Raw genomic sequence first — 113,575 nt, forward strand, 5'->3', positions numbered from 1 at the left:
TTCACGGCCTCGTCTTTGTACTCAGGGGTGAAGTCCCGACGTGATCTTGCCATAGTGAACATTCTCTCTTGTGAGGTGTCCACACAACGGGGTCAAGGCCACACAGCAGACGGGACAGCAGGTTACTCGTGTCTCATAAGGGGTTCCTCTACGGGGCGTCGTTTAGCGTTTCTCTACGGGCGGTGTTCGAATCTCGCTTCGTTTGGGCTGCAAGCGATTCGGCGAAGCATGGTCCGAGCTGTTCGACGCCGGAGCTCGGCATGAATCCGCCATCACGGGTGGCGCCGGGAATCGGCAGGGCACCTGCACCATGTCGTTGCAGATAGAGGGCTCACCAGCCAGGTCCCGGCTTGGAAGCGTAGCCGCTTAAGTCTCGCGTCGAAGGGCAATGATTCCCACATAGGCGAGCAGCGCCGTCCCGAACGTTCCGAGGAGACCAGCGAGGAAGGCCGCATCAACGCCGAACCCGGCGCTGAAGCTGATAACGACGTACCCGACAACCGCGAGCAGGACGAGAGCGACATAGGACAGTCGAACGAGCCAACCCACCGGTGAGCGAACGACGGACATGAGAATCACTGCCGCCAACGGTGCAAGCATCATCCCGCCGAAAAGCAGAGCCGGCGCCACCCGCACATCGCGGCCAGAGCAGGGACCCATGAGGCTACACGCCGTGGGGAATCCTTGCGCCATCCAGAATACGAGCCAAGTAACGACCACAATGCCCACCGCGGGAAACACTAATCCGAGGCGACTTTTCAACCGAATATGGGAAGTCATGAAACGAGTGTGGCATTTCAGCGCGCAGAATGAAGCACTACAGAGCCGTATGATGACAACTCGTTACCGCTCAGGCCGGGCGGCCAATTCCACGGTCCACGGCCGTTTCTAACCAAGCAGGACGAGCGCCAAGCTCTGGGACCTCCAGCGCCACGAACGGAGCGGTCGTGGCGCGGCGGTTCAACATCGCTAGAAAACTCGGCGTCCCGTAGAGGGTTCCCCATACGGGCATCGTCGGTCGTCTGGCGGTGTCGGCGCTGCAGGGGCAGCGCACCACCGTGGATACGTAGATGCCCGACAGACATTCGCGAGCTATCGAACAGATAAACACGGAACGTGTGCGGGGTTCGCTGGCTCGGGCTGTGCCGTTGACAGTAGCGCTCGTAGCTGCACCTTGGCTTTTGTCATCCTGGACCTGACGGTTGAGGGGTTGATGCCGAGGATCGCTGCTGCCTCGTGTGATTTGAAGCCGTCCCAGTAGATCAGTCGGACTAACTCAGCTTCACCAGCGGAAAGTGATGCGATCGCATCTCGGAGCTCAACACCCTTGTCTTCGGGCTGGGGTGCCGGAGTGGTTCGCAGTTCGTCGGCGAATCTCTGCACCGCGGCCGAATGGCGTGCGGAGTTGCGCCGGGTGCTTCGCAACACATTGTGAGCGACACCGAATAGCCACATGCGTGCTTCTGTCGCGTCTGTCGGCATTTTGCGATGGAGTTTCCATGCCGTGATGAGTAGTTCACCATATGCTTCGGCGGCGTCAGCCGGGTTCGAGATCCTGCGCAAGAAGTAGCGGAATAGGTCGCCTTCGCTGTCTTCTATAGCAATCTTAAAGCGAGCTTGACAGTCCGCAGTGCTCACAAGCCGCACCCTTTCGCAGCCATGTTGAAGCCGACGAGATTGGGGTCGTAACCCTTTGCCTCCAGGTGCTCCCACGTCAAGTTCGAGGCCACCCGCCACACAGCCATCTGCTTGGCCTGCGCATCGCTCATGGTGATCGGATTTACATCGCCACTCTCATCGTGGGCGTTGAGATACGACTCGCGGTTTTCGGCTTCCATCTGCGCGGTGTCCAACGTTTCAAGATCGAGCGCGCCCACGAACGCTCGTGTTTCACGCGCGATGCCTGAGTCCTCGTCTACGCCATCCAAGAAGCTGACGGTGAATCCTGCGAAGCAGATCTCGGCACCATTGGACACTGAGAAGACATTGTCCGCGACCCAACCCCAGGGCGTTTCCATGCCGCCGGCAGCCATCGCTGCTGACCCTCCACCGAGAAGCAACGCCGAAGCTGCGACTCCGGCGGTCCACGCCCGCAAACGACGTGCGCGGCGAGGCTTTGCTTCAGCGAGGATCCGCTCACGATGCCCGGCCAAGCCTGTGGGCAGCAGCGGCTGGGGTGCCGTCTCGCGGAGCAAGAGTTCGAGTTCAGTGTTGTCCATGGTGCGCCCTCCGATAAGTACATTCACTCAGTACATGACCGCTGGCACCCGTTTTGTCCACGTGTCCTCAAGAATAGGTCAGGAGACAGTAACCCCAGTCATAGATACCGCGAGGTCCTCTCCAGGACTCGGAGCCGCTTTACGGGCTGAGGATCCGGGTCCTTCGGCTTTAGACTGCACCAGCCAAAAACGCTCGTATGGGGTTGGGTTTGCGGGCGGCTCGTGTTTAGTGGATCTCGTTGTCGGGGTGTTGGGCGTCGTAGCGGGCTCGGGAACGTCCGATGGTTTCGCGGTGGTCGAGTGACCAGTCGGCGAGTTGTTTGACGAGGTGGGTCAGGCTGCTGCCCAGAGCTGTCAGTTCGTACGTGACTTGGGCGGGGACTGTGGGGTACACGGTTCGGGTGACGAGGCCGTCGCGTTCCAGCCGGCGCACGGTCAGGGTCAGCATCCGCTGTGAGATTCCGTCGATACCTCGTTGTAATTCGCGGAAGCGGCGTATGCCCGAGGCGAGTTCGACAATAACGAGGACGGACCATTTGTCGCCCACCCGGGTCAGTACGTCGCGGATACCGCAGTCCGGGTGCTCGTCCAGACCGCAGGGATCGAGGGATGCGGTTACTTGAATGTGACTGTCTGACATGAAAGTGCCTCCTTGTGGACTGCCGGTAAGTTACCGAAAATGAGTCTAGTTACTGTTCAGAACCACCGAGGGGACTTGCACATGATTTTGGTTACCGGAGCATCCGGCCAGTTAGGCCGTGCCATCGTCGAACGACTGTCTGGCGGGGGCCAGCCTGTTGTCGCGGGCACACGACAACCAGTCGAGGGCAGCGAGCAACGACGCGTTGACTTCGACGAACCCGGTTCTTTGGACTTCACCGGTTTCGCCACGGTAGTCATGGTCTCCGCTGGATATGCCGAAGATGATGTGGTGATTGCTCGGCATGAAAGCGTCATCGCGGCTGCGGAACGCGACGGAGTGCAGCACCCGATTTACACCAGCGTCGCCACAGACGGAGACCACCTGGGCTTCGCCCTCGCGCATCGCTGGACCGAGCGGCGAATACAGAAAAGTACGTTGCGGTGGACTATTTTGCGCAATGGCCTCTATGCCGAGCTTTTTGGGTCGTTGCTCGCGCCGAGTGACGGCGTCATTACCGCGCCGTTTGGAACGGGCTCTGTGGCCGTGGTCACTCGCGCAGATTTGGCCGAGGCAGCGGCCGTCGTGGCAGCCGCACCCGACCGCCATATCAATCGTGTGTACGACCTGGTCGGGTCGAATGCGGTAACTGCCGGCCAGATCGCCGAGGGGGCCGGTTTGCTCTACCGACCAGCTGCGCTCGGCAGTCACCGCGCTGCTCTCGAACAGAGCGGGCTGTTGCCCTTTCAGCCAGCGATGCTGCTTTCAATCTATTCGAGCGCGGCGCACGGATTTCTTTCGCGCACGACTACCGACCTCGGCGATCTCCTCGGTCGTGGGCCGACTGATCCCGAACCAACCGTCAGGCGCATCCTGGAGAAACAGGCGGCTGCCTGATCCCACTGTGTCCCGCAAGACGTTCCCATTGCGGGCGGGTCGTCCCGGTAGCGTCGATGACACAATGGCCGCCGGTCGACTTCGCCTTCTTCGTTGCCGCCGTGCTGATGTGGACGCGGTCCTGGTCTATCGTGCTCGTTCTGATGTCGCCCTACACCTACGCTCGGGCGTTTGGACACGCGAAAAAGTTGAGACGGAATTCGCGGCAGCTCACGGCCTGGCTCATAAGTCCTCTATCGTCAGTTGATCAGACAGATTAGTCGGTTAAATGAGTGTTTGTAGGTCCGGGTTCGAGGTCATGCGTCTTGAGGATGTTGACGCCCAGGGCGCTCACGAATCCCAGGAGATCGCCCCTACCGCCCATGATTCGATTCAGAAGGAACTTGCCGGGTAGCGACTCGATGACCTTGTTCTCAAGCTCGTGAGGGTTTCGAACTTTGGCAGCAAATATTCTGGTGGTGTCCAAAGCGCGGAAGCTGTCCATCGCCAAGATCGACTGGGTTACGGTACCGAAAAGTAGACGGTCAAACTGCTTGCTCGATGACCAGTGCTTACGGACCCGCGCCTTTACTCCACCAAAACTTTCCGTGACGCCTACATAGGCTTGGCAATAGTCGTCCAGAACCATCACATACAGACCGGTCTTGCCTTCCCACTCGTTTAGGTTCGTGACCTCGACCATCCCTTTTTTTGCTGCTACCGCGGCATCTATGGTTTGGTTGAACTCCGAGCGATCGAGCGCTGCAAAGTAGGCCATGTTCAGATCGTAGTTTTCCAGCGCTCTTGCCTGATGGGCGGTGCACCACTGATCCGTGTGGATTCTGTGGTCTACGTCTTCGTAGTACTTGGCGCTCGCGTCCCAAAGCTTGGGTGCCAACTCTCGGGGGAAATGTATGGACGAGTGTTTGTTGATGCGAGCGTAGGTGCCTCGATCGATGTGAAGTCCGTACTTAGTTCCGCTCTGGACTGTCAGCCCGAAGTGTGTCGCGGTTTCTGCTGGTACATTTCCGGGCAGGCGCTTGTGACTCGTGCGCGGAGGTGCGGAATAGACCATCTTTAGAGCTGCCATTCGCTCAGCATAGGTACTGAGCTGATCGAACCTCTGGCAGTTCACCCCCCGCTGCGCCGCGTCGCTTCCTGATCACTTTTGAAGGTTGTGGAAGAAGCTGGCTTGGCCGCTCGGCACTAGAAGGAGAACGAGTCCGATGACGGCTGACACGGCACCGAGCACGACCTCGGATGCACTCACCCAGCCCGAGGGGTTTAGTCTGAAACCTTCAAGGGCCCAGATTATATTTCGCCCATGTGGCTAGGTTTGGCGATCCACCAATTCCACGAGATGAAAGTCCTGCTGCGGGGTCCCTTGTGACCTTCCGGAATTCACGCCGATTTCGTGTGAACGCAGCCCGGCTACCACCACAGAAGAGTCGCTTCAATCTCCCGGAGGACAAAACGTTCGACGTTGGCGTTTAGAGAATCAAGGGGTTCTTCGAGAAGGGGGAGCGAGCCGCTGCAGCACCGTCGCCGGCTCGGATTTTATGGCACGGTCAGGCTCCGCGTAGTGCGCCTTTGTTGTCGACGTCGACGTGTGTCCGAGTACATCGGCCGCAGCCTGCAAACCCAGTTCGTTGGCGAGCAGCGTCGCCCCCGTTCGGCGGAAGGCGTGGGGGGTGATCCCCATGCCTTCGAGGCCAGCGTTCCGGAGAATCTCGCGGAATGTGCGCCGGACGTTGTGCGGCGCGAGTGGATTGCCGTTCCGCGTGAAGAACAGCAGATGTAGCCCGTTCTCCCCCTCGATCAGTGTCAGACGTCGTCGTATCACCTCTGCCGCGAATTGCGGCACGGCGACGATCCGGTTCGACTCATGCGTTTTGGGATGCGCCTGACGAAGCACGCCGACGCCACTTTGCATGACGAGCGTTCCGCGGATGTGCACCCAAGGCGGGTCGGCGGTCATATCTATGTCGCACTTTCGAAGCGCAAGCGTCTCGCCGATGCGCGTCGCCGTGCCGAGCATCACCTCGATCAGATCCCGCACCTGCCCGTCGGGTTTGGGCCCCATCCTGCCCTCCGCTGTGCGCCAGTCGCGGGCCGCGAGTCGGATTGCGGCTACCTGATCCGGCGTGAGCGCCTTCGGGGTGTGCCGGGGCTTCTTCATCCGCGAGGTTTCCTTCACCGGATTGCGCGCGATGATTCCCCGCCGCACCGCAAACCCCAGCACCATGCTGAGGATCGTGCGGGAGTGCTTGGCCCGCGTGTACGAGATCGCGCGCTGCACCTTCAGGAAAAGCTCAATGCGGCCGACGGTCACTTCTCGAACGGTGAAGTGCTCAAAAAAGGGAAGCACAAGCCCCCGAAGCTCGTACTCGTAGACGGTTTTTGTGCCGTTCGCGCGGTCGACGTCGAGCATCAGGTCCTCCAGCCAGGCCTCGGCCAGCATTCTGAACGGCGAGCCCGCGTTCACTGAATCGCCGACGTTACCGATGCGCATACGCGTGGCCAGCTCGACCTTGAGCGCGGTCTCCGCCGCGTTGCGACTCGAGCCGGTCGCGGTGACTTGCCTCGACTGACCGTCCCAGTCGCGAAAACGAGCCGACGCCCGGAAACGCCCTGCAGCGACCTCGGTCGTCTTTATCGCGCCGAACGTGCTGATCGGCAGACGTGGTCGGCCAGCCATCAGCGCTCGCCCCCACGGCCGCCCATGGACGGTACGGGCTCGTGAAGACCGTCCAGCCACCGAAGAACATCGGAGACGCGGTAGCGGATCTCCCGTCCGACGCGAATGCCGGATGGGCCGCGGCCATCGGTACGCAGGTCGTAGATCGCCTGCACGTGCACACCGAGATACTTGGCGAGCTCGCTCGTCGTGAGTACGGGCTCCAAACCGAGCCCCGAGAGATTTGTAGCATCCATAACCCGTAGGTGCCCAAGGTCACACCAAGTTAATCGAACTGGGTCGCGTACCTTCCCTACGATCGCCCACACGGGGCGGGCGCCGCGGAATAAATGTTGAATAAACGTTGAGTGAATCAAGTCTTGCCCCTTCAGTAAGGACAAGAAACCCTGGTCAGACGATTTTTACGGTGCCCCCGGTAGGAATCGAACCTACGACAATCGGATTAGAAGGCCGGTGCTCTATCCACTGAGCTACGGGGGCGGGACTATTCAAGGTTACAGGCCGCTGGCAGCGATCCGGTCACCACCGCTCACAGCTCGGGTGTCAGCGCGGAACGGCGCCGGCCTCCACGATCGAACATCCGGGACACGCCACGAGTTCGGTGGCCGGCAACGATTCGATGGGTGCGGTCTCGGTCATGGCTACTTTACTGGGGCAGGTGATGCGGCCGAAGATGACGCGATACTGCGGCGGACCAACGCGTCCATCGACGGCGTCGCGCTGACCAGTTGCTGCGTATACGGGTGCAGCGGGCTGTCGTAGACGTCGGCGGTCGGCCCGCATTCGACGATGCGTCCGTCGGAGATGACGGCCACGGTGTCGCAGAGGTGACGAATAACGCCGAGGTCGTGGGAGACGAACACGAGCGTGAGCTGGTACTCGTCGACCAGGTCGGCGAGCAGGTTCAAGACCTGGGCACGCACTGACACATCCAGTGCACTGACCGCCTCGTCTGCCACCAGAACCCGCGGCCTGGTGCTGAGCGCCCGTGCAATGGAAATGCGTTGCCGTTGACCACCGGAGAATTGGTGCGGATACCGGTGCATCACGTCGGCGTCGAGCCCGACCGCCGCCAGTTGGGCTTCCACCCGGGCCAGCGCCTCGGTCCGACCGACGTGGCGCAAAGGTTCGGCGATGATGTCGCACACGCGCATGCGCGGATCCAGCGACCCCATCGGGTCTTGGAACACGATCTGCACCCGGCTGCGAAAATCGCGCAGTTGTCGTTCGGACGCTCCCCCGATCGGCTGGCCGAGCACGTCGACCGTGCCGGATGTCGGCTGCTCGAGGGCACAGAGAATGCGCATGAGGGTGGATTTACCGGAACCGGACTCCCCCACGATGCCAAACCGTTGCCCCTCGGCAATATCGAAGGACACGTCACGCAACCGTGCACGATCGGCGCCGGGGCGAACCAGCCGCCGCCACGACGATGACGATACTGCCGACTGAGGTCACGCACCGAAATGGTGGGCGCCCCGGCCACCTCATTGAAGATGACCTTGGGACCGCCCAATTCAAGACGCTGGTGAGCGGCGCGGTGAGGCGGCAGGATCGGCACGGCTGTGGCATCCGTGTGAACGCGGCTGAGCCGGGAATCTGCCACACGCGGGGTGCCGATGACGGGCAGGGTGTGCAGCCGGCCCCGGTCGTGGACCGAGGAGAGATCCGAGGCCGCGATCAGTTTTTGAGTATACGGATGCTGCGGCGCGGTCAGCACGCGCCCGACCGGCCCGTCCTCGACGATCTCGCCCTGGTACATCACAAGAACCCGCTGGCATACCTCGGCGACCACCGCGATGTCGTGGGTGATCAGCAGCAACGCGGTACCACGGTCGGCGACGAGGTTGCCGATGAGCTTCAGCACCTCGGCTTGCGCGGTCACATCGAGCGCCGTGGTCGGTTCGTCGCAGAGCAGTAGCTCGGGGTCGTTGGCCATGGCCAGCATGACTCGCTGACGCTGTCCGCCGGAGAGTTGATGTGGAAGGGCGCGGTCAGTCTCGGAAGGCATCGCTGGCATTGATCATCGACAGCGTGACCTCGCCGGTACTGGCGCCGTCAAGCACCTGGAAGTCGGAATTGGCCTTGAATTGATCGACGACCTGAAACTGCGAGATGCCTGAGATGAGGTTGATATCGCCGCTGAAGAACGCGTTGGTCTGCGCCGTGGCATCCGTGAAGAAACGCAGGGTGACGTCGCTCATGTAGGGCGCCTCGCCCCAATAGTCGGCGTTGGCGGCGAGCACGAGGCTGTCGCCGGTTTTAAACGAGCTGACCGTGTACGGACCGGTACCAATCGGAGCGGTCGCCAGGTCAGCGATATCGGATTCGGTGAACATCGTGCCGACCGGACCGCTTATGTTGAAGAGCCAGCTGTTGCTCGACTTTGAAAGGGTGATGCGCGCCTCGGTATCGCTGACGGCTTCAATACTCGCGATCGGGTCAAGGTAGGTGGGCCCGTTGGCGGTAACAACCGACCAGGGCCATGGACGCGGCCATGACCGTCGCAATGCCGACGAACATGTTGCGCCGGGTGGGTGACCTCATGTGTGTGCCCTCTGGTTCGGCTGGCCCGACGAAGACCGACCAGAAGTGCTGCAGAAAATACGGTACAGATCTGCGCGTACTGATCTGCGCGTACTGATCTGCGGTGTGGCGCTCGCAGCGCGCTGATCGACATGAGACGAGAACCCGTGACAGACCCCCGGTCAGAGCGCCTTGGCCGCCGCTACGAGAACCTGCGACAGCGTCGGAACGCCGGCTGCACGAAAAACCTCCGTGCCGGCTCCATTGGTGATGATGACCGTGGGAGTGTTGCGAATGAGGAGCGCCTCGGCCTGCTCCGGCTCACCGGCAACATCGATTTCGCGCACGGTCGCCCCGGGGACCAATCGCTTAGCCTCGGCGAGCACCGCTCGCGTTTGCACGCACGGCTCGCAGAATGCCGACGTATACAGTGTGAATTCCATCAAGGCCTCGCAGGTCGCGCGTGAATGATCAGTAGGCCGTAAGTTTACAGGCCGTGTCTGAGCCCACCGGTAGACTGCAAGAATGACGAATAGCACGACGGAAACAGCACCGACGACCTCCCCCGCGCCTTCCCCGACGTCGAAGAGTCCCGACCGTCTGGTTTGGATCGACTGCGAAATGACCGGGCTCGACCTGGACCGTGACGAACTCGTCGAGATCGCCGTCGTTATCACCGACTACGACCTCAATGTGCAGGGTCCGGGCCTGGACATCATCATCAAGCCCAACGACTCGGCCCTCGAGAACATGGGCGACTTCGTGCGCACCATGCACACCTCGTCGGGCCTCCTCACCGAGATTCCGAATGGTGTCAGCGCCGCCGAAGCCGAGTTTCAGGTTCTCGAATACGTGTTGAAGTTCGTCCCGGCCGATCAGAAGGCTCCGCTCGCCGGAAACTCCATCGGTACCGACCGCGCCTTCCTCACCCGCTACATGCCGCGCCTCGACAACCAGCTGCACTACCGCAATGTCGACGTGTCGTCGATCAAGGAACTGGCCCGACGTTGGTACCCGCGGGTATATTTCAACGCCCCCGCCAAGGACGGCGGTCACCGCGCCCTCGCCGACATTCTCGAATCGATTCGCGAGCTCGCGTACTACCGCCAGACAGTGTTCGTGGCCGACCCCGGTCCGACCAGCGACGAAGCCAAGTCGCACGCCGCCGAAGTTGTGCACTTATTCTCCTCCGAGGTGTAATAGGATTACCGAGTTGCCCTGCGTTGTAGACGTGGGACGCATGGTGGGTATAGCTCAGTTGGCAGAGCGCCTGGTTGTGGTCCAGGAGGTCGCGGGTTCAATCCCCGTTACTCACCCCAATGAAACACTGCAGGTCGGTCTCTGGCCATCGCGGTGTTTGTGGAAGCAGGCCGCGATGTTCGAAGCCGCATGGTAGAACTCGACGCGGTCGCCTTTGAACGTCTTGTGGTTGACGAGCTTGACCTGCTGCCAGACGACATGGTCGACGGACTGGACAACATAATCTTCGTGGTCGAAGATCGTCCCGAAGATGGCACCCTGGACATTCTGGGCCTGTATGACGGGGTCGCGCTCACCGAGCGCGGTCAGTACGGCTTTGGCGAGATGCCAGATCGCATTGTGCTGTATCGGGAACCGTTACTGGCGATCTGCGACACCCTTGACGACCTACACGATGAAATTCACGTCACCCTGGTTCATGAAATCGCCCATTTCTATGGCATAGATGACGACAGGCTGCACGAGCTCGGCTGGGGCTAGCCTCCAGAGGTCTAACCTTGAGTCATGAGTCCCTTCCGTCCCGGCCGTCTCGTCGGCATTTCGGTCGGAACGGTGGTCATCCTCAGCCTCGGCATTTACGGCCCCGCCACCTTGCTAGGCCCCCTTCCGCGCGTCACCGCCACCACCGTCATGCCTGCCTCGACAACCGCAGCGCCTACTCCCCCCGTTCTGTCCGCCAACGGCGCAAGCGCCATCGCCGTACTCGCTGCGACGACCAGCGACGCATCCGGCACGGCCTCAACCAGCGCTACTACAACCAGCACGGCTACAACCAGCACGGCGGTTCCCGAGCCCCTCGCGGTGGCGGGAACCGCTCAGGCGCTCCCCATGGCATCCATTGCCAAAGTCGTGACCGCCCTGGTCGTTCTTGATGAAAAACCGATCGTGACGGGCGAGAGCGGCCCGGTTGTGACGCTCACAGCCGCCGACTTTCAGAGCTATCTCGACTATGACAAGGCCGGTGCGCGCTCAGTGACTGTGTTCGCTGACGAACAGTGGACCGAGCTCGAATTGTTGCAGGGCTTACTGCTCGGATCGAGCAACAACCACGCCGACAGTTTGGCCCGCTGGGCGTTCGGGTCGGTCGACGCCTACGTGGTCGCCGCCAACGCGTGGCTGGCGCACAACGGGCTAGCGGATACCGCCGTCGTCGATGCGACCGGGCTGCACGACGCCAGCGCCGGCACCGCCACCGATTTGGCTCGCCTGGCCGGCCTCGCCGCAATCGACCCGATCGTTTCGGCAATGCTGGAGAGTCCCGCATCCGCTTTGGCAAACCGCCGTGGTGTGCAGAACACGACGTCGTACCTGCCCGAGGAAGGCATCACAGGCATTTCACGCAGCTACACGGATGCAGCCGGCGTCTGTTTTCTGTTCACCGCCGAGATCAGTGACGGTGCCTCGAGCTTCACGTTCTCGGGTGCTTACATCGGCGAACCGTCCTATAAAACGCTCACTGCGGATCTGATCGCGCTCATGGCGAGCGCGCGAACTGGAGTTGGCTCGTTACCTGTTCTGGCCGCCGGTGACGCATACGCGACATTTGAATCTGCATGGGGTGATGACGCCTCGGCCGTCGTCGGCGTCTCGCGCACGCGCTATGCCTGGCAGCCCGCCAGCCCGGAGGCTGCAACGGTCACGCTCAAGGATTTCACCACGGCCCGCACCGGAGCGAACATCGGCCAGGTACAGCTCAGCGTCGCTGGGGAGAAAGTCTCGGCCGCCTTGAAACTCGATCAGGCCATCAATGATCCGGGAGTCGGCTGGCGGCTGCTCCATCCGGTCGTGATGATCTCGGCATTGCTCGACCAGTAACTAGATCGGATCGACCTCGGCGTCAACCGGATCGCTTTCGCCCTCGTCGAAGGCGTAGCGCACGCGGAGTTGCCCGCTCACGTCTCGTTGGTCGACCTCGTCGTACCAGAACACCGATTCCAGTCCGGCGACCGCGGCCACCATGCTGATGCGTGCCTCGTGTTTGCCGCGCACGAGGGCCCGGGAATCGATCTGACCCTCGAGCGGGCCATCGATGAACTCGGCGACGTACAGGGTCGGGGTTGCGCTGTCAGTATTGCTCATGGCAAACAATCTAGTCCTCTGCGGCCCGAGCTGCCCGCCCGTAATCGAACGGTCGCGCGAGGTTCAGGCCTCTCCTGTTTGAGATAGGTCGCCCACTCCTGCTGCCACTGGTCCCAGTGACTGCGAAATGCTTCTCCGTCGCGATCGAGCGCACGTTGCTTACGGAGAGCGTCGTCGGCTGCGAGCCAGACCCGCACGTGGCTGAGCGGCTCGTGCGCGGCCGCGAGAGTTCCGCAACCCTCCACAATTAGAGGGCGGGCCGCGTCGAGCGGATTCCACTCCGCCGCCTGACTCGCAGTCCAGTCGTAGCGCTGCCACGCCGCCGGCAGACCTCGGTGCCGTGGCTGGAGAACGTAGCGGTGCAGGTGGCAGACGGCCGCGTCGAGGCCGTCCCAGCCGGGATAGATGTCGTCCATCCGCACCAGTTGAGGGCTGTGCGGGCCAGGCCAGTGCTTTCTCAGTGCGTCGGCGAGGGTGCTCTTGCCCGCACCGCTAGGACCGTCGATGAGCACCACGGGATTCGGGCCGGCAGCGTCCACGGCCTGCAGTAACGGCGCCAGCAAGACCATATCGTCTTGTGCGCCCTTCCTTCTACCGGTGTCAGGCAAGAATGAAACTCCAGGTTTCGGCCCACACCGCAACGCCAATGGCGATACCGGCAATGGCGAATCCGATACCCACCAGGACCGCGTCGGCCGCTCGGACCCGCGACGGTCGCGCCCAGGTGCGGGGCTCGTCACTGCCGAATCCGCGCGCCTCCATAGCTGTAGCGAGTTTACTGCCCCGACGCACCGAGATGACGAGTAGCGAAAAGGCTGGGCCGAAGAACCGGCGAGCGGCGCCGCGCAGTCCACCGCCATCGCCGACCCCGCGGGCCCGACGGGCAAGCGTGAGCGAGTGCCAGTCTTCGATGAACATACCCACGAGTCGCAGACCAGCCAGACCGCCGAGCACAAACCGCGCGGGCAGCCGCAGCACCTGGGCGAGGCCATCGGCGAGGTCTGTCGGATCCGTCGTGGCGAGCAGCACGATACCGGGCAGACCGATGGCGAGCACCCGCAGCCCGATGGCCAGGCCGAGCTGGGCTGAGCCTTCGGTCACCGAGATGAATCCGAACTGCCACAGCAGCGCGCCGGAGTCTTCGCCATAGAGCACCGTCGTGATCATAGCCATCGGGGCCGCGATCCAGACCGGTGCCGTTCGCAGCCAAAATTGTCGAGCGCTCAGGCCGCACCAGAGCAAAAGTCCGGCTTCGAGCAGCAGGGCGACTCCAGCCGAGACCCAGTCGATGGAGAGCAGCAGCGCACAGCTCACGATCAGGGCAACTGCGAGCTTGGCGACCGGGTTGAGTCGAGCGACGACGCTCGGGCGGATAGTCGGGGTCAGCAGGCTCATGGCGCTCCCGTCCCGAGCCGAATCGGGTCAGGCATACCAAGCCGGTATTCCTCGTCAGCGAGAGCGTTGACGAACTGGGCGTCGTGGGTGACCGCGACGAGCGCGATGCCCTCATCGAGCAGCTCGGCCAGAAGGGTCACGAGTTCCTGCCAGGTACGGGAATCCTGCCCGAAGGTCGGCTCATCGAGCACGAGCAGGCGGGGACGGGTCGCGAGAACAGTGGCGACAGACATCCGCCTCTTCTCGCCACCCGACAGGGTGAACGGGTTGGCGTCGGCGAGATGATCGAGTCGCAGCCGGTGCATCAGCTCGTCGACGCGGCTGTTCTGTTCGGCCTGGCTGAGCCCGAGGGCGCGCGGGCCGATCTGCAGGTCGGCCCGCACCGTCGCGGCCAGGAACTGGTGTTCCGGGTCTTGAAAGACGGTTCCAATGCGAGTCAGCAGCTGCTGGGAACGCCAGCGGTGCGGCTCGGAAACGATACCGGCCGCAAAGGTGTCACTCGCCTGCAGCGTTCCCCCGGCCGGCTTCAGCAGTCCGGCCAACGTGAGGGCGAGGGTAGATTTTCCGGCGCCGTTGGGGCCGGTCACAACGGTGGCGGTGCCGGCCCGCAGGTTGAGGGTGATGCCAGCGGCGACAACGGATGCCGCACGCCGGCCAAACGGAACACGACCCACCGCGAGCCCCTCGGCCCGCAGCAGGGTCTGCGCCGGGGTGATCGGAGAGCGCGTCGGAAACCGGGGGGGCAGGGCCGGCACCCAGACGCCGGCCTGCGCCAATCGCTCACCTTGCTTCGACAGGATTTCGCGGGTCGGGCCGTCGGCCAGCACGCCGCCGGCCGGGTCGAGCACGATGACGCGGTCGACGACGTCCTGCCAGACCTCGACCCGATGCTCGATGACCACAAAGGTGGCCCCGGAATGATCGAGGGAGCGCACAACGGCGTCGCGCACCTCGATGACACCGGTGGGGTCGAGGTTTGCGGTCGGTTCGTCGAGCAGCAACAGCCCCGGCCGCATAGCGAGCACGCCCGCCAGAGCCAGACGTTGCTTCTGCCCGCCGCTCAGGCTCGAGGTGGGGTGATCGAGGGGCAGGTCCAGGCCGACCTCGGCAAGAGCCTGCCGCACCCGCGGCCAGATCTCTGCGCGGGGAACGGCGAGGTTCTCGCAGCCGAATGCGACATCATCTCCGACCCTGGCCAGCACGACTTGAGAGTCCGGATCCTGCAGAACGAGTCCGACCCGTCCGCGCGCCTCGGCAGCGCGGCGGCCGTCGATGAGCAGGCTGCCGGTCTCGTCGCCGTCTTCGGCATCGCCGAGCACGCCGGCCAGCGCGTGCATCAGGGTACTCTTGCCGGCACCGCTGGCACCGAGCAGCAAAACCCGCTCGCCGGGCGTGACCTGCAGGTCAAGCCCGGACACCGCCTGACTGTGGCGCCCGGCGTGACGCCAGCCCCAGTCGCGGGCTCGAATCTGCACGGCCCGGATCTGCGCACCGTGACCGGCCGGGAACGGCGGGGTGTCCAGCATCCGCTAGCTGATCGCGGCGGAGGGTGCTCGCGACCCTTCCCGACCGGCAGCAAACCGGCTCAGCGCACCGGTGCGGGCCAGACCGCGCACGGCCAGCCAGGACAGCAGGCCGGCCAGCACTGTGCCCGACACGACAGCGGATACGAAATAGACGACCTTGTAGCCAAAATCCAATGCCGCATAGCTCGTGAAGGTCGTGTCGAGCAGACCTACTGCCACGCCGGCGCCCGCGCCAGCGAGCAAGGCGACGCCGAGTCGCCAGTTGCTATAAAGGAATAGCGCAAGAACGATTTCGGCGCCCAGGCCTTCGACAACGCCCCAGATGAGCGTGGAGAATCCCCACTGGGTGCCGATCAGCATCGATACGACGGCGGCGACGACCTCGGTGTACACGGCTGCGCCGGGCTTTCGAATGATGAGACCGCCGAGCACTCCGGCGAACAGCCAGCCACCGGCGAGGAGACCTTCGAGGCCGGGCGTGAACGCGAGGATCGCGCTAAGCGGGGACCAGGCCAGGCCCCAGGCCCAGAAGATGACGCCGCTCGCAACGCCGATGACACTCGCGACGACGATGTCGACCACGCGCCAGCGAAAGTTACGTGGCTTCTTCGCCGTCGAAGCCTGGCGAGTGGACCGATGGGATGAAGTCGTTGTAGCGTGCACTGTTCGTGCCCTTTCCGTAGGTGAATACAGGGCACGGGATCGAGAAGCCTCCCTGCGCTGGCATGATCCAGATCAGGTTCGACGGTCGAAGCTTGGTCAGCTTCCTCTCAGCCCGGTGTACCGGACTCCCGTGATACCGCCAATTCTAGCGCCCCGCCTAGACTTGCGGCATGGGAATCACGACATGAGTATCAGCATCCTGCTCGTGTTGGCGGCGTTGTATCTCCTGCTGATGCGTCGGTTCCTGATGCGGCGTCGGCGTATCGCCCAGGGATTGCCGGTGAGCGGCCCGTGGCACTTTCCGTCCTGGCTGCGGCCCAGGGTGCCTCGGTGGGCGCGCCGTCGGTTCGCGCGCCGGCCGCGCCGGCCCCGCCGTATCCGTTCTGCTCGTCGCCCCCGCCGCTCGCCCGGGCCCACCTGAGGAACCGGGCCCGTTTATAGACCGGGCCTGCGGTCTGCGCCCGGGCCCCGTCCGGAGAGCGGGCCTACTTCTTGAGGGCTCGGATTATTCGGGCCAGGGCGCGCCCGGCGACCAGAAGGAACGGCACACCGACGGCGAGCAGGGCGATGACGTTCGGCTCAAACCGAGCGGTACCGCCCGACTTGACATAGGCACCGATCGGCAGCGACACGCCACCGCCGCCCCCACCGGATCCGACAGCACCGCCTTCGCCAGCATCACCGCCACCGAAACCGTAATAGCTGAGCGCCACCGGTATAAGGGTGACGCCGTCAATTTGCACGGGATCACCGTAGGCCGATCTCACACCGGCGGAACGGAAGGTTTCTGCGAGTTTTTCCGGGAGGCTGGTCATTCCAACAGGGTAGTCGACTCGTGCCTTATGGGCGAGGTTTGAAGAAGGAGGCCGAACGCACTGTTCCCGCCCCGAATCGCTCAGTCACGGAATCGACCGCCAGCTCGGCGCCGCGCCAGTCCTCGTCGGGATCCCATAAACCCACCGATCCCGACGCTGTACCGAGCTGCTCGGCCCGTACCCCGATCAGTCGCACCCGAATACCCGACGCGGCCAGCAGGTCGAAGGCAGCGACTGCTTCCTCATAAATTCGCCGGCCGACATTGCTCGGTTCAGCGAGGGTGCGCGACCGGGTAACGGTACTGAAGTCTGTGTAGCGCAGTTTGAGTGCCACGCGCCGTGCCACGAGATCGCTGCGCCGCAGCCGTGCCGCCACAAGGTCGCACTGCCGCAGCAACTCACTGTGCAGTCGGTCGATGTCGGTCACGTCGTGTTCAAAGGTCACCTCGTGGCCGACGCTCTTCTCTTCCCGCTCAACCGTTACCGAGCGTGGGTCCCGCCCCCAAGACAACTCGAACAGCTTCACACCGGAGGCCTCCCCCAGTGTTTTTTTCAGCACGTCCAAGGGCGTGCGGGCAATATCGCCGATGACTTTCAGGCCGAGGCGCGTCAGCATCTGCTCGGTAGCGGACCCCACGCCCCAGAGTGCGGTCACGGGCAGCGGATGCAGAAACTCCACCGTCTTGTCGGCCGGCACGACGAGCAGACCGTTGGGTTTGGCCAGGCCGGAGGCAAGTTTCGCGACGAACTTGGTCGACGCCGCGCCGACGGAGCAGACGAGGCCGGTTTCGGCGAACACGCGGGCGCGAATGAGTTCGCCGATCACAGCCGGTGAACCGAACAAATTAGTCGCGCCGGCAACGTCAAGAAACGCTTCGTCGATGCCGAGCCGTTCCACCAGTGGCGTGACGTCGTCGAAGATACTCATCACTCGGGTGGAAAAGTCTCGATACTGTCCCATGTGCGGCTCGAGTACGATCGCGTTCGGGCACTGCCGCAACGCGAGCGACATCGGCATGGCCGAGTTCACACCGTATTTTCGGGCGATGTAGTTGGCCGCCGTGACGACCGAACGGCCGCCGCGGTGGCCGACGATCACCGGAAGGTGCGCGAATTCAGGGTGAGAGAGCAACTCGACCGAGACAAAGAACGCGTCCAGATCAACGTGCAGCACCGTCGCCGAGCGGTCGTCGACGTCGTCCGCCGAAATCTGCCGCCCGCTGCCATCCTGTCTGCCCACCGAAAAACCCTAACCCGATCCGGCTCATATGCACTACCGGCAGAGGGAAAATACAATTCCACGGCATAACTCCTGCAATTCACTGCTGAAAAATGTCGCGACCGCGTCTTTTCGCGGAAGCCGAACATCACGTCACGCAATCTGCAGGAGTTATGCGACGGGGCGACACGTTTTATCGGGCAGCTAGCCGAGCGTCGTGCCGAAAACGAGCCCGAGCAGGTAGGTGACCGCGGCCGCGCCCAGGCCAATCACGAGTTGGCGCAGCGCACGTTTCAGCGGCGGACCGCCAGAGAGCAGGCCGACGACTGCTCCGGTGGCCAACAGGGCGACGCCCACAAGAATGGTGGCGACAATGATGGCCGCGTAGCCGCTCATGCCGAACAGGTAGGGCAGCACTGGCAGCAGCGCGCCCGAGGCGAAGAAGCAGAAACTCGACAGGGCCGCTCCGGTTCCGGTGCCGATGGCCTCGTGTTCGTCATGCGTGGGGGCCTGCGGGCTGACCGCGGAGATCGGTCCGGTCGCCGCGTAAGCGGTAGCGAGTACACCGCGGGCGTACGCCTCCGCCTCGTCTTCGGACATGCCCCGGGCCCGGTAGACGAGGGTCAGCTCGTTGGCAGCGAGATCCAGGTGGGAAAGCACACTCTTGGCCGGCGCGGCGGGGGTGGAAGCTTCGAGCAGTTCCCGCTGGGAGCGCACCGAGACGTACTCGCCGGCACCCATCGAGAGCGCCCCAGCCAAGAGTCCGGCGATGCCGGTGAACAGAATCGTCGCGGCCGGGACCCCGGTCGCCCCGATGCCGAGCACGAGGGCGAGGTTGCTCACCAGCCCGTCGTTGACACCGAACACGGCGGCCCGAAAGGTACCCGACAAGCGTTTGCGGCCCCGGGCAGCGAGACCACGAACGACCTCTTCGTGCACGGTCTCGTCGGCGGCCATGGCGTTGGTCGCATCCGCATCCGCATCGTAGGGTGAGCGGCCTTCGGCCCGCTGAGCGAGGGCGAGCACGAACACCGACCCGAACCGTCGAGCGAGCAGGGCCAAAAAACGGGTGCGCAGCGCGCCGCGCCTCGGTGAGCCGATATTGCTGCCGAGCAGTTGCCGCCAGTGCTCTTCGTGCCGTCCTTCAGCGTCGGCGAGGGCAAGCAGAATCTGGCGCTCTTCACCAGCCCGACGGTTCGCGAGGTCGCGATACACGGCGGCCTCGGCTTGTTCGTCAGCCAGGTACTGCCGCCACCGACGGATGTCGCGGGTCGACGGGGTACGCTCGCCCGGCTCGGGAGTGCGTGCGTTCACGCCTCCGGCGCCGCTTCCAGAAAGCTCTGCGGGATGCGCGCGGACTCGTGCGGGCCGGAACCGTCGAGACCGAAGAATGGTTCCTCGAATCGAACGACCCAGAATTTCTCCCGCACGACCGTGGGTGCGTAGAGCCCGGAGCCCTCCGACTCCCCCGCCGCCACGATCACGCCGATCGGGTCGTCACTGAGAGACTCGGGAAACCGGGTGCGATCGAGCCGCACGATGACCTGCACGCCCACTCCGAAAACGGCGCTCTGCCCACTCATGCGTTACTCGATCGCCTGGGCGCGTTCGAGTACCAGTTCGCGCACGCGCGCGGCATCCGCTTGCCCACGCATGGCCTTCATGACCGCGCCGATCACGGCTCCGGCGGCCTGCACCTTGCCATCCCGAATCTTGGCGAGCACGTCGGGCTGGCCGAGCAGCGCGGCGTCGATGGCCCCGATGAGCGCACCGTCGTCGGAGACGACGGCGAGGCCGCGGCTGTCGACGACCTCGGCCGGGGTGCCCTCCCCGGCAATGACGCCCTCGAGTACCTGGCGGGCCAGACGGTCGGTGAGGGTTCCAGCCTCGACGAGTTCGATCAGCGCAGCAAGCTGCGCCGGTGTCACGAGCGAGTCGGCGGCGACCCCGGCCGCGTTGGCGAGCCGGGCGATTTCGCCGGTCCACCACTTGCGTGCAGCTTGAGCGGATGCCCCGGCAGCGACGGTCGCTTCGACCGCGTCGAGCAGATCGGAGTTGACGACGTCCTGAAACTCGAGGTTCGCAAAACCCCACGCTGCCTGCAGGCGCTTGCGGCGGGCCGCAGGCGGCTCGGGCAGGGTCAGGCGCAGTTCTTCGACCCATTCGCGCGACGGCGCCATCGGCAGCAGGTCGGGCTCGGGAAAGTAACGATAGTCATCGGCGTCGCTCTTGGGCCGACCAGCACTCGTGATTCCGGTGTCTTCGTGCCAGTGCCGGGTCTCCTGCGTGATGGTGCCACCGCCGGCCAGCACGGTGGCTTGGCGCTGGATTTCGTAGCGCACGGCGCGTTCGACCGAGCGCAGCGAGTTGACGTTCTTCGTTTCGGTGCGGGTGCCGAGCACGTTCGACCCGCGCGGACGCAGAGAGACGTTGGCGTCGCAGCGCACATTGCCCTCTTCCATGCGGGCGTTGGAGACGCCGAGCGCCTTGGCGATCTCGCGAATCGCAGCGACATAGGTCTTGCCGATCTCGGGGGCGTCATGTTCGGCGCCCTCGATCATCTGGGTGACGATCTCCACCAACGGCACTCCGCCGCGGTTGTAATCGACAAGAGAGTAGTCGGCGCCCTGGATGCGTCCGGTGGCACCACCCATGTGGGTGAGCTTGCCCGCGTCGTCCTCCATATGGGCGCGTTCGATCTCGACGGTGACCAGACGGCCGCTTTCGAGTTCGATCGTGATCGAACCGTCGTGGCAGATCGGGTCGTCGTACTGGCTGGTCTGAAAGTTCTTCGCCGTGTCGGGGTAGAAGTAGTTCTTGCGGGCAAACCGTGAGTGTTCCGCGATCTCACACCCTAAAGCCAGCCCCAAGCGGATGCTGGATTCGATCGCTTTCTTGTTCACCTGCGGCAGCCCGCCGGGCAAGCCAAGGCAGGTGGGACAGGTGTTCGTGTTAGCGCCGGAACCGAACTCGTTGGCGCAACCGCAGAACATTTTGGTTTTCGTGTTGAGTTCGACGTGCACCTCGAAGCCGAGCACCGGCTCGAACAGTTCGAGTGCTGTGTCGAAGTCCATCAATTCGGCCCGGTTCTTCATTTCTGCGTTGGGCATCAGACGGCTCCCTCTTTACTGGCGAACATTTCGGTCGGCGTCAGGGCTGGTGCCTGGCTGAGCATGGTGTGCCCCCAGCGCGCTTCGAGCAGCTGCTCGATGGCGGCACCGACGGTGTAGAGGCGGGCATCCGCTTTGGCGGGGGCCATGATCTGCAGGCCGACCGGCAGGCCGTCTTCGGGCGCCAGACCGATCGGGATGCTCATGCCGGGCACGCCGGCAAGGTTGGCCGGAATGGTAGTCACGTCGTTGATATACATGGCCATCGGGTCGGCGAGCTTCTCACCGAACTTGAATGCGGTGGTCGGAGCACTCGGCGAGACGAGCACGTCGACCTGGCTGAACGCGGCGGCGAAGTCACGCTGAATGAGCGTGCGCACCTTCTGCGCGCTGCCGTAGTACGCGTCGTAGTAGCCAGCGCTCAGGGCGTACGTGCCGAGGATGATGCGGCGCTTGACCTCGTCGCCGAAACCCGCCTCACGGGTGGCGCTCATGACGTGCTCGCTGGTGAGCGAGCCGCTGGCCGGGTTGACCCGGATTCCAAAGCGCACCGAGTCGAAACGGGCCAGGTTGCTCGAGGCCTCAGCCGGCAGAATCAAATAGTAGGCCGCGACGGCATACTCGAAGTTTGGGGCGGAGACCTCGGTGATCTCGGCGCCCGCGGCGACGAGCAGGGCAAGGGTCTCCGTGAAGCGCTGTGTGACACCGGCCTGGAATCCATCGCCGGCGAGTTCCTTGATGACGCCCACGCGCACGCCCTTGAGGGCGCCGTCCGTGAGACCGGCTTGGGCCGCGGCGGCCATCGAGGGCCAGCTGTCGGTCAGCGATGTGGAATCCAGCGGGTCGTGCCCACCGATGACATCGTGCAGCAGGGCGGCGTCGTAGACCGTGCGGGAGACCGGGCCGACCTGGTCGAGGCTCGACGCGAGGGCGATAGCCCCATAGCGGGAGACTCCGCCATAGGTCGGCTTGACGCCGACCGAGCCGGTCACGGCGGCCGGCTGGCGAATCGATCCGCCGGTGTCGCTGCCGAGGGCGAGCGGCGCCTGAAAGGAGGCGACGGCCGCGGCCGAACCGCCGCCGGAGCCGCCGGGGATGCGGTCGCGGTCCCAGGGGTTGCGGGTGACGCCATAGGCGGAGTGCTCGGTAGAGGACCCCATGGCGAATTCGTCCATGTTGGTCTTGCCGAGCAGAATCAACCCGGCCGCACGCAAGTGCGCGACGACGGTCGCATCGTACGGCGGCACCCAGCCCTCGAGAATTTTCGACCCGGCGGTGGTGGGCATGTCCTGGGTGGCGAGCACGTCTTTGATCGCGATCGGAACACCGGCGAGCGAGTTCAACACTTCACCCGCAGCGCGGCGGGCATCGATCTTCGCTGCGGCGTCAAGGGCGGCGTCGCCGGCGACGTGCAGAAAAGCATGCAGGTCGGTGTCGACTGCCGTGATGTGGTCGAGGTGGGCGCGGGTCGCTTCGACGGCGCTGACCTGCTTACTGACCAATAGTTCACTGAGAGCAGCGGCGGAGAGCTTGGTGAGATAGGTCATACTTACTCCTCGTCCAGGATGGCGGGCACGCGGAATTTGTCCCCGGCGCGGTCTGGCGCACCGGACAGGGCCTGCTCCACCGTCAGCGAGGGCACGACGACGTCGTCGCGGAACACGTTGGTCAACGGCATCGGGTGGCTCGTGGCCGGTGTATCGGCTGTGGCAACCTCAGACACTTTGGCGATCGAGTCGACGATCTGGCCGAGGTCACGGGTGAGACTGGTGATCTCGAGGGGGCTGAGGTCGATCCGAGCAAGGTATGCCAAATGGGCAACCTGCTCGGCCGTGATTTCAGACATGGTGCTCCGATACGCATTGGGGTGGAAACTCCAATCCTATTCGCCAGCCGCCGCGAGCCCGATCCGCCAACCGATCAGATCCGCACCCCCGCCCCGGTTGCAGTCCGTGTCCGGTGCAGGCAGCGGAACTGACACCGGCACCGGGTGGCTATTTTGGGCGTTGATCGAGTGAAGTCTCGTATCGCCGACGACGAGAACAGACCCGGCATGAAGCCAGAATTTCAGCGGGAAGTAACCGTTAAGGAGCACACTGGTCGATATGAGAGCAATTGTTGTCGAGCAGAAGCCGGGCGGATCCGTGTTGTCGATGCGGGATCTCCCGAGCCCTGAACCGGGCCCGCGTCAGGTGAAGATCCGTGTGCGGACTGCGTCGGTGAACCGTGCCGACCTGGGCCAGCGTGCGGGAACCCACCAGCCGGTCAGCCCAGGCAGCGCTCCGGTCGTCGTGGGGCTCGATGCCGCGGGCGACGTTGTCACGGTGGGAAGCGAGGTGACAGGCGTTCACGTCGGGGACCGTGTCATGACCATCGTCAGTGGAGGTTTGAGCGAGGAAGTCGTTGTCGACGCTGCGCTGGTTATACCGATTCCGCCGGCGTGGACCTACGCGGAGGGTGCTGCTGCCATCCTCGGATTGATGACTGAGCACAACGCGCTCCGCACTGCGGGTGAGCTTGAGCCGGGCGAAACGGTACTCGTTCATGCGGCTGCCTCAACGGTGGGGCTTCAGTGCGTACAGCTGGCAAAATACCTGGGCGCTGGACTGATCATTGCCACCGTTCGCACGGGCCGGGCAACGGACCTGCTCCGTTCTTCGGGTGCCGATCACGTAATCGAGGTTGGCGAGGCCGGTTTTGCGGATCGGGTTTTGGAACTGACGGATGGCCGCGGGGTCGACGTCATCGTCGACCACGTTGGTGGCCCCTATCTTGCGGATAATATTCGCTGCGCCGCACTCCGGGGACGCGTAGTCGGTGTCGGGCGCCTCGGCGGTGCCCACGGTGATCTTGATCTGGAAGCACTGGCCTTTAAACGAATAAGCATCATCGGGGTCACCTTTCGCACCCGTGACGCTGCGGAAAAAGCCGCCATCGTCGCCGCGCTGCTGTCCGACGTCGATCCGGCTTTCGACGCACTGCGCCCATCGATTGATCGGATCCTGCCCTGGACCGAAGTTCAACAAGCGCAGGATCTCATGGCCGCCAACTCGCACCTGGGCAAGATCGTTCTCAGCCTTCTGAATACGTGAGCCAGACCGTCTGAAAATGCACACGAGGTAAGGAACCACATGCGCGAAACCGACTTCTTCAACGGCATCCAGGTGCCCGTCATCGGCCAGGGAACCTGGCATCTCGGTGAGGACGCCATGAAGCGAGAAACCGAGGTGTCGGCCCTCTGCGCGGGGATCGATGCCGGCCTGACCGTGATCGACACCGCTGAAATGTACGGCGATGGCGCCTCGGAAGAACTGGTCGGCGAGGCCATCCGCGGCCGACGCGATGACGTCGTGCTGGTCAGCAAGGTCTACCCACACAACGCGAGCCGGAGCGGCGTCGTGGCTGCGTGCGAGCGCAGCCTGCGCCGGCTCGGCACCGATCGGCTCGATGTCTACCTACTGCATTGGTCCGGCAGTTTTCCACTGTCCGAGACCGTTGACGGGTTCGAACACCTCCGTGCAGCGGGCAAGATTCGAAGCTGGGGGTTATCGAATTTCGACCGGGATGATCTGAAGCAAGCGCCCGCCGGATGCGTCACCAATCAGGTGCTCTACAACCTCGGCAGTCGGGGCATCGAATTTGATCTCCTTCCCTGGCAACAACGCGCGGGCATGCCGCTCATGGCCTATTCGCCACTCGGTCAGGGACCGACCCTGCTCGAGCATCCACTGCTGGCCGAAATCGGAGAGCGGCACGGAGTGACCGGTGCCCAGATCGCGCTGGCCTGGGTCATCCGTCAACCGGGCGTCATCGCGATCCCCAAAGCTTCGTCGCTCGAGCACGTGCAGCAGAATGTCGGCGCGGGCGCGGTGGTTCTCGACGCCGAGGATTATCTGTCACTGGATAGCGCATTTCCGGTGCCCCACAGCAAACAACCGCTCGACATTCTGTGACGCCGTCCACTTTTTTTCCGAAGCGCGTTCCGGCCAGGCGGAGTGCGTTGAATGTGGTCACCGCCCTACGATCCACCCCTGCCGGGGCACAGTGGCAGGTCACGTCTGATCGTGATACTACTGAGATGTGCTCAGTTTCTGCACAGCCTGAGGCTGTCGGGCATTCATCCATTCAATACCTCCGAACGTGAAGACGGACCCTCCGTCTTACACGGTCACAAGTTCAGGGAGTGAAAAAAATGAAAGCAGTCGTTTATAAGGGCCCCAACGAGGTCAACGTCGAAGAAGTTCCGGATGCCAAGATCGAACGTCCCACTGATGTTCTCGTGCGCATCACGGCGACAAATATTTGCGGTTCAGACTTGCACATGTATGAGGGACGCACCAATTTCGAGACTGGACGCACGTTTGGCCACGAGAACATGGGCGAGGTCATCGAGGTCGGTAACGGCGTCGATGCGGTCAAGGTCGGCGAGCACGTCGTGTTGCCGTTCAATATTTCTTGCGGGTTTTGCAAGAATTGTGAACGCGGTTTCACCAACTATTGCATGACCACTCAACCAGACCCGGTCGGCGCGGGCGCCGCCTACGGCTTCGCTGGCATGGGTCCGTACCCCGGTGGGCAGGCACAAATGCTGCGTGTGCCCTACGGCGACAACAACTGTCTGCGCTTGGGTGAAGACGCCGTAGAAAAACAAAACGATTACGTGATGCTCTCGGACATCTTCCCAACCGGCTACCACGCTACCGAGATGGCCGGCGTTATCCCCGGTGACACGGTCGTGGTCTACGGTGCTGGTCCGGTCGGGCTCATGGCTGCCCTGTCTGCCCTGATCAAGGGCGCCAGTAAAGTCTGGGTTGTGGACCGACGTCCCGACCGGCTGGCCCTCGCCGAGCAGATCGGCGCGATCGCCGTTGATGACTCAAAGACGGACCCGGTTCAATTCGTATTGGACCAGACGAAGGGTATCGGCGCGGACCGAGGATGTGAATGCGTGGGCTATCAAGCCCACGACCCCCAGGGCACCGAGGATCCCGCCATGACTCTGAACCGGCTGATCCAGTCCGTGCGCATCACCGGGGGCATCGGCGTTGTCGGTGTCTTTCTGCCGGCAGATCCTGGCGGCTTCGACGAGAACGCCAAACAGGGCAAGCTTGCTATTGACTACGGCCTGCAGTGGCTTAAAGGCCAGAGTATGGGCAGCGGCCAATGCCCGGTGAAGAAATACAATCGACAACTGCGCGACCTGATCGCCGTCGGTAAGGCCAAGCCGTCGTGGATCGTTTCGCACGAGGTCCCGCTCAGCAAAGCAGCGGATGCCTACAAGAATTTCGGCGACCGCAACAACGGGTGGACCAAAGTCATCCTCAAGCCCGAATAGGGCAAGGTCGAACGTACTCGCCGCAGCGCGATCACCCCTCGGACTCGACCAATGAGGGTGTGAACTCGAGTTCGTTGAGCAGTCCAACCGACAGCGCAGCCAGCACAAGCTCCAACCTGGGCGCGGTGTTCGGCGGGGCGGCACTTCGGGGTGCCGCCCCGCGTTCAGCGCGGCGCCCCGACCAGTGGAACGACCCGTGCCGCCGCAAGGCCCACAGGGTAGCGACGACAACAACTACTCAAGCGACGTGCGGGGCAGGAGAAATCCTCCGGGAACGCACTGGGCCGGCGCAGCCGCCTACGTGGATGCCGGCGCCGCCGCCAACCCGGCCGGCCCCTCCGTGAGTAGGGTTCGAAATTCGTCGGCGTCGAGGATTCGAATGCCGAGGGTTTCGGCCTTGCCGAGTTTCGATCCGGCGCCCGGCCCGGCTGCCACGAAGTCAGTGTTCTTGGACACGCTCGATGCGCTTTTACCGCCGGCGGCGATGATCGCCTCTTGCGCGCCCTCCCGGGTGAAGCCCTCGAGTGATCCGGTGGCCACGACGGTCAGCCCCGCGAGCACTCCCCCGGCGGCTTCGGCCGCGCCCGGACCGGGGTGGCCCGGCGTGGCGAACTGAACGCCGGCCGCGGCCCACTGGGTGACGATATCTCCGTGCCAGTCCACCACAAACCAGGCGAGCACTGCGTCGGCGATGATGCCGCCAACCCCGTCGACCCCGGCGAGTTCTTCGCGGGTCGCCGCCCGAACGGCGTCGAGTGAGCCGAAGTGGTTGGCCAGTGCCCGGGCGGCGACCGGGCCGACATGACGGATGTTCAGGCTCACCAGAATGCGCCACAGCGGCTTCGTCTTGGCCTTCTCGATCTCGGCCAGAAGCTTGAGCGCGTTGGAGGACGGCTGCAGGCCGGTCAGACCCTGCTTCTTCTCGGCCGGACTCGGATTGCGACAGAACGGCATGCGAATTTTCGCAACCCCGTCGTCTTCCTTCGGCAAGCCCGTTTCGGCGTCGCGCACGATCACCTGGATGGGCAACAGGTCGGCAAGTTTCAGGGCGAACAAGCCGGCCTCGGTCGATAGCGGCGGGTCGGCCGGCACGGTCGGCTGGGTGAGCGCAGAAGCCGCGACCTCGCCGAGCACCTCGATGTCGAGCCCCCCACGACTACCGATGTGTTCGACCCGGCCGCGCACCTGCGCGGGGCAGCTGCGCGCGTTCGGGCAGCGCAGGTCGATGTCGCCCTCTTTGGCCGGGGCCAGCGGGGTGTCGCATTCCGGGCAGTTCAGCGGCATGACGAATTCGCGTTCGGTGCCGTCGCGCAGTTCGACGACCGGGCCCAGCACCTCGGGAATGACGTCGCCGGCCTTGCGCAGAACGATCGTGTCGCCGATCAGGACCCCCTTGGCCTTGACGACGTCCTGGTTGTGCAGTGTCGCCTGGCGTACCTCGCTGCCGGCCACGAGTACTTTCTGCATCACCGCGAACGGGGTGGCGCGGCCGGTGCGGCCGACACTCACAACGATGTCGAGCAGTTTCGTGTTGACCTGCTCCGGCGGGTATTTGTAGGCGATTGCCCAGCGCGGCGCCCGATTGGTGGCGCCAAGCTCGGCGTGCAGGGCGAGTTCATCGATCTTGATCACGATGCCGTCGAGTTCGTGCACGACGCTGCCGCGGTGCGCTCCGTAATACTCGATGAACTCAGCCGCCTCGGCGACCGACGGGACCACGCGAAAGTAGCTGCTGGTCGGCAACCCCCAACCTTGGAGCAGGCCGTAGACCTCGGACTGGGTCTCTACGGGCGGGTTCTCCCAGGCGCCGATGCCGTGAACGAGCATGCGCAGCCGACCCAGGCGCGCCTTCATGAGGCGCAGCTGGTCCGCGTTTTTGCCGGAGGCTTTCTGCCGCAACGACCCGGCCGCGGCGTTGCGGGCGTTGGCGAACATCCGCTCGCCGGCCGCGGACTGCGCCGCGTTCAGTTCGTCGAACGCGACCGTAGGAAAGAACACCTCTCCGCGCACCTCCATGAGTGACGGATGCCCGGTACCAGCCAGGCGACTCGGGATGCCGGGTACGAGATCGATGTTCTCGGTCACGTCTTCGCCGACGACCCCGTCGCCGCGAGTCGCGGCGGAGACGAGCACTCCATTGGCGTACCGCAGGTTGATGGCGAGGCCGTCGATCTTGAGCTCGCACAGGTAGTGCACCGCGCGGCCGGAGTTCTCCGCGGCTTTGCGAGCCCAGGCCTCGAATTCTTCGAGGGAGAAAACGTTGTCGAGGCTGAGCATGCGCTCGGCGTGTGTCACCGGGTCGAACAGGGTGACTTCGGCCCGACCGCCAACCGTTTGGGTGGGGCTGTCCTGGCTCGCCAACTCGGGATGCAATCGCTCGAGTTCGCCGAGGTGCTGAACCAGCCGGTCGTACTCGGCGTCGGAGATGACGACGGTGTCGCGCTCGTAATAGGCGTCACGGGCGGCGAGCACGCGGGTGGTGATATCGGCAGCCTCGGCGGCTGCGGCGCTCAGCGCGTCGGGTGTGGTGGCAGCAACGGACTCAGGCATTGACCGGGACGGGGCTGGCCGAAGCGGTGGGGACAGAAGGGGTGGGGACAGAGTCGGTGGGGACAGAGTCGGTGGGGACAGTAGCGGTGTCAGAAACCGGAACGGCGCTGACGGTGCGGTCGATGGTGCATTGGCCGAGTACCCGGGTTCCGACGTACACGACGGCGGTCTGCCCGGGGGCGACGCCAGCCAGCGGCTCGTTCGGAATGATGCGTAACTCGACCGAGCCGCGGACTCCGGTCACGGCGGTGGTCGAGACGACCTGGGCCACCGCGGGTACCGGGTCGGCGTGGGCGCGGATCTGCACGTGGCAGGGGAACGCGACATCTGGATGTTCGGGGGCAAGCCCGGCCCAGGTGTATTTGTTGCCGGCGATCTCCTTGATGGCGAGAGCCTCCTTCGGACCGACGACGACCGTGTTGGTGATCGGGCGTACCTCGAGCACGAAGCGCGGCTTGCCGTCGGCGGCCGGAGTGCCGATCGACAGTCCCTTGCGCTGGCCGACGGTAAACGCGACAGCGCCGTCGTGCTGGCCGAGGGTGTTGCCTTCCCGGTCGAGAATATCGCCGGTGGCGGGGGCGACGCGTTCGCCGAGCCAGCCCTTGGTGTCGCCGTCGGGGATGAAGCAGATGTCGTAGGAATCGGGCTTGTTGGCCACCGAGAAGCCGCGTTCGGCCGCTTCGGCGCGTACCGCGGCCTTGGTCGGCGTGGCGCCGAGCGGAAACATGGAGTGGTTGATCTGGTCAGCGGTGAGCACACCGAGCACGTAGGACTGGTCTTTCGCCCAGGCGGCCGCGCGGTGTAGTTGCTTGTTGCCATCGGCATCCGTCAGAATGCTCGCGTAGTGGCCGGTGCAGACGGCGTCGAAGCCGAGGGCCATGGCCTTTTCGAGCAGGGCGGCGAACTTGATCTTCTCGTTGCAGCGCATGCACGGGTTCGGGGTTCGGCCGGCGGCGTACTCGGCGATGAAGTCGTCGACGACGTCGAGTTTGAACCGTTCCGAGAAGTCCCAGACGTAGTACGGGATGCCCATGATGTTGGCCGCGCGCTGGGCATCCATGGAATCCTCCACGGTGCAGCAGCCGCGGCTGCCGGTGCGCAGTGTGCCCGGCATCCGGCTCAGCGCCAGATGCACGCCAACCACCTCGTGTCCAGCTTCGACCGCACGCGCGGCTGCGACGGCGGAATCAACACCGCCACTCATTGCTGCTAAAACCTTCACTCAACGAGTGTACGCGGAGTGCCCGTTTGAGCAAACGTCAGCCCGTCAGTGCCCGGGCACCCGATCGGCCAGACCGGCAACGAGCGCCTGGGCGTGGGCTGCGGGCAGAGCCGCGAGCAGCGCGTCGACGTCGGCGTCGGTCGACGTATGGCCGAGGGTGATGCGCAGGGCCCCGCGGGACTCGACCTCGCTGCGTCCCATCGCCCGCAGCACGTGCGAGGGTTCCGGTACCCCGGCCTGACAGGCTGATCCGGTCGACACCGACACCCCGGCCGCGTCGAGCAGGAACAACAGCGAGTCGCCCTCGCAACCGGGAAAGCTGAAGTGGGCGTTGCCCGGCAGCCGGGTGGTCGGGTCGCCGTTGAGGACGGCACCGGGAGCGACCAGCGCCACACCGGCAATCACCCGGTCGCGCAGCGCGGCCAGGCGAACGGTTTCAGTGCCTCCCGCCCCTTCTGGCTGCTGGGCCGCCCGCTGCTCAACGGTGATGGCGGATGCCGCCACCGCGAACGAGACCGCCGCCGCGACATCCTGGGTGCCGCTGCGCACCTTGCGCTGCTGGCCGCCGCCGTGAATGAGCGGCTCGACGGTCGTCGCCCGGCCGAGCACGAGCGCGCCGATGCCGACCGGGCCGCCGACTTTGTGCGCCGATACGCTCAGCGCCGACACACCGGCGGCGGCGAGCGTGCGAAAGTCGACCGGAACGTAACCGTAGGCGGCGACAGCGTCGACGTGCACCGGAATGCCGTTGGCGGCGGCGAGCGCCGCCACCTCGCCGACGGGTTCGAGGGTACCGACCTCATTATTGGCCATGATCACACTCACCAGCGCAACGTCCCGGGGGTCACGCGCAATGGCATCCGCCAGCGCGCCAAGGTCGATGCGTCCCTCATGATCGAGCGGAATCCACTCGACGATGGCCCCGTCGTGCTGCGCGAGCCACTCCACCGTATCGAGGGTCGCGTGGTGTTCGCCGCCTGGTACCAGGATGCGCCGGCGCGGGGCGCGGGCCCAAAACAAGCCCTTGATGCCGAGGTTGATCGCCTCGGTGCCACTTCCGGTAAAGACGACTTCGATCGGATCGCAGGCGAGACTCGTGGCCACGATCTCGCGCGATTCTTCGAGCATCCGTTTCGCATTCTGGCCCTGGCTGTGCACCGAGGCGGGGTTACCGACGACGCTCATCGCTTCGGCGTAGGCGGCAATAGCGGCGGGAAGCATGGGCGTGGTCGCCGCGTGATCCAGATAGACAACCATGCCTGCCATTTTACAGTCGAGCGGATGCCGGTGGTCGTCACCCTCGCCCACACTGATTACTCTTGAATCCATGAGTTCCACCGACCCCCTGCGCAACCTCGGTGTGCGACTAACCAGCGCCGGCGGCGAACTCCGCGTCTGGGCCGAACATGCCGACGCCATGGACCTGTGTCTGTTCGACGAGGTCGACCCGAACTGGATCATCAAAAGCGTACCGATGACGCAGGATGCGCACGGCGTGTGGTCCGGCAAATCGCGCACGCTGTCACCGGGGCGCCGATACGGCATCCGTGTGTCGGGCCCGGCCAGCCCACAGAATTCTTTTCACCCGGAGAAGACCCTGATCGAACCGTATTCACGTGGTCTGGTTCGGGTCGGCGCCGGATTGTGGCAGTCCTCGGTGGTCGACGACTATTTCGATTGGAACGGCGCCGAGAAACCGGGCACGGCCCTCGATCACACTGTGGTCTACGAGGCGCACGTTCGCGGCCTCAGCCGGCTGAACCCGTTGGTTCCGGCCGCGCTGCGAGGCACCTACGCCGGTCTCGCCCACGAATCCACCATCGCCTACCTGAAGGACCTCGGCGTGACCGCGGTTGAACTCTTGCCGGTGCAAGCGTTCGTGTCGGAGCAGCGCCTGATCAAACAGGGCCTGATCAACTATTGGGGCTACAACACCCTCAATTTCTTTTCCCCACACGCCGACTACGCCACTCAGGCTGCCCAGTCTGCCGGGCCGGCAGCGGTGCTGCGCGAGTTCAAGGGCATGGTCAAACTGCTACACGAGGCGGGGCTCGAGGTTATCCTCGACGTCGTCTACAACCACACCGCCGAGGAGGGTCGCAACGGCCCGGTCACGAGTCTGCGCGGCATCGACAATGCGGGGTACTACCGGCAAGACGAGTCCGGTGCCTACATCGACGTAACCGGCTGTGGCAATACGGTCAACTTCAGCCACGACGTGCCGAAACGGCTCGTGCTCGATTCGCTGCGCTACTGGGCCAACGACCTGCAGATCGACGGGTTCCGCTTCGACCTGGCGGCGACGCTCGGCCGCGACGGCGGCGTCGTCTACGATCCGGAGCATCCGCTGCTCACCGAGATTCGCGACGACCCGGAGCTGGCCGGAGTGAAGCTCATCGCGGAGCCGTGGGATGTCGGCCAGGGCGGCTGGCAGACCGGCAATTTTCCGCCCGGCTGGACCGAGTGGAACGACCGCTACCGCGACCGTATGCGCGACTTCTGGCTTTCGGATATGAAGAGCCTGCGCCTGAGTGGCTCAGCCGGCAGCGGGATCGGACGGTTCGCGACCCGGGTCGCCGGTTCCTCGAACACTTTCTCCGAGAAGCGCGGCCCACTCGCCTCGCTCAACTTCATCACCGCGCACGACGGGTTCACCCTCGCCGACCTGACCGCGTACGACGTGAAACACAACCTCGGCAACGGCGAGTCGAACCGTGACGGCACCGACAACAACAGCTCATACAACCACGGGGTGGAAGGGCCGACTCGCGACGTGGCCATTCTGGCCACCCGTCGCAAAGCCATGCGCAACCTGCTCGGCACTCTGCTCCTGTCGGCCGGCATCCCCATGCTCACCGCCGGCGACGAGTTCGGGCGCAGCCAGCGGGGCAACAACAACGCCTACTGCCAGGACAGCGAGCTGACCTGGCTGAACTGGGATTTCGACGACTGGCAGCAGGACCTGCACCGAGTCACTCGCCGCCTGCTGCAGCTGCGCCGAGAGAACCCGGCGTTGCGTCCGGTGCACTTCGGGCGGTTCGGCGAGACCACGCCGAGTGCCAGCCAGCTTGACTGGTACAACATCGCCGGCGAGGCGCTCACCGGTGATGCCTGGAACTCGCCGACCGAGCGCACCCTGCAGTACATGGCAGCCTCGACCCCCGAGCATGAAGCGTTCAACCGCATCCTGCTCGTGGTCAACGCGCGGGAGCAGGACGAGACGGTCACACTGCCCCGGCATGAGGGAGTGGATGCATATACGTTGCTCTGGGATTCCAGTCACGACGACCTGCGTGACTCGATCATCGAGCACGCACCGGGCACTTTCCTGTTCGTTCCGGGTGCCTCGATGCAGCTTATGCGCGCTCACGGCGCGCTCGTGCCGCGCCGCACGCCGCTTGCCTGACCCAGCTAACTCGCGACGGCGACCAGCCCCATTTCGGCTGGGCTGATGAGCAGGTCATTCTTCGGAACGACGCGCACGGTATAACCAAACGTTCCGGCCCGGTCGAGTTCGACCGTTCCCGTGAACAGGGTGGCACCGCCGGCGGGTGCTTCTTTCACCAGTGTCGGTTCGAGCGCCTGAGTCACCACATCGCGCAGTTCGTCGGTGCCGACGCTCTTACCGTAGACAACCTCGACGGTCACGTCTTCAGCGACGAGTCCGCCGAGCTGCACGTGCGCGCGCAGGTGCAGGTCATCACCCACTTCTGGCACCGATGAAACGCCGCCCGATTCGACGTGGGTCACCGCAACCTGTGGCCAGGCCGAGACGATCCGCCCTTTCCAGGCCGCCAGTTCGCGGGCCGCGCGGTAGTTGTTCGCCGACATGAGCGCTTCGTAGTGCCCGGCCGGGCGATACAGACGTTGCACATACTCACTGACCATGCGGTCAGCGGACAGTGCGGGCGACAAGGTACTCAGGGTGTGCCGGATATTTGACACCCATCGTTCGGGTACGTCGTCACCGTTGCGTTCATAGAACGTCGGGGCGACCTGGTGTTCGATCAGGTCGTACAGCGCCTCGGCTTCGAGCCGATCCCGTTCGGCGGAGTCGCCGGCCGAATCGGCCGACGGAATTGCCCATCCGTTCTTGCCGTCATAGTATTCCGGCCACCAGCCGTCGAGAATCGACAGGTTGAGGGCGCCGTTCAAGGCCGCCTTCATGCCGCTCGTGCCGCAGGCTTCGAGCGGGCGGAGTGGATTGTTGAGCCAGACATCCGTTCCCGGATACATGAGCTGGGCCATCGCAATGTTGTAGTCGGGGAGAAAAGCGATGCGCGTGCGCAGGGCCGGATCCGCCGCGAACTGCACGATCTTCTGGATCAGTCGTTTGCCCTCTTCATCGGCGGGGTGTGACTTGCCGGCGATGACGATCTGAATCGGATGCTCCGGGTGCAGCAGCAGGGCGCGCAGGCGTTCAGGGTCGTGCAGCATCAGGGTCAGGCGCTTGTAAGTAGGAACGCGTCGGGCGAATCCGATGGTCAGCACGTTCGGGTCGAACACCCGGCCCATCCAGGCTGGGGGGATCCCACCCGGGTTCTGGTCGCGCCAGGCATTATGCAGACGGCGGCGGGCGTCCTCGACGAACTGCAGGCGCATCTGCCCCCGCACCGACCACAGGTCCTGGTCGGACACATCAGGGGAGGCCCAGTTTGCCGTCGAGGTGTCGCTCGTGCCGAGCTTGGCGTTGGCGAGGCTCTTCAGCGCCGGGTCGGTCCAGCTCTGCGCGTGGACACCGTTCGTGATCGACGTAATCGGCACGTCCGCTGAATCGAAACCAGGCCAGAGCCCGTTGAACATTCTGCGACTGACCTCGCCGTGCAGGGTCGAAACGCCGTTGGCGTGCTGGCCGAGGCGTAATCCCATGACGGCCATGTTGAACACCTCGGAGGAGCCCCCGGAGTAGCTCTCCGCTCCGAGCGCGAGCAGGTCTTCCACGTCGACGCCGGGCAGCAGATCGGTGCCGAAATAGCGCCGCACGAGGGAACGCTCGAAGCGGTCAATGCCGGCGGCGACCGGAGTGTGGGTGGTGAACACGGTTCCGGCACGGGCCACCTGCAGGGCTTCCTGAAAGTTCAGGCCCTCGCCGATCAGGCTGGAGATGCGCTCAAGACCGAGGAACCCGGCGTGGCCCTCATTGGTGTGGAACACGTCGGGCTCTGGCAGTCCGTGCAGCGAGCTCCACAGCTTCACGGCGCGGGCACCGCCGATGCCCAGCAGGAGTTCCTGAAGCAACCGATGTTCGCCGCCGCCGCCGTAGAGGCGGTCGGTGACCAGGCGCAGGTCGTCAGCATTCTCGGGAATGTCGGCGTCGAGCAGCAGCAGACGAACCCGACCCACCTTGGCCTGCCAGACGCGGGCATGCAGGGTACGGTCATCGGGCAGGGCGAGGGACACCTGCACGGCCGAACCGTCGGCCCGGCGCAGCACGGCGAGCGGCAGCCCGTCGGGGTCGAGCAGCGGGTAGCTCTCCATCTGCCAGCCGTCAGGCGAGATGGCCTGGCTGAAGTATCCGGCACGATAGAACAACCCCACGCCCACCAGCGGCAGGCCGAGGTCGGACGCGCTCTTGAGGTGGTCACCGGCCAGAATGCCCAGGCCCCCTGAATACTGCGGCAGGGCAGCAGCGATGCCGAACTCCGGTGAGAAATACGCGATCGCAGCCGGTTTTTCGCCCTCGAGTCCCTGGTACCAGCGTGGTTGATCGAGATAATCGCGCAAACCGTCTCTGGTGGAATCAACCTGCGCCACGTAGTCGTGGTCCTGCGCCAGCTCGTCAAGGCGACGCGGGTCGACGGCGCCGAGCAGGGCGACCGGATCGGCACCGATCTCGCGCCACAGCTCAGGGGCGATGCGCTCGAACAGCTGCCGGGTGGGTTCATGCCACGACCAGCGGAGATTGCCGGCAAGCTCCTCGAGAGCCGCGAGCGGCGCGGGGAGAACGGCACGGACAGTAAATTTGCGGATGGCCTTCACGAGGTCAACCTTAGGGGTGCTGGGTGACTAATCTGTGACACCCCGATCGACGCGCGGGGGTACGCCCGACAGAATCGACGCGCGCAGGCACGCCCGGCGGAAGGGGAGCGCCACGACCGCTGTTCACGCTACGGTCATGGTGTGGCCAAGACAGCAGCGAAAAAGACGATCCAGCCGGCAGTATCGAGCAATGCTCGCACGACCGTGTCCGCGGATGCCGCGTCGGGGAGCCGTTTCACCGCTTCCATCGGCCGCATCCCGGTTCTTGATCTGTCTCCCCAGCTGGACGATAATCGCTGGCCGGTCCGCGCCTTCGTCGGCGAAGTCGTACCGTTTGGCGCGACCGCTTTTCGCGAGGGGCACGACCTCATCGGTGTCGACCTGCAACTCACGGCGCCGGACGGCAGCACGACGCGGCATCCAATGGTGCTGCAGGCCGACGGCACCGACCGCTACGGCATCGAGGCGCAGCTCGGCGCCCCGGGTCACTGGCAATATCGGGTGCGCGCGTACGCCGACGACTTCGCGACCTGGGAACACAACGCGGCGATCAAGATACCAGCGGGCATCGACGTCGAGCTCATGTTCACTATCGGCGGGGTTCTCCTGGCACAGGCCGGCCTCGACACGGGCCGCCCAATCGCCGCCCGTCGTTTGTTCCAGGCCGCTGCTACATCGCTCGCCGACACCGGCAAATCGGCTACTGAGCGTTTTCTCGCGGTAGCGGATGCCGCGCTGCGGCAGGCCATCGCTGCTCGCCCCCTCGCTGGCCTGGCCTCCTTCTCGGCCGAACGCACGATCATCGTCGAACGCGACAGGGCCGGTGTCGGTTCCTGGTACGAATTCTTCCCGCGCTCTGAGGGCGCCGTTCGCCGCGCCGACGGTAGCTGGAAGAGCGGAACCTTTCGCACCGCAGCCAAACGCCTGCCCGCCGTGGCCGCCATGGGCTTCGACGTGCTCTACCTGCCTCCGATCCACCCCATCGGGCAGGCCTTCCGCAAGGGCCCGAACAATTCGCTCACCGTTTCCCCCGGCGACCCGGGGTCGCCCTGGGCCATCGGCTCGTCTGACGGCGGCCACGACGCCATTCACCCCGACCTCGGCACCGTCGCCGACTTCAGCTTTTTTCTGAAGAAGGCCGCCTCCCTCGGCATCGAACTCGCTCTCGACTTCGCCTTGCAGGCCTCCCCCGATCATCCCTGGGTGACGGAGCACCCGGAGTGGTTCACGACCCTGCCCGACGACACCATTGCCTTCGCGGAGAACCCGCCGAAAAAATACCAGGACATCTACCCGATCAATTTCGACAACGATCCCGCCGGCATCCGCGCTGAGGCGCTGCGACTACTGCGCCACTGGATCAGCCTCGGCGTGCGCATCTTTCGCGTGGACAACCCGCACACCAAGCCGCTCGACTTCTGGGAGTGGCTAATCGCCGAGGTCAATGCTACTGACCCCGACGTGGTGTTTCTGGCCGAGGCCTTCACCCGTCCGGCCCTCATGCAGGCCCTCGGCAAGGTCGGCTTTCAGCAGTCGTACACCTATTTCACCTGGCGCAACACCAAGAGCGAGCTCGAGGAGTTCTTCGACGGCCTCGCCACCGACACCCCCGACTTTCTGCGCCCGAACCTGTTCGTGAACACCCCCGATATCCTCACCGAGTACCTGCAATTCGGCGGCCCGGCGGCGTTCAAGATTCGGGCGGCGCTCGCCGCCACGGCCGCGCCGAGCTGGGGAGTCTATGCCGGTTTCGACCTGTTCGAAAACGTCGCTCGGCCGGGCGCGGAAGAGAGCATCGACAACGAGAAGTACGAGTACCGGCCGCGGGACTGGAACACGGCCGAGCAGCTCGGAAAATCCCTCGCGCCCTACATCACGCTGCTCAACCGCATCCGCTCCGAGCATCCCGCACTGGGCCAGCTGCGCAACCTCGACATCCACTCGAGCGACGATGACTCGATTCTCGTCTACAGCAAATTCCTGGGCGCTGCCTTCACCGGAACGGGTCAAGCGGATGCCCTCATCATCGTCGCCAACGTCGACCCGCACTCGGTGCGCCAAACGGTGGTGCACCTCGACGTGACCCGGTTCGGCATTGCCCGTGGCGACACCTTCGACGTGCACGACCTCGTCTCCGGTGTCACCTGGACCTGGTCGGCCGATAACTTCGTGCGTTTGGACGCTTTCACCGAACCGGTGCATATTCTGCATGTCACGCCACACGATCCGGCCCGGGCACGCGCATGAGCGGCGGCAAAGACAAAAACATAAAGCATCAGAAACACGACACAACGAGCACGAAGGGTCAGGGAAAGAACATCGACGGCAAGAAGGCACAGTCCCCTAAATCCGGGCCCAAGAAGATCCAGCAGCACGCGGCCCCGATCGAACCGGTGCCCGACCACGTGCTCGAGGCCGTCGCTGCCGGCCGCTATCACAACCCGCACGAAGTTCTGGGCCAACACCTCGCCGTCCAAGACGGTGTGTCAGACCCGGTCGTCATCATGCGGGCACTACGTCCCCTCGCCACCGAGGTGTTCGCCATTCTCGCCAACGGATCGCACGTCGAGCTGACCCACCTCGCGCACGGCATCTGGCAGGGCGAGGGCATCGTCGGACTCAGCGACTACAAGGTTGAGGCCCGCTACGAGAACGCCCCGCCCTGGATCTGTGATGACCCGTACCGGTTCATCCCGACGCTCGGCGAACTCGACCTGCACCTGATCGGTGAGGGTCGCCACGAACGGCTCTGGGACGTACTCGGGGCCCACCACCGCCAGCACCAGGGTGTCACGGCGTCCTCCACCGGCACTTCCTTCGCGGTGTGGGCCCCGCACGCCCGCGCTGCCCGGGTGATCGGCGACTTCAACGGCTGGAACGGCGTCACCCACGCCATGCGCAATATGGGCAGCACCGGCGTCTGGGAGCTGTTCATTCCGGGCCTCGCGCTCGGCGCCAACTACAAGTTCCAGCTGCTCGCGCAGTCCGGCGACTGGGTCGAGAAGGCCGACCCGATGGCCCGGCTCGCCGAGGTACCGCCGCAGACCGCGTCGATCGTCACCGAATCGCACTATGAGTGGTCTGATGCCGCCTGGCTCGCTAATCGCACGGCCAACGATCCCCACGACCAGGCTATGAGTGTCTACGAGATGCACGTCGGTTCCTGGCGCCCGGGCCTCGGGTACCGCGAGTTGGCCGATGAGCTGGTCGGGTACCTGCTGGAGCTGAGTTTCACGCACGTGGAATTCATGCCGCTGGCTGAGCATCCATTTGGTGGCTCCTGGGGCTATCAGGTGAGCGGATACTATGCACCGACCAGCCGGTTCGGCTCCCCCGACGACCTGCGCTACCTGATCGACCGGCTACACCAGGCCGGCATCGGCGTGATCATGGACTGGGTTCCCGGCCATTTTCCCAAGGACGATTTCGCCCTGGCCCGCTTCGACGGCCAGGCCCTCTACGAACACCCGGACCCGCGCCGCGGGGAACAACTGGACTGGGGCACCTACATCTTCGATTTCGGCCAGATGCAGGTACGCAACTTTCTCGTCGCCAATGCGCTGTACTGGCTCGAGGAATTTCACATCGATGCGCTGCGTGTCGATGCGGTCGCCTCCATGCTCTACCTCGACTATTCGCGCGAGGCCGGGCAGTGGGAGCCGAATAAATACGGCGGCAACGAGAACCTCGAGGCGATCAGCCTGCTGCAGGAGATCACCGCCACGGCGTACAAGCGCAACCCGGGCACGATCATGATCGCCGAAGAATCCACGAACTGGGGCGGGGTGACGGCGCAGACCAGCGGCGGCGGGCTCGGCTTCGGCTTCAAGTGGAACATGGGCTGGATGCACGACTCGCTCGAGTACATGCAGGTCGACCCGATGTACCGCTCGTACCACCACAATGACATCACGTTCTCGTTCATCTACGCCTTCAGCGAGAATTTTCTGCTGCCGATCAGTCACGACGAAGTCGTGCACGGCAAGGGAGCCCTGGTTTCGAAGATGCCCGGTGATTCCTGGCAGCAGCTCGCCAACGTGCGCGCCTACCTCGCTTTCATGTGGGCGCACCCGGGCAAGCAACTGTTATTCATGGGAAGCGAGTTCGGTCAGCGCTCGGAGTGGAGCGAGGAGCGCGGACTGGACTGGTGGATGCTCGACCAGCCGGCGCACCGCGGCCTGTTCAACCTCGTTGCCCAGCTCAACCGGGTCTACCGCGATAATGCGAGCCTGTGGAGCCGAGACAACGACCCGGGCGGCTTCGAGCTACTCGACGGCGGGGCCGCAGGCCAGAACGTCGTGTCGTTTCTGCGCTGGGACAACCACGGCGTTCCGGTCGCCTGCTTCTTCAACTTTGCCGGGCATCCGCACAGCGACTACCGAGTCGGCCTGCCGTTCGCCGGGCAATGGGAAGAGATTCTCAACACGGATGCCGGCGACTTCGGTGGGTCCGGCGTGGGAAACCAGGGCGCCGTGGAGGCCTACAACGAGCCGTGGGCCGGTCGCCCGGCATCGGCAACCCTGACCCTGCCTCCCCTCGCTGGCTTATGGTTGCGCCTCCGCCGCTAGGCGCATTCCGCTCGAGCGCGCCCGGCCTGTACGACTAGGTCAGTCGCCACTGGGCGCACTCGAGCGCACCGAGGAAATCAGTACAGCAGGGCGGTCAGACGTGAACGGGTGGGAGGAACCCGTGGGTCGTCCTGACCGACGACCTCGAACAGCTCGAGAAGGCGCTCGCGGATCGTGTTGCGGCCGGCTGCGGGCTGTGCGGGAAAGAGTCCCAGCAGGCGATCGAAGGCGTCCTCGATGTGACCTCCGGATAAGTCGAGGTCGGCCACCAGCAATTGCGCGTCGAGATCGTCGGGAGCGGAGGCCGCACCATTGCGAATCTGATCGATGGTCTTGCCCTGCAGCCGGGCGAGCAGACTCACCTGCGCCAGACCGGCAACGGCCATCGTGTCGTTCGGGTTCTGCGCCAGTGCGGTGCGGTACTCACTCTGGGCCGTGGCATAGTCGCCGGCCTCGATGGCCGTGTACGCTTCGAGGTGGTGCGGCGGCAGGGGCTCCGGGGTCGCGGCAACCGGTTCGGCGTCCGCTTCTGTGGCCTGGGCCGTGCCTGTCACACCCTGCTGCGCTGCGAGCTCCAGAACGCGACCGAGCACCTCGGTGATCTGATCCTCACCGAGTGCACCGTTGAAAAGCTGTACCGGCTGACCGGTGATGACGGCGGCGACCGTAGGCACGGACTGGGCCTGGAATGCCTGTGCGAGCTGCGGATTCGAGTCGATATCGACGCGGGCCAGTACAAACTTGCCAGCGAAGCCCAGAACGACCTTCTCCAACACGACCATGAGCTGTGTCGAGGGTTCGCTCCGGGATGCCCACAGCCCGACGACCACGGGAACGCGGGAAGACAAGTCGAGCAATTCGCCAAAATTGGCGTCGGTACCCTCGAGAACAAGGCTCGGAAGGGTGACGGTACCGGAGGGTGCCGCAGCGCCGCCGGCGATGGATGCGCCAGTGTCGGCCGCCGGGGTCGTTCCCGCCGGGGCACGGTTCACGAGCGAGGACAGGTCGACCGCTCCGCGCAGGTTCGATCCGAAAGGGGGCATATTCGTCATGGAAGCTCCGCCGATGTGATGAGGCCCTGGGCAAAGCCCAGGAGCACGATTTTGTCGCTAGAACCAGCCGTGGGTACGTAGAACAGCAGTTGGTCGCGGTAGGTGTTTTGAAAGCCCTTGGCCGTAGTGGTGATGCCCGATAGCGCCTTCGTGGCGAGGGCATCGGCGGCCGGCCCCACCGTGGCCCCGGCATCGACCGGTTTGACCGTTTCAGTCTCCGTCATGCTGACCGCCACGATACTGCCAGAGTCGTTAGTCGCGAGGGCTACGGCCTCGTCGGTGCCCGCAGAAGCCGCGAAGTCGATCGAAGCGGTCGACGGCAGGGCGGCGACCTTGGCCGCGTTCAGGTCAGCGACCTGAACGCGAAAATTATCCCCCTCGCTCTCGAACAGGCCGAATGAGGGGCTCGCCTCGCCCTGCAGCAGGATGTCGGCATAGGCGGCGGCCAATTCGTTCGGCGGCAGCACCAACAACTTGTTGTCGGGGGCGATCGCGGGAGCACCGACGATGGCGGGCGCCACCTTCGGAACGTGCGCCGACTGCTCCAGCGCGAACAGATACTGCACGTGATAATTCGCGCGAGGCGATTCCTGCTTGAGGATGACCGCCATGGTCGGGATGCTGGGATTGTTTTCATCCTGGATTACGGTCATGACAACACGAGGCCAGGAGTTCGTCTGCTGCGGCAGCGTGAACGTGAGCGGTGCCCCCGCCAGGGCCACCAGCGGGGCTACTGCCGGATCGACGGCACGGATCTTGTAGTTGGCCAATCGTTGTTCCAGGGCCGGGCCGGTGAATCGCGTCGCAATAGTCTCTGTATTCAGGTTCGTATCGGCGTCCGCGCTGAGCAGCGAAATCTCGCTCATGATCGTTTCCAGCTGGGAGACAGTGACGGCGGGCGGCGGCAGCTCGGCGGCGGCTTCGACAGAATCGGTGGGCTGAGGCGTCGGCGTTGGCGTCGCAGTGGCCGTGCTGGCCGCGCTGAAATCAGGCCACAGATCGGCCGAACAGCCACTCAGCGCCAGGCCGGAGACCACGATCATGGGCAGGATGGCCACCCGGCGGGCGATTCCCCGCCGCGAAGTCGTGATCTGACTGGCTTTGATCGCCTTCGGACGCGGTGCGCGCGGCAAACGCGGCATTCGGGGACCGCGGGGCACATTGCGACGCGGCCTGCGAGAGCGACGCAGATGCAGCAGGGCCAGTACGTACAACACCAGTCCGGCCAGTAGAAGCACGGCACCACCAGCGAGCAGCGGGCCGGCCCACGGGGTGGAATTATCGGACGCCCACGACACACGGATGCTGGACGGTGCCGGTGCAATCCCGTCCGACGCGACGAGCACCGAGATACCCTCCGGCAGGGTCAGCGTGGTTGTCACGGACTTCGTGCCGGTGTACTCCTCGAGCCACAAGTCCGACCCGGCTGGATTCACGATCGCGGAGGCGACATCCGCTGTGGCGGCGTCACCCGACGTGCCCTCGGCATTATCGGCGGTGACGGCGTCGGTGACGGTGGAGGTGAGTTCGCCTGTTTTCTCGCTGAGGCCGACAGTGGCGTATGCGTCGTCCGCAATCCACGCGGCGACGTCTTCCGAACGGCCGTAGGCGAGGAAGATAGCGCCATCTCCGCGCACGTTGATGGTCTGGCTGCCCGTAGACGCTGCCAGCGCGCTCGGATCTATCACGGTGTACTTCGTGTTACCCGTGACGGAAGAGGCGAGGGACGTGAAAGCGGGCTCAAGAAAAATTGTTCGCTGTGCGATGCCGAGAACGATCATCACGGCAGCAAGCACGAAGGCCACGATGGCAAGAACAAAACGCACGGATCACCCTTCAGCTTGTGTGCTGGTTGGTATTATTCAGTCACTATGGCTGACTCCTGCGCCTGAAGGTGCTCAGACACAGACCTTCTACGATACTGCCTTCTCCTGAAAGGTGCCTAATAGCGCCGGCGCCCCACCGTCGAATGGGCGGAAACTCGCGGCGGCGCCAGCACACTAAAATTGGGGGTGTTCCCCGTCATGCATGATCCATCTAGGGCCGGGGCCCCATGTGCAAGGAGTAAACGTGTCTGACGACGAAGCTGATTTCACCCAGGTATTTCGCGGCTACGACAAGGATGAGGTCGCCAAGGCCATCCAGTCTCTACGTCGCGAACTGATTCAGGCCAACACTCAAAACGCCGAGGCCGGCCGCGAAGTCAAACGGTTGGCGGCGCGCATTGACGATCTCAACGCTGAAATCGAAGAGGTGGGCAGCCCCACCTTTTCCGGCCTCGGAACCAAGCTGGAGAATACCCTTCGCGTCGCCGAAGAGCAGTCCACCCGAGTCATCGCCCAGGCCGATATCGACGCCGAAAAGCTGCGCGCCGCGACGAACGACGAGGTGCAGCTGCTCCGCCACAATGCCCTCGAGCAAGCCGAACGCACCCTGTCCGATGCTGCAGTGAAGGCACGTCGGGTTCTCGATGACGTGCGGGTTGAAGCTGATGACGTGCGCGCCCGCGCCCAGGATGACCAGGCACAGGTTGTCCAGGATGCGGTTCGCGATGCTTCCCTGATTCGGGGCGCTGTCGCCACCGAGGCCGCCGAAGCGCGGGCAACGGTCAAGCGTGAGGTGTCGGCCATCCGCTCTGAAGCCGATCGGGAAGCAGCAGAAGTGCGCGTTGTGGCCCAGCGGGAAGCTACCGAGGCTCGTGAGATCGCGGCCGGCCTTACCCACGAAACCGAACTCACCCGCGCCGAAGTGGCCTTGGAACTCGACCAGCAGCGCGCTGACCTGCAACGCGAAACCGAACAGGCCCGCGTCGACCTGACCGCCGAGACGGAGCAGGCCCGGGTCGATCTGGCCAAAGATTCCGAGCAGGCGCGGCTGGACGGTGCACACGAGGCAGATCAGGCCCGCACCCTGCTCGCCGCCGAGGTCGAGCAAGGGCGAATTGATTTGGCCCGCGAGATCGAACAGGCACACGCAGTGACGGAAATCGAACGCGAGCAGGCCCAAACCGATCTCGCTCGAGAGCTCGATCGCAAACGCGCCGGTTTGGCCCGTGAGATCGAGCAAGGCCGCGCAGCCCTCGTCGCCGAGGTTGAGCAGGCCGCCGCCGACCTCGCCCGGGAGAACCAGCAAGCCGGAATCGACGCCGAAGCCGAAGCCGAGCAGGCCCGCATCGATTTGGAGAACCAGCTCACCGCCACGCGCAAGAAGGGCGAGCACGAGGCGAGCCGCCTGGCCCGGGAGATCGACCAGGCACGAGCCGACTTCGATGTCGAGCTGAAAGCCCGCCGTGACGAGGCCGAGCAGGAGCACCTCGCCCGGCATCAAGAGGCCGTGGCGCAGACTCAGAAGTTTCAGGCGGATGCCGCCAGGCAGCTGACCGAGACGAGCGAGCGCACGGCCGAGCTGCGCACTCTCAACGAGCAACTCGATGCTGGCGCCCGCGAGGAAGCCAAGGAGAACAAGGAACTCGCCGAAGAGAACGCCGCGGGCATTCTCAGGGACGCGCACGCTGCTGCAACCACTCTCGTGACCGACGCCACAACACGCTCACGCACCCTCGTGGCGGATGCCGAAGACCGGCTATCCCAGATTAGAATTGAGCGCGACGCCGTGGCCGGGTACTTTGAAAGTCTGCGCAGCGTTTTGACGCAGGCAGAGCGGGTCGCAGCCGAGTAATTCCCCATCCCTGGAGTCGACACGTGAAAATACAAAATGCCTTCCGGTTTGGACTCGTCGGAACGTTGGGTGTAGGGCTGGGCTTACTGATCATCACCTCGGTGATCACCCTGCAGACGATCATCATCTACGTTGGAGCGGCGCTGTTCATCGCGCTCGGCCTCGACCCGGCCGTCTCCTGGCTGGAGAAGAAGAAGTTCCCGCGCTGGGCTGCGATCCTGACCGTGGTCGCAGCGGTGCTCGGTGTTCTGACCGGCGTCGTATTCGCAATCGTGCCGATCATCGTCGACCAGGTGTCCAAACTGTCCAGAATCTTTCCCGAATTGGTGCGAGGAGTGAACTCGTCGACCTTCCTGGCCGATCTCCAACGACAGTTCCCCGGGCTGGACGTGTCGAGAATCACCAAGACGATCACTGATTTCCTGGGCGGTAATCTGTCGAATATCACCACGACGATAGTCCAGTCCGGTCTGGCGTTTGTGAGCGGATTGTTTGGTGCGCTGATCATCCTGATCCTCACGCTGTATTTCACGGCCTCACTGAACGCCATGAAGCGAGCCACCTACCAGCTGGTTCCCGCGTCCAAGCGAGCACGCTTCACCGACCTGAGCGAGCAGATCACTACGGCCGTCGGTCGGTACATCGTGGGCCAGGCCGCGTTAGCCTCCGTGAATGGTGTGCTGAGTTTCATCTTTTTGTCGATCATTGGAGCGCCATTTCCGGCGCTCCTGGCCTTCATCGCTTTCCTGCTGTCCTTGATCCCGCTGGTCGGTACTATCTCCGGCTCGATCATCATCGTGCTGACCTGCCTGATTCCTGGAATCGGCAGTTCACCCCAGACGGCTCTGGCCGCGGCAATTTATTACCTCATCTATATGCAGGTCGAGGCATACGTTCTCAGCCCGAACATCATGAGTCGGGCCGTCTCCGTGCCGGGTGCGGTCGTCGTGATCGCTGCCCTCGCTGGAGGCAGTCTGCTCGGTATTCTCGGTGCCCTGATCGCCATTCCGGTCGCCGCGTCCGTCATCATGATCGTCAAACAGGTCGTCATCCCCCGCCAGAACGAACTCTGAGGCTTTTGTCGACAGCGCGCTTACGACGCGTCGGGTACCCCGGTGGTCCACTCCGTCGGCAGGGGCAGGGCGCCCGGGTTGACTGTGGCGACGATCTCGCTGAGAACACGGCGGGTGAGGGTCTCGCCAACCCACAAGTGTTTGCCGCCCGCAACGGCGACCAAACGCAGGCCGGGTACAGTGGCAAACCGCGAGCGAGCGGCATCCGGCCTGAGATAGTCGTCGAATTCGGGGATCACCGCTACCAATTCACGTTCGTTCCCGGCCCACGCCGCCAACTCTTCGCTGGTTGTGCGGTGCAGCGGGGGTGACAGCAGGATAGCGCCACGAATGGGGTGCTCCAGGCCGTACTTCAGGGCGAGTTCAGTGCCGAATGACCAGCCGACCAGCCACGGATTGGGCAGGCGGCGTTTAGCGACGAAGGCCATTGCCGCGGCGACATCGTTTCGTTCGGTCAGTCCATGACCGAAATTTCCGTCACTTGTACCCCGCGGCGATGACGTACCGCGGGTGTTGAACCGCAGCACGGCCAGATCGGCCAGGGCGGGCAGCCGGTTCGCCGCCTTGCGGAGAATATGCGAGTCCATGAAACCGCCAGCGGTGGGCAGCGGATGCAGCGTGACGAGTGTGGCCACCGGTGCCCTGCCGACCGGGGAGGCCAGTTCGCCCACCAGGGTCAAACCGTCGCTCGTGTGCAGCTCGACGCGTTCGATGGTAGCCGGCAGTTCAATGCCGCCACGAATGTCAACCGAGACCGTCACTGCTGCTCCTGGGATCTCGGGGTCGTTGGTCACTTGATCTTCCAACAATGGGTGTGCCAGTGCCGCCGGTTGGCGAGGTCGGCAACGTCACCGAGCACCCCGTCGCCGCGCCACGTGACGATGTGAGCGATACCGGGGGCGATGCTCTGGGTGCATCCGGGACACAGGTAGGCCTTGACCGCCTGTTTGGCGGGAACCGGCTGAACGTGCCACAGGCCGTCACGCCGGACTTCGCTGCGACGCCATCCCGCGAGCAGATGAGTCAGGCCAACGTCTGCGTCGTCGTCGCCCGACTGTTGGGCCTTGCGGCCTCGGGGTCGATTGCTGCGCGCCATGATCCCAGTCTAAAGTGCGGGCTTGGTGCCGAACGCCAGCGAGCTCGGCGCACCAGTTTGCGCCTAGTACCAGCCTGAAGCCTGGGACTTACCCCAGGCGCCACACGGAGTGCCGTAGCGGCCCGTGATATACCCGAGACCCCACTCAATTTGGGTCCCAGCGTTCGTGGCCCAGTCGCCGCCAGCCGACGCCATCTTGGAGCCGGGGAGTGATTGTGGGATTCCGTAGGCGCCGCTCGACCCGTTCTGGGCGTTGACGCGCCAGCCCGACTCTTTCTGCCAGAGCGAGACCAGACAGTTGTATTGGTCTTCGCCCCAGCCGCGACCGGCAACGGCGTCGTAGGCATACGCCTTCGCCGAGCCCGGATCGGGTACGGCAGCCGGCGGAGCGGTGAAGCTCCGGGTCTTCTTTTCAACCGCCACCACGATGGGCACCGGTTTGGGCTTTTCGGTGACGGCATAGCCGTCACGCGTGATGGTATTGGTGTAGCTGCCGGCAACGAGAACAGCTTGGGCAGGCCCGTTATCGGTCGCACTGCCAGCTATCTGAAAGTATGGTGAGGCCGTAGCGCCCGAGTAGGGATCAACCACGGTGACGAGCACGAACGCGCAGGCTGCTGTGAACCCGAACAGAAAGTGCGCCGGCTTCACCCGGGGCCGCGTTCGACGAACGATCGGCCTGGCCGCGGCCGGAACAGTGTCGATTACTTTCAGATGCCTACCCATTACTACTCGACCCTAGCGGACAAATTTGATGACAGCCAAGTAACGGTGACCAAATCAGCGCACCGCGAGCATGACGTCCACCACGCTGTCCAACACCAGATCCACCTGCGCTTCCCGGTATCCTCCCCGTTCGGGGCGAAAAACGGCCGTTCGCACCTCCGCGACCGTGAGCTCACGACCGTCGCGAAAATACTTCACCAATTTATTGGCGAGACGGTCGACGTCCACTCGCTTGTAGCCGACCGCCAAAACGCTCGTGCGCGCGAAACGGGCACCGGGGGGGCGGCTGAGCCGGCCGACGATCACCTCGACGGCGCCCTCGGCTTCAGCCATCCACGCCTGCTCTCCCCCGGCCCGGGTCGCCTGATCGCGTTCTCGAGCGGCGAAAGCGTCTTCAAGTCGTTCCAGTGCCGCATCGACCTGGTCGGGTGAGTATCCGCCTTTGTGCATTGCGAAAGCCGTGTGGCGGATTCTCTCGGCCGTCAACGTCATACCGGTGCCGGTCTCGTCTGCCTCGGACTGTTTCACGACAAGCGTGTACATGGCCCCGGCTCCGTTGGCGGCGCCCGGCTCGTCGCCCATGTTCGCCGGCAGCGTGGTCGCCTGCAGCGTGGTCTCGCTTTCGGTACCGGCGGCGATCTCGTCAACGGATTCCAGAGCACCGGAATCAGCATCGAGTTCATCGTTGTGGAGGTCAGGCTGGTCGTATGCGCGCCGGGCCGCAGCCAGAAACACATCGACCTGAGTGACGTTGTAGCCGAGAGACTTCTTGTCCACTCGCGAAAATATGGTGCTCATACCCTCATTGTCTCCCACCCGGTTCGCGGGGTAAAAATCGGTCGCGCTCACGCAAAGACCAGATAGAGGCCGTAAGCGGCAGCGGCCGATGGCAGAATCGAGTCAAGCCGGTCCAGAAAGCCACCGTGACCTGGCAGCCACGAACTCATGTCCTTGATACCGAGGTCGCGTTTGATCAGCGATTCGGCCAGGTCACCAAAGGTCGCGGTCAGCAGGATGACCACTCCGAAGACCAATCCGAACCACCACGGCTGGTCGAGCATGAAGATCGAGAGCAACACACCAGCGATCATGCAGATCAATCCGGCGCCAACAAAGCCCTCCCACGTTTTCTTCGGGCTGATCGAGGGCGCCATCGGATGCTTGCCGAAGTTCAGCCCGCTGACGTACGCACCGGTGTCGGCAGAAATGACCAAAATCAAGAAGGCGAGCGTCCACCACTGTCCGTGGTCCTGGGCGACAAGCAGCACTGCAAAGCTCGCAAGAAAGACGACGTAGACCTGAATCAGGATGCCACCGCCCACGTCGCCGAGGATGGAACGGGCAGTGGCGCGGTGCGACACCATCACGAGTAGGGCCAGGCGCCACAACCCGATGAGGACGATGCCGCCGAGCATGACGAACCATTGCCCGGTTGCCCCACCGTAGAACGCAGCCGGAACGATGGCGACCGCAGAGATGATCACGGGGATGCGCGGTACGTTGCGCCCGGCACGCCGCAGGGCCTGTGCCAGTTCGAACGCACAGAATCCGACAATGACGACTGCGAAGATCATGAAGAGCTGTTTGATGATGATGAGACTGACCAACATTGAGCCGCCGAGCACGAGTCCAATCAGGATGGCCAGAATGAGGTTGCGCCCGGTGCGCGCCGCGATACGTTCGTTGGTCGCATCGAGTTGAGCCCGCGTGGCCTGCACCTGACGTTCAAAATCGGCCTTGGTCGTCTGCACCTGACGTTCGAAATCAGCTCGCGTCGTTTTCACCTGCGCCCGAAACTCGGCGCGACTGACACCGCTACCGCGTCTGTGCGGCTGGCCGTTCTCCGGTTTCTCGGTCATCTGAACGCTTCCTAGATCTCGAGAAGTTCGGCTTCCTTGCGCTTGAAGGCGTCGTCAATGCCGTCCACGTGGCTCTTGGTCATCAGCTCGAGCTCTTTCTCGGCGCGAGCGACCTCGTCGTCGCCGACCTCGCTCTTGAGCGCATCGAGCTCGTCTTTGGCCTTGCGGCGAATGTTGCGCACTGAAATGCGGGCATCCTCTGCCTTGGCCTTGACGATCTTCACGAATTCCTTGCGGCGTTCCGTGGTGAGTTCGGGCAGCGTGGCCCGAATGGTGGTTCCGTCGTTGCCGACGTTGGCGCCCAGATTCGGAGTGTCGCGGATGGCGATCTCAATGTCGCGCAGCGCCGCTTTGTCGTAGGGACCGATCAGCATCGTGCGAGCTTCCTGGTTTTGCAGCGACGCGAGTTGTTCCAGCGGTGTCAGTGTGCCGTAGTAACTCACCAGAATTTTCGCGAACATTTGCGGGTTGGCGCGCCCGGTACGCACGGTGCCAAAGTCGTCTTTGGCGGCCTCGAGGGCCCGGTTCATGCGCGCAGTGGCATCGGAAAGAACATCCGCGATCACGGTGACTCCTTTATTGGTGGTGGAATAATTCTAGTTGGAGACGCGAGTGCCCAGATCGGCGCCCAGAATGGCCGCGGTGACGTTGCCTTCTGGTGCCATGCCGAAGACCTGCATGGGCATGTGGTTGTCCATGCACAGGCTGAACGCGGTGGAGTCGACCACTTTGAGGCCGCGCTGGAGGGCTTCTTGATAGGTGATGTGGTGGATCTTCTGGGCGTCGGGATTCGTACGGGGGTCGTCGGAATAGACGCCGTCCACGCCGTTCTTGGCCACGAGCACAACGTCGGCGTCAATTTCGAGGGCGCGCTGCGCGGCCACGGTATCGGTCGAGAAGTACGGCAGTCCGGCGCCGGCACCGAAGATAACGACGCGGCCCTTTTCCAGGTGCCGTTCGGCGCGCCGCGGAATGTACTGCTCGGCGACCTGAGTCATCGAGATGGCGGACTGCACGCGGGTTTCCGCCCCGGCCTGCTCGAGAAAGTCCTGGAGGGCGAGGGCGTTCATGACGGTACCAAGCATTCCCATGTAGTCGGCGCGTCCGCGGTCCATGCCGCGCTGGGAGAGCTCGGCGCCCCGAAAGAAGTTTCCGCCGCCGACGACGATGGCCACTTCGACCTGCTGGGCGGCCTCAGCAATCTCTCTGGCCAGCGAGCTGACCACATCGGGGTTCACCCCCACGGCGCCGCCGCCAAAGGCCTCACCGGACAGTTTGAGGAGCACCCGTCGCTTCTTCACGACCGCGGTGGGATGCAGTGGGCTGGTCTGGGTCATGGGCGTACTGGCCGTGTCAGTCATGTCGTGCGGGGCCTTTCCAAGAGGGGGTGCAATCAAACTACCAAGTGCGAGCGTGTACCCCACACGGGGCACACAAAACGGAGGCCGGATCGCTTTCGCAATCCGACCTCCGTCATTTTTTGTTAGGCGCCGACCTTGAACCGGGCGAAGCCCGACACGGTCAGTTTTGCATCGTCAAGAACCTTGGCGACGGACAACTTGTTGTCCTTGGCATAGTCCTGTTCGAGCAGTGCGACCTGCTTGAGATACGCCTTGACGCGTCCCTCAACGATCTTGGGCAGCGCCGCTTCCGGCTTGCCTTCGTTCTTCGAGATCTCGGTGACGATCTTGCGCTCGGTCTCCACCAGGTCAGCAGGAACATCGCTCGCCGCGAGGTACTCGGGGTTGGCGAACGAAATGTGCTGGGCGACGCTGCGAGCGGTCTCCACGTCGACACCGGAGAAGCCGAGAACAACGCCGACCTGCGGGGGCAGGTCCTTGCTGGTCTTGTGCAGGTAGATCGAGAACGACTCGCCGGTGACGGCGGCGACACGGCGAAGTTCGAACTTCTCGCCGATGATTGCCGCTTCGCCGTCGATGAGCTCGGCAACGGTCTGCGTGCCGGCCGTAGCGGCCAGTCCGGCCTCAACCGTGGTCGCGCCAGCGGCGGCGATCGCGTCGAGAACCTTATCGGCCAGAACGACGAACTTGTCGCCCTTGGCGACGAAGTCGGTCTCGCAGGCCAGTTCGATCATGTACGCGGTCGTGCCGCTTTCCTTGGCAGCAACGAGTCCCTCAGAGGTGGAACGGTCAGCGCGCTTGGCGTTGCCCTTAGCACCCTTGAGACGCAGAATCTCGATGGCTTTATCCATGTCGCCGTCGGCTTCAACGAGGGCGTTCTTGGTGTCGACCATTCCGGTGCCGAGGTTCTCGCGAAGAGCCTTGACGTTTTCTAGTGTGAAGTTTGCCATACCGGGTTCTCTACTTGGTTTCGTCGGCGACGGCAGCCAGTACGGCTGCAACGTCGCTGTCGGCGACAGCGTCAGCAATGGTGGGCTCTGCAACGACGGCTTCGTCGGCGACGACGGTTGCGTCGGCGACCTTCTCGGTCTCGGCAGAGGACTGCGCGGGGGTGGTCTCGGCGTCGGACGCCTGGAGCAATTCAGCTTCCCACGCGGCGAGGGGCTCAACTTCGGCCTCCGGCTTGGCGTGACGCTGGATGAGGCCCTCGGCTGCAGCGTCCGCGATGATGCGGGTCAGCAGGCCAACGGAGCGAATGGCGTCGTCGTTGCCCGGGATCGGGTACTGCACGTCATCGGGGTCACAGTTGGTGTCGAGGATGGCGATGACAGGGATGCCGAGCTTGCGCGCCTCATCAATGGCGAGGTGTTCCTTGTTGGTGTCAACAACCCACAGCGCAGACGGGGTCTTCGTGAGGTTGCGGATTCCGCCGAGGCTCTTGTGCAGCTTGACGAGCTCGCGCTTCTTGATGAGCATTTCCTTCTTCGTGAAACCGCTCTTGGCGGTGTCTTCGAAGTCGAGCTCTTCGAGTTCTTTCATGCGAGCCAGGCGCTTGGAAACGGTCTGGAAGTTGGTGAGGAGGCCACCGAGCCAGCGCTGGTTGACATAGGGCTGGCCTACGCGCTGCGCCTGCTCTGAGATGGATTCCTGAGCCTGCTTCTTGGTGCCGACGAAGAGGATGGTGCCGCCGTGGGCGACCGTCTCCTTGACGAAGTCATAGGCCTTATCAACGAACCCGAGCGACTGCTGCAGGTCGATGATGTAGATGCCGGAACGCTCGGTGAAGATGAAGCGCTTCATCTTCGGGTTCCAACGGCGGGTCTGGTGCCCGAAGTGCACGCCGCTGTCAAGCAGCTGGCGGATGGTTACGACGGCCATGTGCCGACTCCTGTTCTGGTGCGGGTTCAACAAGCCGCACCAATCGGTTTGTGCGATGATCGGACGATCATCGCTCCTGGTGCCCGGCACACGTCCGCCCTGCTCGCGAATGTTTTCGTGAGACGGGACCGATTGGACATGGCGGCCAAATGGGCACGCGTAGTCAGCGCACAAAGCACTGCTCGACACAGCGTATCACCGCTGGGCGTACTACTGCGACCGCCTCCTGCACAGGAATGACAACGGTGCATACCGACACGGATGTGCCCGATGCCGAGGCGGAGTCGACGCCGAGCCGCAGGATAGGGGCATGCAGAACCTACGCGCACTGGCTGCATCCGCTCTTATCTTCGTGCTCGTGCTCGTGGGCGCTGGGTCGGGGGCCGCGATGGAGCGGACAGTGATTTCAGCCCCGACGGAGGCAGTTGCCTGGGTGTGGCCGGTCGCGGCGCCGCACCGAGTGACCCGGGCGTTCGAAGCGCCGGAGTCTTTATATACGAGCGGTCATCGCGGCATCGACCTGGCTGCGAAGACGAATGACGCGGTGTTTGCGCCGCACGACGGCGTGGTGTCGTTTGCGGGTCGTGTCGTTGACCGGCCTGTGCTGTCGATCACGCAGCCGGGTGATCTGATCTCGACGATCGAGCCCGTAATCGCCACTGTCGCGGCGGGAGACCGGGTGCGCGCCGGACAGGTGATCGGCGCAGTGGCGACCGGCGGTCATTGTCCTGTCGGCTGCGTGCATTTGGGTGTGCGACTGCACGGACTCTACGTATCGCCCCTACTCTTTCTCGGGACCGTGCCGCGCGCGATTTTGTTACCGGCATTCCCGTGATGAGGCCGTGATGAGGCCGTGATGAGGCCGTGAACCCTTTACGAGACGCGATCTTTCTCGACCGGGTCACGCGCGGGGGTGGGCGAGCCCGTAGCTGGTTTTCAGACGTTCCGCCGACACATGGGTATAGATCTGGGTGGTACCGAGACTGACATGCCCGAGAAGTTCCTGCACGGCGCGCAGGTCGGCTCCACCGTCGAGCAAATGGGTGGCCGCGGTGTGGCGCAGGGCGTGCGGTCCGGCTGGACCGGTGCCGGGGACCGCGGCGAGCAGTGCGGCTACGAGGCGGTAGACGCCGCGCACGCCAAGGCGCTGGCCCCGGCGGCCGAGGAACAGCGCCGTGGTGTTGTTCGACGCATCGGTGCTGTTCGACGCATCGGTGTCGTTCGACGCGTTGGCGACTGGCGCTGCGACGTCGGGCGCTGCGAGGTGTGATCGAGCTGCCGGCGCTGACGCGGTTTTCACGGTGCCTGCCGAGACTGCAGCGCCTAGGTCCCGCCCCTGACGCAAGTAGTCGACGAGGGCGCGCTTCGCCGGAACACCGAACGGAACCACGCGTTCCTTCGCCCCCTTACCGGTGACCCGCACGGTCAACCGTTCCAGGTCCATATCGGCGAGATCAAGGCCGACGAGCTCGGAGACTCGCAGCGCCGAGGCGTAGAGCAGCTCGACGATGGCGAGATCACGCAGCGCGAGTGCCTCTCCCCCGGCGGCTCGGGCCGCCAGGAGTTCGAGCAGTTCGCTCATCTGGGTCTGGGCGATCACGCGCGGCAACGTTCGCCCCGGTTTCGGCGAGCGCAGGCGGGCCGCCGGGTCCGTGACGAAATCGTCACTGCGCGCGAGCCAGGCAGTGAAGCTGCGCGCCGACGCCGACCGGCGGGCCAACGTGGCCCGGGCCAGGCCGGCCTGGGTTGCGACCCAGAGCCATTCCCGCAGGAGTTCGAGACTCAACTCAGCGGATGTCGTCACCCCCCGGCCGCCAGCGAAGCCGGCCAATTGGTTCAGGTCGGTGCGATAGGCACGCACCGTGTGTGCGGAATAGCCACGCTCGGCGCTGAGATAACGCAGAAACTCGTCGATGTCGTCGCTCACATGCATGGGCTCAGTTGTTCTTGCTCATGGTGTCGCACTCTTGCTCATGGTTTCGCGCCGCCGCCGTCATGATTGCCGCGAAAAGGCGTGCCGGCGGTCTTCAGGTGAGAGGGCAGCCAGTTCACCGACATAGTCGGCGGAAAACTGCGTGACAGCGGCGTAATCGCCGATCGGCAGCTGAGAATGCGTAATCTGGTCGGCGTAGACGTGCACAAGGTTCAGTGTCTGACCGCCGTTCACCCCGGTCATTTCGCGATCGGGGGCACTCAAATCCATCGTGTAACAGGTAGCCGCCGCCACCGACACGGGGATGCCGGCGAACACGCCCTGGGTGGAATAGTGCAGGTGCCCGGCGAGAATTGCCCGCACATCGCTGCCGGCCAGAACGGCAGCCAGTCGCGGCTGGTCCTGCAGCTCGAGCACGCTCATCAGCGGCAGCGGTGTGGGAATCGGTGGGTGGTGCAGTGCCAGGATCGACCCGCGCCGCGCTGGCGTGCTCAGAACCTTGCGCAGCCACTCCAGCTGGGCATCGGCCACCTCACCGTGGTGATAGCCAGGAACACTCGTGTCGAGCGCAATGATTCGCAGGCCGTCGAGGTCGTGCAGCTGGTCGACGGGGTTCTGGGCGACGCTGTGTTGATCGTCGAGTGCCTCGCCGAGGAGTTCGGAACGAAACGATTTGCGCTGGTCATGGTTGCCCATCACCCAGATTATGGCGGCATCCCACTGGGCGGCGGCGGCCTCCACGATGCCGCGAATGCGGCGGTAGGCATCCGCTTCCCCCCGATCGGCCACATCGCCGGTGAGAATGAGGGCATTGGGCCGGATCCCTGAGCGATGCAGCTGCTCGAGGGCGCGGTGCACGGTGTGGTCGGTATCGACCACACCGTAGAGCGCCGCGCCATTCGCTAGAAAATGGGTGTCACTCAAGTGCACCAAAATCTGCTCGGCGGGCGCGTACTGGCCCAGCTGCACGACTGCCATGGATCACCTCTCGTCGAGTCTTCAGACTACGGGCACCCACCGACACTGTGCCGTCGTTGGAATTAGTGATACCCCCTTTCACTGCAGGCTAACTCACGTTCGCAGCGCTCAGAGCCCTCATCGCGGCAGCCGCGAGCGCCGCCGGAGCTCCAGTCAGTACAACCGCACCGACGATGAGAACGGTGAGTGCGAAGCCGAGGCTTCTCTGTTGGCCGGATACTGGTGCGCTCATGACATCTACTTCTCTGGATATTCAGACAATCGAAGGGGAGGGCAATTGTCGATACTGCGGGTCACAGTAGCGTTGCCGCTCACCAGCGACAAGGGCAGACCGGCGGGCTATCATGGCGCCATGTCTGCCCAGCCGGACGCCTACACCGAGGCTCTTCACCGCGCACTGCTGCACGCCCATGCCTGGCTTGCGTCACTACCCTCTCGCCCAATCGGCCCCCGTGTCGACGCCGATACCCTCGCCGCCCTCTCGGCCGGCCCGTTACCCTTGTCGTCGTGCGCTGCGGCCGACGTGATCGATGAACTCGCCGCCTTCGCCGAACCGGGACTCATGGCGATGCCATCCGGCCGGTTCTTCGGGTGGGTCATTGGGGGAACTTTGCCCGCCGCCCTCGCCGCCGACTGGCTGGTGACCGCGTGGGACCAGAACGCCGGAATGCGCTTCGCCACTCCCGCGGCCGCCGTGCTCGAGGAGATTGCCGCCGGCTGGCTTCTCGATCTGCTGGGGCTGCCGCCGGGAGCGGATGTCGGATTCACCACGGGCGCGACGATGGCCAATTTTGTCGGCCTCGCCGCGGCACGGCAGTGGGTTCTGGAGCGGGCCGGATGGGACCTGGACCGGGACGGCCTGGCCGGGTCGCCGCGCGTGCGGGTTTTCGTGGGGGCGGAGCGTCACGACGTCATCGATCTCGTATTGCGCTACCTCGGCCTCGGCGCACCCATCGTCGTCGACGTCGACCAGCAAGGACGATTGCGGCCAGACTCTCTGGCCGGGTTACTGTACGCCGGTTCCGGCCCGGCCATCGTCTGCCTGCAGGCTGGCAATCTGCATTCCGGAGCATCGGACCCGATGGGTATGGCGATCGACGTGGCGCACCGGCACGGAGCCTGGGTGCATGTCGATGGAGCGTTCGGCCTCTGGGCGGCAGCCAGCCCGCGCTTCCGTGACCAGGTGACCGGCCTGGACAACGCTGATTCCTGGGCGACGGACGCCCATAAGACACTCAATGTGCCCTACGACTGCGGTGTGTCGATCGTGTCCCGGCCCGAAGTCGTGCGCAGAGTATTCGGCGTGCACACCAGCTATCTGATGGCGGCCGACGGTATTCCCGGCGATCTAGGTCCCGGTGACCCGTTCGAGAAGGTGCCCGAGCTGTCCCGACGGGCCAGGGGGGTTCCGGTCTGGGCGGCGCTCCGCTCGCTCGGCCGTATCGGCACGATCGCGCTGGTGGACGGTCTCGCAGCGAATGCGCGGAACCTCGCCGACGGCCTGCGTTTATTGCCGGGGGTTGAAGTGCTCAACGAGGTGGTGTTCACCCAGGTGTGCGTGAGTTTCGGCAGCGATGAACGCACCCGGCGGGTGACACAGCAGCTCATTACCGACAGTTCAGCCTGGATGTCGGGGTCGCGCTGGCACGACCGGGATATTCTGCGCATCTCGGTGAGCAACTGGTCGACGGATGCCGCCGATGTCGCGCTCTCCCTAGCTGCGGTGGCGCGGGCCTGCGCTGTCGTTGACACTGCCAATCTCGAAGTCGAAGATGTACGCCGTGCGGCCACATCCCGGCACCCTGACCGCGTGACCCACGATCGAGACTGACCCCACCCCGTGATTTACAGCCGGCGCACCCAGCCGGCCTCCCGCTCCTGGGCGGCCCCGTCGAGATCGAGGCCGCCGAGGGCGCCGCGCACGGCCGACGTCGAGAGCCCGGCACGGCGTGACAAATCGGCAACCGTGCGCGGCGAGCGACCGCTCAGGGCGTCGAACACGCGCACCTGATCGCTCGTGCGGGGTATCGGGCCCGGGCCGGCATCAGTGTTGGAAAAGTCCAGGGGCACCTGGATCGACCGCTCACCAACCAGCTCGGCCATCTCGGTCGGGTTGGTCACGCACACCGCGGCGAATTCGCGAATGAGGCGATGGCAGCCAGCCGAGGTGGGGCTCGTGATCGGCCCGGGCACGGCGCCGAGCGGCCGACCCAGCGCCGACGCGTGCCCGGCGGTGTTGAGCGAGCCCGACCGCCAGCCCGCTTCCAACACGATCGTTGCTGCACTCGCTGCGGCGATCAATCTGTTTCTTTGCAGAAAGCGCCATTTCGTGGGGGCCGCTCCGCAGGGCAGCTCGGAGAGAACGGCCCCAGCGGCCACGATGCGGGTGAGCAGGGAGTCGTGGCCACTCGGGTAGAACCGGTCGACTCCCCCGGCAAGAAAAGCCACGGTAATGCCGTCACTGGCCAGTGCCGCGCGGTGGGCCATTCCATCGATCCCGTAGGCGGCCCCGGACACCACGGCAAAACCACGGTCGACGAGCCCGGCCGAGGCCTCCATGGCGATGTGCTCGCCATAGCCGGTGGCCGCCCGGGCCCCGACCAGAGCGATCGAGTTGGGCAGCGCGGCCAGCGCGCCGGGTACCCCGCGCCACCACAGTGCCAATGGCGCATGCTGCTCCAGGTCATCGATCGCCGCGGGCCAGAGGGTGTCCGTGGCCAGCAGGAGCCGGGCGTCGATACGGGCCGCCTGCTGCAGCGAGCGGATGACATCCCCCGAGTTGAGCCGCGGCCGCCAGCGTTGGAGACCGGCGTCGAGGGCCTGTTCCAGCTCGGCGCTCGTGTCGGCATCCACTTCGGAGGTATCGGAGCTGGGACTCGTGGCGAAGACGACATCAGGCGCGCCCGGCTCATTGGCCAACACGTCGCGTACGAGCGCACCGATGCGCACGGGGCTCCATGCCTCGAGGATGGCTGTCAGGGCCACACTCGCGCCGAGGCTGGCCACGAGCAGGCCGGCCGTGCCGTCACCGGGTTCGGCGATGCCCGACCAGGCAGCGCGGGCGAATACCTCGCCGGCCATTGCTTCGGTGTCGACCGAAATGCCACCGCGCACGCCTGCGGTGAGCTCGCTTACCCGGATCTCGTCGAGGCCGAACAGCGTCATGATGTCATTCCTTTGCGTAGGTAGAGGGCGTGACCAATTTGGTCGGGGCCGGGAATGGTGAGGCCGTCGTAGTCGGCCAGGGTCCAGGCGATGCGTAGAACCCGGTCGTAGCCGCGCATCGTGATTCCGCCGCGTTCGAGCGCCCGGTCGAGTCCTGCGGTGGTGCTCGTAGCCAGTCGAGTCGATGCGCCGCGGAGCCACGAACCCGGAACCTGGGAGTTCAGGGTCCAGGGGGTGCTGCCGAGCCGCTCGGCCGCCGCCGCACGGGCGGCGACCACACGCTTTCGGGCGGTGACGCTCGTCATCCGCTGCGTGCCGGTGGCGACGCGCAGCTGTGCGGCGGTGATGCGCTTGACGTTGAGCTGAATATCGATGCGGTCCAGCAGCGGCCCGGAGATGCGAGCAAGGTAACGGCGGCGTGTGTTGGGAGGGCACGAGCAACCGAGGTCTCCCGCACCGTACTGCCCGCAGGGGCAGGGGTTTGCTGCCATCACCAGCTGAAACCGGGCCGGAAAATGGGCGACGGCGTTGGCGCGGTGAATGCTGATCCAGCCGGATTCCAGGGGCTGGCGCAGGGCGTCGAGCACCGGGGACGCGAATTCGGGGGCCTCATCGAGAAAGAGAACGCCGTGCGAGGCCTGCGACGCGGCCCCCGGCCGAATCTGTCCCTTGCCACCGCCGACCATGGCCGCAGCGGTCGCCGTGTGATGTGGCGCCTCCCACGGCGGTCGGGTGATCAGGGCTCCGCCTAATCCGAGGCCGCTGAGCGAGCGGAGGGAGCTGACCTCCAGGGAGCTCGCTGGGTCGAGGTCGGGTAGCAGTCCGGGCAGCCGGGCCGCGAGCATGGTCTTTCCGGCTCCGGGCGGGCCGAGCAGAAACACGTGGTGCCCGCCCGCGGCGGCTATCTGTAGGGCCAGAATGGCGTCGTCGTTGCCGATCACGTCTGCCAGATCGGGTTCGGCGGCCAGGCTGGCTGGCACGGTCGCTGCCAGAATGGGCTCAACCGGTATCGGCGGCAGTGTGGCGCCGTGGAAGATCGCCGCGTCACGCAATGATGCGACACCGATGACGTGAATATTGGGCACGAGTCGTGCTTCAGCCTCGTTGCCGATCGGCACCATCACCGTTGTGTGCCCGAGGCGAGCCGCGGTCATCACACCCGGAAGAATGCCCAGCGTCGGCCGGAGCCTACCGTCGAGGGCGAGCTCGCCGAAATGCACGACCTGACCGACCGATTTACTGGAAACGGTGCTATCGGCGGCGAGGCAAGCCAGGGCAATCGCGAGGTCGAAGCTGGCGCCGTGCTTGGGCAACGCGGCAGGCGACAGATTGATGGTGAGGCGGTGGACGGTGAGCGGGCATCCACTGTTGGTGGCCGCAGCACGCACCCGCTGGGTAGCCTGTGCGAGTGCCGCATCGGGCAGCCCGATCAAGATCATGCCGGGCAGTTGCGCCGAGATGTCGGCCTCGACCTCGACGAGTGCCCCGGTCAGTCCAAGCAGCGCTACGGCGTGGGTGCGGGCGATGCCCATCAGAACACGCCCTCGAGGTGTTCGATGACCGGTTCGCGGCCGACCGGGGCGATCACCGCGATGACGTCGAGCCGGATCTGGCGCGGCCAACGCTCGGCCTGTACGCACCAGGCGGCGGCAAGGCGGCGCATCCGGGCCAGCTTTTTCACGGTGATGGCCTCAAACGGATGTCCGAAGCTCACGCTGCTGCGCGTCTTCACCTCGACGAACACAACAGCAGCGCCCTGTTGCACGACGAGGTCGATCTCCCCCTCTGAGCAGCGCCAATTGCGGGTCAGGATCGTGTAGCCCGCGCCCTGAAGAAAGCGTGCGGCCTGATCTTCGCCGAGTTTGCCGAGTTCGTCTTTGCGCGCCACGAGTGCCTCCGAGAACCAGAGTGACCGGTCGGGCACGGCCACGGCCGGACCGTCGCCGCATTGGTGGACAACGGCGCGCCCCCGGCGGCTGTGGAGGACGCTATGGGGAACTCTGCGGGGAACTCTGCGGAGGACGCTACTCGGCGTGCATGACGAACAGGCGGCGCACGACTTCGCCGGCCACTAGGGCGTCGAGGCTCTCATTGAGGTCGCTGAGCGGTCGGGTGTCGGTGTGCAGCAGCTCGACGGGCAGCCGGCCGTCGCGCCACAGCTGCAGGTACGCCGGAATATCGCGGCTTGGAACCGAGTCGCCCATGTAGGAGCCGAGCAGCCGCCGCCCCATCCCAGCGAACTGCAGCGCCGGCGTGGTGATGGCCTGTTCGGGGTGTGGCAAACCGACCGAGACGAGGGCGCCGCCCCGGGTGAGGAGGGTGAGGCTTGCCTCCATCACCCGGGCGCTGCCGACCGCCTCGATGGCGAGGTCGACGCCGTCGCCCGCGTGTTGGCGCACGAGCTCGGCCGCCTGGTCGGGCGACCCGGCGTGGTGGGCACCGCAGCGGAGGGCCAGCGCCCGTTTATCGGGCAGCGGGTCGATCGCGATGACGGTGGTACCAGCCACCTGGGCGGCGGCCATGACGGCCATCAGGCCGACCGCGCCGAGTCCGAACACGATCACCGACTGGCCGGGAGCGAGGGCGCCGGTGTTGAGCACGGCGCCGATGCCGGTGAGAGCCGCACAGCCGAACAGGGCGGCGATATCGAAGGGGACATCCGAGTCGACAGCGACGACGGATTCGCGGGCCACGACGGCGTACTGGGAGAAAGCGGAGACGCCGAGGTGGTGGTTGATCCGCTCCCCGTCGGCGCTCGCCAGCACGGCCGGGCCGTGCAGCAGGTCGCCGCTTCCGTTGGCCTCGGCGCCGCGGTGACAGAGTGCGGGACGTCCGGCCACACAGGCTCGGCAGTTGCCGCAGCTCGGCACGAAGACGAGCACGACCCGGTCGCCGACGGCCAGATCGTCCACGCCGTCACCGAGGGCGCTCACTGTGCCGGCAGCCTCGTGTCCGAGCGCCATCGGCAGGGGCCGAATGCGTGAGCCGTCAATGACCGAGAGGTCGGAGTGACACAGACTCGCGCGCTCGATGCGCACGAGCACCTCGCCGGCGCGGGGCGCAGGCACCGGAACCTGCTCGAGCGTGAGCGGGCGGCTATCGGCGTAGGGGCGCGTAGAACCGGATTCGCGAAGGATCGCGGTGAGCATCGTTGCTGGAATCATTCTTCCAACCTAACGCCCGCCAAGGCGTACGCTGGGCGTATGAAAATGCGCGACCGGGTGACCGACTTCGGCATGCGAACGATGAACGGTGTGCACCGCATGGTGCTGAGACTGTCGGGCGGACGCCTCGGCTGGACCATCGGCGCCATGCAGACGGTCGAACTGCACACGACCGGCCGAAGTAGCGGGCAGCGTCGGTCGACGCTGCTGACGGCGCCCGTGCACGAGGACGGAAAGTACGTGCTCGTCGCGTCGAAGGGCGGTGACCACCGGCATCCGTTCTGGTACCTCAACCTCGTCGCCGAGCCCGCCGTGGACCTGACCATTCGGGGCGTGACGCGCCCGTTTCGGGCTCGCACCGCGTCATCCGCTGAGAAAGCCGAGCTGTGGCCGCGCATTGTAACGGCCTACGCCGGTTACGGTGCCTACCAAGGCAAAACCGACCGCGATATCCCCGTGGTCATCTGCGAACCGCGCGTCTAATCGTGGACGGGGCCCGGAACACGGGCCCAGTTTATAAACTGGGCCCGTGGACGGGGCCCGGGCCCCGTCCAGATCACACCGGTTCGGCGACCGGCTCGGGGTTTTCGGCGGCGAGGATGGCCGGGAAGGCGGGCGCGTGCACGCCGGACATCGCTTCGAGCACTCGGATGACCTGGCAGCTGTAGCCGTATTCGTTGTCATACCACACGTACAGCACGGCCTTCTGGTCGGTGACGATGGTGGCCAGCCCGTCGACGATCCCGGCACGACGGGAGCCGAGGAAGTCGGTCGAGACCACCTCGGGCGAGTCGATGTAATCGATCTGGCGGTGCAGCGAGGAGTGCAGCGACATGGTGCGGAGGTACGAGTTGAGCTCGTCCTTATCGGTCGCGAGGGTGAGGTTGAGGTTGAGGATGGCCATCGACACGTCGGGGGTGGGTACGCGGATCGCGTTGCCGGTGAGTTTGCCGGCGAGTTCGGGCAGGGCCTTGGCAACGGCCTTGGCCGCGCCGGTCTCGGTGATGACCATGTTGAGCGCAGCCGAACGGCCTCGGCGATCGCCAGAGTGGAAATTATCGATGAGGTTCTGATCGTTGGTGAACGAGTGCACCGTTTCGACGTGACCGTCGATGATGCCATAGCGGTCGTTGATGGCTTTGAGCACCGGAGTGATCGCGTTCGTGGTGCAGGACGCCGCGGTGATAATCCGGTCGCTCGGCAGAATGTCCGTGTGGTTGATGCCGTGCACGATGTTCTTCAGCGCGCCCTTGCCCGGCGCGGTCAAGAGAACCCGGGCAATGCCGGGGCACGTGAGGTGCTGCGACAGGCCTTCTTCGTCGCGCCACTTGCCCGTGTTGTCGACAACGATGGCGTCGTGGATGCCATACCGCGTGTAATCGACACTGGACGGGTCAGCGGAGTAGATCACCTGGATGAGCGTGCCATTGGCGAGGATGGTGTCATTCTCCTCGTCAATGGTGATCGTGCCCTCGAACGGGCCGTGCACCGAGTCGCGGCGCAGCAGACTGGCACGTTTCATCAGGTCGTTGGCGGAACCGCGGCGCACGACGATCGCACGCAGGCGCAAGCCCTGGCCGCCGCCGCCATGTTCGATCAGGATGCGGGCAAGCAGCCGGCCGATGCGACCGAAGCCGTAGAGCACGACGTCGGTACTGGTGCGATCGTCGAGTCCGTGCTGGCCGACGACGTCGGCGAGTTCACCGCGCAGGTATTCCTCCAGGGTGACGCGCCCGTTTTGTTCCCGAAAGCCGAGGGCGAGCCGGGCGAGGTCGATCGACGCTGCTCCGAGGTTGAGGCCGTCGATGGTCTGCAGAATCGGCAGGGTCTCTTCGAGCGGAAGCTCGACATCCGCTATATGGCGGGCGAACCGGTGTGCTTTGAGCAGGCCGACGACCGACTTGTTGACCAGGCCGCGGCCGTAGACGCTCGTCACGACGGTGTGGTCCCGGTAGAGGCGCCCGATCAGGGGAATCATCGCCTCAGCGAGAGCCTCGCGATTACTCCACGTTGCACGGGCACGATCAGCGTCCTGGATCACAGGGTTGCCTTTCTAAACCATCGTTGGTTAGTTAGTCCGGCCACCCGAGGCCCCGGAGTCATTGCTTATTCGTCGAGTGCAAGTTCCTTGGGAAGTTCAAAGTCTTTCGACGCGAGTTCTTCCACGTTGACGTCCTTGAAGGTCAGCACGCGCACCGATTTCACGAATCGGTCCGAGCGGTAGACGTCCCAGACCCAGACGTCCTTCATGGTCAGTTCGAAGTAGAAATCGTGTTCCGTGTCACGGCGAACCAAGTCGACCTCGTTGGCGAGATAGAAGCGGCGTTCGGTTTCGACGACGTACTGGAATTGGCCAACCACGTCTCGATATTCCCGGTACAGGGCCAACTCGACCTCGCGGTCGTAGTCCTCGATTTCGTCTTCTTCCATGGTGATCTCATCTTACGCTGCGATTTTGAGCCACGATTTGCGATGTAAGGGGCTCGGCCCGAGCAGCTCGATCGCGCTCATGTGCGCGGCGCTGCCATAACCTTTGTTCGAGGCCCAGCCGTACCCGGGCGCGTCGTCGTGCGCGGCGATCATGAGGCGGTCGCGGTGCACCTTGGCGATAACGGATGCCGCCGCCACCGACCCGCAGTCCCGGTCGGCTTTGATCCGCGTCACGACTCTCAACGGGGTGGCCAGCGCCTTATTCAGCCAGTCATCGCTGCCGTCGAGCAAGACGATGCTGCCGGCCACATCGACACCCTGCGCATATAGCTCGGCCAACGCACGCTTACCGGCCAGCCCGAGGCAAGCGATGATTCCCAACTCATCGACCTCGGCCGCCGAGGCGAGGCCAACGGCCGAGTATGTCGCCCAGGCAACGGCGAGCGGTGCGAGCAGTTCCCGGCGCGGTTCGCTGAGCATCTTCGAGTCGCGAAGTCCCGCGGGCATGGTCAGAACGGATGCGTTCACCGCGGCGAATCCGACAGCCACCGGTCCGGCGAGGGCGCCGCGACCCACTTCGTCACAGCCGATCACAAAGCGTGCGCCGGTGCGCAGCAGGTCGAACTCCACCTCGAGGGTGGGGTCGGACACGGCCACTACTCGGAGCCTTTGTCGGCTTGCTCCACCTCGCGGAACACGTCGGGGTAGTCGTCGAGCCACGCCCAGTGCGCCAGCGGCCAGCTCACGACGAGCGCGCGACCGACGACGTTGTCGACCGGGACGTACCCCTTACCGACCGTGTCACCGTTGTAGCGGGAGTCTTTGGAGTTGTAACGGTTGTCGCCCATCATCCAGAGTGAGCCCCCCGGGATGGTGACATCGAAGTCATCCTTGGAGACCTTGGTTTCACCGGCCGGCAACAACACATAAGCGGATTCGTCCAGCGGAACATCGTTGAGGCTCATCTGGCCGAGGGCGTTGCAGCAGACGACGTGGTCGCCGGGTAGTCCGATCACCCGTTTGATCAGGTGGTCGTTGCTGTCGGGCGCGGACAGGCCCACGACAGACAGGAGCCAGTCAGCGCCGGCGACGATCGGATTTTGCACGATCTCCGCCTGCGGCAGCAGCCATCCGCCCGGGTCTTTGAACACGATGACGTCGCCACGGGAGATCGGGATCACCTCAGGTTCGAGCTGATTCACGATGATGCGGTCATCGACCTGCAGGGTGTTCATCATCGACCCGGAGGGGATGTAGAACGACCGGATCAGAAATGTCTTGATCAAAAACGAGATGAGCAATGCCACCACGAAAATGATGAGGAGGTCGCGGATGAACAGCAGGACGCTGCGCTTTTTGCTGGGCGCCGTCGTGCTTCGAGATTTCTTCGACCCTGATACCCGACGATCGGACCTGGAGGCGAGCACTTCATCTGTCATTTAACCGCCTGAGCTCCCCATCAGTTTAGGTGATGGGGAGCTCAGAAGAATCCGCTTGGATCTTGGGGAAGCGCGAAAGTTAGCGCTTTTCCTTGATCTTGGCCTTCTTGCCACGCAGGTCGCGCAGGTAGTACAGCTTGGCACGACGGACATCGCCGCGGGTCACGATCTCGATGTGGTCGATGACCGGGGAGTGCACCGGGAAGGTACGCTCGACACCGATCTGAAAGCTGACCTTGCGAACGCAGAACGTTTCGCGCACGCCTTCGCCGGAGCGGCCGATGACGACTCCCTGGAAGACCTGGATACGAGAGCGGGTTCCCTCAATGATGTTGACGTGAACCTTGACGGTGTCGCCGGCACGGAAGTCAGGAAGGTCCTTCTTCAGCGATGGGGCGTCTACCGCGTCGAGAATATGCATGTTGTTTCGCTCTCTGTACCCGCCACAGGTCGACTACGCTAGGTGCTTCAATCGAAGCAATCAGTATGAGGATGTGCGCCGCGACGAGCAGGTTCCCCTGTGGCAGAGTCCTGCAGCGGCACAACGGTTTATTCTGCCATGAAGTCGCATCCGTTGCAAAACGGGGCCCGGCGGGTCAGGTTCGATCGCGCTTTTCTTCGATGACGATGACCTCTGGCTTGGTGCTTCGGCCAAAAGTCGGTGCCGGCTTGGTCTCGTGGGGGCGTGACCTGTTCGGCAGCGGATGCGTGGCCGTCGCCGTGGCCGGGCCAGATTGCCCGTTCGCCTGCTGCTCCACCAAGTCGACCATCGCCAGGACTCGGCGTCGGGCTGCGTCGAACAGCTCCCAGACAACGAACCAGAATATGGCGAGGCCCCCGATGATGACGAGTACGCTGAGCCAGCCTGCGGCATCCGTTGAAAAGGGAATGGCGATGATGAGCGCGTGCCAGAGGGTCAGCACGCCGACGTCGGCGTAGGAGAGTGCCCGGCTTTCGCGCACGTCTTTACGCGCGTAGATGACGAGGGCGACGAGCAACAGCCCGAGGCCGATGAGAACGGCACCGAAAAAGATGCCCAGCACCGCCCACGCGCCCGATCCAAAAATCGCGGACCCGACGAGAAGCCAGAGCGGCAGGGCTCCGGCGGCGATGAATTGCCAGTGGTAAAAGGCGCGGCGGATGATCACAGGGTCAGCTTATCGATGGGGGCTGACACTGACCTTGGCGTTCGCTGGAGGCTGAAGTTAGGAGAGTGTGCGCGGCAGAAGGTCGGGCCGCACACGTTCGGTGCGTTCAATTTGCTGCTGGTGGCGCCAGGTACTGATGGCGCCATGGTTGCCGCTTCGTAACACCGGCGGAACGTCGAGGCCGCGCCAGCTGGCGGGCTTGGTGTAGCTGGGGTATTCGAGCAGGCCGTCTTCGTGGGATTCTTCGACGAGGCTTTCCGGGTTGCCGACAACGCCGGGAATGAGCCGGCCGATCGCTTCGATCATGGCCATGACGGCGACCTCTCCCCCGTTGAGCACATAGTCGCCGAGGCTCACAAGCCGTACCCGGCCGCGCTGCGAGTAGTGATCGACGACACGCTGGTCGATGCCCTCGTAGCGACCGCATCCGAACACGAGATGTTGCTCGAGCGATAGCTCGCGGGCCATCCGCTGGGTGAACTGGTCCCCCGCCGGCGAGGGAAAGATGACGATGGGGCCGTCGTCGACCGGTGCAGACTCAGTGCCGAGTATGGCATCGAGGGCGTCACCCCAGGGCTCCGGCTTCATGACCATGCCGGCGCCGCCACCATAGGGGGTGTCGTCGACGGAATGGTGCCGGTCGTGGGTGTGGTCGCGCAGGTTGTGCACGCCCAACTCGATCAAGCCGCTTTGGCGGGCCTTGCCGAGCAGCGACAGATCGAGCACATCGAAGAATTCGGGAAAAATGGTGACGATGTCGATGCGCATGGTCAAATTCTAGAAGATCTGGGCCTGCTCTTTCGCCTCGAGGTACCGGTCAACGACCACGTCAACCAGAGCAGCGGGGGCTGTTTCGCCCGGCAGCAGCAGCGGAGCTGTGACCAGTTCGGCGCCCACGCTCTGGACGCGCGTCAAGTCGAAGAAGAATCCGGGCGCCATGAGATAGGTACTCACGGTCACGTGTTTGCTGCGCAGTCTGGCACCGGTGACGGCACAGGCCAGCCGGGGCGTGGCCGCAGAAAGAAAGCCGACGGTGACGCGAACTCCGAGGCGCTGTTCCAGCAGGGCGCCGACCGTGCGGCAGTCGTGCACCGCGCGGGGGTCGCTCGAGCCGGCGGCGGCGAGCACGATCTCCTGCCCGCGGACCTGTGTGTCGAACCCGTCGGCACGCAGACGATGTTCGAGTACGTCGATAAGTCGGTCGTCCGGGCCGAGCGCCCGCGACACGGTCGTCACGCGGTCATGCGCGCTGGTCTCTCGTTGCAGGTCGACGTGCACGTGGTAACCGGCAGAGAGCAACAGGGGCACCACGACCGCGGCGGAATCCGGAGGCACCGCGCCGAGGCTCGCCGCGACATCCGGCTGTTGCACATCGACGAAACCGCCGCTGACGGCAAGTTCGGGATGAGCGAGGGCAACGGCGTCGACGAGGGCAGCGATGGCGGCCTGGCCGTCAGCCGAGTTGGTGCCGTGCGAGATGGCGACGAGTGCGGCGGGTGCCGGCGTTGCGCGCTCGTCACCGCTCCGAGTGGCACCGCTCTGTTCGGCATCGCGCCTGGAGGTGCGGTGCCACTCGATGCTGTGCTGTGCTGCGCGAGCCCGTTCGCCGAGTAAGGTCATGCCGCCTCGCGCAGTCCAGACTCGACCGCGACCTCGATGTAGCCGCCGACAACGCGGGTTTCGTAGGTGTTCAGCACGAGCGTCGGGTTGGTGAAGCATTCCCCGGTGCCGAGGTCGTAGACCTCTTTGTGCAGTGGCGAGGCGATGGTCGGGCGGTCGCCCTTGGAACCGACGATGCCGCGGGCCATGACGTTGGCCTCGGTGTGCGGGTCACGGTGATCGACGGCGTAGATCTCGGTGGGTGAGAGCAGGAACAGTGCGATCTGTTTCATGCGAATGAGGGCGGCTTCTCCCCAGCTGGGTTCCAGATCGGCTAGGGCACAGGCACGCTCCCAGACTAGGGCGGAGCGGGTCACTGCAGCGGTACGGCGGGTGTCGGCCAGTGTCATCGTCATCGTCATCGTCATCGTCATCGTGCGCTCCCAGGGTTTGGTTTTTGGGGTTGTCGCGTTTGTGCGTCGATCCCACGGTAGGCGAGCAATATTTCGACCGATCGCCCGCCATGTTTCCCCCGGGTGAAACCCGCCTCACACGAGGTGCGCTTCGCTGTGGGGCTTTCGACCAGTCCGGGACACACGAGCGACACGAGGGGGAAACTGCCCCGAACTACGCTCACAATTGCCCCGCTTTGAAAGGATGCTGATGCCAGCTTCTCGTGAAACCGCCTCCGCGTATTCTGTCCCAGACGCCTCCGCATCCGCTAGGGACGCGACACACGCCGTCACAACAGTGAGCCCGGCGGATGCCGTCATTGTCGGATCTGAGACTATGCGCCGCGTCATCGTGATCGGTGGCGGTCCCGCCGCACACCGCCTCACCGATGCCCTGCACTCCCGCGACACTGAGCATGCCCTCTCGATCGTCGTGCTGGCCGAGGAGAACCACCGGCCGTACGACCGGGTTGCGCTGAGCCAGCGACTCACCGGAATGACCGACCTCACCCTTGCGCCCACAGCACCGTGGGACAGTGAGCGCATCACGCTGCGCATCAACGAGCGGGCCACCAGCATCGATCGGGTTGCACACACCGTCACTACGTCGACCGGGGCTGTGCTCGACTACGACGACCTCGTGCTCGCCACCGGATCCAGTGCTCCTGTACCCGAGATGCCGGGTCGCGCACACATTCGGGTCTACCGCACTCTCGATGACGTCGACGCCCTCGTCGCTGAACTCGCCGCCCTCACCGTCTCCCTCGGCCGCACCCCCAAAGTGGTCGTGGCCGGCGGCGGTCTGCTCGGCCTCGAAGCGGCCGGCGGACTGCACAAGCTCGGCGCAGAATCCGCCATCGTGCATTCCGGCGGCTGGCTCATGTCCGCCCAGCTCGACGAGGGTGGTGGACAGGCACTCGGTCGGCTCATCGTCGCTCAAGGCATCGAGCTCCACCTCGGTACCAGGGCTCGGACCATCCTCTGCAACGACGACGACGCGGTGACCGGCCTGCAACTCGGCAACGGCCGCGACATTGCCGCCGACATGGTCGTCTACGCGATCGGCATCTCGCCGCGTGACGAGCTGGCGCGCGCCGCCGGACTGACCGTTGGCGCGCGCGGCGGCATCACGATCGGCAACGACTGCCGCACGAGCGACCCCAGTATCTGGGCGATCGGCGAGGTCGCCAGCTGGAAGGACCGCTGTGTCGGCCTCGTTGCACCGGCTAACGCTATGGCCGAGGTTGTCGCCGACCGTCTACTCGGCGGCAGCGCCGAGTTCACGACCGTCGACGACGCCACCAAGCTCAAACTCTCCGGTGTCGACGTAGCCAGCATCGGTGACGCCCTCGCCAGCACGCCGGGCTCGCTCGAAATCGTCTACGCCGACCCGGCCCGCGGGCTGTACCAGAAGCTCGTCATGACCGACGACGCCAAAACCCTGCTCGGCGGCATCTTCGTCGGCGACGCCACGCCCTACTCGGCACTGCGGCCGATGGTCGGCCGCGAACTCAGTAGCGAGCCCGCCGCGTACCTCTCCGCAGCCGGTGCCGAAGTTCCCGGCGGCAACGAACTACCCGACGACGCCCTGGTCTGCTCGTGCAACATGGTCTCGGCCGGTGCTGTGCGAAGCGCCGTGCTCGGCGACGAGCACACCGATGCCTGTACCGAACTCGGCTCTCTCAAGGTCTGCACGCGGGCCGGAACCCAGTGCGGTTCGTGCGTGCCACTGGTCAAGAAGATCCTGGAGGCCGAGCTGACGGCATCAGGTCAAACGATCTCGCACGCCCTGTGCGAGCATTTCGAGCTGAGCCGGCAGGAACTGTTCGATTCGGTGCGGGTGCTCGGGCTGGTATCGAGCGACGAGATCTTTTCCCGTTTCGGCACCGGCCGAGGCTGCGATGTCTGCAAACCCGCCGTCGGCTCGATCCTGGCCAGCCAGAACACGTCCTACATTCTGGACGCCGGCCGCGGTACTCTCCAGGACACCAACGACCGCGCCATGGCCAACATGCAAAAGGACGGCACCTATTCGGTCGTTCCGCGCATTCCGGGCGGTGAGATCACGCCCACCAAACTCGCCGTCATCGCGCAGGTTGCGCTGGACTTCGACCTGTATACCAAGATCACCGGCGGGCAACGGATCGACCTGTTCGGAGCCCGGCTGGAGCAGCTGCCCGACATCTGGCGCATCCTGGTCGACGCCGGCTTCGAGTCCGGCCAGGCCTACGGCAAAGCGCTGCGCAACGTGAAGTCCTGCGTCGGGTCCACCTGGTGCCGGTTCGGGGTGCAGGATGCCGTGGGGCTCGCGATTCGGCTGGAATTGCGCTATCGCGGCCTACGCGCCCCGCACAAATTCAAGTTCGGGGTGTCAGGCTGCGCGCGCGAGTGCGCCGAAGCACGCGCCAAAGACGTGGGCATCATCGCCAGCGATAACGGCTGGAACATGTACGTTGGCGGCAACGGTGGTTTTCAGCCCGCGCACGGCCAGCTGCTGGCGACCGACCTCGACGAGGAAACCCTGATCAAGTACATCGACCGCTACATGATGTACTACATTCGGACGGCCGATCGCATTCAGCGCACGGCGCGCTGGATAGAAGACCTGAGCGGCGGACTCGAGCATGTGCGCGAGGTCGTCATCAACGACTCGCTCGGATTGGCCGAGGAACTCGAGCAGGCCATGCTCGCCCACGTCGACAACTATGAAGACGAGTGGGCAGCCACGCTGGCCGACCCGGAGCGCCTACGCCGATTCCGATCCTTCGTGAACGCACCCGCCGAGCCAGACCCGAGCATCGCTCTCGTTACGGAGCGTGACCAAATCCGACCCGCGACCCCGGCCGAGCGAGCCTCGTCGAGTACTGTTCTACTAAGTGGAACCCGCATTCCCGTTCGAAAAGAGTAAGAAGATGACAGCCCGGAATTTCGGCACGACTGGGTCGGTCAGCGCCGAGCAGGTCACGGCAGGGCAAGTCACCCTGGTCGGTGGCGGACCCGGCGCCGCTGGGTTGCTGACCGTCGCCGCAGTGACGGCTTTGGCCCAAGCGGATGTCGTGTTGTTCGACCGTCTCGCCCCCAACGACGAACTCGCCCTGCTCGCACCCCGCGCGACCCTCGTCGACGTCGGCAAGCGCGCCGGGAGTCATCCGGTCTCACAGGCGGGGATCGAAGAGCTGCTGGTCGAGCATGCCCTCGCGGGCAAACGCGTGGTGCGGCTGAAGGGCGGCGACCCGTATGTGTTCGGGCGCGGAAGCGAAGAAGTGCTGGCCTGCCACCGCAACGGCATTGCCGTCACGGTCATTTCCGGTGTCACGAGTGCGATCGCGGTGCCGGCGGCGGCGGGAATCCCGCTGACGCACCGCGGGATCAGCCACGCATTCACCGTGATCAGCGGCCACGCGCCGCTGACCGACAACGAACTCGAGGGCCTCACGCTGCTGGGAAGTACCATCGTCGTGCTGATGGGCGTTGGCACGTTGCCAACCCTGAGCCAGGGCCTGTTGCGCCACGGCATGCCAGCCGACCTGCCAGTGGCCATTATCGAACGTGGCTTCAGCGCCACCCAGCGCACCACGGTGAGCACGCTGGCCGCCGTGCTCTCGGATGCCGCAGCCGCCGGCGTGCGCAGCCCCGCCGTGCTCGTCATCGGTGAGGTTGTCCGCCTCGCTTTCAGCGGCGACACGGCCGCGAACGACCTCGTGGCCCGGGCCGCCGAGTTCACGGTGACCGCCTGATGAACAGCGGGAACGAACCGGTTTTGGACGGCGAGCGGGGAGCATCCGCTGCACAGCTGCCCGCGCACCACGAGCCGATGCCGGGCGCGACCGAGCCGATTGAGGTGGCGGTGCCCGTTCTGCGGCCGAACCAACTGGACGGGTTTCGAATCGGCGTGACCAGCGATCGCCGCTCGAGCGACTTGATCGACGCCTTCGAACGGCGCGGTGCCAAAGTCATGCACGCGCCGACGCTGCGCATCGCCCACTCCCAGCAGGACGGCCCACTGCTCGATGACACCAGAACCCTGATCGTCGCGCGACCCGATATTCTGCTCGCGACCACCGGCTACGGCGTGCGACGCTGGTTTGAAGTGGCAGAGGCCGACGGCATCGGGTCCGACCTCACCGATGCATTGGCCGACACCACGATTCTGGTACGCGGACCGAAAGCTCGCGGCGGCATTCGCGCCACCGGGCTGAACGACTCGGGCATGAGCGAATCAGAGACGACCGCCTCGCTCGTCGACAAGGTATTGGCCGAGTATCCGCCGGGACTCGTTGTCGGCATTCAGGTTCATGGCGCCACCGACGAGGTGCAACTCGACCGGCTGCGCGCGGTGCACCGGCGAGTGCTCGTCGTTGCGCCCTACCGCTGGATCGCCGTGGATGACACCGACGAACGGGTCTACAAGCTCGTCGAGGCCATTTGTTCCCGTCAGCTCGACTGCGTGACCTTCACGAGCGCCCCGGCCGTGCACGCCCTCTTCACCGCGGCGGAAGGCATGGAGGTCTATCCGGAACTCATCTCGGCGCTGCAGACGCAGGTGTGCGCGGCCGCTGTCGGGCCGGTGACGAGTGCCCCGCTGATCGCGGCCGGGATCGCTCCGATCCAGCCGTCCCGGTTTCGGATGGGCGCGCTGATTCGGCTGGTCTGCGAGCATCTGGAACAGAACATGATCGAACGGGTCGAGACGCAGAACGGACTCGTGCAGCTGCGCGGCTCAATCGTGCAGGTCGGCGCGGAACGCATCCAGCTGCCGCCGACAGCCCTCGCTATCCTGCGGGCGCTCGTTCGGGCACGCGGTGCGGTCGTCTCCCGCGAAGACCTCACGCTGTCTCTGGCCGGCGACTCCGACGATCACGCTATGGAGGTTTCGCTCAGCCGACTCCGTCAGACGCTCGGCATTCCCGGGTTGGTCGCGACCGTGGTCAAGCGCGGCTACCGCCTCAACGTGTAGCCGCCCGGTACACACATGCCGGTGCGCGCCCATCGGCCGTTGTTCGGTGCACACATGCCGGTGCGCGCCCATCGGCCAATGTTCGGCCAGGTGGGTGCGCACCGGCAGCGGTACGGTTACGTGTTACGGTTTGTCGGTTGTATGAGCGGATGCCGCAGCATCCGGTTCAGCGTCGCCTTCTGAATCCGTTTCCGGTACAGCGCCAGCGGCGGCATCATCGGCCGCGTCCTCGGGCAACTCTTCGAGAAGGCCGGGCGGCGGCGTGATCGTGACCAGGCCGTTTTTCACGTCGACGGTCGGCACGATGGCCTTGACGAACGGGATCATGACGTCGCCGGTGGGCGTCTTCACGATCAACAGGTCCTGGGCCGGCATGTGCTCGAGGCGACCGATGGTGCCGATGCGTACCCCATCGCGCATGACGGCGAGGCCGACCAGCTGGTGGTCGTACCAGGCGTCTTCTTCATCCGACTGTTCCGCCACGTCCGCGTCGATCCAGAGGATCGCCTTCGCGAGCGTTTCTGCCGCGCTGCGGTCGACAACATCTTTGAAAAAACCGACCGCGTGCTGGTTGTACCAGCGCAGCTCGACGAGTTCGATCGTCTTGCCGTGCCAGGCCGAACCGGTCGGAACCTGCAGTGTGAACACGGCACCCGGGACGAAACGTCGTCCCGGGTCATCCGTGAACAGTTCGAGCTTGATTGCTCCCTTGAGGCCGTGAGCCTTGGTCAGGCGCCCCACCCGTAATTGCTGGGTGCGGTCCTTCTCACTATCGTCCACTGTCGCGTCGTTCACTGAACTAGAAATCGGTGTCGACGACGTCGACGCGTACGCGCCGACCATCGGCCAGAGCCGCAACGAGGGTGCGCAGTGCTTTCGCGGTGCGACCAGCACGGCCAATGACCCGGCCAAGATCCTCGGGGTTCACCCGAACCTCGAGCACATCGCCTCGTGGCGAGTTCTTTTCTGCAACGTGCACATCGTCCGGGTGATCAACGATCCCCTTGACAAGGTGTTCGAGCGCGGGAGCAAGCAACAGTTACGCCTCTTCGGTTACTTCGGCAGCAACCTCTTCTACCTTGGCGACCGGCTTGTCGGCCTTGGGCTTGAGAACCGGCTTCTTCTTCTCGTCAGCGACGAAAGCAGCCTTCGGTTCCTTCACCTTGACGGTGCTCTTGGCGTTCTTGTCGCCCTTGAAGATTCCCCAGTCGCCGGTGAGCTTGAGGAGTGCAGCAACCTGCTCGGTCGGCTGAGCGCCGACGCTGAGCCAGTACTGCGCACGCTCAGACTTGACCTCGATGACCGAGGGCTCCTCCGTGGGGTGGTAGATGCCGATTTCTTCGATGACACGACCGTCGCGCTTGGTGCGCGCGTCGGCAACGACGATGCGGTAGTACGGTGCACGGATCTTGCCCATGCGCTTCAGACGGATTTTGACAGCCACAATTCTCCAGTGTTGATTCGGTGTTTGGCGAACCTTGGGCCGTGAGCGTGGGGGCACACTCGGCATAAGCTCTATAGGATCACGTTGCACCGAGATAGAGGGTCGGGCACAACGGATCGCGACTAATCATTCTGTCAGAGATTGCTCACATTGTGATAATCGAACCTCAACGGCTTTCACCAGCCCACCCAAGGAGCACCCGTGCCACTTGAATTCGCCCGATCCGCCCGCTCCACCGTGGGCATCGAGTGGGAGGTCGCCCTCGTCGACCGCAACACCGGCGATCTGGTGTCGATCGCCGATGAGGTACTCGACGCCCTCTGCAGCCCGGACGGCTCGGCGCACCCGACGATCACCGGCGAGCTCCTGCTCAATACGGTCGAGCTGGTTTCCGGCGTACACGACACCGTCCGCCACGCCGTAGCGGATGTCGCCGGCCAGCTCGGCGAGGTGCGTCGCGCTCTCGACGGCCGCGAGGTTGACGTGATCTGTAGCGGCTCGCATCCGTTTGCGCAGTGGTTCGACCAGACCGTCACTGACAAGGCGCGGTACCACAAGCTCATCGACCGCACCCAGTGGTGGGGGCGCAACATGATGATCTGGGGCATCCACGTGCACGTGGGCATCGACGACAAGGCCAAGGTCATTCCGATCATGAACGGCCTGCTGACGTATGTTCCGCACCTGCAGGCGCTGAGCGCGTCGAGCCCGTTTTGGGCTGGCGTCGACACGGGTTATGCCAGCAACCGTTCGCTCATGTTCCAGCAGCTGCCGACGGCCGGCTTGCCCTGGGACCTGCCCGACTGGGAGGCCTGGGAACGCTACGTCGACGATATGGCGGTGACCGGTATCATCGACGACGTCACCGAGGTGCGCTGGGACATTCGCCCGTCACCGCGCTGGGGCACGATCGAGATTCGCGTCTGCGACGGCGTCTCCACCACCGAGGAGCTCGGCGCCATCGCCGCGTTCATCCAGTGCCTGGTTGAATGGATGTCCACCCGCCTCGATGCGGGAGAAGACGTACCGCGCATGCAACCGTGGTTCGTGCGCGAGAACAAGTGGCGTGCGGCCCGCTATGGACTCGACGCTGAGATCATCCTCGATGCGGCCGGCAACGAGCGTCTTGTAACGGATGACGTACGTCACCTCATCGAGATTCTCTCCCCCGTGGCCGAGCGGCTCGGCTGCCTGCCGGAGCTGCAGGGTCTCCACCGCATCATCGACGACGGCGGCAGCTATCAACGACAGCTCGCCGTGGCCGCCGCCAACGAGGGCAGCCTGCCCGCCGTCGTTGCGGCGCTCAGCCACGAACTCGCGCAGGGGCTCGGGAGCTAGTGCAGTTTCAACGGGCAGGCGCCGTTCACCGCCTACTGCGGGGGTGGACCCTCCGACTCAGTTGCCGTGTGCCTCGATCGAAACCGACTGCCATTCGTTCCACGTTGCCAGTCGGGACTCGTAGTCCTTGGTCGCGATGCCCAGGGGTGCTGTGCCGAAGAAGATGCGCAGTGGCGGCTTCGGGGCATCGACGACCTTGAGGATCGCGCCGCGGGTGGCCTTCGGGTCACCGGGATCGTTTGCAGAGGGACGACTCGCCGCTGCCCGTCGCACATCGGCGTACTCCGCCATCTCGCGGCTACGCGAGGCGGATGGGCCCGACCAGCCGGTTGAGAAACCGCCAGGTTCCACCAGTGTCACGTTGATACCGAAGCCCGCGACCTCCTGGGAGAGTGACTGCGAAAAGCCTTCGAGGGCCCACTTCGACGCATGGTAGACACCGACGGTGGGGAACGCGCTGATACCGCCGATGCTCGATACCTGGATGATGTGACCCGAACCCTGCTTGCGCATGACCGGCACCGCCGCCTGTGTGATCCAGAGCGCGCCGAATAGGTTTGTCTCGATTTGTGCTCGGGCCTCGTCTTCGGTCAACTCCTCGACCATGCCGAAATGACCGTAGCCGGCGTTATTGATGACGATATCGAGCTGGCCGAAGTGCGCGGCTGCCTTTTGCACGGCTGCGAAATCCGCATCCCGGTCCGTGACGTCGAGCCGGATCGGCAAAAAAAGTATCCGGGTATTTCTCCACGAGAGCATCGAGAGTTTCCAGCTTCCGGGCGGTGCCTGCGACGCTGTCGCCACGCTCGAGCGCAGCTTCCGTCCACTCGCGGCCAAAGCCCTTGGACGCGCCCGTAATGAACCAAGTCTTGCTCATGGGTATGTTCCTTTCGCTGGATGACCTAGACGGTAACGTCTGACGAGGGCAAACACTTCCGACCGGAACGGGGCGTCCGGTGTCGCTCGCGCGCCCTGACCGCTCTCACGGTGGCGAACCTATCACGCGACCGGCCGCCGTCATCCTCAGCGTTGATCGGGCTTGGGGAGCGCGTCTATCAGGCGTTCTTGCTGTCGCGCCAAGCCAACCAGTCGATGGCTTCGCCCAGGTCGTAGTCCGGCCCGGTGATTCCGACGGTGAACAGGCGGGTACCGAGGTCGTAGAGGGCGTCCGCGTCAGCATCGGTACGCCCGCGCAGCTCGGTGGAGATTTCGATCTCGGCGATATCCCGGCCGACCTCGTCGCACCAGGCGCCGAGCACGCCGAGCTTGTGTTCGAGTACCTCGGGGTTGGAGAACGAGTGCCAGATGTCGGCGTGCTGGGCAACGATGCGCAGGGTTTTCTTCTCGCCGCCGCCGCCGATGAGCACCGGGATGTCGCGGGTCGGCGGCGGGTTGATCGTGGCCCAGCGGGCCTCGATACGGTTCAGGCTGTCGTCGAGGGCGTTCAGCCGGGTTCCGGGCGTGCCGAACTCGTAGCCGTACTCCTGGTAGTCGCGCTCGAACCACCCGGCGCCAGTGCCGAAGATGAAGCGTCCGCCGCTGATATGGTCAATCGTGCGGGCCATGTCGGCCTGCAGATCGGCATTGCGGTAGCTGTTGCAGTTGACCAGGGCGCCGAATTCGATGGTCGTCGTCTGCTCGGCCCAAGCGGCGAGGATCGTCCATGATTCGAAGTGCAGGCCGTCGGGCTCTCCGCTGAGCGGAAAGAAGTGGTCCCAGTTGAAGGCGATGTCGAACCCGCGCGTCTCGACATCCGTGAGCGTGTCCCGAATCTTTGAGTACTCGGCGTGCTGAGGGGCGATCTGCACGCCGATGCGCACCTGTTGGTTCGTCGTTGAAGTCACGTGACCAGCCTAGGGCCGCACCCGGGCTGAGCCGCGACCTGGGACTGGACTCATTCAGATCGCGCAGCATGCGCTTCGGGCCCACCTTATGAACACGGGCCCACTTTATAAACTGGGCCCAGGGACGGGGCCCGGGCCCCGTCCACAGATAGGCGCGTGCACGGGGCGCGCTACCGGCCGAGCATTTTCTGCAACGCGGCCATTTCTTCTTCGGTGGGGCCGCCGGCCTTGCCCTTGCCGGGCTGGGCGCTGGAGCCGAGGCCAAAACCTGAGCCGGGGGCATCCGCTGAAGCAGCGTCACCGACGGGCTTGATCCCCGAGGCGATCGCTGCATTCTCGGCGGCACGTTTGGCGGGGTTGCCCGACTTTGACCCCTTCTTCTTCTGCGCCACCTTGGGCTTACCGCCGTAGCCGGCGCCGGGAATCGGTCCCATGCCGGGAATGTTGGGCATTCCGCCCTTGGCGACGGTCTTCATCATCTTGGCGGCCTGCTCGAAGCGCTGCACGAGCTGGTTGACCTCGGTGACGCTCGACCCGGAGCCCCGGGCGATGCGCAGGCGGCGGGAGCCGTTGAGCAGCTTCGGAGTGGTGCGTTCGAGCTTGGTCATCGACTGGATGATGGCCTCGGTGCGCACGATTTCACGCTCGTCGAAGTTCTCGAGCTGGGCCTTCATAGCGCCGGCGCCGGGCAACATGCTCATCATCTTCTTGATCGAGCCCATGTTGCGCAGTTGCTGCATCTGGCCGAGGAAGTCGTCGAGGGTGAAGGTGTCGGTCGCGAACTTCTCGGCGACCTTGCGGGCCTCGTCTTCGTCGAACGCGCCCTGCGCCTGCTCGATCAGGGTGAGGATGTCACCGAGGTCGAGGATGCGGCCGGCCATACGGTCGGGGTGGAACGGCTCGAAGTCGTCGAGTCCTTCACCGGTGGAGGCGAACATAATCGGGCGACCGGTGAGGCTCGCGACCGAGAGGGCCGCGCCACCGCGCGCGTCGCCGTCGAGCTTGGTGAGCACGACGCCGGTGAAGTCGACGCCGTCCTGGAACGCCTTCGCCGTTGCGACGGCGTCCTGGCCGATCATGGCATCGATGACGAAGAGCACCTCGTCGGGATCGATCGCCTTGCGGATGTTGGCGGCTTGTTTCATGAGCTCGGCATCGACGCCGAGCCGGCCAGCGGTGTCGACGATGACGACGTCGTGCACCTTCTGCAGGGCGTACTTCACGCCGTCGCGGGCAACCTTGACCGGGTCGCCGACGCCGTTACCGGGCTCAGGCGCGTACACGGCGACGCCGGCTTGTTTGGCGACGACCTCGAGCTGAGTGACCGCGTTGGGGCGCTGCAGGTCGGCGGCCACCAGCAGAGGGGTGTGGCCGTCTTTGGCGAGCCACTTGGCGAGCTTGCCGGCGAGGGTGGTCTTACCGGCACCCTGCAGGCCGGCGAGCATGATGATGGTCGGCGGTTTCTTGGCGAATTCCAACCGACGCTGCTGGCCGCCGAGAATCGTGATGAGTTCGTCGTTGACGATCTGCACGACCTGCTGGGCCGGGTTCAGCGCCTTGCTGACCTCGTCGCCTAATGCGCGCTCTCGAACCTTACCGGTGAAGTCCTTGACGACCTCGAGGGCGACGTCGGCGTCGAGCAGCGCGCGGCGAATCTCCCGAACGGTGCCGTCGACATCCGCTGCGCTGAGCTTGCCCTTGGTGCGGAGGTTTTTGAACGTCTCGGCAAGACGATCTGAGAGGTTTCCAAAAGTTGCCATAGTGGCGTCAGTTTATCGCAGGCGTTGCGCTCGGTGCGATCAGCCGTTCGACCGCACGGATGACGTTGGCGCGCCGGACTGCTACGGCCGCCGAGTCGAAACCGCCGCCGTGCGTCAGCATCCCGCCGGGCTCGTGCACCCAGGCCGAGGCGATACCGAAGACGAGCGTCATGAGCTGCGCCGGCTCCCACGATGTATCGACCCGGCCGGCGGCCTGGGCCAGACGGATGCGGCGCACCTGTTCGTCTCGGTAGCCCAGCATGACTTCCAGGGCCGGCAGCCAGGTACCATCGGTTTCGAGGCGCGCCCAATCGATCATGCGCAGATGGTCACCGTGGAGCATCGCGTGGTCGAATAGCGCTCCCGCGAAGGCCGGTACATCATTGTCAGTCAGCACAGCGTCACTCGAAAACTCCCGCAGATTTAACTCGAGAACCTCGAGGAAGAGTTGTTTCTTGTCGGAGTAGTACGCGTAGAGGCGTTCCTTGCTGGCCGACGCAGTCTTGGCGATGCGGTCGATGCGCGCACCAGCGAGGCCGTGAGCGGCGAATTCCGCGCGCGCAGCCTCGAGAATCCGGGTCTGTGGGTCTGCTCCGCCTCGTGTCATACCGTTGATTATAACCAATAATTTATAAAAACGAACTAGTTCGTTCGGTATAGTGACCTTTATGCCGAGCCCACGATTTCGCACCGATCCACCCAGTACCGCCTCGGCCTCGCTGGCCGCCGCGTCATCCGTTTCCACTCATCCGCCAGCGGCCCACCCTCGCCGCTGGTGGCTACTTGCCATTGTGGCGCTCGCCCAGCTCACCGTCGTGCTGGACGGCACCATTGTGAACATCGCGCTTCCCCAGGCGCAGATCGCGCTCGGCATGAGTGACGGCGACCGTACCTGGGTCGTCACTCTCTACTCGCTGGTGTTCGGCGCGCTGCTGCTGCTCGGCGGGCGCATCGCCGACTTCTGGGGCCGCAAACGCTCCTTCATCGTGGGCATGGCCGGGTTCGCCATCGCTTCGGCCATCGGCGGTGCCGCGCAAAACACCGGGGAGCTACTGGCTGCTCGTGGTCTGCAGGGGCTGTTCGCAGCCTTACTCGCTCCGGCCTCGCTCGCCCTACTCACCGTGAATTTTCCCGGCGGCAAGGACCGCATCAAGGCCTTTGCCCTCTACGGCGCAATCGCCGGCGGTGGCGCGGCCGTTGGCCTCATTCTCGGCGGCGTGCTCACCGAGTACGCGAGCTGGCGCTGGTGCCTGTTCGTGAACGTGCCGATCGCGATCGTCGCGATTGCGGCCGCCCTTCCGGTGATCCGAGAAAGTAAGGCGCACGGCAACACCCGGTATGACGTGCCGGGGGCCATTCTCGTGGCGTTCGGTCTCGGTTCCCTCGTCTTCGGCTTCGCACAGGCCGAGAATGGCTGGGGCAGCTGGCCCGTGCTCGTCTGCCTCCCGCTCGGACTGGTGCTGCTGGCACTGTTCGTGTTTGTGGAGAGCCGGTCCAATCATCCGCTTCTGCCGTTGCGCATTATCGTCGACAAGGTGCGCGGCGGAGCCTTTCTCACCGCTTTGCTTTCCGGCGCTGCGCTTCTTGGCGGACTGCTTTTTCTCACGCTCTATTTTCAGATCGTGCTGGGATACACCCCGATCCAGTCCGGTCTCGCTTCCCTCCCGATGACGGCGACGATCATGATCGGTGCGGGGGTGCTGTCAAAGTTTCTGGCCAGCACCGGCGTACGCATTCCAATGACTGTCGGCCCGATCGTCGGCGCAGCCGGCCTGCTCTGGCTGACCGGCATCACGGTGGGCGGAAACTATGCGCTGGAGGTGCTGCCCGGGCTCATTCTGCTCGGAGCCGGCCTCGCCCTGATCTTCGTGCCTCTTCAAAACGTGGCCCTGTCCGGAATTGCCGAACACGACGCCGGCGCGGCAAGCGCGGCCGTGACGGCCATGCAGCAGATCGGCGGCTCGCTCGGAACCGCGCTGTTCACCGCGCTCTATACGGCCGCCGTGAGTTCCTATCTGGTCGGCACGGTGCCCTCACCGGCCGCACAGTTCGGCGCGCTCGTGAGCGGCTACCAGTCCGCGTTTCTGTGGGCGGCCATCATCATCTTCGCGGCGGCGCCCATTGCATTCTTCCTGGTACGCCCACGCAGGGAAGATCTGCTCGGCACGGAGCCCGCTGCGCACTTGGGGTAGCAGGGCAGGCGGCCCGCGCACGCTCGCGGCCCACCTTATGAACACGGGCCCAGTTTATAAACTGGGCCCGCGGACGGGGCCCGGGCCCCGTCCGATCAGCTGTCCAGGGCAACCAGGACCGTGTCGCCGTGCACGTCGATCGTCACGACGAGCAGGCCGTCGGTATCGTCGGGACTGATGGCGTATTCGAGCACCGCGAAGTGCGCCTCGCTGCCGGCGTGATGCGGGTGAAAACTGATGCGCTGCAGGCGCAGCGAGCGCAGAAAGTCAATCTGCTGGTCGCCGGAATCCCAGATGATGGCGTTTTCGATCGCCTCCTGGTCCATCTCGTCGAGCTGCTCACCGATGTACTGGCTCGTCACCGATACCTCGGCCGACAGATCAGCCACGAGGGATTCGCGCACCTGGGAGTCGAGGTCCTCCATCGAGCTGATCATCGCAGCAGCAATGTCGAGCGCCTCGGTGATCACCGAATCTTCATCGGGCGAACTGAGATCGATTTCGATGCTCTGGTCGCCGAGCTCAACGGAGTCCGACCAGTACACCTCTCCTTCGTCTTCGTCGCCGAGAATTCCGAAGAAATCGTGTTCAATGCTCATGCTGGCCTCACTGTCCCTTGAATGTATTGGTCAATCAGCCGACGAGTTTCTGGGCGAACACGTGCGGGGTGAAACCGGTGAGGTCATTGATGCCTTCACCCTGCCCAACCAGTTTGATCGGAATGCCGGTCTTCTCCTGTACCGCCAGCACGAAGCCGCCACGGGCGGAGCCATCAAGCTTGGTCAGCACGAGCCCGGTCACCCCGGCGTGCTCGATGAACGCTTCGGCCTGCGCGAGCCCGTTCTGGCCGGTCGTCGCGTCGAGTACGAGCAGCACCTCGGCGATCGGCCCCTGCTTCTCCACCACCCGCCGAATCTTAGTGAGCTCGTCCATCAGGCCTCCCTTGGTCTGTAGCCGACCGGCGGTGTCGATGAGCACGATTTCAATGCCCTCGTTCTTCGCCTTCTCTACGGTCTGAAAAGCAACGGATGCCGGATCCTGGCCGGTCATCTGCGGTTTCACGATCTGCGCCTCGGCGCGCTCGGCCCAGGTGGCCAGCTGTTCGACAGCGCCCGCCCGGAATGTATCAGCAGCCCCGATCACAACGCTGCGACCGTAGGTATTGAGAAATTTTGCGAATTTGCCGATCGTCGTGGTCTTGCCGACGCCGTTGACGCCGACGACGAGCACGACGGCCGGCCGATCGGAGAGCGTGAGGGTGGAGTCGAGAACCGAGAGTCGCTCTTCGATACCTTCACGCAGCATCCGCTGAAGGTCGGTCGGGTCGGTCGTGTTGTATTTGGCGACCTTGGCACGCAGGTCGGCGATGACGGCTTCGGTGACATTCGGACCGAAATCGGCCTTCAGCAGGGCGTCCTCGAGGTCGTCCCAGGTGTCCGCGTCGATGGTCTTCTTCGCAAACATTCCGCGCAGTGCGCCAGAGAGGGACCAGGGGGTTCGTTCAGCCATGTGCTTAGCCTACGGGGACGTCGCCGCCTTCCGCGCGGCGAGGGACGCGGGCAAGCCGCAGCATGCCAGCAGCCGACCGAACACTCGAACGGTTCCGCGCAACCTGTGTGACGCCGCGTGACAGTGTGTGACAGCGCATGACCAGCTCACCGCGCCTCTGTTCGTGCGGCGCAGTAGCGTGAGAGTCGTTGCTCCGGTTCGTAAACCCCGGGGCGGCGCCGCAAACCGAGGGAGCCCACGTGCCGAACGAATCCGAGACGGTGCACAGCGAAACGGCCGTGGCCGCGAACGCACCGGCTGCGACGAAGCTGCCCGCAGCTCGTCCGCCGCGGCCTTCAACCCGCCCGAACGGCCAGTGGAAGATAGACGGCACCGAACCGCTCAACGGCAACGAGGTCTGGAAGCAGATCGACAACGGCCTCGCTGTGCGTGGCCGCATCGAAGAAATCTATTCCAAGCAGGGGTTCGATTCCATTGACGGCACCGACCTGCACGGCCGTTTTCGCTGGTGGGGCCTCTACACGCAGCGCAAGCCCGGCATCGACGGCGGCAGGACTGCCACCCTCGAGCCGGAAGAACTCGAAGACCGCTACTTCATGCTGCGGGTGCGCATCGACGGCGGCCAACTCACCACCGAACAGACCCGCGTGATCGGTGAGGTCTCCCGCGACTTCGGCCGCGACACGGCCGATATCACCGACCGCCAGAATATTCAGCTGCACTGGATCCAAATCGAGGACATGCCCGAAATCTGGCGCCGCCTCGAAGCCGTCGGCCTGGAAACCACCCAGGCCTGCGGAGACGTACCCCGCGTCTTCCTCGGCTCCCCCGTGGCCGGAATCGCTGCCGACGAACTCATCGACCCCACCGAGGCCATCGCCGAAATCGCCCGTAAGTACCTCGGCACCGACGAATTCGCCAACCTGCCCCGCAAGTTCAAGACGGCCATCACCGGCCACCCGAGCCAGGATGTCGTGCACGAGATCAACGACATCGGTCTCGTAGCCGTCGACCACCCCGAGCTCGGCATCGGCTATGACCTCTGGGTAGGCGGCGCCCTCAGCACCACCCCACGTTTCGCCGAACGGCTCGGTGCCTTCGTGGCCGAAGACCGAGTGTCCGAGGTGTGGCGCGGCGTCACCTCGATCTTTCGGGACTACGGCTACCGCCGCCTCCGCGGCAAAGCACGCCTGAAGTTTCTACTCGCCGAATGGGGCACCGAGAAATTCCGTCGCATTCTCGAAGACGAGTACCTCGGCTACCCCCTGCCAGACGGGCCCGCTGCGCCGCGCCCAAAGACGCAGGGTGACCACATCGGTGTGCACAAACAGAAAGACGGCCGCTTCTACATCGGTGTGGCCCCCTTCGTCGGCCGAGTCTCCGGCCAAACCCTCATCCGCCTCGCCGACCTGCTCGAAACCTACGGCTCGAGCAGGCTGCGCACGACCCCGCACCAGAAGATCGTGGTGCTCGACGTGGCAGAGGAGCACGTGGAGCCGCTCATCGCGGCCCTCGACGAGATCGGGTTGTCGGCCCGCCCCAGTTTGTTCCGCCGCTCCACCGTCGCCTGCACCGGCATCGAATTCTGCAAACTCGCCATTGTCGAAACCAAGCAGACGGCAACGGATGCCATCCTCGAGCTCGAACAACGCCTCGCCACCATCGAGGCCCCGCACCCGATCACCCTGCACGTCAACGGCTGCCCCAACTCCTGCGCCCGCATTCAGACGGCGGATATCGGGCTGAAAGGCCAGCTGCTGCCGGATGGCAACGGCGGTTCCACTCCGGGCTTCCAGGTGCACCTGGGCGGCGGTCTCGCCTCGGTCGATCGCGAAGAAGCCGGCCTCGGCCGTACCGTGCGTGGCCTCAAGGTAACCGCCGAGAACCTCACCGACTACGTCGAACGCCTCGTGCTGCGCTTTCTGGCCGCCCGCAGCGCCGACGAAACTTTTGCGCAGTGGGCACACCGCGCCGATGAAGAGGACCTCAAATGAGCGCTGTCAACCTGAACGCCAAGGATCGCCAGACCCCCGCTGCCACGTCTCCCGCCCGCGACCTGCCACCACGTCGATCGGGCGTCGAGCTTCAGGCTCTCGCCGAAGCTGGCTCCAGTGAGCTCGCAGCCGCCGCTGCCGCCAACAACCGTGAGGCCACCGCCGCCGAGGTCGTCGCCTGGGTCGCCCGCAATTTCGGCGTTGGCTCTGTCGCCGTCGCCTGCTCCATGGCCGACGCGGTGCTGCCCGAGATCGTGTCGCAGCAACTGCCCGGCGTCGACGTGCTCTTTCTCGACACCGGGTATCACTTCGCCGAGACCTATGCGACCCGCGACGCGGTAGCTGCCGCCCTGCCGGTGACGATTGTCGACGTGCTGCCGCTGACGACGGTGCCGGAGCAGGATGCTCTGCACGGCGCCGAACTCTTTGCCCGCGACCCGAACGCCTGCTGCGCGATGCGCAAGGTCGAACCGCTACAGAGGTCGCTCAGCGGCTACGAGCTGTGGTTCACCGGTGTGCGCCGGGACGAAGCACCCACCCGCGCCGCCACGCCACTGGTGACCTGGGACGAACGCAACGGTTTGGTGAAGGTGAACCCGGTTGCCGCCTGGAGCTATGACGAGCTCATGGACTACGCCACCGAACACCAAGTTCCCGTGAACATATTGCTCTCCCAGGGCTATCCCTCCATTGGTTGCGCCCCGTGCACCCAGCCCGTCGCGGCTGGTGCTGACCCCCGTTCCGGCCGCTGGGCCACCCTCGAGAAGACAGAATGCGGGCTCCACCTATGACGATCGCAACTTCACACCGCCTCTCCGAACTTGACGTGCTCGAGAGCGAAGCGATCCACATTATTCGCGAGGTCGTCGCCGAGTTCGAACGCCCCGTCCTGCTGTTCAGCGGCGGCAAGGACTCCGTCGTGGTACTGCACCTCGCCGCGAAGGCGTTCTGGCCCGGCAAGATTCCGTTCTCGCTGCTGCATGTGGACACCGGCCACAACTTTCCCGAAGTGCTCGAGTTTCGCGACAAGACCGTCGCCGCGCACGGCGTACGTCTGACCGTCGCCAAGGTCGAGGATTACATCGCCGACGGCCGCCTGGCGGAACGCGCCGATGGCACCCGCAACCCCCTGCAGACCCTCCCGCTGCTCGACGCTATTGCAGCCGGTCGGCACGACGCGGTCTTCGGCGGCGCCCGTCGCGACGAAGACAAAGCGCGCGCGAAGGAGCGCATCCTCTCGCTACGCGATGAGTTCGGGCAGTGGGACCCGCGCAACCAACGCCCCGAACTGTGGAACCTCTACAACGGCCGCCACACCGTCGGCCAACACGTTCGCGCCTTCCCGATCAGCAACTGGACCGAACTCAACGTCTGGCGCTACATCGAACGCGAAAACATCGAACTGCCCCCGCTCTACTACGCCCATGAACGTGAGGTGTACCGCCGCGACGACATGTGGCGTGCCGTTAGCCCGGTCAGCCCGGCACGAGCCGACGAGACCATCGAACTTCGCACCGTGCGCTACCGCACGGTGGGCGATATGAGCTGCACCGGCGCGGTCGACTCAGCAGCGGTATCCGTCTCCGACGTCGTGCGCGAGGTGGGAGTGAGCACCATCACCGAACGCGGCGCGACCCGCGCCGACGACCGCATCTCCGAGGCAGCCATGGAAGACCGCAAAAAGGAAGGATATTTCTAATGAAGAATTCGCTCCGTTTGGGCGCACTCATGCTGGGAACGTCACTTCTGCTCAGTGGATGCGCTGCCACGGCCAGCACCGAGCCCGCAACCGACCAGGGTCCCGCCGCCGAACTTCGCCTCGGCTACTTCGACAACGTCACCCACGCCGCGGCGCTCGTCGGACTGCAGAAGGGCTACTTCGCGGATGCCCTCGGCGACACGAAACTGAGCACCCAGATTTTCAGCGCTGGCCCGGCGGCCGTTGAGGCACTCAGCGCCGGCGCCATCGACGCCGCCTACATCGGCCCGAGCCCAGCCGTGAACACGTTCATTCAAAGCGCCGGCCAGTCGGCCGTTATCGTGGCCGGAGCCACGAGCGGCGGGGCTGCCCTCGTCGTGCGAGACGGCATCGACAGCCCGGCCGACCTGGCCGGCACGATCCTCGCCACTCCGCAGTTGGGCAACACCCAGGATGTCGCCCTGCGATCCTGGCTCGGCGACGAGGGTTACGAAACCAGCACGACCGGCGGCGGCGACGTCACCGTGTCCCCCACCGAAAATGCGCAAACTCTCACCCTGTTCCAGAGCGGCAAGATCGACGGCGCCTGGCTGCCTGAACCCTGGGTCTCCCGGCTTGTGCTCGAAGGCGGCGGCCACGTTCTGGTCAATGAAGCCGACCTGTGGGACAAAGGCGATTTTCCCACCACCGTATTGCTCGTGCGCAAAGCCTTTCTCGAGGAGCACCCGGACACGGTGAGGGCCCTGCTCGACGGGCACGTCACCGCTGTGGACTGGCTCACCCAGAACCCGGCCGACGCCCCGGCCGTCATCAACGCTCAGCTCACGGCCGACACCGGCAAGGCTCTCGCCGACGATGTTCTGGCTCGCGCCCTGACCGAAGTGAAATTCACTGTCGACCCGCTCGCCACGACCTTTCCGGTGTCACTGAGCGAAGCGGTCAAGGTCGGCACCGCCAAGGACGGCGACCTGAACGGCCTGTTCAACGTGACACTGCTCAACGCCGTACTGGCCGAACGCTCTGAAGGACCGGTCTCGGCCGGCGGATTGGGAACGGAATAACAGATGACCCTCACCATTGACCCCCAGGCCAGCACCGAAAATGACATCGTCGCCGCTCCCGAAGGCACCCTGTTTCGCTTCGCAACGGCCGGTTCCGTCGACGACGGAAAGTCCACCCTGGTGGGCCGACTGCTGCACGACTCGAAGGCGATCCTGGCCGACCAGCTCGAAGCGGTCACCCGCACCTCCACCGAACGCGGTTTCGGCGGCGAGAGCGGCGGCATCGACTTCGCCCTCCTGACCGATGGCCTGCGCGCCGAACGTGAACAGGGCATCACCATTGACGTGGCCTACCGCTATTTCGCAACGCCCGCGCGCTCATTCATTCTCGCGGACTGCCCCGGCCACGTGCAGTACACCCGCAACATGGTCACCGGCGCCACCACAGCGGATGCCGTCATCATGCTCATCGACGCCCGCAAGGGGGTGCTCGAGCAGACACGCCGGCATCTCAGCGTCGTCGCGCTGCTGCGGGTACCGCACGTGATCGTCGCGGTCAACAAGATCGATCTGCTGGACTACGACGAGGCCGCGTACCGAGAGGTGGAAGCATCCGTTCGTCTCATCACCGCCGAACTCGGAATCCCTGAGGTTCTCGTGATTCCAGTGTCGGCATTGGTCGGCGACAACGTCGTCGACCGCTCAGAGCGCACGCCCTGGTACGCCGGGCCGAGCCTGCTTGAACTGCTGGAGACGCTCAGCGTGATCGATGACCTGGACGCATCTGGGCGGGCCTCCGAGGCATTCCGGCTGCCCGTGCAGCTCGTACTGCGCCCGCAGGGCTCCGTCGTCGTCGCCCCCGAGCTCGCCGACTCCTACCGTGACTACCGGGCCTATGCCGGCCAGGTCGCGAGCGGCAGCATCAAGGTGGGTGACACCGTCAGCGTTGAACCCGGCGGCGGCACCAGCACGGTCACCGGCATCGACTTCGCCGGGGTCTCTCTCGACGAAGCCTTCGCGCCGCAGTCGGTCGCCCTGCAGCTGGCCGACAATCTCGACATTGCCCGCGGCGCCATCATCGCAGCGCTCGACACCCTGCCGCCTCTTACCCGAACACTCGAAGCCGACCTGTTCTGGCTCGACCCGCGCCCGCTCGCTCCGAGCGCCCGAGTTCTCGTGAAGTTCGGTACGACCGTGGTGCAGGCTCTGATCAGTGAGGTCACCGGTCGGCTCGACCTGACGACGCTCGGCGTTGAACCGGCGACAAACCTGGCCGTGAACGATATCGGGCAGGCCAGCATCCGCTTATCGCGCGATCTGCCCGTGGAACGTTACGTGCAGAACCGCCGCTCGGGCGCTTTTCTCGTGATTCACCCGCAGGACGGCGCAACCCTCGCCGCCGGCATCGTCACCGCGCCGGGCGAGCCCACCCGGGCCGGCGATGGCTCGGGCGCCGGGTCGGACGTGTCGCCGTGACCTCCCCCGCACGCACGTCAGTCGTGACAGCCCCCGTGCAGACCGCTGATCCGGCCCTTACCCCGGGGCTTGCCGCAATCACGATCGAGTCCCTCGGTAAGCGCTACGGCACCGGCCCACTCGTGCTCGACGACATCAACCTCTCGATCGAGGCCGGCCAGTTCGTCTGCCTGCTCGGCGCGAGCGGATGCGGCAAGTCCACCCTGCTCAACATCATCGCCGGCCTCGAGAAGCCGACGGAGGGCGCCGTCACCGTGGCGAGCGGTAAGGCCGCCGTCATGTTCCAGGACGCCGCTCTGTTTCCCTGGCTGACCGCTGGCCGCAACGTGGAGATCGCCCTGAAACTGCGGGGGGTGCCGCGCAAAGCGCGGGGCGCAGCGGCACTCGAACTGCTCGATCTGGTCAACCTGGCCGATGCCGCCAACAAGCGCCCGCACGAGCTCTCCGGCGGCATGCGGCAGCGAGTCGCCCTGGCTCGTTCGCTGGCGCAGGACCGCAAGGTGCTGCTCATGGACGAACCGTTCGCCGCCCTCGACGCCATCACCCGGGACCTGCTGCACGAAGAGCTCGAACGGGTGTGGCGCCAGACCGGCCGCACCATCGTCTTCGTCACCCACAACGTGCGGGAAGCGGCCCGGTTGGGCGAACGAATTCTGCTGATGTCGTCGCGCCCCGGCCGCATCGTCAACGAGTGGACCATCACCGATACCGGTTCCCGCCGAATCGAATCCCCCGAGGTAGCTCGTCTGGGCGACGAGATCACCGACCAGCTGCGAGAGGAGATTCGCCGCAATGCCGCTTGACGCTCGAATTGACACCACCCGTGCCGCACCTCACACACCCGACCCCGGCCACGACGAATTTCGTCGCCTCGAAGCCGGCCTGGATTCGTTGCAGGCCGTCCCCGAAACGCCCCGCGGAGCCTTTCGCCGCACCGTCGACGGTGTCCTGCCACCGATTCTGCTGCTCATCGCCCTCGTCGCGGCCTGGCAGGTCTACATACTTATCGCCAAACCGCGGCCGGACCTGATCCCGGGGCCGTTCGACGTGTTCGGCGCCCTGGCCAGCGCGTGGTCGAGTGAGCGCCTGCAGCTCGCGGTCGCGACGAGCCTCGAACGCGGCGGTCTCGGCTTTCTGATCGCCGTCGCCATCGGCACCCCGATCGGGCTGCTGCTGGCTGAATGCCGCCCGGTACGACGGGCCGTCGGCCCACTGTTGTCTGGTCTGCAGGTGCTGCCCTCGGTCGCGTGGGTGCCGGCCGCGATCATCTGGTTCGGCCTCACCGATGCCACGGTGTACTTCGTCATTTTGATGGGCGCCGTCCCCTCGATCGCCAACGGACTCGTGTCGGGTATCGACCAGATTCCGCCGCAGCTTCGCCGCGTCGGCACGGTACTCGGCGCCTCCCGGTTCGAGATGGCGACCCTCGTGGTGCTTCCGGCCGCGCTGCCCGGTTATTTCTCCGGCCTCAAGCAGGGCTGGGCTTTCGCGTGGCGTTCGTTGATGGCTGCGGAGATCATCACGACCGGCGGCACGATCGGATTCGGCCTCGGTACAATGCTTAACCAGAGCCGCGAACTGGCCGATCTCGCGGGCGTGCTCGCAACGATCCTGGTGATTCTGTTCGTCGGGATACTGGTCGAACTGGTGTTTTTCGCTCCGATCGAGCGTCGCCTGTTGCGCCGCCGCGGGCTCATGGCCGCCGGCTTGCGTTGAACCGCGCGCATCCACTTTTCTTCTCTGTTCTCTTGTGAAAGGCCCGTTATGACCCCCGCTTCTTCTGCCCTGCGTGTCGCCATCATCGGCGCCGGCCCAGCCGGCATCTATGCCGGCAACATTCTGAATCGGCTCGTGGTCGAGGCGGGCCACACCGTGGCCATCGACCTGTTCGATTCGCTGCCCGCACCATACGGGCTCATTCGCTACGGCGTCGCCCCCGACCACCCGCGCATCAAGGGCATCGTCAAGTCCTTGCAGGAGATGCTCGACGCAGGCACGATCCGCTTCATCGGCAACGTCACGTACGGCACCGACCTGAACCTCGCCGATCTGCGCGAGCACTACCACGCGGTCATCTTCGCCACCGGCGCCATTCTCGATGCCCCACTCGTCATTCCCGGCATCGACCTGCCCGGCTCGTTCGGCGCCGCCGACTTCGTCTCCTGGTACGACGGGCATCCCGACGTGCCGCTGGAATGGCCACTCGACGCAACCGACGTGGCGGTCATCGGCAACGGCAACGTAGCCCTGGATGTGGCCCGCATTCTCGCCAAGCACGCCGACGACCTGCTCACCACCGACATTCCCGCGTCGGTCTACGCCGGCCTTGCCGGATCTCCGGTCACCGACGTGCATGTATTTGGTCGTCGCGGGCCGTCGCAGGTGAAATTCACCCCGATCGAACTGCGCGAACTCGCTGACATTCCCGATGTCGACCTCCTGGTCTATGCCGAGGATTTCACGCCCGACTCACACAGTGAACAGCTCGTCGCCAGCAACAACCAGGTCAAGATCATGACCCGCACGCTGAACGGATGGCTCACCAAGGCTCCCCTCGGCGCCTCGCGTCGCCTGCACCTGCACTTTCTGCACGCACCGGTCGAAGTGTACGGGGACGGTCGGGTGGAAGGCATCCGTTTTGAACGCACCGAGCACACCGGAGACGGCGGAGTGCGGGCGACGGGGCAGGTCGTCGACTATCCGGTACAGGCCGTTTATCGCGCGGTCGGCTACCGGGGCAGCGCGCTCACCGAGGTACCGTTCGACGCCGTTCGCGGTGTCATTCCCAACGACGGCGGGCGGGTGCTCGACGCGGCCGGCGACGCGATCGCGGGATTGTACGCCACCGGGTGGATCAAGCGCGGCCCGGTCGGCCTCATCGGTCACACCAAGGGCGATGCCCTCGAGACCGTGACCCGCCTTGTGGCCGACCTGCCCGTGCTCGTATCCGGTGCAACGCTTGATCAGGGCACAGATATGATTCTGGCGCTGCTCACGGACCGCGGCGTGGAGTACACCACCTGGGCTGGATGGCGCGCCCTCGACGCGCACGAGCAGTTGCTCGGCAGCCAGGACCTGGTCACTCCCGGCCGGGAGCGGATCAAGGTTATTTCCCGGGCCGAACAGGTCGCCATTTCTCGTGTGGAAGCGTTGTCGACCCTATGACGTATGTGATCGCTCTTCCGTGCGTCGATGTGAAAGATCGTGCCTGCATCGATGAATGTCCGGTGGACTGCATTTATGAGGGCGAACGCTCCCTCTATATTCATCCGGACGAGTGCGTCGACTGCGGAGCCTGCGAACCGGTCTGCCCGGTCGAGGCCATTTACTACGAAGATGACCTGCCCGAACAGTGGTCCGATTACTACAAAGCCAACGTCGAATTCTTCGACGATATCGGCTCCCCCGGAGGAGCCGCCAAAATCGGCGTTCTCGCCAAGGACCACCCCGTCATCTCCGCATTGCCACCACAGGGGGCCGAGTAGCTCGGACTGGGTAGTTACGCGTGCCAGTCAACACGCGAAATCGACAACATGCCGGACATGACCGTTTGAGCGCGCACGGTCATGTCCTCTCGGCGATGATCACCTCGCATCGGGTTCTTCACTACAAAGTATCGATCCGTCGAATCTGCCGCTCATCGTGACGACCCACACGCGGGTCGCAAGAACCTCCCTGGCACGGGCCGGTTGAGATGTAGTCGACACCGTTGCTGTCCGTGGCACCAGAATCATCGATATTGGGAAACGCTGTGGCTTCGCAACTGCTGATCTTCACGTCACGGGTACTGAGCAGCCTGTCAGGCCAGAACCGCTTCCAGCGTGATGACGGCGAGGAATCCCCGTCCGAGCACCTGCGGGGCCGGATCGTCGCCGCGCACGGTGTCGAGGATGCTCAATTTGGCCTCCTCACCGTTGGCGGTCACGACGGCGTTGCCCTTCAGCAGCAGGGCGAATTGGTCGCTGAACACCGGGTGGGGGCGTTTCTTCGACAGCTCTACGATCGATAGAAAACCCTTGAACGCTCCCCGTCGCGCCATCACGTTCAAATCTTTTGTATCGCCGACCGGCAAGGCGGCGCTGGTAACGCTGTCACCGGAAAACCGGAATGGCCGGTACTGTTCCATGGCGTGCTCTTCGCCATCGACGGTCACGATCATGAGCTCGCCCTCGATCACCGTGAGGATGCGGTCCACCCCCGGAAAAGTAGAGAAGTCGCCGGCCGCGGTCACGTCGGCGATGCTGATGCGCCAGTCGAAGTCCACCGCGCCGTCGGGGAAAGATGCCACCTCGCGGCTGGTGCCGCCGCCGTTGCGCCAGGGTGCGGCCCGAAGAGCGTCATATCGAATAATGCGCATGATTTTAAGTTTAGGTCAGCAGGCAACACGAAACCAGTTCACACTCAAGCGATGCGCTCTGGCGGCCGCGGCTGGTCCATCACTGAGAAGTTCGGAAACAACGATCAGTCCACGAACACCGAACTCCCGGCACACGCCGAGCGGTCAGGACGCCGCGGCACGCTCCCGCTGATCGGCACGGGCGCCGACGCGTTGGCCCACGACGGCGCTCACCCCGTCTTGCCGCATGCTGACACCGTAGAGGGCATCCGCTATCTCCATGGTGCGTTTCTGGTGCGTGATCACGATGAGCTGGCTGGTTTCGCGCAGGTCTTCGAAGATGGTCAGCAGCCGGCCGAGGTTGGCATCGTCAAGGGCCGCTTCGACCTCGTCCATGATGTAGAAGGGGCTCGGGCGGGCCTTGAAAATGGCGATCAGGAGCGCCACGGCGGCGAGCGAGCGTTCGCCACCCGAGAGCAAGGACAGTCGTTCGATCTTTTTACCGGCCGGCTTGACCGACACCTCGATGCCGGTCGTGAGCACGTCATCGGGGTCGGTGAGCCAGATACTGCCGCTGCCGCCGGGAAACAGCACCGGAAATACCTCGGCAAAGGCCGCCTGGGTGTCATCGAATGCGGAGGAGAAGATGGTCTGCATCTTTTCGTCGATGTCGGCGATGATGGTCAGCAGGTCGCTGCGGGTCTCGGTGAGGTCGGTGAGTTGCTCCGTGAGAAACCGGTGCCGTTGCTCGAGCGCCGCGAATTCTTCGAGGGCGAGCGGGTTGACCCGGCCGAGCTGACCGAGCTTGCGTTCCGCAGCCGCGAACCGTTTCTGTTGTTCGGCCCGATCGAAGCGGATACCGTCGCTGGCGCCGTGTTCGCTGGCGCCGTGTTCGCTGGTACGGCTTTCATCCCGAACACTGTCCCGGGCGCGTACGCCGATACCCGTACCATCAGGTGGAATGACCTGGTCCAGCCCATATTCGGTGACGAGCACGTCTTCGGTCAACCCCAGTTCGCTTCCGGCGCGTTCGAGTAGGCCCGAGAGTTGCAGTTTCTTCTCGTAGATCTCGAGTTCGAGGCCGTGCACGTTCTCAGTGATCGACGCGAGCCGCTCGCGCAGGGCATTCTCGTCACGACGCAGCTGCTGAAGTTCGGTGTTCTGGCTGGCCCGTTCGGTTTCGGCGCTCGCCAGTTGAAGCCTCGCCTCGGCGACGGAGCGCTCCGCCGCGGCGAGCACGGCCGGAAGTGCCGTGGCGACCCGGGACGCGGCATCCACTTGGCGACGACGAACGACGGCGCGGCGAGCCTCGGCGGCGGCGGCGGCGCGGTCGGCCTCGAGACGATGGGTGAGGGTCGTGACGAGCGCTTCGCCAGCGCGCACCCGCTCGCGGGCGGTTTCTCCCTGCAGCCGAGTCTCGATCTCGGCCTCGCGGGCGGCCTCAAGTTCGGTATAGAGCGCGTCGCGCAGGGACACGTCAAGGAGGGGACGTGGCCGTGACCGGGCGGTGTCGAGGGCGGCTGCTCCCCGCACGGCGACGGCCTCAGCTTCGGTGACGGCGCTGCTTGCGAGCCGCAAAGCGGCAGAGACCCGATCGACATCGGCGGTGGTGGCGTCCGCTTGCACCAAGAGTCGCCCACGCCGTTCGGTCACGGTGGCGAGCCGCGTTTCACAGGCGCGCAGGGCCGCCCGTGCACTGACGGACTGCTCTTTGTGCGCCTGCAGTAATGTGCGCTGTTCGGTGAAGTCGAACCGCACGCGTTCGATCTGCGAGGTGACGGCCGCGAGTTTCTCGGCGGCGGTATCGCGTTCGGCGACGAGTTCGAGCCTGCTCTGCCTGGCGCCGGACCCTCCGCGCACGACCCACGGGCTCAGCACCTCTCCGGAGAGGGTGATGAGGGTGATGCCGTTCGGCAGCTGTGCGGCGCTGGCCACGGCGAGATCGTCGGCGATGACGGTCTGGGCGAGCAGCCCACATACGCCGGCCGGGCCGTCGATGACCGAGTTCGCCCAGCGGATGCCCACCCGCGCGCCCAGTACATCAACTGGCGCTGAAGGGTCATCGGAATCGGAATCGGCATCGGAATCGGAATCGGCATCGGCATCGGCATCGGCATCGGCATCTGCATCTGCATCTGCATCTGCATCTGCATCTGCATCTGCATCGGCCACGATCAGCTCGACCCGCCCGTAGTCGTCGCGTGCGGCCTGCATAATCGCGGCGAGTGCGGCGTCGCGATTGTCGGCAAGCACGGCGTCGGCGAGGGAACCGAGCGCGGCAGCGATCGCCGCCTCGAACCCCGGCTGCACTCGCACGTGGTCGGCCACGAGGCCGCGAATGCCTGCTAGCTGCGCGGCGAGCACCGCCGACGAGCCATCTTTCTGATCGAGCGCGAGGGAAAACGCGCCCTGCCGGGCTGCCTGGGCGTCGCGTTCCCGCTCGTGCCGGTGGAGGTCATCGCGAAAGCGCTCCACCTCGGCCTCAACGTGCTGCACCGCGGTTTGCGCCAGTTCAAAAGCCTCGGACAGGTCGCCCGAGTCGGGTTCTCCGGCGGGCACGGCCGCTGGCAGTTCGTCGAGCTGCTGCTGTGCTTTTCGGCTGCGGTCCATCGCGTCGTCCTGCGCGTTCTGCTGCCGCAACTGCTCACCGCGCACGGCAGTAAGCCGCGACGCCGCCGCCTCCGATTGGCCGGTCAGGTGCGAGATTTCGAGGTCGTGCCGAGAGACGAGTGCTGCCTGCGCCGCAATGTCTTCGTCGACCGCGTCGAGCCGCGACCGGGCCGCCGCACTCTGCTCGCGCGCGGTGTCTGAGGCGATTTGGGCTGTCCCAATGCCCGCACGCAACAGCTCGACCTCATCGGCGGCCTCGGCCAGCATGGTCGGGGTGACACTCGATACGAGTCCGGTCGACTCCGCCTGCGACCCCAGCAGGGCCAGTCGCTGATTGGCGAGAGTGAACAGTCCACGCAGGCGTTCCTGCACCGACTCGAGTCCGTGACTGGTGCGGCGAGCCCGGTCGACGGCATCGCTGATTTGAGTGAGCTCAAGCCGCTGCACTCGGTCCTGTTTCTGCGAGAGCTGTTCCTGGAGCACGATCCGCTCGGTGTGCCGTTCACTCTCGGTGCGGTCATAGATGTCGAGCGCGGTGCGCAGCGCCACGACGTCGTCGGCGAGCAGGCGGGCGCGCGCGTCGCGGACGATGGCAGCGATGGTCTGCGCTTCCCGGGCGATTTCGGCCTGGTGTCCGAGCGGCTTGAGCTGGCGCCGAATCTCTCCGGCAAGGTCGCTCAGCCGGGTGAGGTTGGTCTGCATCGCATCAAGCTTGCGCAGGGTCTTCTCTTTGCGGCGCCGGTGCTTGAGAATACCGGCGGCCTCCTCGATGAAACCTCGGCGTTCCTCCGGGCTCGCGCGCAGCACAGCGTCGAGCTGTCCCTGCCCGACGATGACGTGCATCTCCCGGCCCAGGCCAGAGTCACTGAGCAGCTCTTGCACGTCGAGCAGCCGGCAGGTGCGCCCGTTGATGGCGTACTCGCTTGCGCCGTTGCGAAACAGTGTGCGCGCAATAGTGACTTCGGAATAGTCGATCGGCAGGGCGCCGTCGGTGTTGTCAATGGTGAGGATGACCTCGGCCCGGCCGAGCGGACCGCGGGTAGACGTGCCAGCGAAGATGACGTCCTCCATCTTTCCGCCGCGCAGGGTTTTCACGCCCTGCTCGCCCATTACCCAGGCCAACGCGTCGACGACGTTGGACTTGCCCGAGCCGTTCGGGCCCACGACGCAGGTGACGCCGGGTTCGAAAGCGAACGTCGTCGGCTGCGCGAACGATTTGAAGCCCTTGAGGGTGAGGCTCTTCAAATACAACAGAAACCCTTTCGGTTGTCGGCCGCGAACACTCGTCTCGGCGTTGATCCAACGCTACCGTGACCCACCGACACGGGCCGGGACATCCGCTGATCGCACAGTGTGGCGCGAACACTTCGGTCGCTCGGATCACTGCGGCGCAGAATGCGGGGCTTGTCGATCGCTGAACTCGTCATGTCGCTTGAGGCTACCGCCCAGCTGGCCCGACTCTGAGGCGGTGGCCGCGCTGCGTGACGTCGTCCCCGCGACGAGATTCGGAATGATCGAGTCCCACTATTCGGACGTCGGGCTAGACCCCCAAACCCGTGTGCTGGCGAAGCCCCAGCTCAGCGCGTCGAGCCTCTGCCGCCTGGGCGCGGCTGAGACAACCGCTGGCAGTGCGGGCAGAAGTGCGAGCCGCGGTTCATGAACTGTTCGCGCACGATCAGCGTGCCGCAGCGCGAACACGGGTTGCCCTGCCGTCCGTACGCTTCGAGGCTGTGTGCGAAGTAGCCGGACTGCCCGTTCACGTTCACATACTGGGCGTCGAAGCTGGTGCCGCCCTCGGCCAGAGCGCGGTGCAGAATAGTGCGCACGGCCGCGAGCAGCGTCGTCGCCTTGGCGCGCGACAGCGACGCAGCGGGCTGCTCATAGTGGATCCGCGCGGCGAACAGCGCTTCGTCCGCGTAAATATTGCCGATGCCGCTAATCAGATTTTGATCGAGCAGCGCCCGCTTGATACCGGTTTTCTTCTGTGCGAGTGCGTTGAAGAAGGCGCGGGGCGAGAACGATGGGTCGATCGGGTCGCGGGCGATGTGCGCAACCTGTCCGGGAATGTGGTTCTGCCAGACGGCATCCGCTGTAGCCATACCAGAATAGCCGCCGGGAAGCCCGTCGCTGGTGGCGACCATGGCGTCGACAGCCATGCTTCCGAAAATACGCTGGTCGACGAAATTGACCCACAGTTCTCCGCGGGTCGGGTGCTCCAGCGTCAAGCGGATGCGCAACAGGCGATCATCGGCCGCCCCCGGTGCCCGCAGCAGCACCTGGCCGCTCATACCGAGGTGAATGACGAGTGCCCGGCCGCTCTCGAGCGGCAGCCACAGAAACTTGCCGCGACGCACCGCTGCGAGAATTCGCCGCCCCACGAGCTGCTGGGCGAACGCCCCGCCCGCGGGAGCGTGCCGGCGCAGAGAACGTTCATCGAAGACCTCGACCCCGGTGACCACAGCATTGGTGACCGCCGGCTGAAGGCCGTAACGCACGACCTCGACCTCGGGAAGTTCCGGCATTTCGTGAGACTTCAGAGCGCTTTCAGCTGGTTGATGGCGTCCCGCGCCGCCGCCATTTCAGCGAACTTCTTGCTCGGACCCACTCCCTGGGCGGTCACGGTAGAACCGATCGCTATGGTCGCGACAAAAATCTTCGAGTGATCGGGACCGCTCGATTCGAGTGTGTAGACGGGAATGCCCACGCCGGCGCTGGCGGCGAGCTCTTGCAGACTCGTTTTCGGGTCCATCGACACACCGAAGTGACCAGGCTCAGCCAACAGGGGTTGGATCAGGCGCAGCACGAACGCGGTGGCGACTTCGCCACCGGCATCCAGAAAAGTGGCCCCGATGAGCGCCTCAACGGTGTCGGCCAGAATCGACGCTTTATCGCGCCCACCGGTGAGAATCTCACCGCGACCCAGGCGAATGTAATCGCCCAGTCCGAGACCTCGGGCGATCCGGGCGAGGGCGGCCGTGGATACCAGGCTGGCCCGGCGTTTGGCCAGATGACCTTCGTCGAGGTCGGGGTAGGTGCGGTAGAGCATCACCGTGACGGCCTGACCCAGAATCGAGTCGCCAAGAAATTCAAGGCGCTCGTTTGTGGGAATGCCCCCGTTCTCGTACGCAAAGGACCGGTGAGTTAGAGCAAGCTCCAGAATCACCGGTTCAATCTGCACTCCGAGGGTCGCCAACAAGGGCGACCGCTCGGTACGCACGCTTTTCATCTGTACACCTTCATCGACCGAGTTTCGGCCTCTTCAGAAGGAGTGACTTAGATGTCAGCGACTTTACGGCCCTTGTATTCCATGAACAACGGGGTGCCGGTGGAGTCGGTGACAACCTTGGCGCGGTGCGGCAGGCTGTAGACGACCTTGCCGCCCTCCATGGTCTTCACGAGTGTGGGAGGCGTGGCCTTCCACTGCGCGCGACGCGAGTGAGTGTTGGAACGCGACATCTTGCGCTTCGGAACTGCCATGACTACTTCTCTTCTCTGCTGTCTGAAACATGGATGTTCGCACCCATGTCTTTGTCTGTGGAAGCCGTGAACCCCGCCAGCGCCGACCACCGGGGATCGAGCGCAGCGTCGGAAACCAGTTCGGGCAATTCGTCAAGCGGCTGTCCGGTCTCACTGTCAAGACCTGGGCAATCCCGCCGACATACCGGCTGGAACGGAAGTGCTAACACTACCGCGTCCCGGATCAAAGATTCCAAATCGACATGGTCGTCTAGAATCTCAAACTCGAAGGCTTCCTCCTGAGGATAACCGAAAAGCTCGGCAAACTGAACTCGAACCGGCAGGTCGATGTCTTTCAGGCAGCGGCCGCACTCGCCGAGTGCCCGCGCGTACACCTCGATGCTGACCAGGATTCCCTCATGCATCGCCTCGAGCCGCAGCTCGGTCGACAGAATCGAACCGGCTTTCACCACTACGAGGCCAGCACCCAGGTCGTCGGGGACCTCAATGTCGAGGTGGCGTTCGTGCATGGTACCCGGGCGGTTGATGAGGTCACGCACGTCGACCGTGTACGGAGTCTTCTTGAACTTAGTCACGGTCATAAATTCTACGCGCTCTGGCTGGACGCTGTGTTCAGGGGGCGATCGTGCGGGCCCGTCGCTCTCCGCGCAGCACCGCAGCCAGAGTGGCGAACAGCGAGGCAGGAGCGAATAGTGCCCGAAAACGGATGCTGACACTCGCACCATCGTGCACCGCGCGGAGGGCCAGCGTCAGGTCGTCGGCGAGGGTTTCTGACGACGCCTGCGACCGGTCGAACCGCGAGCGTTCGAGCGCCAGAAGTACCCGTGCCAGTGCCTCCGTCTGCGCAGGGTCGACGGCTCGAAGGCGTTCCAGGCGGCCCGCGAAGGCCCGGGGGGTCTCGGTGACCGGCACCGGTATGCCGTGATCGAGGCAGGTGTGCTGCAGCTCGGTCCAGGCGAGGCCTGCACCGGCTCGTCCGGAGCGGACGCGGCGCACCCGCGAACCACGCAGCATCCGTCTGGCTGCCGCCGGAAGGAGTAACACGAGCAGTCCCAGCATGCTGAGTCCAAGGATTCCGAGCAGTTTGCTGGACTCGACACTCTGCGTTGTGGCTCCGCGTTCCAGGGCGGAATCGTTCGCTAACCGGTCCGGGCTGAGGGCTGGACCGCTCGTGGCGCGGGCCTCATCCGGTGTTGTAATCGGTGTGCCGGCAACGACTGCCTGCTCGTAGTTGGGTACGATGCCGCGGCCGGGCGTCGGCTCGAATTTCACCCAGCCGACGCCGACGAAGTACAACTCCGGCCAGGCGTGCAGGTCGTGGGAATCCACGTTGTACTGCCCCAGTCCCTGCTCGAGATCCTGCGATTTAACCCCGGGCAGATAGCCGAGAGAGACCCGCGAGGGGATGCCGAGGGTGCGTGCCATCGCGGCCATGGCGGAGGCGAAGTGCACACAGTAGCCGCGTTTTTCCTGGAGGAACATTCCAATCACCCCCACTCCGCCACCGTCGTAACCGGCTTCAACGGGCGCGTCGGTGTCGTAGCTGAAAATGCTGCTCCGTAAATAGTTCTGAATTGCGACAGCAGCGTCATAGTTCGACGTCGTGTTCGCCGTCACCTCTCGTGCTGTCTCCCCGATGATCGGCGGCGCTTCGACCGGGAGTTGAAGATTGCCCACGACGCTCGCGGGATAATCGCTGCTCGATTGTCGCAGTTGCTCGGCGGTGGGTTTCAATTCCAATGACGACACCGTGTATTCCTGACCGAGAGTGTTCGCCGAGACGCTCGCGATCGTCCGGGTACGGCTGTCCCAATACCAGCGACCGGTCAGACCCTCGATGCTGCTTGCGCGTGCCGGCGCGGGCAACCACTGGCTGTTGACGCCGTCGATGACGACCGATGTCGACGCTTCCACCGTCTCCACATTGGCATCGAGCCCGAATGGCTTCTGAATAGCGTCGACGGTATTGCGCACGTCTGCCTCATCGACGCGTGCCGTCCAGGTCAACCCGATGACCTCGTCAAGGGTGAGTAGGGTGAAATAGGGCTGCTCGGTGCCGGTCGAAGTGTAGTGAAATGCCGGTCCGGCCTTGGGGCGACGCAGGTCCTGTCCAAGATTGATCATGGGACTCACCCCGCTGCCGAACAACAACCCACCGGGCCGGGCCGTCACAAGCCCCCCGGCAGTGAAAGCCGGGGCGACCGTGCTCAGAATCAAGGCGCCCACGATAGTGAGGGCTCCCGCCAGGAGTGCGCCGCCCTGCGACCCGCGGCCGCGCGGCCGCTCCGACCGGTACGTCCGAGGCACGCGCGGCCCGGTCGCACGATGCGTTGTCGCCTCGGCACGACGACCAGAAACATCGACCCGCAGCAGCAGCAGAAATGCAACTGCCGCCGCCACAAGCGCGACAATATCAGCCCCGTCGTCGATGATGAAGCCCGGCACGAACACTGGCACGAGTGCACCCGCTGCACCGATGGCGGGCCAGCGCAGGGTCACCGCTAGCAAATCCATGAGAATCGCGATCAGCCCGGTGCCGCCGGCGAGCAGAAAGAGGATGCCCAGGGTCACCTCGGCCGGCGTGCTCTGCTGCGCGATCGAGGCCCCTCCGGCGTCGATCAGCCCGGCGAAAGTACTGACGGTTTGCGGTGTCGGAATGAGCCAGAACAGGCCAGTCCCACCGCCGAACATGAGAGTCATCATGCCGACCAGCACCGCGCTGTTCGCCATCGGAACAATCAGGCGTGGCACTCCCAGACGGCGAAACACAGCCGCGCCGAGCAATACGGCGCACCCGACTGCCGCACAGACCCACCACCAGGCATTGCCGCGCAGCAGCGGTGCGAGCGCCGCACAGGAGACGAGCAGAAGCAACAGCAGGCTGAGTGCGAGCGGCCAGGGCGCGACCCTGCGCCCGCCGCGGCGACCGCGGAGCCTCCCAGGCAGGCGCCCCGGGCGCGCCTGGGAAAGGAGGTCCGAATTCGTAGTTGCTTTGGTGGCCAGACTAGTCATGGTCGGCTCCTCGCTCCCCGCTCACGTCGTTCCATACGTCTGCCAGGTCATCGGCGCCCGCAAGCTCCACGCAGCGCCAGCCAGCGGCCTGCAGGCGTTCGCGGGCTTGTACCCCCACGGTGCGCTGCACCAACGCTATAGCGGGCGCACAGTGACGTACGAGGGCGACGAGGTCTTCGACATCCGCATCGGACACACTCACGAGCATCGCGAATGTCGGAAGTGATAGCTCTGCGTTACGCAGGGCGGCACGCACCGGTGCGCGGCGCTCGGCGGACAGTCGAGCGCTACGGGTAGGCCACGGCACCGGCACCACACCGGCGAGGGCTTCCAGCAGTGCGCGATCGCCGCCGGGAGCACGAAAAGTGGCGGGCACGTCGCCGTGCATCCCGCCCAGGGCCTGTTGGTTGCCCGGCAGGAGTTGGCTGGCGCCCAGCTCGATCACCTCGAGACGGTAGCCGGCGTCGAGCAAATGCACACCAACGGATGCCGCCAGCTCGATCGCGAGTTCAAAACCGGTCACGAGATGCGGTGGAACGTGCCCGGCCCCGAGCCCCGCCGCGCCGGCCAGGGTCGTGTCGAGCACGATGCGGGCCTCCGGATTGCTCCGCTGCTCTTCCTGCCGCACCATGAGTTGCCCCTGCCGGGCGGTGGCTGGCCAGTTCACGCGGCGCAGGGCATCACCGGGGCGGTATTCGCGGGCGATGAGTTCGTCGGAGGTGGGGGTGGCCTGACGCAACAGCTCCCGGATCGAGCCGTCGTTGCTGGACTGGGCGACGCCGCTGCCTGGCAGCGGCGTCACGCGTGGTGTCACTATCAAGTCGTGGGGCGAACCCGCCTGCCGGTCGCTGTGCGCGAGGCCGAACGGGTCCTGACGTGACACCCGGAGCGGGCCGACATCGTAGACGCCGCGGTTGCGTGGCACGACGGAGTACTCCAGGCGCACTGTGTCACCGGTCGCGCCGTTCCGGCTCACGAGGGGAAGGATGGCCGCCGCCGGCACCTCAACGCCGGGTGACGGGGTGTCGGCCCACCAGGCACCGCTGAGCGGTGTCGCCGAAAGGTTGTGCAACTGCAGTGAAATCACACTCTCACCGCCGACCGACACGATCGGCGGCCGAAAGACCCTGCTGACTTCGACTCGGGCGGGGCGGAGCGAAACGTAACCGGCTGCCACAAGCGGCGCCACGATCAACAGGCTGGCCACGAACACCATGTCACGGTTGTTCACCAGCACAGCGTTGGCGAACAAGACAACTCCGGCCGCCAGAATGACCCAGCCTCGCCGGGTGAGACGCGTGGCGAATCGGGCCGCCAGCCGCGTGTACCAGTCGGCATTCGCCGGCCCGGTATCTTTCACCCCAGGCGCCATGACTACGACTGCCCGGTAGAACCAAGGGGCCGCATCGAAGCGGCGGGCACAGGCGGCAACAATGAGGACGTCGCCGGTTCGAACGGGTGTGCTGGAACCTGATCGGATGCCGCGACACCGACCGGCACCGGCGTGTCAGCAAGGATCCGACGCACGATGTCGTCGATCACCGGGCCGCTGTCCTGGTGATGGTGACCCAACGCCCGGCTGGTGGGAACCAGCCGATGACCAAGAACGGCCACGGCGAGCGCGTCGATATCGTCGGGCAGCACGTAGTCCCGACCGTTCAACGCCGCCTGGGCTTTCGCGGCACGGATGAGTTGGAGCGTTGCCCTCGGGCTGGCACCGAGACGCAGGTCGCGATCGTCGCGGGTGGCGCGCACCAAATTAACCGCGTACTCCTTGACCGCCGCGGAGGCGAAAACTGCTCGTGCCGTGTGCATCATGTCGCGCAGGGTCTCCTCCGACACCACGGCCGAGATCAGAGCGAGCGGACTATTGGTGTCGCGCGAATCGAGCATCGCCAGCTCCGATTCGGAGTCGGGGTAGCCCATGGAGATGCGGGCCATGAATCGGTCCCGTTGCGCCTCCGGAAGGGCGTACGTTCCCTCCATCTCGATCGGGTTTTGGGTCGCGATAACGGTGAACGGCAGGGCCAGTGGGTAGGTCGTGCCGTCAACGGTGACCTGGCGTTCCTCCATTGATTCCAGCAGTGCCGACTGGGTTTTCGGACTCGCCCGGTTGATCTCGTCACCGATGACGATGTTGGCGAAGACCGGGCCCGGTTTGAACTCGAACCGGCGTTCGGCCTGATTGAACACGGACACCCCGGTCACGTCGGAGGGCAGCAGGTCGGGGGTGAACTGAATTCGCCCGACCGTGCAGTCTACGGAGCGGGCGAGCGCCTTGGCCAGCATGGTCTTGCCCACACCGGGAACGTCCTCGATGAGCAGGTGCCCCTCGGCCAGCAGAACCGTCAGTGCGATCTGCACGGCCTGGTGCTTGCCATCAATGACCGTCTCGACGTTGCGCATGATCGCGCGCCCCGCATCGTGCAACTCGCGCAGGTTGCCGGCCGACACTCCCTGTGTCGGCACGGAGGAGCGAGTCGGTTTGAGGTTCATACCCGCGACCGCTCCAGATACTCCGCAACGGCTCGCGGCACATACGGCGAGACGTCACCGCCCAGGCCGGCCACTTGGCGCACCAGAGAGCTGGAGACATGGGCATTGGCCGGATCGGGCAGTAGAAAGACTGTCTCGACGGCGGCCAGATTGCGATTGACGATCGCCATCGGCGTCTCATAAGCCACATCGACCTGTGAGCGGATGCCCTTGACCAACACGCTCGCACCGACATCCATGCAGTAGTCCACGAGCAATCCCACGCTCCAGCTGGCGACCACGATATTTATCGGCAGCCCAGCCTCTCGTATGGCCTGCTCCAGCAGCGATACGCGCTGATTGATCGGCAACAGCGCCGATTTATCAGGGTTATGCACCACAAGAACGTGAAGCTCATCGAACAGGCCGGCCGCGCGATCGATCACGTCCAGGTGGCCCAGAGTGACGGGGTCAAATGATCCAGGGACAACGGCGATCCTGCGCATGGTCACACCCTACTGCTACACACTGACGGAACGCTGCCCGCTGCATCCGCTTTGCGTCGACATCATCAGCCTTTATTGAGCCAGGTGCGCTCGGAATCATTCAGGCGGCGCGCAATCGCATCACGTAGCGCCGGGTTGGTGCGGATGCCCGGATCCCCTGTGACCAAGTGGTAAGCCGCTTGTCGAGCTTCGGCGATCATGTCGCCGTCGACCGCCACCCGCAGAAAGCGCAGTTTCGAGCCGTCACCGGACTGCATATCACCGAGCACGTTGCCCTCCCGGCGCAGGGCGAGGTCGAGTTCAGCGAGCACGAAGCCATCGAGCGTTGCGGCGACATCACCGATGCGCTGGCGGGCCGGGGACCCCGCGCGGGAGTTCGTTACCAGCAGGCACAGCCCTGGCACTCCACCACGTCCGACCCGGCCGCGCAACTGGTGCAGCTGGGAGACACCGAATCGGTCTGCGTCGAGCACGACCATGGCGGAGGCGTTCGGAACGTCGACACCGACCTCAATGACGGTGGTGGCGACGAGAATATCGATCTCACCGGCGGCAAAAGAGCGCATGATGCGGTCTTTCTCCTCGCTCGTCATGCGCCCGTGCAGTGCCTCGAGACGGTATGGCGCCAGGGACGCGACTCCGCGCATTCCCTCCAGGACTTCTTCAACGTTGAACAGCGGACGCGGATCGTCTCCCGGCGGCGGCGCGATATCCGCCTCGTCTTCGATTTCTGCCGGAGAAATCGCCGGACACACGACAAAACCTTGACGCCCCAGGGCAAGTTCCTGCGCCAAACTCGCCCAGACGCGCCCGAACAGTGCCCCGTTCTCACCCATCGGAACGACAACACTGCGAATTCCCTGGCGCCCGGCCGGCAGCATGCGAATGGTGCTCACGTCGAGGTCGCCGAACACGGTCATAGCGATGGTGCGCGGAATCGGCGTTGCCGTCATGACAAGAACATGAGGAGGCTCCGCCCCCTTGAGCCGCAGTGTTTCGCGCTGGTCGACGCCGAACCGGTGCTGCTCATCGATCACGATCAGACCGAGGTCGAAAAAGGTCACGGTATCGCTGAGCAAGGCGTGCGTGCCGATCACAATGCGCGATTGGCCAGAGACCGTGCGCAGCAGGGCCTTGCGTTTCTGCGCCACGGGCAGTTTTCCGGTCAACAAGGTCGGCATCAGTTCGGCCGCGAGATTCGGGCCGAGCAGGGTCGTGATCGACCGCAGGTGTTGCCCGGCGAGCACCTCAGTCGGTGCCAGCAACGCGGTCTGGCCGCCGCTGTCCGCTACGGCGAGCATGGCCCGCAGGGCAACCACGGTCTTGCCCGAGCCGACCTCGCCCTGCAACAGCCGATTCATCGGGCCGGACCGGGCCATGTCGGCGGCGATTTCGACCGCGCAAATTTCTTGATCGACCGTCAGCACGAAGGGCAGCGCCGCATCAAAGCGTTCAAGGTAGCCGCCGGGCGTTGGTACTCGGGGTTGGGTACGGCGCTCCCGCGCGAGACTGTGCCGCTGCATGAGGGCGCACTGCAGCACCCAGGCCTCAGTGAACCGCAGCGTGTCTTGCGCGGCCATCCACTGTTCTGGATCGTCAGGGCTATGAATCCAGCGGATGGCCTGGGTGTGGTCGAGCAGGCTGTGTTCGACCCGCAGGTCGTCGGGAACAGGGTCGGGCAGGGTGCCGAGGCGCCGGAGCACCTGATCGATCATCGTTTGCAGGTTCCAACTGGTCTCGGCGGCCGTAGCGGCATAAATGGGGATGAGCGGCTTGTGCTTCAACCGCAGGGCCGGGTCGTCGCGCGCCTCTTCTTCTTCACTTTCGAAGGTCTTGTACGACGGGTTCGCCAGTTGGCTCTGACCCTGGTACATGCGCACCTTGCCGGAAAAACTGCCGCGCAAGCCGGGTCGCAACTGGTCAAGACGCCACTGCTGGCTGTTCTTGCCAAAGAATGTGAGGGTGAACTGACCTCCCCCGTCGGAGATGACCACCTCTACGATCGTGCCCGGCCGGGATGACATGCGCTTTTCGTGCGCAGAAATGATGTCGGCGATGACCGTGATGTTGGCGCCGGGAGTGAGCTGGTTCAGGGGCCGGAGTACTTCGCGGTCGGCGTAGTCGCGCGGGTAGTGGCTGAGCAGATCGTTGACGGTCTGAAATCCGAAGGCTTTTCCGAGCGCTGTCGCCTGGGCTGCGCTGAGGGCCTTCTTCAACGGGGTGTCGAGCGTCAGCGGCTCGGGCTGGGGTGACGGAAGCGCAACGCCATCGAATCCGGGGCCACTGGCAGCGCTCGAACCGGTCATGCATTCATCGTAAACCGGGCCACTGACATGGTGTTGTGACTGAGCCACCACAACCAACGCTGCCGCCGCAGGTTTTTCTGCGCGGATCGTTCTTTGCGGGGCGGCTAGGCTCGGGAGGGTTATGACGCGAATTATTACCGGGTTTGCCGGCTCTCTCTCCCTGGCTGTTCCGAAGTCGGGTACACGGCCAACCAGTGATCGGGTGCGCGAGGCGATCTTTTCGGCGCTCGACTCACGGGATGCCCTGCACGGCATGCGCGTGTTGGATCTGTATGCGGGATCGGGAGCTTTGGGGCTTGAGGCCGCCAGTCGCGGTGCCCGTGTCGTGACGCTCGTCGAGAACAGCTATGGCGCGGCAGCCATGTGTCGCAGGAACGCCGAGGCCGTGCAACGGTCAGCGCCGAAGGGCACTGACCTGAAGATTGCCGTCTCGGCCCAGGCGGTTCAGTCGTTCTTGGCCGCTACCAAAGAGGGCTTCGACGTGGTGTTCATCGACCCGCCCTACGACCTCAGCGAGATTGAACTCGGGCACAATTTGAGTGCGCTCGCTCCCCTGCTGGCCACCGACGCGCTCGTAGTGCTCGAGCGCAGCTCCCGCTCGCCCGAGCCACACTGGGGCCCGGGGCTCGCACTCGACCGTCGCAAGGACTACGGCGACACGACCGTCTGGTACGCCGATTCCACCCTGCAGCCGGCACCGTAGCACCGACGGCGGACGTCACTGGTCCTGCGACATCCGGTTCAGTTAGCCGGCCGCACCGTCCCAGCCTCGGTACGGGTCCCAGCCGCCCTGGTCGTGTGGAACACCGTCGACGGTGATGGTGCCCCAATTCGAAGCGGATACCGCGACGACCGTGCCGAGGCGGCGAAAGTCGGGCGGCAAGACACGGTCGGGTGCAAAGGTCGCGAGAAGTCCGTGGTCTTCTCCGCCGCCGAGGGCGACCTCGATCCGCTCCCCCAGACAGCTGGAGTCGAAGTCGATCCCCACACCGCTGGCCCTCGCGATGCGTCCGGCATCGATGGCAAGTCCGTCGGAGACGTCAAGCATGGCCGTGGCTCCGCCGACCGCTGCAATCGGGCCGCTTGCAATCGGCGGTACGGGGGTGAGCTGGGCGGCCACTTCGGTGGGATGCGTGACTTTGAGTGCGTTGGCCCTGGCCAGGTCGGGTACTCCGTTGGAATCAACGCCCAGACGGAACAGTAGTTCGAGGCCGATTCCAGCGTCGCCAAGCCGGCCGGAGAGCGCCACTGTGTCCCCCGGCCGCGCTCCCGATCGAAGAACCGGAGCGCGGCCCTCGAGGTCGCCGAAGGCCGTCACAACCAGGGTGAGGGCGTCTGACGCTGACAGGTCACCGCCGACCACCCCGCAGCCGGGGGCAAGAGCCTCGCAGCAGTCGCGCAGCCCGTCGGCAAGGCCCTCAAGCACCGAAACGGGCGTCGACGGCGGGGCGGCGATCGCCACGACCAAAGCTGTCGGGCGAGCGCCCATCGCGGCCACGTCCGAAAGATTGGTGGCGGCGGCCTTCCAGCCAAGATCGTGTGGTGACGACCACGCGAGGCGAAAATCAGGTCCCTGAATCATCATGTCGGTCGTCACCACGAACCGCCCATCAGGCGCCGAGATGACCGCCGCATCGTCGCCCGGGCCGAGAAGTTGGGCCGACGCCGTCGGTAGACGGGGAAAGATCCGCGCCAGCACGGCCCCCTCGCTGAGGTCGGCGAGAGTTTCGGCGGCAGCGGAGTGCGGAGGTGAAAGCGGGGCATCCGCAGCAGTGGTCATGTTAGAAACGGTAGCCTGAATACGATGTCTCACCCACTCCTACTCCTGCGCACCGATCCCCTTCGTTTCGTCGCCGCCGCCGCCGTGCTGGCGACCTCACTGTTGCTGGCTGGCTGCGCCACCGCCGTACCCCTGACCCCGGCCGCCGACGCCACCAACGTGGCCTGCGCCGACGTTATCGTGCACCTGCCGTCCACCGTCGCCGACCAGGCGTCACGGGAGACGAACGCCCAGGCCACCGGCGCGTGGGGTGACCCCGCCGCCGTCCTCCTGCACTGCGGCGTGACGGTACCGGCGCCAACGACGCTGCCCTGCCTGAATATCAACGGCATCGACTGGATCGAGGACGACTCCGACGCCCCGACCTATCGTTACACGACGTATGGTCGCGATCCGGCCATCGAGATCGTGATCGACTCGGAAGCGGTGAGCGGCTCGACCGCACTGATCGACGTCGCCAATGCGGTCGGGTATGTGCCGGCTACCAGCGCCTGTCTCGGCGCCGAGGACGTGCAGTTGCCCACCGACGGGGCCACGACCGCCCCCTGACCCGCGGGCGGATCAGCGCAGTCCGATGTTGACGAAGTGAGCCTGGCCATCGTCGAGCAGGACGCCGATGCGGTAGTAGTGCCCGCCCGTACCGGTTTTCCAGTTGTAGATGTACTGGCCGCCGTCGCCGCGATACGAGCTGCCGCTGTCCGCCGCAGCCGTGTACAGCGATTCATCGACCTGGAGCGACATGGCCGAACCCTGAACCGGTGTCAGCCACTTCGGTGCGGAGCTCGACAGGACGACCGTCCCGCTGGCCGTTTTCAGCTGGAATTTGACCGGAATCGTGCTTCCACCCTTGAAGACGCTGGTTGCGACGCCGATCTGGTGGGCCGTGTCATTGATCGGCTGCAGGAATCCGTCGAAGCGGTAGACCACCTTGTAGCTTCCGCGGGAGACCGCGGTGTTGCCAGCGCTGTCGGTCGCGGTCGCGGTGTAACTGAAGGTGCCGACACCGTTCGGAGTGCCTCCGGTCACCGTGACCGCGCAGGTTCCGAGTAGTCCAGAGAAGCTGTCGCTCGCACTGCAGGTAACCGCCGGCACAGCGCCGAGGGTGTAGAAACCGCCTGCCACATTGACAGAGGTGATGCTTGGCGCCTCCATGTCGATTTTGATTCCGGATAGCACTGTTGCCCCGGAGTTGCCGGCTCTGTCGGTCGACGATCCGTTGGCCGTGTTGGCTCCATTGCCGGTGAGGGTCACGTCGTCGGTGCAGGTGGCGATCCCGGAAAGCGCGTCGGCGCAACTGAAGCGAACCTTGACCGGACCGAGGTACCAGCCGTTGCTGCCGACCACCCCGCTTGCGATTGCTGCACTGATGCTCGGTGCCGTCTTGTCGAGTTTCACGGTCACACTGTCGGTGCCCACGTTTCCGGCGGTGTCAGTTGCCGAGCCGGCAACGAGCCGACCGGCGGTTTCAACCGATACCTTCACCGGGTCCGTGACCCGGGCGATACCCGAGCCGGAGTCGTCGTCCTTTGCAGTGAAGGTCACGGTGAGGTCGCTGTTGTTCCAGTCGTTGGCGTTGGCCGCGGGGTTGAGGCCGTGCGTGACGGTCGGCGCAATGTTGTCCCACTTGAGGGACACCGTGTTGGCTGCCTCGGTGTTGCCGGCGTAGTCGACCGCCCAGTAGCTCACGGTGCCGACCCCGCTGCCGTCGAGCGGAACGCTCAAGGTCTTGGTCGATCCCATGGCCACCTGCTCTGCACCGCCGTCGATCGAGTAGTGCAGCTCTCTCACGCCGGACAACCCGACCTGGTCGACGGCGCTCACGGTGACGGATGCGGTCGATCCGGTGCAGTAGCCGTTCACGAGCGTGCAGACGTTGTTCGCGGTGCTGCTGGGAGCGGTACCGTCCACGTTGATGCCGCTCACCACCGCAGCGCCGCTCTCGTGGCCGGCCAGGTCACCCGCGGTGGTGCTCGTGACGGACTGGTTCGCGCCGTCATTTGCGAAGATGAGACTGCTCGGGCAGTGCGCGACGCCGGAGAGGGCATCGAAACAGCTGAAGTCCACGAGAACCTGGCTGCGATACCAGCCGAAGGTGTTCGGGTTGGTCGTCGGCGCTCCGCTCAGGGTCGGTGGGGTGCGGTCGATCCG

110 protein-coding genes, 2 tRNA genes, 1 pseudogene and 1 riboswitch (1 of these 114 cut by a window edge) are annotated in these 113,575 nt (G+C 64.7%); of the genes and pseudogenes, 35 read left to right on the top strand and 78 right to left on the bottom strand.

Annotated elements, in window-relative coordinates:
• Positions 1–366: 366 nt before the first annotated feature.
• From CXY74_RS13155 to CXY74_RS13170, 4 genes are all read right to left on the bottom strand, one after another.
• Positions 367–780 carry a hypothetical protein gene (locus CXY74_RS13155; protein ID WP_146070141.1) on the bottom strand — a complete coding sequence of 138 codons (414 nt, stop codon included), beginning with the start codon at positions 778–780 and terminating at the stop codon, positions 367–369.
• 312 nt (positions 781–1,092) lie between these two features.
• A complete protein-coding gene (locus tag CXY74_RS13160) occupies positions 1,093–1,638 on the bottom strand; it encodes an RNA polymerase sigma factor (protein ID WP_104200852.1) in 546 nt (181 codons plus the stop codon).
• The gene (locus tag CXY74_RS13165) at positions 1,635–2,219 is read right to left on the bottom strand and encodes a hypothetical protein (RefSeq protein WP_104200853.1); all 585 of its coding nucleotides are present in this window, start codon (positions 2,217–2,219) and stop codon (positions 1,635–1,637) included. Before CXY74_RS13165 ends, CXY74_RS13160 begins: the two co-directional genes overlap by 4 nt.
• A gap of 226 nt (positions 2,220–2,445) precedes the next feature.
• Entirely contained in the window at positions 2,446–2,859 is a 414-nt protein-coding gene (locus CXY74_RS13170; protein WP_104200854.1) for a helix-turn-helix domain-containing protein, read from the bottom strand.
• Between the two features lie 81 nt (positions 2,860–2,940).
• Between CXY74_RS13170 and CXY74_RS13175 the strand changes: the two genes are divergently transcribed.
• Entirely contained in the window at positions 2,941–3,756 is an 816-nt protein-coding gene (locus CXY74_RS13175; RefSeq protein WP_104200855.1) for an NmrA family NAD(P)-binding protein, read from the top strand.
• A 256-nt stretch (positions 3,757–4,012) separates the two neighbouring features.
• On the opposite strand, the gene CXY74_RS13180 is transcribed toward CXY74_RS13175, so the two are convergent.
• The 5 genes from CXY74_RS13180 to CXY74_RS18420 all read right to left on the bottom strand — a co-directional run bounded on the left by CXY74_RS13180 (position 4,013) and on the right by CXY74_RS18420 (position 7,812).
• Positions 4,013–4,825, bottom strand: a complete 813-nt coding sequence (locus CXY74_RS13180; RefSeq protein ID WP_146070142.1) for a hypothetical protein — start codon at positions 4,823–4,825, stop codon at positions 4,013–4,015.
• Positions 4,826–5,233: 408 nt separating this feature from the next.
• Positions 5,234–6,433: a site-specific integrase gene (locus tag CXY74_RS13185; RefSeq protein ID WP_104200857.1), complete on the bottom strand. Its 1,200-nt coding sequence runs from the start codon at positions 6,431–6,433 to the stop codon at positions 5,234–5,236.
• Positions 6,433–6,669, bottom strand: coding sequence for a helix-turn-helix domain-containing protein (locus tag CXY74_RS13190; protein WP_104200858.1), 237 nt, complete (start codon positions 6,667–6,669; stop codon positions 6,433–6,435). Before CXY74_RS13190 ends, CXY74_RS13185 begins: the two co-directional genes overlap by 1 nt.
• Positions 6,670–6,840: 171 nt before the next feature.
• A tRNA-Arg gene (locus tag CXY74_RS13195) sits at positions 6,841–6,913 on the bottom strand.
• Between the two features lie 161 nt (positions 6,914–7,074).
• Positions 7,075–7,812, bottom strand: a complete 738-nt coding sequence (locus CXY74_RS18420) for an ATP-binding cassette domain-containing protein (protein ID WP_370446150.1) — start codon at positions 7,810–7,812, stop codon at positions 7,075–7,077.
• An 11-nt stretch (positions 7,813–7,823) separates the two neighbouring features.
• Between CXY74_RS18420 and CXY74_RS18425 the strand changes: the two genes are divergently transcribed.
• Complete coding sequence (locus CXY74_RS18425) at positions 7,824–8,354, top strand: hypothetical protein (RefSeq protein ID WP_370446151.1); 531 nt, start codon at positions 7,824–7,826, stop codon at positions 8,352–8,354.
• 21 nt (positions 8,355–8,375) lie between these two features.
• Here the strand turns inward: CXY74_RS18425 and CXY74_RS18430 are convergent.
• Both CXY74_RS18430 and CXY74_RS13210 read right to left on the bottom strand, forming a co-directional pair.
• Positions 8,376–8,453, bottom strand: a pseudogene (locus CXY74_RS18430) (hypothetical protein); the annotation flags it as partial.
• Entirely contained in the window at positions 8,428–8,943 is a 516-nt protein-coding gene (locus CXY74_RS13210) for an ABC transporter substrate-binding protein (protein WP_104200861.1), read from the bottom strand. The pseudogene CXY74_RS18430 and the gene CXY74_RS13210, both read right to left, overlap by 26 nt.
• Here CXY74_RS13210 and CXY74_RS18035 point away from each other — a divergent pair.
• A complete protein-coding gene (locus CXY74_RS18035; RefSeq protein ID WP_233193392.1) occupies positions 8,931–9,077 on the top strand; it encodes a hypothetical protein in 147 nt (48 codons plus the stop codon). The two genes, CXY74_RS13210 and CXY74_RS18035, sit on opposite strands and share 13 nt — an antisense overlap.
• Before the next feature lie 64 nt (positions 9,078–9,141).
• Here the strand turns inward: CXY74_RS18035 and CXY74_RS13215 are convergent, their stop codons facing one another.
• Positions 9,142–9,402 carry a thioredoxin family protein gene (locus tag CXY74_RS13215; protein ID WP_104200862.1) on the bottom strand — a complete coding sequence of 87 codons (261 nt, stop codon included), beginning with the start codon at positions 9,400–9,402 and terminating at the stop codon, positions 9,142–9,144.
• Between the two features lie 82 nt (positions 9,403–9,484).
• Between CXY74_RS13215 and orn the strand changes: the two genes are divergently transcribed.
• The 4 genes from orn (at position 9,485) to CXY74_RS13235 (ending at position 12,034) form a co-directional block, all read left to right on the top strand.
• Entirely contained in the window at positions 9,485–10,159 is a 675-nt protein-coding gene (gene orn / locus CXY74_RS13220) for an oligoribonuclease (RefSeq protein WP_104200863.1), read from the top strand.
• 43 nt (positions 10,160–10,202) lie between these two features.
• Positions 10,203–10,278: transfer RNA gene (locus tag CXY74_RS13225), tRNA-His, on the top strand.
• A 70-nt stretch (positions 10,279–10,348) separates the two neighbouring features.
• Positions 10,349–10,699: a metallopeptidase family protein gene (locus CXY74_RS13230; protein WP_104200864.1), complete on the top strand. Its 351-nt coding sequence runs from the start codon at positions 10,349–10,351 to the stop codon at positions 10,697–10,699.
• Positions 10,700–10,723: 24 nt separating this feature from the next.
• Positions 10,724–12,034 (top strand): hypothetical protein, encoded by a 1,311-nt coding sequence (locus tag CXY74_RS13235; protein WP_104200865.1) that lies wholly within the window; start codon positions 10,724–10,726, stop codon positions 12,032–12,034.
• On the opposite strand, the gene CXY74_RS13240 is transcribed toward CXY74_RS13235, so the two are convergent.
• The 5 genes from CXY74_RS13240 to CXY74_RS13260 are packed head-to-tail and all read right to left on the bottom strand — an operon-like array spanning position 12,035 to position 15,882.
• Positions 12,035–12,298, bottom strand: a complete 264-nt coding sequence (locus CXY74_RS13240) for a hypothetical protein (protein WP_104200866.1) — start codon at positions 12,296–12,298, stop codon at positions 12,035–12,037. It abuts the gene before it with no gap.
• Positions 12,295–12,867: an AAA family ATPase gene (locus CXY74_RS13245; RefSeq protein WP_104200867.1), complete on the bottom strand. Its 573-nt coding sequence runs from the start codon at positions 12,865–12,867 to the stop codon at positions 12,295–12,297. Before CXY74_RS13245 ends, CXY74_RS13240 begins: the two co-directional genes overlap by 4 nt.
• Positions 12,868–12,898: 31 nt before the next feature.
• Positions 12,899–13,693, bottom strand: a complete 795-nt coding sequence (locus tag CXY74_RS13250; protein WP_104200868.1) for an energy-coupling factor transporter transmembrane protein EcfT — start codon at positions 13,691–13,693, stop codon at positions 12,899–12,901.
• The gene (locus CXY74_RS13255) at positions 13,690–15,219 is read right to left on the bottom strand and encodes an ABC transporter ATP-binding protein (RefSeq protein ID WP_104200869.1); all 1,530 of its coding nucleotides are present in this window, start codon (positions 15,217–15,219) and stop codon (positions 13,690–13,692) included. Before CXY74_RS13255 ends, CXY74_RS13250 begins: the two co-directional genes overlap by 4 nt.
• Before the next feature lie 3 nt (positions 15,220–15,222).
• Positions 15,223–15,882, bottom strand: coding sequence for an ECF transporter S component (locus CXY74_RS13260; RefSeq protein ID WP_104200870.1), 660 nt, complete (start codon positions 15,880–15,882; stop codon positions 15,223–15,225).
• A 31-nt stretch (positions 15,883–15,913) separates the two neighbouring features.
• A riboswitch (TPP riboswitch) is annotated at positions 15,914–16,024 on the bottom strand.
• A gap of 42 nt (positions 16,025–16,066) precedes the next feature.
• On the opposite strand from CXY74_RS13260, the gene CXY74_RS17345 reads away from it, so the two are divergent.
• Positions 16,067–16,303, top strand: a complete 237-nt coding sequence (locus CXY74_RS17345; RefSeq protein ID WP_146070144.1) for a hypothetical protein — start codon at positions 16,067–16,069, stop codon at positions 16,301–16,303.
• Positions 16,304–16,367: 64 nt separating this feature from the next.
• Here CXY74_RS17345 and CXY74_RS13265 read toward each other — a convergent pair whose 3' ends face one another.
• The 7 genes from CXY74_RS13265 to gatC form a co-directional block, all read right to left on the bottom strand.
• Positions 16,368–16,697 carry a hypothetical protein gene (locus CXY74_RS13265; RefSeq protein ID WP_104200871.1) on the bottom strand — a complete coding sequence of 110 codons (330 nt, stop codon included), beginning with the start codon at positions 16,695–16,697 and terminating at the stop codon, positions 16,368–16,370.
• A gap of 25 nt (positions 16,698–16,722) precedes the next feature.
• The gene (dinB, locus tag CXY74_RS13270; protein ID WP_104200872.1) at positions 16,723–17,937 is read right to left on the bottom strand and encodes a DNA polymerase IV; all 1,215 of its coding nucleotides are present in this window, start codon (positions 17,935–17,937) and stop codon (positions 16,723–16,725) included.
• Between the two features lie 183 nt (positions 17,938–18,120).
• Positions 18,121–19,230, bottom strand: coding sequence for a VIT1/CCC1 transporter family protein (locus CXY74_RS13275; protein WP_104200873.1), 1,110 nt, complete (start codon positions 19,228–19,230; stop codon positions 18,121–18,123).
• Positions 19,227–19,499 (bottom strand): hypothetical protein, encoded by a 273-nt coding sequence (locus tag CXY74_RS13280; protein WP_104200874.1) that lies wholly within the window; start codon positions 19,497–19,499, stop codon positions 19,227–19,229. Before CXY74_RS13280 ends, CXY74_RS13275 begins: the two co-directional genes overlap by 4 nt.
• A 3-nt stretch (positions 19,500–19,502) precedes the next feature.
• Positions 19,503–21,026 carry an Asp-tRNA(Asn)/Glu-tRNA(Gln) amidotransferase subunit GatB gene (gatB, locus tag CXY74_RS13285; RefSeq protein WP_233193393.1) on the bottom strand — a complete coding sequence of 508 codons (1,524 nt, stop codon included), beginning with the start codon at positions 21,024–21,026 and terminating at the stop codon, positions 19,503–19,505.
• On the bottom strand, positions 21,026–22,573 hold the full coding sequence (gatA, locus tag CXY74_RS13290) for an Asp-tRNA(Asn)/Glu-tRNA(Gln) amidotransferase subunit GatA (RefSeq protein ID WP_104200875.1): 1,548 nt from the start codon (positions 22,571–22,573) through the stop codon (positions 21,026–21,028). Before gatA ends, gatB begins: the two co-directional genes overlap by 1 nt.
• Positions 22,574–22,575: 2 nt before the next feature.
• The gene (gene gatC / locus CXY74_RS13295) at positions 22,576–22,872 is read right to left on the bottom strand and encodes an Asp-tRNA(Asn)/Glu-tRNA(Gln) amidotransferase subunit GatC (protein ID WP_104126006.1); all 297 of its coding nucleotides are present in this window, start codon (positions 22,870–22,872) and stop codon (positions 22,576–22,578) included.
• Positions 22,873–23,131: 259 nt separating this feature from the next.
• Between gatC and CXY74_RS13300 the strand changes: the two genes are divergently transcribed.
• From CXY74_RS13300 to CXY74_RS13310, 3 genes are all read left to right on the top strand, one after another.
• Positions 23,132–24,118, top strand: a complete 987-nt coding sequence (locus CXY74_RS13300) for a zinc-binding dehydrogenase (RefSeq protein WP_104200876.1) — start codon at positions 23,132–23,134, stop codon at positions 24,116–24,118.
• Between the two features lie 39 nt (positions 24,119–24,157).
• Positions 24,158–24,979, top strand: a complete 822-nt coding sequence (locus tag CXY74_RS13305) for an aldo/keto reductase (protein WP_104200877.1) — start codon at positions 24,158–24,160, stop codon at positions 24,977–24,979.
• A 239-nt stretch (positions 24,980–25,218) separates the two neighbouring features.
• On the top strand, positions 25,219–26,361 hold the full coding sequence (locus CXY74_RS13310; protein WP_104200878.1) for a glutathione-independent formaldehyde dehydrogenase: 1,143 nt from the start codon (positions 25,219–25,221) through the stop codon (positions 26,359–26,361).
• 297 nt (positions 26,362–26,658) lie between these two features.
• Here CXY74_RS13310 and ligA read toward each other — a convergent pair whose 3' ends face one another.
• From ligA to CXY74_RS13325, 3 genes are all read right to left on the bottom strand, one after another.
• Positions 26,659–28,911, bottom strand: coding sequence for an NAD-dependent DNA ligase LigA (gene ligA / locus CXY74_RS13315; RefSeq protein ID WP_104200879.1), 2,253 nt, complete (start codon positions 28,909–28,911; stop codon positions 26,659–26,661).
• Positions 28,904–30,115, bottom strand: a complete 1,212-nt coding sequence (gene mnmA / locus CXY74_RS13320) for a tRNA 2-thiouridine(34) synthase MnmA (protein WP_104200880.1) — start codon at positions 30,113–30,115, stop codon at positions 28,904–28,906. The genes ligA and mnmA overlap by 8 nt, the downstream gene beginning before the upstream one ends.
• A gap of 63 nt (positions 30,116–30,178) precedes the next feature.
• Complete coding sequence (locus CXY74_RS13325; protein ID WP_104201141.1) at positions 30,179–31,390, bottom strand: cysteine desulfurase family protein; 1,212 nt, start codon at positions 31,388–31,390, stop codon at positions 30,179–30,181.
• Positions 31,391–31,460: 70 nt separating this feature from the next.
• Here CXY74_RS13325 and glgX point away from each other — a divergent pair, with 70 nt between their 5' ends.
• Positions 31,461–33,539, top strand: a complete 2,079-nt coding sequence (gene glgX / locus CXY74_RS13330) for a glycogen debranching protein GlgX (protein ID WP_104200881.1) — start codon at positions 31,461–31,463, stop codon at positions 33,537–33,539.
• 5 nt (positions 33,540–33,544) lie between these two features.
• On the opposite strand, the gene glgP is transcribed toward glgX, so the two are convergent.
• On the bottom strand, positions 33,545–36,112 hold the full coding sequence (glgP, locus tag CXY74_RS13335) for an alpha-glucan family phosphorylase (RefSeq protein ID WP_104200882.1): 2,568 nt from the start codon (positions 36,110–36,112) through the stop codon (positions 33,545–33,547).
• 141 nt (positions 36,113–36,253) lie between these two features.
• Between glgP and CXY74_RS13340 the strand changes: the two genes are divergently transcribed.
• Positions 36,254–38,359 (top strand): alpha-1,4-glucan--maltose-1-phosphate maltosyltransferase, encoded by a 2,106-nt coding sequence (locus tag CXY74_RS13340; protein WP_370446152.1) that lies wholly within the window; start codon positions 36,254–36,256, stop codon positions 38,357–38,359.
• Positions 38,356–40,680 carry a 1,4-alpha-glucan branching protein GlgB gene (glgB, locus tag CXY74_RS13345; protein ID WP_104200883.1) on the top strand — a complete coding sequence of 775 codons (2,325 nt, stop codon included), beginning with the start codon at positions 38,356–38,358 and terminating at the stop codon, positions 40,678–40,680. The genes CXY74_RS13340 and glgB overlap by 4 nt, the downstream gene beginning before the upstream one ends.
• Before the next feature lie 77 nt (positions 40,681–40,757).
• On the opposite strand, the gene CXY74_RS13350 is transcribed toward glgB, so the two are convergent.
• Positions 40,758–41,732, bottom strand: coding sequence for a tetratricopeptide repeat protein (locus tag CXY74_RS13350; protein ID WP_104200884.1), 975 nt, complete (start codon positions 41,730–41,732; stop codon positions 40,758–40,760).
• Positions 41,729–43,558, bottom strand: coding sequence for a hypothetical protein (locus CXY74_RS13355; RefSeq protein WP_104200885.1), 1,830 nt, complete (start codon positions 43,556–43,558; stop codon positions 41,729–41,731). Before CXY74_RS13355 ends, CXY74_RS13350 begins: the two co-directional genes overlap by 4 nt.
• 244 nt (positions 43,559–43,802) lie before the next feature.
• On the opposite strand from CXY74_RS13355, the gene CXY74_RS13360 reads away from it, so the two are divergent.
• Positions 43,803–45,410, top strand: a complete 1,608-nt coding sequence (locus CXY74_RS13360; protein ID WP_104200886.1) for a hypothetical protein — start codon at positions 43,803–43,805, stop codon at positions 45,408–45,410.
• A 23-nt stretch (positions 45,411–45,433) separates the two neighbouring features.
• Positions 45,434–46,483 carry an AI-2E family transporter gene (locus CXY74_RS13365; RefSeq protein ID WP_104200887.1) on the top strand — a complete coding sequence of 350 codons (1,050 nt, stop codon included), beginning with the start codon at positions 45,434–45,436 and terminating at the stop codon, positions 46,481–46,483.
• Positions 46,484–46,503: 20 nt separating this feature from the next.
• Here the strand turns inward: CXY74_RS13365 and CXY74_RS13370 are convergent, their stop codons facing one another.
• From CXY74_RS13370 to rpsB, 9 genes are all read right to left on the bottom strand, one after another.
• On the bottom strand, positions 46,504–47,277 hold the full coding sequence (locus CXY74_RS13370) for an alpha/beta hydrolase (RefSeq protein ID WP_104200888.1): 774 nt from the start codon (positions 47,275–47,277) through the stop codon (positions 46,504–46,506).
• On the bottom strand, positions 47,274–47,579 hold the full coding sequence (locus CXY74_RS13375) for a hypothetical protein (protein WP_104200889.1): 306 nt from the start codon (positions 47,577–47,579) through the stop codon (positions 47,274–47,276). The genes CXY74_RS13370 and CXY74_RS13375 overlap by 4 nt, the downstream gene beginning before the upstream one ends.
• Positions 47,580–47,642: 63 nt before the next feature.
• The gene (locus tag CXY74_RS18040) at positions 47,643–48,305 is read right to left on the bottom strand and encodes a lytic transglycosylase domain-containing protein (RefSeq protein ID WP_233193394.1); all 663 of its coding nucleotides are present in this window, start codon (positions 48,303–48,305) and stop codon (positions 47,643–47,645) included.
• Positions 48,306–48,359: 54 nt separating this feature from the next.
• A complete protein-coding gene (locus CXY74_RS13385; protein WP_233193395.1) occupies positions 48,360–49,103 on the bottom strand; it encodes a DivIVA domain-containing protein in 744 nt (247 codons plus the stop codon).
• Positions 49,104–49,150: 47 nt separating this feature from the next.
• Positions 49,151–50,164: a phosphatidate cytidylyltransferase gene (locus CXY74_RS13390; protein ID WP_104200890.1), complete on the bottom strand. Its 1,014-nt coding sequence runs from the start codon at positions 50,162–50,164 to the stop codon at positions 49,151–49,153.
• Positions 50,165–50,175: 11 nt separating this feature from the next.
• Positions 50,176–50,730: a ribosome recycling factor gene (gene frr / locus CXY74_RS13395; protein ID WP_104126888.1), complete on the bottom strand. Its 555-nt coding sequence runs from the start codon at positions 50,728–50,730 to the stop codon at positions 50,176–50,178.
• Positions 50,731–50,760: 30 nt separating this feature from the next.
• Positions 50,761–51,501 carry a UMP kinase gene (pyrH, locus tag CXY74_RS13400; protein ID WP_104201144.1) on the bottom strand — a complete coding sequence of 247 codons (741 nt, stop codon included), beginning with the start codon at positions 51,499–51,501 and terminating at the stop codon, positions 50,761–50,763.
• A 146-nt stretch (positions 51,502–51,647) separates the two neighbouring features.
• Positions 51,648–52,475, bottom strand: a complete 828-nt coding sequence (gene tsf, locus CXY74_RS13405; RefSeq protein ID WP_104200891.1) for a translation elongation factor Ts — start codon at positions 52,473–52,475, stop codon at positions 51,648–51,650.
• Positions 52,476–52,485: 10 nt separating this feature from the next.
• Entirely contained in the window at positions 52,486–53,403 is a 918-nt protein-coding gene (gene rpsB / locus CXY74_RS13410; protein ID WP_104200892.1) for a 30S ribosomal protein S2, read from the bottom strand.
• 310 nt (positions 53,404–53,713) lie between these two features.
• Between rpsB and CXY74_RS13415 the strand changes: the two genes are divergently transcribed.
• The gene (locus CXY74_RS13415; protein WP_104200893.1) at positions 53,714–54,238 is read left to right on the top strand and encodes a M23 family metallopeptidase; all 525 of its coding nucleotides are present in this window, start codon (positions 53,714–53,716) and stop codon (positions 54,236–54,238) included.
• 66 nt (positions 54,239–54,304) lie between these two features.
• Here CXY74_RS13415 and CXY74_RS13420 read toward each other — a convergent pair whose 3' ends face one another.
• The 3 genes from CXY74_RS13420 to CXY74_RS17610 all read right to left on the bottom strand — a co-directional run bounded on the left by CXY74_RS13420 (position 54,305) and on the right by CXY74_RS17610 (position 56,546).
• A complete protein-coding gene (locus CXY74_RS13420; RefSeq protein WP_104200894.1) occupies positions 54,305–55,336 on the bottom strand; it encodes a tyrosine recombinase XerC in 1,032 nt (343 codons plus the stop codon).
• 60 nt (positions 55,337–55,396) lie between these two features.
• Positions 55,397–56,314, bottom strand: a complete 918-nt coding sequence (locus tag CXY74_RS13425; RefSeq protein WP_104200895.1) for a phosphodiesterase — start codon at positions 56,312–56,314, stop codon at positions 55,397–55,399.
• Positions 56,315–56,402: 88 nt separating this feature from the next.
• Positions 56,403–56,546: a hypothetical protein gene (locus CXY74_RS17610; protein ID WP_158252370.1), complete on the bottom strand. Its 144-nt coding sequence runs from the start codon at positions 56,544–56,546 to the stop codon at positions 56,403–56,405.
• A 120-nt stretch (positions 56,547–56,666) separates the two neighbouring features.
• Between CXY74_RS17610 and CXY74_RS13430 the strand changes: the two genes are divergently transcribed.
• Positions 56,667–58,145 (top strand): pyridoxal-dependent decarboxylase, encoded by a 1,479-nt coding sequence (locus tag CXY74_RS13430; protein ID WP_104201145.1) that lies wholly within the window; start codon positions 56,667–56,669, stop codon positions 58,143–58,145.
• A gap of 14 nt (positions 58,146–58,159) precedes the next feature.
• Here CXY74_RS13430 and dprA read toward each other — a convergent pair whose 3' ends face one another.
• From dprA to CXY74_RS13450, 4 genes are all read right to left on the bottom strand, one after another.
• Entirely contained in the window at positions 58,160–59,479 is a 1,320-nt protein-coding gene (dprA, locus tag CXY74_RS13435) for a DNA-processing protein DprA (RefSeq protein WP_104200896.1), read from the bottom strand.
• Positions 59,476–61,011: a YifB family Mg chelatase-like AAA ATPase gene (locus tag CXY74_RS13440; protein ID WP_104200897.1), complete on the bottom strand. Its 1,536-nt coding sequence runs from the start codon at positions 61,009–61,011 to the stop codon at positions 59,476–59,478. The genes dprA and CXY74_RS13440 overlap by 4 nt, the downstream gene beginning before the upstream one ends.
• On the bottom strand, positions 61,011–61,409 hold the full coding sequence (locus CXY74_RS13445; protein WP_370446153.1) for a YraN family protein: 399 nt from the start codon (positions 61,407–61,409) through the stop codon (positions 61,011–61,013). The genes CXY74_RS13440 and CXY74_RS13445 overlap by 1 nt, the downstream gene beginning before the upstream one ends.
• Positions 61,410–61,503: 94 nt before the next feature.
• Entirely contained in the window at positions 61,504–62,643 is a 1,140-nt protein-coding gene (locus CXY74_RS13450) for an alcohol dehydrogenase catalytic domain-containing protein (protein ID WP_233193396.1), read from the bottom strand.
• A gap of 39 nt (positions 62,644–62,682) precedes the next feature.
• On the opposite strand from CXY74_RS13450, the gene CXY74_RS13455 reads away from it, so the two are divergent.
• On the top strand, positions 62,683–63,126 hold the full coding sequence (locus CXY74_RS13455) for a nitroreductase family deazaflavin-dependent oxidoreductase (protein ID WP_104200898.1): 444 nt from the start codon (positions 62,683–62,685) through the stop codon (positions 63,124–63,126).
• Between the two features lie 73 nt (positions 63,127–63,199).
• Here CXY74_RS13455 and CXY74_RS13460 read toward each other — a convergent pair whose 3' ends face one another.
• The 9 genes from CXY74_RS13460 to nirD all read right to left on the bottom strand — a co-directional run bounded on the left by CXY74_RS13460 (position 63,200) and on the right by nirD (position 69,681).
• A complete protein-coding gene (locus CXY74_RS13460; protein WP_104200899.1) occupies positions 63,200–64,684 on the bottom strand; it encodes a glyceraldehyde-3-phosphate dehydrogenase in 1,485 nt (494 codons plus the stop codon).
• Between the two features lie 65 nt (positions 64,685–64,749).
• Positions 64,750–65,073 (bottom strand): DUF2469 domain-containing protein, encoded by a 324-nt coding sequence (locus CXY74_RS13465; protein WP_104197699.1) that lies wholly within the window; start codon positions 65,071–65,073, stop codon positions 64,750–64,752.
• 12 nt (positions 65,074–65,085) lie between these two features.
• Positions 65,086–65,730 (bottom strand): ribonuclease HII, encoded by a 645-nt coding sequence (locus CXY74_RS13470; protein WP_104200900.1) that lies wholly within the window; start codon positions 65,728–65,730, stop codon positions 65,086–65,088.
• On the bottom strand, positions 65,730–66,512 hold the full coding sequence (gene lepB, locus CXY74_RS13475) for a signal peptidase I (protein WP_104200901.1): 783 nt from the start codon (positions 66,510–66,512) through the stop codon (positions 65,730–65,732). Before lepB ends, CXY74_RS13470 begins: the two co-directional genes overlap by 1 nt.
• A 79-nt stretch (positions 66,513–66,591) precedes the next feature.
• Positions 66,592–66,933 (bottom strand): 50S ribosomal protein L19, encoded by a 342-nt coding sequence (rplS, locus tag CXY74_RS13480; RefSeq protein WP_092108884.1) that lies wholly within the window; start codon positions 66,931–66,933, stop codon positions 66,592–66,594.
• A gap of 175 nt (positions 66,934–67,108) precedes the next feature.
• A complete protein-coding gene (locus CXY74_RS13485; protein ID WP_104200902.1) occupies positions 67,109–67,660 on the bottom strand; it encodes a hypothetical protein in 552 nt (183 codons plus the stop codon).
• A 57-nt stretch (positions 67,661–67,717) separates the two neighbouring features.
• A complete protein-coding gene (gene trmD, locus CXY74_RS13490) occupies positions 67,718–68,428 on the bottom strand; it encodes a tRNA (guanosine(37)-N1)-methyltransferase TrmD (RefSeq protein WP_104200903.1) in 711 nt (236 codons plus the stop codon).
• Between the two features lie 9 nt (positions 68,429–68,437).
• Complete coding sequence (locus CXY74_RS13495) at positions 68,438–69,280, bottom strand: sirohydrochlorin chelatase (protein WP_104200904.1); 843 nt, start codon at positions 69,278–69,280, stop codon at positions 68,438–68,440.
• Positions 69,277–69,681: a nitrite reductase small subunit NirD gene (gene nirD / locus CXY74_RS13500; RefSeq protein ID WP_104201147.1), complete on the bottom strand. Its 405-nt coding sequence runs from the start codon at positions 69,679–69,681 to the stop codon at positions 69,277–69,279. Before nirD ends, CXY74_RS13495 begins: the two co-directional genes overlap by 4 nt.
• 367 nt (positions 69,682–70,048) lie before the next feature.
• Between nirD and nirB the strand changes: the two genes are divergently transcribed.
• From nirB to CXY74_RS13515, 3 genes are all read left to right on the top strand, one after another.
• On the top strand, positions 70,049–72,619 hold the full coding sequence (nirB, locus tag CXY74_RS13505; RefSeq protein WP_199183249.1) for a nitrite reductase large subunit NirB: 2,571 nt from the start codon (positions 70,049–70,051) through the stop codon (positions 72,617–72,619).
• 4 nt (positions 72,620–72,623) lie between these two features.
• Complete coding sequence (gene cobA / locus CXY74_RS13510; protein WP_104200905.1) at positions 72,624–73,448, top strand: uroporphyrinogen-III C-methyltransferase; 825 nt, start codon at positions 72,624–72,626, stop codon at positions 73,446–73,448.
• Positions 73,449–73,525: 77 nt separating this feature from the next.
• Complete coding sequence (locus tag CXY74_RS13515) at positions 73,526–74,668, top strand: uroporphyrinogen-III synthase (RefSeq protein WP_104201149.1); 1,143 nt, start codon at positions 73,526–73,528, stop codon at positions 74,666–74,668.
• 123 nt (positions 74,669–74,791) lie between these two features.
• On the opposite strand, the gene rimM is transcribed toward CXY74_RS13515, so the two are convergent.
• Genes rimM through rpsP form a run of 3 tightly spaced genes read right to left on the bottom strand, consistent with a single transcriptional unit; the run spans position 74,792 to position 76,112 of the window.
• The gene (gene rimM, locus CXY74_RS13520; RefSeq protein ID WP_233193398.1) at positions 74,792–75,448 is read right to left on the bottom strand and encodes a ribosome maturation factor RimM; all 657 of its coding nucleotides are present in this window, start codon (positions 75,446–75,448) and stop codon (positions 74,792–74,794) included.
• Positions 75,449–75,467: 19 nt separating this feature from the next.
• Positions 75,468–75,704 carry an RNA-binding protein gene (locus CXY74_RS13525; protein ID WP_104126911.1) on the bottom strand — a complete coding sequence of 79 codons (237 nt, stop codon included), beginning with the start codon at positions 75,702–75,704 and terminating at the stop codon, positions 75,468–75,470.
• A gap of 3 nt (positions 75,705–75,707) precedes the next feature.
• Positions 75,708–76,112 (bottom strand): 30S ribosomal protein S16, encoded by a 405-nt coding sequence (gene rpsP / locus CXY74_RS13530; protein ID WP_104200907.1) that lies wholly within the window; start codon positions 76,110–76,112, stop codon positions 75,708–75,710.
• A gap of 201 nt (positions 76,113–76,313) precedes the next feature.
• On the opposite strand from rpsP, the gene CXY74_RS13535 reads away from it, so the two are divergent.
• A complete protein-coding gene (locus CXY74_RS13535) occupies positions 76,314–77,450 on the top strand; it encodes a glutamate--cysteine ligase (RefSeq protein ID WP_104200908.1) in 1,137 nt (378 codons plus the stop codon).
• A gap of 57 nt (positions 77,451–77,507) precedes the next feature.
• Here the strand turns inward: CXY74_RS13535 and CXY74_RS13540 are convergent, their stop codons facing one another.
• From CXY74_RS13540 to CXY74_RS13555, 5 genes are all read right to left on the bottom strand, one after another.
• The gene (locus CXY74_RS13540) at positions 77,508–78,128 is read right to left on the bottom strand and encodes an SDR family NAD(P)-dependent oxidoreductase (RefSeq protein ID WP_233193399.1); all 621 of its coding nucleotides are present in this window, start codon (positions 78,126–78,128) and stop codon (positions 77,508–77,510) included.
• Entirely contained in the window at positions 78,079–78,327 is a 249-nt protein-coding gene (locus tag CXY74_RS18045; RefSeq protein ID WP_233193400.1) for a hypothetical protein, read from the bottom strand. Before CXY74_RS18045 ends, CXY74_RS13540 begins: the two co-directional genes overlap by 50 nt.
• Before the next feature lie 178 nt (positions 78,328–78,505).
• Entirely contained in the window at positions 78,506–79,294 is a 789-nt protein-coding gene (locus tag CXY74_RS13545; RefSeq protein ID WP_104200909.1) for an LLM class F420-dependent oxidoreductase, read from the bottom strand.
• Positions 79,295–79,464: 170 nt separating this feature from the next.
• Positions 79,465–81,054 carry a signal recognition particle protein gene (gene ffh / locus CXY74_RS13550; protein WP_104200910.1) on the bottom strand — a complete coding sequence of 530 codons (1,590 nt, stop codon included), beginning with the start codon at positions 81,052–81,054 and terminating at the stop codon, positions 79,465–79,467.
• A 7-nt stretch (positions 81,055–81,061) separates the two neighbouring features.
• The gene (locus CXY74_RS13555; RefSeq protein ID WP_104200911.1) at positions 81,062–81,661 is read right to left on the bottom strand and encodes a TetR family transcriptional regulator; all 600 of its coding nucleotides are present in this window, start codon (positions 81,659–81,661) and stop codon (positions 81,062–81,064) included.
• Between the two features lie 61 nt (positions 81,662–81,722).
• On the opposite strand from CXY74_RS13555, the gene CXY74_RS13560 reads away from it, so the two are divergent.
• Positions 81,723–83,246: an MFS transporter gene (locus tag CXY74_RS13560; RefSeq protein WP_104200912.1), complete on the top strand. Its 1,524-nt coding sequence runs from the start codon at positions 81,723–81,725 to the stop codon at positions 83,244–83,246.
• 95 nt (positions 83,247–83,341) lie between these two features.
• Here CXY74_RS13560 and CXY74_RS13565 read toward each other — a convergent pair whose 3' ends face one another.
• Both CXY74_RS13565 and ftsY read right to left on the bottom strand, forming a co-directional pair.
• Positions 83,342–83,845: a DUF2004 domain-containing protein gene (locus CXY74_RS13565; protein WP_104200913.1), complete on the bottom strand. Its 504-nt coding sequence runs from the start codon at positions 83,843–83,845 to the stop codon at positions 83,342–83,344.
• A gap of 34 nt (positions 83,846–83,879) precedes the next feature.
• Positions 83,880–84,755: a signal recognition particle-docking protein FtsY gene (gene ftsY / locus CXY74_RS13570; protein WP_104197680.1), complete on the bottom strand. Its 876-nt coding sequence runs from the start codon at positions 84,753–84,755 to the stop codon at positions 83,880–83,882.
• 239 nt (positions 84,756–84,994) lie between these two features.
• Here ftsY and CXY74_RS13575 point away from each other — a divergent pair, with 239 nt between their 5' ends.
• From CXY74_RS13575 to fdxA, 9 genes are read left to right on the top strand one after another with little or no spacing between them, the layout of a single operon-like run.
• The gene (locus CXY74_RS13575) at positions 84,995–86,749 is read left to right on the top strand and encodes a nitrite/sulfite reductase (protein ID WP_370446154.1); all 1,755 of its coding nucleotides are present in this window, start codon (positions 84,995–84,997) and stop codon (positions 86,747–86,749) included.
• A complete protein-coding gene (locus CXY74_RS13580) occupies positions 86,746–87,540 on the top strand; it encodes a phosphoadenylyl-sulfate reductase (protein WP_104200914.1) in 795 nt (264 codons plus the stop codon). The genes CXY74_RS13575 and CXY74_RS13580 overlap by 4 nt, the downstream gene beginning before the upstream one ends.
• Complete coding sequence (gene cysD / locus CXY74_RS13585) at positions 87,537–88,448, top strand: sulfate adenylyltransferase subunit CysD (protein ID WP_199183237.1); 912 nt, start codon at positions 87,537–87,539, stop codon at positions 88,446–88,448. The genes CXY74_RS13580 and cysD overlap by 4 nt, the downstream gene beginning before the upstream one ends.
• On the top strand, positions 88,448–89,509 hold the full coding sequence (locus CXY74_RS13590; protein WP_104200916.1) for an ABC transporter substrate-binding protein: 1,062 nt from the start codon (positions 88,448–88,450) through the stop codon (positions 89,507–89,509). The genes cysD and CXY74_RS13590 overlap by 1 nt, the downstream gene beginning before the upstream one ends.
• Positions 89,510–89,512: 3 nt before the next feature.
• Positions 89,513–90,925 carry a sulfate adenylyltransferase subunit 1 gene (locus tag CXY74_RS13595; protein WP_104200917.1) on the top strand — a complete coding sequence of 471 codons (1,413 nt, stop codon included), beginning with the start codon at positions 89,513–89,515 and terminating at the stop codon, positions 90,923–90,925.
• Between the two features lie 23 nt (positions 90,926–90,948).
• Entirely contained in the window at positions 90,949–91,728 is a 780-nt protein-coding gene (locus CXY74_RS13600) for an ABC transporter ATP-binding protein (RefSeq protein WP_233193401.1), read from the top strand.
• The gene (locus CXY74_RS13605; RefSeq protein ID WP_104200918.1) at positions 91,718–92,641 is read left to right on the top strand and encodes an ABC transporter permease; all 924 of its coding nucleotides are present in this window, start codon (positions 91,718–91,720) and stop codon (positions 92,639–92,641) included. The genes CXY74_RS13600 and CXY74_RS13605 overlap by 11 nt, the downstream gene beginning before the upstream one ends.
• A 48-nt stretch (positions 92,642–92,689) precedes the next feature.
• Complete coding sequence (locus CXY74_RS13610; RefSeq protein WP_104200919.1) at positions 92,690–94,090, top strand: FAD-dependent oxidoreductase; 1,401 nt, start codon at positions 92,690–92,692, stop codon at positions 94,088–94,090.
• Positions 94,087–94,410: a ferredoxin gene (fdxA, locus tag CXY74_RS13615; protein WP_104126929.1), complete on the top strand. Its 324-nt coding sequence runs from the start codon at positions 94,087–94,089 to the stop codon at positions 94,408–94,410. Before CXY74_RS13610 ends, fdxA begins: the two co-directional genes overlap by 4 nt.
• Positions 94,411–94,724: 314 nt before the next feature.
• On the opposite strand, the gene CXY74_RS13620 is transcribed toward fdxA, so the two are convergent.
• From CXY74_RS13620 to CXY74_RS13670, 11 genes are all read right to left on the bottom strand, one after another.
• Positions 94,725–95,282 (bottom strand): HutD family protein, encoded by a 558-nt coding sequence (locus CXY74_RS13620; protein ID WP_104200920.1) that lies wholly within the window; start codon positions 95,280–95,282, stop codon positions 94,725–94,727.
• 144 nt (positions 95,283–95,426) lie between these two features.
• Positions 95,427–99,122 (bottom strand): AAA family ATPase, encoded by a 3,696-nt coding sequence (locus CXY74_RS13625; RefSeq protein ID WP_104200921.1) that lies wholly within the window; start codon positions 99,120–99,122, stop codon positions 95,427–95,429.
• A 326-nt stretch (positions 99,123–99,448) separates the two neighbouring features.
• Positions 99,449–100,393, bottom strand: a complete 945-nt coding sequence (gene mutM, locus CXY74_RS13630; RefSeq protein ID WP_104200922.1) for a bifunctional DNA-formamidopyrimidine glycosylase/DNA-(apurinic or apyrimidinic site) lyase — start codon at positions 100,391–100,393, stop codon at positions 99,449–99,451.
• Between the two features lie 11 nt (positions 100,394–100,404).
• Positions 100,405–101,097: a ribonuclease III gene (gene rnc, locus CXY74_RS13635; protein ID WP_104200923.1), complete on the bottom strand. Its 693-nt coding sequence runs from the start codon at positions 101,095–101,097 to the stop codon at positions 100,405–100,407.
• A 47-nt stretch (positions 101,098–101,144) separates the two neighbouring features.
• Complete coding sequence (gene rpmF / locus CXY74_RS13640) at positions 101,145–101,348, bottom strand: 50S ribosomal protein L32 (RefSeq protein ID WP_092108959.1); 204 nt, start codon at positions 101,346–101,348, stop codon at positions 101,145–101,147.
• Between the two features lie 2 nt (positions 101,349–101,350).
• Entirely contained in the window at positions 101,351–101,887 is a 537-nt protein-coding gene (locus CXY74_RS13645) for a DUF177 domain-containing protein (RefSeq protein WP_233193402.1), read from the bottom strand.
• Between the two features lie 73 nt (positions 101,888–101,960).
• Positions 101,961–104,360: a DUF3488 and transglutaminase-like domain-containing protein gene (locus CXY74_RS13650; RefSeq protein ID WP_104200925.1), complete on the bottom strand. Its 2,400-nt coding sequence runs from the start codon at positions 104,358–104,360 to the stop codon at positions 101,961–101,963.
• Complete coding sequence (locus CXY74_RS13655; RefSeq protein ID WP_158252371.1) at positions 104,353–105,720, bottom strand: DUF58 domain-containing protein; 1,368 nt, start codon at positions 105,718–105,720, stop codon at positions 104,353–104,355. The genes CXY74_RS13650 and CXY74_RS13655 overlap by 8 nt, the downstream gene beginning before the upstream one ends.
• Positions 105,721–105,734: 14 nt before the next feature.
• Positions 105,735–106,856, bottom strand: coding sequence for a MoxR family ATPase (locus tag CXY74_RS13660; protein WP_104200927.1), 1,122 nt, complete (start codon positions 106,854–106,856; stop codon positions 105,735–105,737).
• Positions 106,853–107,341, bottom strand: coding sequence for a pantetheine-phosphate adenylyltransferase (gene coaD / locus CXY74_RS13665; protein ID WP_104200928.1), 489 nt, complete (start codon positions 107,339–107,341; stop codon positions 106,853–106,855). The genes CXY74_RS13660 and coaD overlap by 4 nt, the downstream gene beginning before the upstream one ends.
• Before the next feature lie 65 nt (positions 107,342–107,406).
• Positions 107,407–109,647 carry an ATP-dependent DNA helicase RecG gene (locus CXY74_RS13670; protein ID WP_104200929.1) on the bottom strand — a complete coding sequence of 747 codons (2,241 nt, stop codon included), beginning with the start codon at positions 109,645–109,647 and terminating at the stop codon, positions 107,407–107,409.
• Positions 109,648–109,768: 121 nt separating this feature from the next.
• On the opposite strand from CXY74_RS13670, the gene rsmD reads away from it, so the two are divergent.
• Positions 109,769–110,350: a 16S rRNA (guanine(966)-N(2))-methyltransferase RsmD gene (gene rsmD / locus CXY74_RS13675; protein WP_104200930.1), complete on the top strand. Its 582-nt coding sequence runs from the start codon at positions 109,769–109,771 to the stop codon at positions 110,348–110,350.
• Between the two features lie 42 nt (positions 110,351–110,392).
• Here rsmD and thiL read toward each other — a convergent pair whose 3' ends face one another.
• Positions 110,393–111,427: a thiamine-phosphate kinase gene (gene thiL / locus CXY74_RS13680; protein ID WP_104200931.1), complete on the bottom strand. Its 1,035-nt coding sequence runs from the start codon at positions 111,425–111,427 to the stop codon at positions 110,393–110,395.
• 24 nt (positions 111,428–111,451) lie between these two features.
• Between thiL and CXY74_RS13685 the strand changes: the two genes are divergently transcribed.
• Positions 111,452–111,976, top strand: a complete 525-nt coding sequence (locus tag CXY74_RS13685) for a DUF3515 family protein (protein ID WP_104200932.1) — start codon at positions 111,452–111,454, stop codon at positions 111,974–111,976.
• A gap of 12 nt (positions 111,977–111,988) precedes the next feature.
• Here the strand turns inward: CXY74_RS13685 and CXY74_RS13690 are convergent, their stop codons facing one another.
• On the bottom strand, positions 111,989–113,575 hold the 3' portion of the coding sequence (locus CXY74_RS13690; protein WP_146070145.1) for a PxKF domain-containing protein. It continues 3,066 nt past the right edge of the window; only the last 1,587 of its 4,653 coding nucleotides appear in the window; its start codon lies off the right edge, out of view; its stop codon occupies positions 111,989–111,991.

The sequence above is a fragment of the Cryobacterium sp. Y29 genome (assembly GCF_002929825.1).
In the GTDB taxonomy this organism is placed as follows: Bacteria; Actinomycetota; Actinomycetes; order Actinomycetales; family Microbacteriaceae; genus Cryobacterium.

Bases quoted from the DNA above. Each gene is read 5' to 3' on its own strand.
- CXY74_RS13155 (WP_146070141.1), bottom strand. From the start codon at position 780: ATGACTTCCCATATTCGGTTGAAAAGTCGCCTCGGATTAGTGTTTCCC.
- CXY74_RS13165 (WP_104200853.1), bottom strand. From the start codon at position 2,219: ATGGACAACACTGAACTCGAACTCTTGCTCCGCGAGACGGCACCCCAG.
- CXY74_RS13170 (WP_104200854.1), bottom strand. From the start codon at position 2,859: ATGTCAGACAGTCACATTCAAGTAACCGCATCCCTCGATCCCTGCGGT.
- CXY74_RS13175 (WP_104200855.1), top strand. From the start codon at position 2,941: ATGATTTTGGTTACCGGAGCATCCGGCCAGTTAGGCCGTGCCATCGTC.
- CXY74_RS13180 (WP_146070142.1), bottom strand. From the start codon at position 4,825: ATGGCAGCTCTAAAGATGGTCTATTCCGCACCTCCGCGCACGAGTCAC.
- CXY74_RS13185 (WP_104200857.1), bottom strand. From the start codon at position 6,433: ATGGCTGGCCGACCACGTCTGCCGATCAGCACGTTCGGCGCGATAAAG.
- CXY74_RS13190 (WP_104200858.1), bottom strand. From the start codon at position 6,669: ATGGATGCTACAAATCTCTCGGGGCTCGGTTTGGAGCCCGTACTCACG.
- CXY74_RS18035 (WP_233193392.1), top strand. From the start codon at position 8,931: ATGACCGTCGCAATGCCGACGAACATGTTGCGCCGGGTGGGTGACCTC.
- CXY74_RS13215 (WP_104200862.1), bottom strand. From the start codon at position 9,402: ATGGAATTCACACTGTATACGTCGGCATTCTGCGAGCCGTGCGTGCAA.
- orn (WP_104200863.1), top strand. From the start codon at position 9,485: ATGACGAATAGCACGACGGAAACAGCACCGACGACCTCCCCCGCGCCT.
- CXY74_RS13230 (WP_104200864.1), top strand. From the start codon at position 10,349: ATGGTAGAACTCGACGCGGTCGCCTTTGAACGTCTTGTGGTTGACGAG.
- CXY74_RS13235 (WP_104200865.1), top strand. From the start codon at position 10,724: ATGAGTCCCTTCCGTCCCGGCCGTCTCGTCGGCATTTCGGTCGGAACG.
- CXY74_RS13240 (WP_104200866.1), bottom strand. From the start codon at position 12,298: ATGAGCAATACTGACAGCGCAACCCCGACCCTGTACGTCGCCGAGTTC.
- CXY74_RS13245 (WP_104200867.1), bottom strand. From the start codon at position 12,867: ATGGTCTTGCTGGCGCCGTTACTGCAGGCCGTGGACGCTGCCGGCCCG.
- CXY74_RS13250 (WP_104200868.1), bottom strand. From the start codon at position 13,693: ATGAGCCTGCTGACCCCGACTATCCGCCCGAGCGTCGTCGCTCGACTC.
- CXY74_RS13255 (WP_104200869.1), bottom strand. From the start codon at position 15,219: ATGCTGGACACCCCGCCGTTCCCGGCCGGTCACGGTGCGCAGATCCGG.
- CXY74_RS17345 (WP_146070144.1), top strand. From the start codon at position 16,067: ATGAGTATCAGCATCCTGCTCGTGTTGGCGGCGTTGTATCTCCTGCTG.
- CXY74_RS13265 (WP_104200871.1), bottom strand. From the start codon at position 16,697: ATGACCAGCCTCCCGGAAAAACTCGCAGAAACCTTCCGTTCCGCCGGT.
- CXY74_RS13280 (WP_104200874.1), bottom strand. From the start codon at position 19,499: ATGAGTGGGCAGAGCGCCGTTTTCGGAGTGGGCGTGCAGGTCATCGTG.
- gatB (WP_233193393.1), bottom strand. From the start codon at position 21,026: ATGCCCAACGCAGAAATGAAGAACCGGGCCGAATTGATGGACTTCGAC.
- gatA (WP_104200875.1), bottom strand. From the start codon at position 22,573: ATGACCTATCTCACCAAGCTCTCCGCCGCTGCTCTCAGTGAACTATTG.
- gatC (WP_104126006.1), bottom strand. From the start codon at position 22,872: ATGTCTGAAATCACGGCCGAGCAGGTTGCCCATTTGGCATACCTTGCT.
- CXY74_RS13300 (WP_104200876.1), top strand. From the start codon at position 23,132: ATGAGAGCAATTGTTGTCGAGCAGAAGCCGGGCGGATCCGTGTTGTCG.
- CXY74_RS13305 (WP_104200877.1), top strand. From the start codon at position 24,158: ATGCGCGAAACCGACTTCTTCAACGGCATCCAGGTGCCCGTCATCGGC.
- CXY74_RS13310 (WP_104200878.1), top strand. From the start codon at position 25,219: ATGAAAGCAGTCGTTTATAAGGGCCCCAACGAGGTCAACGTCGAAGAA.
- ligA (WP_104200879.1), bottom strand. From the start codon at position 28,911: ATGCCTGAGTCCGTTGCTGCCACCACACCCGACGCGCTGAGCGCCGCA.
- mnmA (WP_104200880.1), bottom strand. From the start codon at position 30,115: ATGAGTGGCGGTGTTGATTCCGCCGTCGCAGCCGCGCGTGCGGTCGAA.
- CXY74_RS13325 (WP_104201141.1), bottom strand. From the start codon at position 31,390: ATGGTTGTCTATCTGGATCACGCGGCGACCACGCCCATGCTTCCCGCC.
- glgX (WP_104200881.1), top strand. From the start codon at position 31,461: ATGAGTTCCACCGACCCCCTGCGCAACCTCGGTGTGCGACTAACCAGC.
- glgB (WP_104200883.1), top strand. From the start codon at position 38,356: ATGAGCGGCGGCAAAGACAAAAACATAAAGCATCAGAAACACGACACA.
- CXY74_RS13350 (WP_104200884.1), bottom strand. From the start codon at position 41,732: ATGACGAATATGCCCCCTTTCGGATCGAACCTGCGCGGAGCGGTCGAC.
- CXY74_RS13375 (WP_104200889.1), bottom strand. From the start codon at position 47,579: ATGGCGCGCAGCAATCGACCCCGAGGCCGCAAGGCCCAACAGTCGGGC.
- CXY74_RS18040 (WP_233193394.1), bottom strand. From the start codon at position 48,305: ATGGGTAGGCATCTGAAAGTAATCGACACTGTTCCGGCCGCGGCCAGG.
- CXY74_RS13385 (WP_233193395.1), bottom strand. From the start codon at position 49,103: ATGAGCACCATATTTTCGCGAGTGGACAAGAAGTCTCTCGGCTACAAC.
- CXY74_RS13390 (WP_104200890.1), bottom strand. From the start codon at position 50,164: ATGACCGAGAAACCGGAGAACGGCCAGCCGCACAGACGCGGTAGCGGT.
- pyrH (WP_104201144.1), bottom strand. From the start codon at position 51,501: ATGACCCAGACCAGCCCACTGCATCCCACCGCGGTCGTGAAGAAGCGA.
- tsf (WP_104200891.1), bottom strand. From the start codon at position 52,475: ATGGCAAACTTCACACTAGAAAACGTCAAGGCTCTTCGCGAGAACCTC.
- rpsB (WP_104200892.1), bottom strand. From the start codon at position 53,403: ATGGCCGTCGTAACCATCCGCCAGCTGCTTGACAGCGGCGTGCACTTC.
- CXY74_RS13415 (WP_104200893.1), top strand. From the start codon at position 53,714: ATGCAGAACCTACGCGCACTGGCTGCATCCGCTCTTATCTTCGTGCTC.
- CXY74_RS13420 (WP_104200894.1), bottom strand. From the start codon at position 55,336: ATGCATGTGAGCGACGACATCGACGAGTTTCTGCGTTATCTCAGCGCC.
- CXY74_RS13425 (WP_104200895.1), bottom strand. From the start codon at position 56,314: ATGGCAGTCGTGCAGCTGGGCCAGTACGCGCCCGCCGAGCAGATTTTG.
- CXY74_RS17610 (WP_158252370.1), bottom strand. From the start codon at position 56,546: ATGAGCGCACCAGTATCCGGCCAACAGAGAAGCCTCGGCTTCGCACTC.
- CXY74_RS13430 (WP_104201145.1), top strand. From the start codon at position 56,667: ATGTCTGCCCAGCCGGACGCCTACACCGAGGCTCTTCACCGCGCACTG.
- dprA (WP_104200896.1), bottom strand. From the start codon at position 59,479: ATGACGCTGTTCGGCCTCGACGAGATCCGGGTAAGCGAGCTCACCGCA.
- CXY74_RS13440 (WP_104200897.1), bottom strand. From the start codon at position 61,011: ATGGGCATCGCCCGCACCCACGCCGTAGCGCTGCTTGGACTGACCGGG.
- CXY74_RS13450 (WP_233193396.1), bottom strand. From the start codon at position 62,643: ATGATTCCAGCAACGATGCTCACCGCGATCCTTCGCGAATCCGGTTCT.
- CXY74_RS13455 (WP_104200898.1), top strand. From the start codon at position 62,683: ATGAAAATGCGCGACCGGGTGACCGACTTCGGCATGCGAACGATGAAC.
- CXY74_RS13465 (WP_104197699.1), bottom strand. From the start codon at position 65,073: ATGGAAGAAGACGAAATCGAGGACTACGACCGCGAGGTCGAGTTGGCC.
- lepB (WP_104200901.1), bottom strand. From the start codon at position 66,512: ATGACAGATGAAGTGCTCGCCTCCAGGTCCGATCGTCGGGTATCAGGG.
- rplS (WP_092108884.1), bottom strand. From the start codon at position 66,933: ATGCATATTCTCGACGCGGTAGACGCCCCATCGCTGAAGAAGGACCTT.
- trmD (WP_104200903.1), bottom strand. From the start codon at position 68,428: ATGCGCATCGACATCGTCACCATTTTTCCCGAATTCTTCGATGTGCTC.
- CXY74_RS13495 (WP_104200904.1), bottom strand. From the start codon at position 69,280: ATGACCTTACTCGGCGAACGGGCTCGCGCAGCACAGCACAGCATCGAG.
- nirD (WP_104201147.1), bottom strand. From the start codon at position 69,681: ATGACGATGACGATGACACTGGCCGACACCCGCCGTACCGCTGCAGTG.
- nirB (WP_199183249.1), top strand. From the start codon at position 70,049: ATGCGCCGCGTCATCGTGATCGGTGGCGGTCCCGCCGCACACCGCCTC.
- cobA (WP_104200905.1), top strand. From the start codon at position 72,624: ATGACAGCCCGGAATTTCGGCACGACTGGGTCGGTCAGCGCCGAGCAG.
- CXY74_RS13515 (WP_104201149.1), top strand. From the start codon at position 73,526: ATGCCGGGCGCGACCGAGCCGATTGAGGTGGCGGTGCCCGTTCTGCGG.
- CXY74_RS18045 (WP_233193400.1), bottom strand. From the start codon at position 78,327: ATGAGCAAGACTTGGTTCATTACGGGCGCGTCCAAGGGCTTTGGCCGC.
- ffh (WP_104200910.1), bottom strand. From the start codon at position 81,054: ATGGCAACTTTTGGAAACCTCTCAGATCGTCTTGCCGAGACGTTCAAA.
- CXY74_RS13555 (WP_104200911.1), bottom strand. From the start codon at position 81,661: ATGACACGAGGCGGAGCAGACCCACAGACCCGGATTCTCGAGGCTGCG.
- CXY74_RS13560 (WP_104200912.1), top strand. From the start codon at position 81,723: ATGCCGAGCCCACGATTTCGCACCGATCCACCCAGTACCGCCTCGGCC.
- CXY74_RS13565 (WP_104200913.1), bottom strand. From the start codon at position 83,845: ATGAGCATTGAACACGATTTCTTCGGAATTCTCGGCGACGAAGACGAA.
- ftsY (WP_104197680.1), bottom strand. From the start codon at position 84,755: ATGGCTGAACGAACCCCCTGGTCCCTCTCTGGCGCACTGCGCGGAATG.
- CXY74_RS13580 (WP_104200914.1), top strand. From the start codon at position 86,746: ATGAGCGCTGTCAACCTGAACGCCAAGGATCGCCAGACCCCCGCTGCC.
- cysD (WP_199183237.1), top strand. From the start codon at position 87,537: ATGACGATCGCAACTTCACACCGCCTCTCCGAACTTGACGTGCTCGAG.
- CXY74_RS13590 (WP_104200916.1), top strand. From the start codon at position 88,448: ATGAAGAATTCGCTCCGTTTGGGCGCACTCATGCTGGGAACGTCACTT.
- CXY74_RS13595 (WP_104200917.1), top strand. From the start codon at position 89,513: ATGACCCTCACCATTGACCCCCAGGCCAGCACCGAAAATGACATCGTC.
- CXY74_RS13605 (WP_104200918.1), top strand. From the start codon at position 91,718: ATGCCGCTTGACGCTCGAATTGACACCACCCGTGCCGCACCTCACACA.
- CXY74_RS13610 (WP_104200919.1), top strand. From the start codon at position 92,690: ATGACCCCCGCTTCTTCTGCCCTGCGTGTCGCCATCATCGGCGCCGGC.
- fdxA (WP_104126929.1), top strand. From the start codon at position 94,087: ATGACGTATGTGATCGCTCTTCCGTGCGTCGATGTGAAAGATCGTGCC.
- CXY74_RS13620 (WP_104200920.1), bottom strand. From the start codon at position 95,282: ATGCGCATTATTCGATATGACGCTCTTCGGGCCGCACCCTGGCGCAAC.
- mutM (WP_104200922.1), bottom strand. From the start codon at position 100,393: ATGCCGGAACTTCCCGAGGTCGAGGTCGTGCGTTACGGCCTTCAGCCG.
- rnc (WP_104200923.1), bottom strand. From the start codon at position 101,097: ATGAAAAGCGTGCGTACCGAGCGGTCGCCCTTGTTGGCGACCCTCGGA.
- rpmF (WP_092108959.1), bottom strand. From the start codon at position 101,348: ATGGCAGTTCCGAAGCGCAAGATGTCGCGTTCCAACACTCACTCGCGT.
- CXY74_RS13650 (WP_104200925.1), bottom strand. From the start codon at position 104,360: ATGACTAGTCTGGCCACCAAAGCAACTACGAATTCGGACCTCCTTTCC.
- CXY74_RS13660 (WP_104200927.1), bottom strand. From the start codon at position 106,856: ATGAACCTCAAACCGACTCGCTCCTCCGTGCCGACACAGGGAGTGTCG.
- coaD (WP_104200928.1), bottom strand. From the start codon at position 107,341: ATGCGCAGGATCGCCGTTGTCCCTGGATCATTTGACCCCGTCACTCTG.
- CXY74_RS13670 (WP_104200929.1), bottom strand. From the start codon at position 109,647: ATGACCGGTTCGAGCGCTGCCAGTGGCCCCGGATTCGATGGCGTTGCG.
- rsmD (WP_104200930.1), top strand. From the start codon at position 109,769: ATGACGCGAATTATTACCGGGTTTGCCGGCTCTCTCTCCCTGGCTGTT.
- thiL (WP_104200931.1), bottom strand. From the start codon at position 111,427: ATGACCACTGCTGCGGATGCCCCGCTTTCACCTCCGCACTCCGCTGCC.
- CXY74_RS13685 (WP_104200932.1), top strand. From the start codon at position 111,452: ATGTCTCACCCACTCCTACTCCTGCGCACCGATCCCCTTCGTTTCGTC.